This is a genomic window from Myxococcus virescens (genome assembly GCF_900101905.1).
In the GTDB taxonomy this organism is placed as follows: domain Bacteria; phylum Myxococcota; class Myxococcia; order Myxococcales; family Myxococcaceae; genus Myxococcus; species Myxococcus virescens.
Genome location: NZ_FNAJ01000013.1, coordinates 115,343 through 229,741, shown reverse-complemented (window position 1 = coordinate 229,741; position 114,399 = coordinate 115,343). Strand labels below are relative to the sequence as shown.

The 114,399-nt window shown below is 68.8% G+C and carries 92 protein-coding genes, 1 tRNA gene and 1 pseudogene (1 of these 94 running past the window's edge); 53 read left to right on the top strand and 41 right to left on the bottom strand.

Annotated features, from left to right (window positions below; genetic code table 11):
• The 7 genes from BLU09_RS29325 to BLU09_RS29295 form a co-directional block, all read left to right on the top strand.
• The coding region (locus BLU09_RS29325) for an IS30 family transposase (protein ID WP_143043212.1) at positions 1-313 on the top strand (313 nt) is incomplete at its 5' end.
• Between the two features lie 73 nt (positions 314-386).
• A complete protein-coding gene (locus BLU09_RS29320) occupies positions 387-1,178 on the top strand; it encodes an alpha/beta fold hydrolase (protein ID WP_244172107.1) in 792 nt (263 codons plus the stop codon).
• A gap of 17 nt (positions 1,179-1,195) precedes the next feature.
• Positions 1,196-2,803, top strand: a complete 1,608-nt coding sequence (locus BLU09_RS29315) for a sensor histidine kinase (RefSeq protein ID WP_090493256.1) — start codon at positions 1,196-1,198, stop codon at positions 2,801-2,803.
• A 140-nt stretch (positions 2,804-2,943) separates the two neighbouring features.
• Positions 2,944-3,546: an RNA polymerase sigma factor gene (locus BLU09_RS29310; protein WP_090493255.1), complete on the top strand. Its 603-nt coding sequence runs from the start codon at positions 2,944-2,946 to the stop codon at positions 3,544-3,546.
• Complete coding sequence (locus BLU09_RS29305; RefSeq protein ID WP_090493254.1) at positions 3,543-6,539, top strand: CHAT domain-containing protein; 2,997 nt, start codon at positions 3,543-3,545, stop codon at positions 6,537-6,539. The genes BLU09_RS29310 and BLU09_RS29305 overlap by 4 nt, the downstream gene beginning before the upstream one ends.
• A gap of 95 nt (positions 6,540-6,634) precedes the next feature.
• Positions 6,635-6,823 carry a hypothetical protein gene (locus tag BLU09_RS29300; RefSeq protein ID WP_090493253.1) on the top strand — a complete coding sequence of 63 codons (189 nt, stop codon included), beginning with the start codon at positions 6,635-6,637 and terminating at the stop codon, positions 6,821-6,823.
• A 697-nt stretch (positions 6,824-7,520) separates the two neighbouring features.
• Entirely contained in the window at positions 7,521-8,939 is a 1,419-nt protein-coding gene (locus tag BLU09_RS29295; RefSeq protein ID WP_090493251.1) for a M24 family metallopeptidase, read from the top strand.
• 7 nt (positions 8,940-8,946) lie between these two features.
• Here the strand turns inward: BLU09_RS29295 and rtcR are convergent, their stop codons facing one another.
• Complete coding sequence (rtcR, locus tag BLU09_RS29290; RefSeq protein WP_090493246.1) at positions 8,947-10,569, bottom strand: RNA repair transcriptional activator RtcR; 1,623 nt, start codon at positions 10,567-10,569, stop codon at positions 8,947-8,949.
• A gap of 144 nt (positions 10,570-10,713) precedes the next feature.
• Here rtcR and BLU09_RS29285 point away from each other — a divergent pair, with 144 nt between their 5' ends.
• The 6 genes from BLU09_RS29285 to BLU09_RS29260 all read left to right on the top strand — a co-directional run bounded on the left by BLU09_RS29285 (position 10,714) and on the right by BLU09_RS29260 (position 18,638).
• Entirely contained in the window at positions 10,714-11,949 is a 1,236-nt protein-coding gene (locus BLU09_RS29285) for an RtcB family protein (protein ID WP_090493244.1), read from the top strand.
• A 162-nt stretch (positions 11,950-12,111) separates the two neighbouring features.
• Positions 12,112-13,128, top strand: coding sequence for an RNA 3'-terminal phosphate cyclase (rtcA, locus tag BLU09_RS29280; protein WP_090493242.1), 1,017 nt, complete (start codon positions 12,112-12,114; stop codon positions 13,126-13,128).
• A gap of 147 nt (positions 13,129-13,275) precedes the next feature.
• Positions 13,276-14,130: a DNA-formamidopyrimidine glycosylase gene (gene mutM, locus BLU09_RS29275; protein WP_244172104.1), complete on the top strand. Its 855-nt coding sequence runs from the start codon at positions 13,276-13,278 to the stop codon at positions 14,128-14,130.
• Between the two features lie 151 nt (positions 14,131-14,281).
• Positions 14,282-16,942: a CARDB domain-containing protein gene (locus BLU09_RS29270; protein ID WP_090493239.1), complete on the top strand. Its 2,661-nt coding sequence runs from the start codon at positions 14,282-14,284 to the stop codon at positions 16,940-16,942.
• A gap of 60 nt (positions 16,943-17,002) precedes the next feature.
• Positions 17,003-17,245, top strand: a complete 243-nt coding sequence (locus BLU09_RS29265; RefSeq protein WP_090493237.1) for a hypothetical protein — start codon at positions 17,003-17,005, stop codon at positions 17,243-17,245.
• Between the two features lie 16 nt (positions 17,246-17,261).
• A complete protein-coding gene (locus tag BLU09_RS29260) occupies positions 17,262-18,638 on the top strand; it encodes a sigma-54-dependent transcriptional regulator (protein ID WP_090493236.1) in 1,377 nt (458 codons plus the stop codon).
• A gap of 1 nt (position 18,639) precedes the next feature.
• Here BLU09_RS29260 and BLU09_RS29255 read toward each other — a convergent pair whose 3' ends face one another.
• Positions 18,640-19,362, bottom strand: coding sequence for a hypothetical protein (locus BLU09_RS29255; protein WP_090493235.1), 723 nt, complete (start codon positions 19,360-19,362; stop codon positions 18,640-18,642).
• A gap of 105 nt (positions 19,363-19,467) precedes the next feature.
• Here BLU09_RS29255 and BLU09_RS29250 point away from each other — a divergent pair, with 105 nt between their 5' ends.
• The 5 genes from BLU09_RS29250 (at position 19,468) to BLU09_RS29230 (ending at position 24,568) form a co-directional block, all read left to right on the top strand.
• A complete protein-coding gene (locus BLU09_RS29250; RefSeq protein WP_090493233.1) occupies positions 19,468-20,727 on the top strand; it encodes a response regulator in 1,260 nt (419 codons plus the stop codon).
• Positions 20,728-20,813: 86 nt separating this feature from the next.
• Complete coding sequence (locus BLU09_RS29245) at positions 20,814-21,563, top strand: YebC/PmpR family DNA-binding transcriptional regulator (RefSeq protein ID WP_090493231.1); 750 nt, start codon at positions 20,814-20,816, stop codon at positions 21,561-21,563.
• Positions 21,564-21,587: 24 nt separating this feature from the next.
• Complete coding sequence (gene ruvC / locus BLU09_RS29240) at positions 21,588-22,163, top strand: crossover junction endodeoxyribonuclease RuvC (RefSeq protein WP_011554951.1); 576 nt, start codon at positions 21,588-21,590, stop codon at positions 22,161-22,163.
• Entirely contained in the window at positions 22,160-22,768 is a 609-nt protein-coding gene (gene ruvA, locus BLU09_RS29235) for a Holliday junction branch migration protein RuvA (RefSeq protein ID WP_090493229.1), read from the top strand. The genes ruvC and ruvA overlap by 4 nt, the downstream gene beginning before the upstream one ends.
• 345 nt (positions 22,769-23,113) lie before the next feature.
• Positions 23,114-24,568, top strand: a complete 1,455-nt coding sequence (locus BLU09_RS29230; RefSeq protein ID WP_244172103.1) for an ELWxxDGT repeat protein — start codon at positions 23,114-23,116, stop codon at positions 24,566-24,568.
• Positions 24,569-24,571: 3 nt separating this feature from the next.
• Here the strand turns inward: BLU09_RS29230 and BLU09_RS29225 are convergent, their stop codons facing one another.
• Complete coding sequence (locus BLU09_RS29225; RefSeq protein ID WP_090493225.1) at positions 24,572-25,651, bottom strand: MBL fold metallo-hydrolase; 1,080 nt, start codon at positions 25,649-25,651, stop codon at positions 24,572-24,574.
• Between the two features lie 202 nt (positions 25,652-25,853).
• Between BLU09_RS29225 and ruvB the strand changes: the two genes are divergently transcribed.
• The 6 genes from ruvB to BLU09_RS29195 all read left to right on the top strand — a co-directional run bounded on the left by ruvB (position 25,854) and on the right by BLU09_RS29195 (position 32,844).
• Positions 25,854-26,885, top strand: coding sequence for a Holliday junction branch migration DNA helicase RuvB (gene ruvB / locus BLU09_RS29220; RefSeq protein ID WP_011554947.1), 1,032 nt, complete (start codon positions 25,854-25,856; stop codon positions 26,883-26,885).
• A 6-nt stretch (positions 26,886-26,891) separates the two neighbouring features.
• Complete coding sequence (locus tag BLU09_RS29215; RefSeq protein ID WP_090493223.1) at positions 26,892-28,367, top strand: hypothetical protein; 1,476 nt, start codon at positions 26,892-26,894, stop codon at positions 28,365-28,367.
• Positions 28,368-28,834: 467 nt separating this feature from the next.
• Entirely contained in the window at positions 28,835-29,779 is a 945-nt protein-coding gene (lpxC, locus tag BLU09_RS29210) for a UDP-3-O-acyl-N-acetylglucosamine deacetylase (protein WP_011554945.1), read from the top strand.
• A gap of 47 nt (positions 29,780-29,826) precedes the next feature.
• A complete protein-coding gene (locus BLU09_RS29205; RefSeq protein WP_090493221.1) occupies positions 29,827-30,912 on the top strand; it encodes a thioredoxin domain-containing protein in 1,086 nt (361 codons plus the stop codon).
• Positions 30,913-30,937: 25 nt separating this feature from the next.
• Positions 30,938-32,173, top strand: coding sequence for a DUF4388 domain-containing protein (locus BLU09_RS29200; protein ID WP_090493218.1), 1,236 nt, complete (start codon positions 30,938-30,940; stop codon positions 32,171-32,173).
• Positions 32,174-32,226: 53 nt separating this feature from the next.
• Entirely contained in the window at positions 32,227-32,844 is a 618-nt protein-coding gene (locus BLU09_RS29195) for a hypothetical protein (RefSeq protein ID WP_090493215.1), read from the top strand.
• 43 nt (positions 32,845-32,887) lie between these two features.
• Here the strand turns inward: BLU09_RS29195 and BLU09_RS29190 are convergent, their stop codons facing one another.
• The gene (locus BLU09_RS29190; protein WP_090493213.1) at positions 32,888-34,483 is read right to left on the bottom strand and encodes a leucyl aminopeptidase; all 1,596 of its coding nucleotides are present in this window, start codon (positions 34,481-34,483) and stop codon (positions 32,888-32,890) included.
• Positions 34,484-34,624: 141 nt separating this feature from the next.
• Here BLU09_RS29190 and BLU09_RS29185 point away from each other — a divergent pair, with 141 nt between their 5' ends.
• The 3 genes from BLU09_RS29185 (at position 34,625) to BLU09_RS29175 (ending at position 36,873) form a co-directional block, all read left to right on the top strand.
• On the top strand, positions 34,625-35,518 hold the full coding sequence (locus BLU09_RS29185) for a hypothetical protein (RefSeq protein WP_090493211.1): 894 nt from the start codon (positions 34,625-34,627) through the stop codon (positions 35,516-35,518).
• Between the two features lie 90 nt (positions 35,519-35,608).
• Entirely contained in the window at positions 35,609-36,391 is a 783-nt protein-coding gene (locus tag BLU09_RS29180; protein ID WP_090493209.1) for a sulfite exporter TauE/SafE family protein, read from the top strand.
• On the top strand, positions 36,388-36,873 hold the full coding sequence (locus BLU09_RS29175; protein WP_090493207.1) for a hypothetical protein: 486 nt from the start codon (positions 36,388-36,390) through the stop codon (positions 36,871-36,873). The genes BLU09_RS29180 and BLU09_RS29175 overlap by 4 nt, the downstream gene beginning before the upstream one ends.
• A 46-nt stretch (positions 36,874-36,919) precedes the next feature.
• Here BLU09_RS29175 and BLU09_RS29170 read toward each other — a convergent pair whose 3' ends face one another.
• Together BLU09_RS29170 and BLU09_RS29165 are read right to left on the bottom strand one after the other, a co-directional pair.
• Positions 36,920-37,795, bottom strand: a complete 876-nt coding sequence (locus BLU09_RS29170; RefSeq protein ID WP_090493205.1) for a tetratricopeptide repeat protein — start codon at positions 37,793-37,795, stop codon at positions 36,920-36,922.
• A gap of 8 nt (positions 37,796-37,803) precedes the next feature.
• Positions 37,804-39,423, bottom strand: a complete 1,620-nt coding sequence (locus BLU09_RS29165) for a helix-turn-helix domain-containing protein (RefSeq protein WP_090493203.1) — start codon at positions 39,421-39,423, stop codon at positions 37,804-37,806.
• 471 nt (positions 39,424-39,894) lie between these two features.
• Here BLU09_RS29165 and BLU09_RS29160 point away from each other — a divergent pair, with 471 nt between their 5' ends.
• The 4 genes from BLU09_RS29160 (at position 39,895) to BLU09_RS29145 (ending at position 43,308) form a co-directional block, all read left to right on the top strand.
• Positions 39,895-41,310, top strand: coding sequence for a M61 metallopeptidase family protein (locus BLU09_RS29160; protein WP_244172102.1), 1,416 nt, complete (start codon positions 39,895-39,897; stop codon positions 41,308-41,310).
• Positions 41,311-41,368: 58 nt separating this feature from the next.
• A complete protein-coding gene (locus tag BLU09_RS29155) occupies positions 41,369-41,614 on the top strand; it encodes a hypothetical protein (RefSeq protein WP_090493199.1) in 246 nt (81 codons plus the stop codon).
• 114 nt (positions 41,615-41,728) lie between these two features.
• The gene (bufB, locus tag BLU09_RS29150) at positions 41,729-42,574 is read left to right on the top strand and encodes an MNIO family bufferin maturase (RefSeq protein ID WP_090493197.1); all 846 of its coding nucleotides are present in this window, start codon (positions 41,729-41,731) and stop codon (positions 42,572-42,574) included.
• Positions 42,571-43,308: an HvfC/BufC N-terminal domain-containing protein gene (locus tag BLU09_RS29145; RefSeq protein WP_090493195.1), complete on the top strand. Its 738-nt coding sequence runs from the start codon at positions 42,571-42,573 to the stop codon at positions 43,306-43,308. Before bufB ends, BLU09_RS29145 begins: the two co-directional genes overlap by 4 nt.
• A 22-nt stretch (positions 43,309-43,330) precedes the next feature.
• Here BLU09_RS29145 and BLU09_RS29140 read toward each other — a convergent pair whose 3' ends face one another.
• Genes BLU09_RS29140 through BLU09_RS29120 form a run of 5 tightly spaced genes read right to left on the bottom strand, consistent with a single transcriptional unit; the run spans position 43,331 to position 50,297 of the window.
• On the bottom strand, positions 43,331-46,114 hold the full coding sequence (locus BLU09_RS29140) for a PKD domain-containing protein (protein WP_090493193.1): 2,784 nt from the start codon (positions 46,112-46,114) through the stop codon (positions 43,331-43,333).
• Positions 46,115-46,118: 4 nt separating this feature from the next.
• Positions 46,119-47,243 carry a carboxypeptidase regulatory-like domain-containing protein gene (locus BLU09_RS29135; protein ID WP_090493190.1) on the bottom strand — a complete coding sequence of 375 codons (1,125 nt, stop codon included), beginning with the start codon at positions 47,241-47,243 and terminating at the stop codon, positions 46,119-46,121.
• A complete protein-coding gene (locus BLU09_RS29130; protein WP_090493188.1) occupies positions 47,243-48,886 on the bottom strand; it encodes a caspase family protein in 1,644 nt (547 codons plus the stop codon). The genes BLU09_RS29135 and BLU09_RS29130 overlap by 1 nt, the downstream gene beginning before the upstream one ends.
• A 10-nt stretch (positions 48,887-48,896) precedes the next feature.
• Positions 48,897-49,715, bottom strand: a complete 819-nt coding sequence (locus tag BLU09_RS29125; protein WP_244172101.1) for a hypothetical protein — start codon at positions 49,713-49,715, stop codon at positions 48,897-48,899.
• 6 nt (positions 49,716-49,721) lie between these two features.
• On the bottom strand, positions 49,722-50,297 hold the full coding sequence (locus BLU09_RS29120) for an RNA polymerase sigma factor (RefSeq protein ID WP_141592035.1): 576 nt from the start codon (positions 50,295-50,297) through the stop codon (positions 49,722-49,724).
• A 159-nt stretch (positions 50,298-50,456) separates the two neighbouring features.
• Here BLU09_RS29120 and serC point away from each other — a divergent pair, with 159 nt between their 5' ends.
• The 3 genes from serC to BLU09_RS29105 all read left to right on the top strand — a co-directional run bounded on the left by serC (position 50,457) and on the right by BLU09_RS29105 (position 52,576).
• The gene (serC, locus tag BLU09_RS29115; RefSeq protein WP_090493182.1) at positions 50,457-51,545 is read left to right on the top strand and encodes a 3-phosphoserine/phosphohydroxythreonine transaminase; all 1,089 of its coding nucleotides are present in this window, start codon (positions 50,457-50,459) and stop codon (positions 51,543-51,545) included.
• Positions 51,546-51,586: 41 nt separating this feature from the next.
• Entirely contained in the window at positions 51,587-52,144 is a 558-nt protein-coding gene (locus tag BLU09_RS29110; protein ID WP_011554925.1) for a chalcone isomerase family protein, read from the top strand.
• Between the two features lie 183 nt (positions 52,145-52,327).
• Positions 52,328-52,576 carry a GlsB/YeaQ/YmgE family stress response membrane protein gene (locus BLU09_RS29105; RefSeq protein ID WP_090493180.1) on the top strand — a complete coding sequence of 83 codons (249 nt, stop codon included), beginning with the start codon at positions 52,328-52,330 and terminating at the stop codon, positions 52,574-52,576.
• A 22-nt stretch (positions 52,577-52,598) separates the two neighbouring features.
• Here the strand turns inward: BLU09_RS29105 and BLU09_RS29100 are convergent, their stop codons facing one another.
• The 3 genes from BLU09_RS29100 to BLU09_RS29090 all read right to left on the bottom strand — a co-directional run bounded on the left by BLU09_RS29100 (position 52,599) and on the right by BLU09_RS29090 (position 55,202).
• A complete protein-coding gene (locus BLU09_RS29100) occupies positions 52,599-53,636 on the bottom strand; it encodes a PA0069 family radical SAM protein (RefSeq protein ID WP_090493178.1) in 1,038 nt (345 codons plus the stop codon).
• A 122-nt stretch (positions 53,637-53,758) separates the two neighbouring features.
• Positions 53,759-54,154 carry a hypothetical protein gene (locus BLU09_RS29095; RefSeq protein ID WP_090493176.1) on the bottom strand — a complete coding sequence of 132 codons (396 nt, stop codon included), beginning with the start codon at positions 54,152-54,154 and terminating at the stop codon, positions 53,759-53,761.
• A gap of 583 nt (positions 54,155-54,737) precedes the next feature.
• On the bottom strand, positions 54,738-55,202 hold the full coding sequence (locus tag BLU09_RS29090; protein WP_090493174.1) for a hypothetical protein: 465 nt from the start codon (positions 55,200-55,202) through the stop codon (positions 54,738-54,740).
• Between the two features lie 528 nt (positions 55,203-55,730).
• On the opposite strand from BLU09_RS29090, the gene BLU09_RS29085 reads away from it, so the two are divergent.
• Together BLU09_RS29085 and BLU09_RS29080 are read left to right on the top strand one after the other, a co-directional pair.
• A complete protein-coding gene (locus tag BLU09_RS29085; RefSeq protein WP_244172100.1) occupies positions 55,731-57,026 on the top strand; it encodes an EGF domain-containing protein in 1,296 nt (431 codons plus the stop codon).
• Positions 57,027-57,179: 153 nt separating this feature from the next.
• Positions 57,180-62,189: a hypothetical protein gene (locus BLU09_RS29080; protein WP_306440811.1), complete on the top strand. Its 5,010-nt coding sequence runs from the start codon at positions 57,180-57,182 to the stop codon at positions 62,187-62,189.
• 99 nt (positions 62,190-62,288) lie between these two features.
• Here BLU09_RS29080 and BLU09_RS29075 read toward each other — a convergent pair whose 3' ends face one another.
• Positions 62,289-62,612: a hypothetical protein gene (locus BLU09_RS29075; RefSeq protein WP_090493171.1), complete on the bottom strand. Its 324-nt coding sequence runs from the start codon at positions 62,610-62,612 to the stop codon at positions 62,289-62,291.
• A gap of 417 nt (positions 62,613-63,029) precedes the next feature.
• Between BLU09_RS29075 and BLU09_RS29070 the strand changes: the two genes are divergently transcribed.
• Positions 63,030-64,076, top strand: coding sequence for an EGF domain-containing protein (locus BLU09_RS29070; protein WP_244172098.1), 1,047 nt, complete (start codon positions 63,030-63,032; stop codon positions 64,074-64,076).
• 126 nt (positions 64,077-64,202) lie between these two features.
• Here the strand turns inward: BLU09_RS29070 and BLU09_RS29065 are convergent, their stop codons facing one another.
• On the bottom strand, positions 64,203-65,087 hold the full coding sequence (locus tag BLU09_RS29065; RefSeq protein WP_090493273.1) for a hypothetical protein: 885 nt from the start codon (positions 65,085-65,087) through the stop codon (positions 64,203-64,205).
• Positions 65,088-65,544: 457 nt separating this feature from the next.
• On the opposite strand from BLU09_RS29065, the gene BLU09_RS29060 reads away from it, so the two are divergent.
• Entirely contained in the window at positions 65,545-66,546 is a 1,002-nt protein-coding gene (locus tag BLU09_RS29060) for an alpha/beta hydrolase (RefSeq protein ID WP_090493170.1), read from the top strand.
• Positions 66,547-66,661: 115 nt separating this feature from the next.
• On the opposite strand, the gene BLU09_RS29055 is transcribed toward BLU09_RS29060, so the two are convergent.
• On the bottom strand, positions 66,662-67,933 hold the full coding sequence (locus BLU09_RS29055; protein ID WP_167371178.1) for an alpha/beta fold hydrolase: 1,272 nt from the start codon (positions 67,931-67,933) through the stop codon (positions 66,662-66,664).
• A 550-nt stretch (positions 67,934-68,483) separates the two neighbouring features.
• Between BLU09_RS29055 and BLU09_RS29050 the strand changes: the two genes are divergently transcribed.
• Positions 68,484-70,469 (top strand): YcaO-like family protein, encoded by a 1,986-nt coding sequence (locus BLU09_RS29050; protein WP_090493168.1) that lies wholly within the window; start codon positions 68,484-68,486, stop codon positions 70,467-70,469.
• A 31-nt stretch (positions 70,470-70,500) separates the two neighbouring features.
• Entirely contained in the window at positions 70,501-71,910 is a 1,410-nt protein-coding gene (locus BLU09_RS29045) for a flavin monoamine oxidase family protein (RefSeq protein ID WP_090493166.1), read from the top strand.
• Between the two features lie 174 nt (positions 71,911-72,084).
• Here the strand turns inward: BLU09_RS29045 and BLU09_RS39535 are convergent, their stop codons facing one another.
• Both BLU09_RS39535 and BLU09_RS29030 read right to left on the bottom strand, forming a co-directional pair.
• Entirely contained in the window at positions 72,085-73,344 is a 1,260-nt protein-coding gene (locus BLU09_RS39535) for a lipid-binding SYLF domain-containing protein (protein ID WP_244172096.1), read from the bottom strand.
• Positions 73,328-73,999: a lipid-binding SYLF domain-containing protein gene (locus tag BLU09_RS29030; RefSeq protein WP_244172095.1), complete on the bottom strand. Its 672-nt coding sequence runs from the start codon at positions 73,997-73,999 to the stop codon at positions 73,328-73,330. Before BLU09_RS29030 ends, BLU09_RS39535 begins: the two co-directional genes overlap by 17 nt.
• A gap of 212 nt (positions 74,000-74,211) precedes the next feature.
• Between BLU09_RS29030 and BLU09_RS29025 the strand changes: the two genes are divergently transcribed.
• From BLU09_RS29025 to traA, 4 genes are all read left to right on the top strand, one after another.
• Positions 74,212-74,583, top strand: a complete 372-nt coding sequence (locus BLU09_RS29025) for a hypothetical protein (protein WP_090493269.1) — start codon at positions 74,212-74,214, stop codon at positions 74,581-74,583.
• Between the two features lie 1,134 nt (positions 74,584-75,717).
• Positions 75,718-76,608, top strand: coding sequence for a hypothetical protein (locus BLU09_RS29015; RefSeq protein ID WP_090493160.1), 891 nt, complete (start codon positions 75,718-75,720; stop codon positions 76,606-76,608).
• 201 nt (positions 76,609-76,809) lie between these two features.
• Entirely contained in the window at positions 76,810-77,832 is a 1,023-nt protein-coding gene (locus BLU09_RS29010) for a 50S ribosomal protein L11 methyltransferase (RefSeq protein ID WP_244172094.1), read from the top strand.
• A gap of 277 nt (positions 77,833-78,109) precedes the next feature.
• Complete coding sequence (gene traA / locus BLU09_RS29005) at positions 78,110-79,681, top strand: outer membrane exchange protein TraA family protein (RefSeq protein WP_090493156.1); 1,572 nt, start codon at positions 78,110-78,112, stop codon at positions 79,679-79,681.
• A gap of 153 nt (positions 79,682-79,834) precedes the next feature.
• On the opposite strand, the gene BLU09_RS39530 is transcribed toward traA, so the two are convergent.
• On the bottom strand, positions 79,835-81,487 hold the full coding sequence (locus BLU09_RS39530; protein WP_244172093.1) for a jacalin-like lectin: 1,653 nt from the start codon (positions 81,485-81,487) through the stop codon (positions 79,835-79,837).
• A gap of 253 nt (positions 81,488-81,740) precedes the next feature.
• Between BLU09_RS39530 and BLU09_RS28990 the strand changes: the two genes are divergently transcribed.
• On the top strand, positions 81,741-82,733 hold the full coding sequence (locus tag BLU09_RS28990; protein WP_090493155.1) for a discoidin domain-containing protein: 993 nt from the start codon (positions 81,741-81,743) through the stop codon (positions 82,731-82,733).
• Between the two features lie 206 nt (positions 82,734-82,939).
• Here BLU09_RS28990 and BLU09_RS28985 read toward each other — a convergent pair whose 3' ends face one another.
• From BLU09_RS28985 to BLU09_RS28970, 6 genes and pseudogenes are all read right to left on the bottom strand, one after another.
• A complete protein-coding gene (locus BLU09_RS28985) occupies positions 82,940-84,205 on the bottom strand; it encodes a cytochrome P450 (protein ID WP_090493153.1) in 1,266 nt (421 codons plus the stop codon).
• Positions 84,206-84,807: 602 nt separating this feature from the next.
• Entirely contained in the window at positions 84,808-84,933 is a 126-nt protein-coding gene (locus BLU09_RS39945) for a hypothetical protein (RefSeq protein WP_261771365.1), read from the bottom strand.
• Positions 84,934-85,218: 285 nt separating this feature from the next.
• Positions 85,219-86,451: a discoidin domain-containing protein gene (locus BLU09_RS40005; RefSeq protein WP_482805282.1), complete on the bottom strand. Its 1,233-nt coding sequence runs from the start codon at positions 86,449-86,451 to the stop codon at positions 85,219-85,221.
• Positions 86,452-86,460: 9 nt separating this feature from the next.
• Positions 86,461-87,300 (bottom strand): annotated as a pseudogene (locus tag BLU09_RS40200) (discoidin domain-containing protein); the annotation flags it as partial.
• Positions 87,301-87,954: 654 nt separating this feature from the next.
• Positions 87,955-88,027 (bottom strand) — tRNA-Gly (locus tag BLU09_RS28975).
• Positions 88,028-88,087: 60 nt separating this feature from the next.
• Positions 88,088-90,280, bottom strand: coding sequence for a mediator complex subunit 15 domain-containing protein (locus tag BLU09_RS28970; protein WP_167371177.1), 2,193 nt, complete (start codon positions 90,278-90,280; stop codon positions 88,088-88,090).
• A 157-nt stretch (positions 90,281-90,437) separates the two neighbouring features.
• On the opposite strand from BLU09_RS28970, the gene BLU09_RS28965 reads away from it, so the two are divergent.
• Positions 90,438-91,277, top strand: a complete 840-nt coding sequence (locus BLU09_RS28965; RefSeq protein WP_228565006.1) for an NADase-type glycan-binding domain-containing protein — start codon at positions 90,438-90,440, stop codon at positions 91,275-91,277.
• Between the two features lie 54 nt (positions 91,278-91,331).
• Here the strand turns inward: BLU09_RS28965 and BLU09_RS28960 are convergent, their stop codons facing one another.
• The 4 genes from BLU09_RS28960 to prfA form a co-directional block, all read right to left on the bottom strand.
• The gene (locus BLU09_RS28960; RefSeq protein ID WP_011554891.1) at positions 91,332-91,721 is read right to left on the bottom strand and encodes a zf-TFIIB domain-containing protein; all 390 of its coding nucleotides are present in this window, start codon (positions 91,719-91,721) and stop codon (positions 91,332-91,334) included.
• Positions 91,722-91,866: 145 nt separating this feature from the next.
• The gene (murA, locus tag BLU09_RS28955) at positions 91,867-93,129 is read right to left on the bottom strand and encodes a UDP-N-acetylglucosamine 1-carboxyvinyltransferase (protein ID WP_090493148.1); all 1,263 of its coding nucleotides are present in this window, start codon (positions 93,127-93,129) and stop codon (positions 91,867-91,869) included.
• A 14-nt stretch (positions 93,130-93,143) separates the two neighbouring features.
• The gene (gene prmC, locus BLU09_RS28950; RefSeq protein ID WP_090493146.1) at positions 93,144-94,025 is read right to left on the bottom strand and encodes a peptide chain release factor N(5)-glutamine methyltransferase; all 882 of its coding nucleotides are present in this window, start codon (positions 94,023-94,025) and stop codon (positions 93,144-93,146) included.
• Positions 94,022-95,110 carry a peptide chain release factor 1 gene (prfA, locus tag BLU09_RS28945; protein WP_090493144.1) on the bottom strand — a complete coding sequence of 363 codons (1,089 nt, stop codon included), beginning with the start codon at positions 95,108-95,110 and terminating at the stop codon, positions 94,022-94,024. Before prfA ends, prmC begins: the two co-directional genes overlap by 4 nt.
• A 155-nt stretch (positions 95,111-95,265) precedes the next feature.
• On the opposite strand from prfA, the gene BLU09_RS39940 reads away from it, so the two are divergent.
• A complete protein-coding gene (locus BLU09_RS39940) occupies positions 95,266-95,388 on the top strand; it encodes a hypothetical protein (RefSeq protein WP_013941470.1) in 123 nt (40 codons plus the stop codon).
• An 8-nt stretch (positions 95,389-95,396) separates the two neighbouring features.
• Here BLU09_RS39940 and BLU09_RS28940 read toward each other — a convergent pair whose 3' ends face one another.
• Positions 95,397-96,614, bottom strand: coding sequence for a CapA family protein (locus BLU09_RS28940; protein WP_090493143.1), 1,218 nt, complete (start codon positions 96,612-96,614; stop codon positions 95,397-95,399).
• A 62-nt stretch (positions 96,615-96,676) separates the two neighbouring features.
• Here BLU09_RS28940 and BLU09_RS28935 point away from each other — a divergent pair, with 62 nt between their 5' ends.
• The 3 genes from BLU09_RS28935 to smc all read left to right on the top strand — a co-directional run bounded on the left by BLU09_RS28935 (position 96,677) and on the right by smc (position 103,015).
• Complete coding sequence (locus tag BLU09_RS28935; protein ID WP_090493140.1) at positions 96,677-97,492, top strand: tetratricopeptide repeat protein; 816 nt, start codon at positions 96,677-96,679, stop codon at positions 97,490-97,492.
• A 3-nt stretch (positions 97,493-97,495) separates the two neighbouring features.
• Positions 97,496-98,878, top strand: coding sequence for a hemolysin family protein (locus BLU09_RS28930; protein ID WP_090493138.1), 1,383 nt, complete (start codon positions 97,496-97,498; stop codon positions 98,876-98,878).
• A gap of 534 nt (positions 98,879-99,412) precedes the next feature.
• Positions 99,413-103,015 (top strand): chromosome segregation protein SMC, encoded by a 3,603-nt coding sequence (gene smc, locus BLU09_RS28925; protein WP_090493136.1) that lies wholly within the window; start codon positions 99,413-99,415, stop codon positions 103,013-103,015.
• 136 nt (positions 103,016-103,151) lie between these two features.
• On the opposite strand, the gene BLU09_RS28920 is transcribed toward smc, so the two are convergent.
• The 7 genes from BLU09_RS28920 to groES form a co-directional block, all read right to left on the bottom strand.
• On the bottom strand, positions 103,152-104,348 hold the full coding sequence (locus tag BLU09_RS28920) for a hypothetical protein (protein WP_090493134.1): 1,197 nt from the start codon (positions 104,346-104,348) through the stop codon (positions 103,152-103,154).
• 41 nt (positions 104,349-104,389) lie between these two features.
• Positions 104,390-105,769 (bottom strand): sigma 54-interacting transcriptional regulator, encoded by a 1,380-nt coding sequence (locus tag BLU09_RS28915; protein WP_090493132.1) that lies wholly within the window; start codon positions 105,767-105,769, stop codon positions 104,390-104,392.
• A gap of 71 nt (positions 105,770-105,840) precedes the next feature.
• Positions 105,841-106,887, bottom strand: a complete 1,047-nt coding sequence (locus BLU09_RS28910) for a hypothetical protein (protein ID WP_244172091.1) — start codon at positions 106,885-106,887, stop codon at positions 105,841-105,843.
• Between the two features lie 87 nt (positions 106,888-106,974).
• Positions 106,975-107,379, bottom strand: a complete 405-nt coding sequence (locus BLU09_RS28905; RefSeq protein ID WP_167371176.1) for a hypothetical protein — start codon at positions 107,377-107,379, stop codon at positions 106,975-106,977.
• 97 nt (positions 107,380-107,476) lie between these two features.
• Positions 107,477-107,734 carry a glutaredoxin 3 gene (gene grxC, locus BLU09_RS28900; RefSeq protein WP_090493126.1) on the bottom strand — a complete coding sequence of 86 codons (258 nt, stop codon included), beginning with the start codon at positions 107,732-107,734 and terminating at the stop codon, positions 107,477-107,479.
• 151 nt (positions 107,735-107,885) lie between these two features.
• Complete coding sequence (gene groL / locus BLU09_RS28895) at positions 107,886-109,535, bottom strand: chaperonin GroEL (protein ID WP_090493124.1); 1,650 nt, start codon at positions 109,533-109,535, stop codon at positions 107,886-107,888.
• 38 nt (positions 109,536-109,573) lie between these two features.
• On the bottom strand, positions 109,574-109,864 hold the full coding sequence (groES, locus tag BLU09_RS28890; RefSeq protein ID WP_002640434.1) for a co-chaperone GroES: 291 nt from the start codon (positions 109,862-109,864) through the stop codon (positions 109,574-109,576).
• Positions 109,865-110,277: 413 nt separating this feature from the next.
• Between groES and BLU09_RS28885 the strand changes: the two genes are divergently transcribed.
• From BLU09_RS28885 to BLU09_RS28875, 3 genes are read left to right on the top strand one after another with little or no spacing between them, the layout of a single operon-like run.
• Complete coding sequence (locus BLU09_RS28885; RefSeq protein WP_186817857.1) at positions 110,278-110,877, top strand: hypothetical protein; 600 nt, start codon at positions 110,278-110,280, stop codon at positions 110,875-110,877.
• A gap of 12 nt (positions 110,878-110,889) precedes the next feature.
• Positions 110,890-111,531 (top strand): hypothetical protein, encoded by a 642-nt coding sequence (locus BLU09_RS28880; protein WP_090493120.1) that lies wholly within the window; start codon positions 110,890-110,892, stop codon positions 111,529-111,531.
• A 36-nt stretch (positions 111,532-111,567) separates the two neighbouring features.
• Entirely contained in the window at positions 111,568-112,047 is a 480-nt protein-coding gene (locus tag BLU09_RS28875; RefSeq protein WP_090493118.1) for an NUDIX hydrolase, read from the top strand.
• A 15-nt stretch (positions 112,048-112,062) separates the two neighbouring features.
• Here BLU09_RS28875 and rpoZ read toward each other — a convergent pair whose 3' ends face one another.
• The 3 genes from rpoZ to pgm form a co-directional block, all read right to left on the bottom strand.
• Positions 112,063-112,299, bottom strand: coding sequence for a DNA-directed RNA polymerase subunit omega (gene rpoZ / locus BLU09_RS28870; protein WP_011554872.1), 237 nt, complete (start codon positions 112,297-112,299; stop codon positions 112,063-112,065).
• A 111-nt stretch (positions 112,300-112,410) separates the two neighbouring features.
• The gene (locus BLU09_RS28865; RefSeq protein WP_279627375.1) at positions 112,411-112,761 is read right to left on the bottom strand and encodes a DoxX family protein; all 351 of its coding nucleotides are present in this window, start codon (positions 112,759-112,761) and stop codon (positions 112,411-112,413) included.
• 5 nt (positions 112,762-112,766) lie between these two features.
• On the bottom strand, positions 112,767-114,399 hold the 3' portion of the coding sequence (gene pgm, locus BLU09_RS28860) for a phosphoglucomutase (alpha-D-glucose-1,6-bisphosphate-dependent) (protein ID WP_090493114.1). 5 nt of this gene lie beyond the right edge of the window; the window shows 1,633 of its 1,638 coding nt (coding positions 6-1,638); its start codon lies off the right edge, out of view — the gene reads right to left on this strand; the stop codon is at positions 112,767-112,769.

Genomic DNA, 114,399 nt, shown 5'->3' with positions numbered 1-114,399 from the left:
CCAGCTGCCGCAGGCCCTGCGCCGCAGCCTCACCTGGGACCAGGGCAAGGAGATGGCCGAGCACGCGCGCTTCACCATCGACACCGACGTCCAAGTCTATTTCTGCGACCCCCACAGCCCGTGGCAACGCGGCAGCAACGAGAACACCAACGGACTACTGCGCCAGTACTTCCCCAAGGGCCTGGACTTGAGCGGCCTGTCGCGCGCCCAACTCGACGCCGTCGCCCATCAACTCAACACCCGCCCCCGCCAGACACTCGACTGGCGTACCCCCGCAGAGGTATTCGCTCAAAGTGTTGCGATGACCGGCTGAAACCGCCATCGAATCGGGCGACATTCGGCTCTGCACCGAGCACTTCGGGCGCGAGGGCGACGCCCCCGTGCTGATGTTGATGGGGGCGGCCAGCTCGATGCTGGGGTGGCCCGACGGGCTCATGGAGCAGCTCGCGCGGACGGGGCACTTCGTCATCCGCTACGACCACCGCGATACGGGGCGCTCCTCGCACGGTGTGCCAGGCGCCACGCCCTACACGCTGGACGACCTCGCCTCCGATGCCATCTCCGTGCTGGATGGATATGGCATCGAGCGCGCCCACCTCGTGGGAATGTCATTGGGGGGCCTGCTCTGTCAGATGGCGGCGTTGAAGTACCCGGCGCGAGTCCGCTCGCTGACGCTCATCAGCGCCCAGATTTTCTCGGAGCCGGACTTCGAGGACCCGGGTATGGACCCGGCGGTGCTCGCGCACTTCCAGCGGGCCGCCACGCTGAACTGGCCCGACGAGGCGGAGGCCGTCGGCTTCCAGGTCGAACTCTCACGGTTGTGCGTGGGCCGTGCGCGGAGGTCGTTCGACGAGGCCCGGGTGCGGGCGCGAGCAGTACAGGACTACCGGCGCGCGCTCGCGCCTCAATGTGCATTGAACCACGCGGGGCTGTCCGGTGGCCTGGAGTGGTACGGCCGGACTCGTGAGATTGAAGCGCCGCTGCTGGTCATCCACGGCTCGGTGGACCCGGTCATCGACCATGCGCATGGCGTGGCCTTGAGCCGTGCCGTGAAGGGCGCGCGCCTGGTGACACTGCAGGACGCGGGGCATGACCTGCACCCGGATGACTGGGAGACGATGACCCGGGCCATCACCGCCCATACCTCGGCGGCGAGTCCGCCTCACGGCGCTCGCTGATCTGTCACAGTACCGGCATGGGGCCCTTGTTCGCCTACAGCCTCGTGCCTGTCCTCTCCGTGTCGCTGCTGCTGTTCTTCACGGCCGCGCTCCGGGGGCACAACGCGCGAGGCCTGGCGCTCTACTGTCTGGCGACCGCGGGGTGGACGGGCGCGCTGCTGCTCCTCTGCATCCCGTCCATGGCGTGGGTGGGGGAGCGCTTCGTCGCGGGTGGGGCCTTCGTCGCGGCGGCGTACCTGCACTCCGCCTATGACGTGACCCGGCAGCGCTCCTATCGGCTGGTGGTGCTCGCGTACTGCGTGGCGGTGGTGGTGACGGGCATTGGCGCGTTCCTCCCCAACGTCCTGCACGGGCCGCTGGCGATGGGGCGAGGCCCCCTGTTCTGGCCCACCATGGTGCTCGCCGTGGTGGCGGCGAGCGTGCCGCTGGTGCACCTGTCGCGCGCGTACCGCGGCGAAGCTCCCGAGCGACGGCCCATCCTCCTCAGCCTGGGCATCGCCGGGCTGCTCGCGTACCTGGGCAGTATCGGCAACGCCCTGTTGCTGTCGGGCGGGTACGCGTTGCCGTTCGGGATGTACCTGGTGCTGGCGGCGCTGCTGGTGCTGGTGCACGTCATCAATGCCCATCAGCCAGCCGCGGACCGACGGCTGCTCGAACGCAGCCTCGTCTATTCCGCGGTGGCGGCGGTGTTGTCCGCGGGCTTCCTCTTTGGCGTCTTGACGCTGCTGTCGGGCAGCGGCCAGCCGTTCCTCACCGAGTACCGCGTAGGTGCCTTCTTCCTCCTGGCCCTGGCCGCGCTCGCGTTCGAGCCCGTGCGTCAGGCGCTTCAGGCCTGGCTGGGGCGCCAGCTCCTCAAGGGCCGGGCCACCAGTGACGAGCTGGCCGTGGCGCTCGCTCGCGAGGAGGCGCGCGCGGACCAATCAGCGCGGCTGGCGGAGCTGGGACAATTCACGTCCGCGGTGGCCCACGAGGTCCGCAATCCGTTGGGCGTGCTCGCCGCGCACCTCAAGCTGCTGGAGCGAAGGGGCGGGGACCCGGACACGGTGGCGGCCATGCGGGAGCAGATCGACCGCGCCAGTCACTTCGTGGACGAGCTGCTGCGCTATGGCCGCCCGCGCCCGCTGGACCTGCGCCGCGTGGATGTCTCAGCCACCGTCGCGCTGGCGTACTCCACCGCGCGGCAGGGACTGGGCTCGCTCGCGCCTGACGTCGCCTTCGAGTCCGAGGAGGTCGCGTCGCTCACGGTGGAGGCCGACCAGTCCCAGCTCTCACAGGTGATGGTCATCCTGTTGGAGAACGCCCTGCTCGCCCTGAGAGACGTGCCCGCACCGCGGTTGAGGACATCCCTTGAGCAGGCGAATGGCCGGTTGTTCGTCCGGGTGGAGGACAGCGGGCCTGGCATTCCACCGGAGTTGCTGCCCCGGCTCTTCCAGCCCTTCGTGACGGGTCGCAAGCGTGAGGGACCTCGGCCGGGGACAGGCTTGGGGCTGGCCATCGCGCGAGGCATCGCCGAACGGCATGGCGGACGTTTGAGTGCGGGACGCTCGGAAGCCCTGGGGGGCGCGGCGTTGACGTTGGAACTACCCGTGGCGCAGCCTGTCTCGATTTCCGCCGCGCTGGCCTGACGCCGGCCTGTCCCTGGCCCGCAGGACGGCAGGGATGTCGGTGAGCGAGCGCAACTCGACGCGATTGAGTCTGTTTCACGACGGCCTTCCAAGGATTGCCCCGGACTTCGTTTGGAGAGGCGTGGAAGGAGTCCGGGTCGATGAGCGGCCAACGCATTGCCACAGTCATTCGCATTCCTGTGGCCTACAGTACGGATGTGCATCCCGACGGGTTCGAGGAGTTCGCGCATCGTGTCAGGCCCATGCTGTTGGCCCTGGCGAGACGGTTGTGCGGTCAGGGAGGCATCGATCCGGAAGACCTGGTGCAGGAGGCGCTCACGCGCGGACTGCTGCATCACGGGGCACTCGCCGCGCAGCCGGAGCCCGTCTACAGGGCGTGGCTGTGTCGGGCGATGACCAATCATTTCCTCGACCAGTGCCGCAAGCGGCGCTCGGAATTGCTGGAGCAGGACCGTCCGGAGCTGCGGCTGGTGCGCGAGGGAGTCGCGGCCCCTGAGCCGGAGGCCATGGAGGTCTGGGAGCACATCTCGGAGAAGGACTTCCAGTCGGCCATTGCCCAGTTGTCGAATCCCAGGGTGCGTGAGGCGTATTCGCTGCATGCCTCGGGGCTGCGCTACCGCGCCATCGCCCTGCGCATGGGCGTCCCCGAAGGCACCGTGGGGAGCTGGCTCTATCAGGCCCGCAAGGAGTTGAAGGCGCTTCTGCTGCCGCTCACCGGGAGCGACGGAGGAGGCAGCGCGTGATGGGGACGCTCTGTAACAGGCTGTCCCTCTTCCTGGACGGCGAGCTGCCGCCCGTGGACGAGGAGAACTTCCGGCATCACCTCGCTCGCTGTGACCCCTGCGCGTCCGGCCTGCACGAAGCCATGCAACTGGAGCTGCTGGGCTTCCATGTGATGGGGGACCCGCGCGTGTTGGCGCACGAGCAGGAGGACGCGCCCGAAACCTGGACGGCGCCCGATGCGCCCAGGACACGTGACGCGGCCGAAGTGCCGGGTCGCCCGCACTGGCGCTGGGCCCCGTTCGCGGTGGGCGCCGTGGCGGCGGCCATCGTCCTGGTGCTCGTCGTCAAGAGCGCCGATATGCGGGGTTCCCAGCAGGAGGTCTGGCTCGCGCAGACGTCGTCGCGCCTCATCGAGGCGAGGGTCGCCTATGCACGCGCGGACGGACACCGGCCCTATGTGCCCTTGCGCGCGGGTGTCAGAGGGCCTCCGGGCGGGGCTGGCTCGGCATTGCCGCTCCGGGCGCTGGCGGATCTGGAGGACCAGGGGGACCTGCATGGCATTGCCGCCGCGTACCTGGTCCGCAGGGACCTGCGGCAAGCCTTCGACTTCCTCCACCGGATGTCGCCGTCACCGGACCGGGACAGCGACCTGGCCATCATCGCGTTGGAGCAGGGGCACCCGGAGCAGGCGCTGGCGCTGCTGGACGGCGTGTTACGACAAGCGCCCGAGCACGCCCAGGCGCAGTGGAACCGGGCGCTGGTGCTGCGGGAGATGGGGCTGACGCTGCTGGCCGCGGAGGCGTTCGACGCGGTGGTGAAGCGCGGGGAGCCGGGATGGAGCGAGGAGGCGCGGATTCGCGCGCGAGCGCTCCGGCAGCAGACGCAGGCGCGTGGGCGGGCCTGGAAGGGGGCTCGCGCGGCGGTGCGGGACCTGATGGTGGACGCGCAGGCGCGGCTCCCGCTGGAGGAAGCGAAGCGCTTTCCTGGCATCGTCCGGCTGGCGTTCTACGACGCGGTGAGGGCCGCGCCGTCGCGGGAGGGGACCCTGCGCCTGCTTCCGCTGGCGGACGTGTTGGACGGCGTCCAGGGCGGCGAGGTGCTTCGCGGCTACGTGCAGCGTGTGGCGGAGCGGGACTTCAGCCGCCGTGCACCTCTGGCGGCGGACTACGCGAAGCTCGTCCGGGGCGAGCTGTCCTCGCCAGCGCGCTTCCTGGAGACGCTGCGGCGTTCGGGCGAGGACGACCTGTACCTGGGCGGGCTCATCAATCAGAAGGCAGGCGCGCGCCACCTGGAGGATTTCACGCGGCTGGCCCGTGCGGCCGAGGACCCCTGGTTGTCGCTGCTGGCCGAGCGAGAGCTGGCGGGCGCCGAGGAGCGCGCGGGCGAATGGTGGAAGGCGGAGGCGCGGCTTCGCGCGGCCGTGGGGGCCTGTCAGGGCAAGGGGCTGTCCTACCGCTGCGCCACGCTGAAGAAGCGGCTGTCGGACCTCTATCTCGCGCTCAACCGCCCGGCGGAGGCTTTCGAGCAGGCGTGGAGTGGCTGGCTGGCGTCTCGGGAGCAGGAGGAATGGGAGCTGGAGCAACAGTTCCTCCAGGAGCTGGCGCACATCGCTCGCTACCGGTTGGACATCACCAGCGCGCGCGCCTACCTGCGCGAGTCCCTGGCGCGAACGCCCGACGCCTGCGAGCAGCGCACCTACGTGCACCGCAACCTGGCCTACCTGTCGTGGCTGGAGTTCGACGCGCACGAGGCGCGGAGCGAGCTGGAGCTGGCGCAGGAGTGTGGCCGGCCACTGGGGCTGCCCGGCGCGCTGTTGTTGTCGTACCTGGCGCGCTTCGGCGCGGACAGCCAGGACGCGGACCTGTTGCGCCGCACCCTGGCCGAGCTGCACCGGGGGCAGCCCTCCCCGGGCAAGCTCGCGCAGATGCGCTTCGCCGAGGGGCAGTTCGTGCTGGAGCGCGACCGCGCGACCGGGCTGGAGCTGCTTCGCGGCGCCATCCAACTGGCGGAGGCCCTTCCCAACGATGTGGACGCGCGCAAGACGCGCATGGGGGCCTACAACGTCCTGGCGCACGAGGCAGGCCGCACGGACGCCCCAGGTGAGGCCCTGGCGCTCATGGGCGCCGCGCTTCAGGTCGAGGTCCCCGCGCGATGTGTGCTGGGCGTCGCCGTGGACTACGAGCGCTCGGTGGTCGCGCTGCGGGGCGCTACGGGTGAACTGCAGGGGCACTTCGACGCCAGCCGCGCGGAGCCCCTGGGGCGGGACGCCTCCGGGCTGGTGCCGCCGTCGCTCCAGGCCGCCTTGAAGGGTTGCGAGCGGGTGGATGTGCTCGCGCTGCCGCCGGTGCATGGCCTGCGGGGGCTGCTGCCCGCGGAGCTCGCCTGGAGCTACCGCGTGGGGCGGCCCGGAGGCGCGTCTCCCGTGCCGGCTCGTGGCAGCGGGCCGCACCTGGTCGTCAATGGGGTGGAGGCGCCCGCGGCGCTGGGCCTCCCGCGGTTGCTTCCGCTGGAGCCGCCGCACGCGCCGGACCCGCAGCGAATCGAGCTGTCGGGCATGCAAGCCACGCCAACCCGGGTGCTGGCCGCCATGGCGCAGGCCAGTGAGGTGGAAATTCACGCGCACGGCGCTTTCAGCCCCGAGATGTCAGACGCCTCGCTGGTGGTGCTGGCGCCTGAACCCGATGGCCGATACGCGCTGTCCGCCCCCCAGGTCCGCGCGCTGAAGCTGGAGCGCGCGCCGCTCGTGCTTCTGGCCACGTGCAGTGCGGCCCGAGCCACGCCCTTCCTTCATGAGTCCTTCAGCCTGCCGGTGGCCTTCATCGAAGCAGGCGCGGCCACGGTGCTGGCCTCCACGGTGGAAATCCCCGACTCGGCGGGGCGCTTCTTCGAAGCGGTACGTGAGCGCATCCGGAGCGGTGCACCGGCGGCCCTCGCGCTCCGCGACGCGCGGCGCACGTGGCTGGCGGACCACCCCTCCGCGGACTGGGTCCACGGCATCCTCCTCTTCGAATGATGGCCAAGGAATCCGACCCGGTGCGTAGTACCAAGGCGGAGGCGGGGAGATGGCATGCCGCCGGGCCCCGCCGGTGCCGCGCAGAGGGGGATGCGATGGTGAAGAAGCTTTCGAAGAAGTCGAAGCGCGATGGGGCGGTGGTGAGCATCAACCCGCATGACCCACCGCCGGAGCCCACCCCGGGTCTGACGGCGCACCCGCCGTTCTCGGCGAGGATGTCCGTCGTCCCGTCCGTGAATACGGCGTCTCAGCCGGACGGCTCGGACAACGCACGTCGTAAATAAGTAACAATTTCTGGATTGTCCTGAGTCGCGCCAGCGATACAGGTTTTACGGGGCGCCTCCGCTCGGGGCGCCCCGGATTTTTTTGAACAGAATGCACAATAAAAAGGGCTGGGTCCGTATCTGAGATTGAGGGGGCGTTGGTCGCGAGCCCCCGAGAAGAGGGGGAGAGATGTTTCGTGGTGACGCGCGGGGCCAAGGGGATGCGAGCGGTTTCTGGGCACCTGAGGAGGGGCGTGGGGCGATGGGCGGGGGATGGGCGGCCTGGTCGGACGGGAGCTCCAGCTGGGGGGAGCGGGGTGGTCCGGGGGACGCGCGGAGTGTCGTGAAAGCGGGGGGGGACGCGGAGGACCTGGGGGGACAGGAACGGGAGGCGTTCGACGAGAGCGACTTCGAGTTCCGGATCGCCAGCTTCTGAGTTCGGTGTGCGGGGGATGAGGCCCCGCTCCAGCAGACGGCGTCGGGGGACAGCCGTCATCTCGAAGGGTGGCCGCGTCGGGACCGGGGGGCCGACGACCACATGACGCGGGCGTCGAGGACGCGTCCATCCGGAGAGGCGCTGGAGTGCGGACTTCCAGGGAGTGAGGGAGGGGGCGTGCCCCAGGCCCTCCGTCTCCAGAGAATCCAAGGGCTCTGGAGGCGGAGGCCCCCTGGCTTTCATGCGATACGGTGCGGCCTCCTTCTCGATGGGAGTCCTCACATGAAGTCCGCGAAGTGGGCGGCCCTGCCGCTGTTGCTGCTGGCCGCCTGTGCCACCACGGGGCGCCAGGGCGCTGCTGACGACTCGCCGCCGCGTCTCATGTCCTGGTCGGAGCAGATCGCCGAGCGCGAAGCCTGGCTGGAGAAGCGCCACGGCATGCTGCTGGACATGATGCGCCGCCATGGCGTGGGCATGTGGGTGGTCGTGAACGAGGAGTTCCACGACGACCCGCTCACCCAGTTCATCGCGCCGCCGCGGCCCTACGCGGGCAACCGGGACATCTTCGTGTTCGTCGACGCCGGGCCCGAGGGGCTCAAGCGCGTCGCGCTCTCCGGCTACTCGGAGGCCACGCTCGCGCGCTTCTTCGAGCTGCCCGAAGAAGGGCGCAAGCCGCAGGAGATCCTGGCGGACCTGAACACGCGCTATCAGCCCCGGACGATTGCCCTGGGCATTGGCGGCAAGCGCGGGGTGACGCGCAGCCTGACGAAGGACAGCTATGCCTTCCTGGTGGAGGCCCTGGGCGCGGAGGCGGAGGCCCGCTTCGTGAGCGCCGCGCCGCTCATCGAGGAGTACCTGGACACGCGCATCCCCGAGGAGTGGCTGCACTACCAGCGGCTGGTGATGCTGACGGAGGCCGTGGTGAAGGAGGCCTTCTCTCCGGAGGTGGTGGTGCCGGGGAAGACGACCGTCGGTGACGTGCGCCGCTTCCTCTATGACAGGCTCTGGGCGCTGGGCGTGGACACCTGGTTCCAGCCGGACCTGCGCGTGCAGCGCAAGGGCGCGGATGGCGCCAGCTCGCGAGGCTTCCTGGCGCCCGCGAAGGAGGACGTCGTCATCCTCCGCGGCGACCTGCTGCACGTGGACTTCGGCATCACCTACATGGGGCTGAACTCCGACTGGCAGAAGATGGCCTACGTGCTGAACGAGGGGGAGACGGACGCGCCGGAGGGCCTCAAGCGGGCGCTGGCCAACACCATCGAACTCCAGGACGCGCTGATGCTGCGCGCCTCCCGTCCGGGCCGCACGTCCGCGCAGGTGTACACGCAGACGATGGCGGAGATGAAGGAGAAGGGCATCGAGGCCATGGTGTACAGCCACCCGCTGGGCAACCAGGGCCACGCGCTGGGCGCGAGCATCGACTTCCGTTCGGCCAGCCGGCAGGAGGAGGCCAAGACGTTGCGCCTGGGCTCGTACATCGCCATCGAGCTGAACACCGCCACGTCGGTGCCGGAGTGGGACGGGCAGAAGGTCTTCGTGATGCAGGAGGACCCGGCCTACCTCACCGAGGAGGGCTGGAAGTTCTTCGTGTCCAGGCAGGAGTCGTTCTACCTCCTGGGCCGCGATGGGCAGGGCGGGCAGCGAAGTCAGGGCGCCAAGGGAGGCAAGGGCGTGACGACGCGTGGCATGCCCATGCTCTGAGCCCGGCCTACGCGCCTCGCCCGCTGACGTCCGCCCACGTGAGTCCGAAGCGGGCCAGGTACTTCTTCAGCCGGTCCGCGTCGTTGACGCTCTTCTTCTGGGCGCGTGACTGAGCGAACAGCACGCGCCCCGCGTCCGACAACGAGCGTGATGCCCGGCAGACGCTCAGCACGTCCGCGAGCTGGACCCGGTCGAAGCGGTCCAGCTCGCTGGCGAGGTTCTCCCCCAGCACCTCCGCGACCAGGTCCCCGGCGACGACCGCCGCCTTCGCTCCGGAGGGCCGCCACTGCTCGCGCAGCCGTTCGAGCTCCTCGTCCACCACGTCCCGAGTAATCCGTCCGCCCGTCGCCAGCGTGGCCATGCGCAGCACCGCCGCGTTGAGGTCCCGGAAGTTGCCTGCCCACCTCGCCTCGGTGGACGTGGCGAAGTCCAGAAAGCGCTTCTGCGCCTCCTTGTTCATGGTGACGCGCGTGCCCACGGCCTCGGAGGACTGGTCCAGTTCGAAGAGCAGGTTGGGTGGGATGTCCTCCGGGCGCTCGCGCAGCGCGGGCAGCCGGAACGTCCACAGGTTGATGCGCGCGAGCAGGTCCTCCCGGAAGCGCCCGCGCTCGACCTCGACTTGGAGGTCCCGGTTGGTGCCGGCGATGAGCTGGAAGTCGCTCTCCACCTCGCGGTCCGCGCCCACGGGCAAGAAGCGCTTGTCCTCCAGCGCGCGGAGCAACATGGCCTGCTCGTCCGCGCCCAGCTCGCCGATTTCGTCCAGGAAGAGCACGCCGCCGTTCGCCTGCCGCAGCAGACCGGGCCTGTCGCTCAGCGCGCCCGTGAAGGCGCCCTTCACGTGCCCGAAGAGCGCGGACATGGCGCCGTCGCCCCGGAGCGTGGCGCAGTTGAGGTCCACGAAGGGGCCCGCCACGCCGCGCCGCGACTTCTTCAGCGCGTAGATGCGCCGCGCGAGCTGCGACTTGCCCGCGCCGGTGGGGCCCGTGATGAGCAGGGGCGCGCGGGACTGGACGGCCACCTGTTCGATGCGCTCGATGAGGCGGTTGAACGCCGCGTTGCGGGTGTCGATGCCGGACTTGAGGAAGGCCAGGCCTTCTCGCTGCTCCTGCCGGAAGCGCGCGGCCAGGGTGTCGTACTGGGACAGGTCCAGGTCGATGAGGGTGTGTGTCCCCGCGCCCGCGCGGTCCCTGGGGCCGGGGGACACCTGGACCAGCTTGCCGGGGATGAGCCGGCTCTCCACGAGCAGGAACATGCAGATCTGCGCGATGTGCGTGCCCGTGGTGATGTGGACCAGGTAGTCCTCCGCCTCGGGGTTGAAGGCATAGCCGCGCACGTAGTCGAGCAGCGCGCCGTAGGTCTCCTCCAAGTCCCACGGGTTCTGGATGTCCAGGGGCCTGCCCCGCACCTCCGTCTCCGGTGACACCTGGCGGATGTCCCCCGCCAGTGTGGCCGCGAGCGAGGTCGCGTTTGGCGGATGCAACAGCTCCAGCCGGTGCACCAACAGGTCCTCCTGCTGGCACAGCGCCACCGTGGGCCGCCACCGCGTCCAGCGCTGCGGCCCCTGCCCGTTGTCCAGCGTCGTCCCGAGCATCCCCAGGACCACCGTCTTGCGTGCGCGTGCTTTCGCCATGGAGATAGGACTTTATCTGTGGAGATAGGGAATGCCAGCTCGCTTGGAGGGCTCCCCTCGGAAGCGGTGTTGGCACGCCGGCTGCTCTAGGCCTCCTCCGTGACCGGGACACAGCGCCCGGCGGACGACTGAAAGGTGGAGACGATGAGCCGCATCAACGGGAACTACGAGGTGCTGTCGGACGAGGCGGGCCGCCCCATCAAGGCGTGGACGGTGGGGGTTCCGTTCGAGGATGAGGCGAAGAAGCAGCTCCGCAACCTGCGTGGCCTCCCCTTCATCCATCAGTGGGTCGCGGTGATGCCGGACGTGCACCGCGGCTACGGCGCGACGGTGGGGAGCGTGGTCCCCACGGTCGGGGCGGTGGTTCCGGCGGCGGTGGGCGTGGACATCGGCTGCGGGATGATCGCCGTCCGCACGACGCTGCGAGCGGACCAGCTCCCGGACTCGCTGCGGGGAGTTCGCTCGGCGATTGAGCGCGCGGTGCCGCATGGCCGCTCCGACAACGGTGGCCGCAACGACGTGGGGGCGTGGCGTGTGGCGCCCGCGCGGCACCAGCAGGAGTGGGCGCGGTTGGTGGAGGGGTACGACCGCATCGTCGGGAAGCATCCGCGCATCGGCCGTGGGCCGGAGCTGTCGCACCTGGGGACGCTGGGAACGGGGAACCACTTCATCGAGCTGTGCCTCGATGAGTCGGATGGCGTGTGGCTGATGTTGCACTCCGGTTCGCGCGGCGTGGGGAACCGCATCGGGAGCTACTTCATCGAGCTGGCGAAGGAGGACATGCGCCGCTGGTTCATCAACCTGCCGGACGGGGACCTGGCGTACCTGGCGGAAGGGACGGAGCACTTCGAGGACTACGTCTTCGCGGTGAGCTGGGCGCAGGACTTCGCCGCGACGAACCGCGCGCTGATGCTGCAAGCGGCGGTGGACGCGCTGCAGGTGAGCGGTGAGCTGCCTCCGTTCGAGCTGAAGGACGCGGCGGTGAACTGCCACCACAACTACATCGCCCGTGAGCACCACTTCGGGAAGAACTGCTTCGTGACGCGCAAGGGGGCGGTGCGAGCGCGCGAGGGTGACCTCGGCATCATCCCCGGAAGCATGGGGGCGCGTTCGTTCATCGTCCGCGGGAAGGGGAACGCGGACAGCTTCCACTCCTGCAGCCACGGCGCGGGGCGGGTGATGTCGCGTGCGGCGGCGAAGCGGCGCTTCACGGTGGAGGACCACGTGGAGGCGACCGCCGGCGTGGAGTGCCGCAAGGACGTGGACGTCATCGACGAGACGCCGGCTGCGTACAAGTCCATCGATGCGGTGATGGCGGCGCAGGCGGACCTGGTGGAGGTGGTCCACACCCTGAAGCAGGTCGTGTGCGTGAAGGGCTAGAAACCCAGAGGTGACCATGCCGGGATGAAGACACCGAGGCGCCCGCGCTCCCCAAGAGGCCGAAAGGCCGCCAGGATGGGGGCGCGGGCGCCGCTATTTTCACAGGGGTGTCAGTGCGTGCCGGGTGGTGCGTGAGTCGCGAGCAGCAAGGAGGAGGTCGTCATGGTGCGCATCGATGGTTCATTGGGAGAGGGCGGGGGGCAGGTGCTGCGCACCTCGTTGGCGCTGTCGCTGGTGACGGGCAAGTCCTTCACCATCCAGAACATCCGCGCGGGCCGGAAGAAGCCGGGCCTGCTGCGCCAGCACCTGACGTCGGTGAAGGCCGCGGAGGCCGTGGGGGCCGCGGAGGTGTCGGGCGCGGAGCTTGGCTCGCGCGAGCTGACCTTCCGTCCGCGCGCCCTGGCCGCGGGGAACTATCACTTCGCGGTGGGCACCGCGGGCAGCGCGACGCTGGTGCTCCAGACGGTGCTTCCAGCGCTGCTCCTGGCGGAGGGGCCTTCCACGCTGATGTTGGAGGGGGGAACGCACAACCCCATGGCGCCGCCGTTCGACTTCCTCCAGCGTGCGTATCTGCCGCTGGTCCGTCGCATGGGGCCGTCCGTGGAGGCGACCCTGGAGCGTGCCGGTTTCTTCCCGGCCGGGGGCGGGCGGTTCCGGGTCGACGTGCGACCCGCGCCGCTGAAGCCACTGCACCTGCTGGAGCGGGGGCGCGTGGTCCGCCGGGATTTGAAGGCCGTGATTGCGATGATTCCGTTCGACGTGGCGCAGCGCGAGCTGGGCACGGCGGGGGCGGCGCTGAAGTGGCGGCCCGATGAACTCCGGACGGAGGAGCTGAAGCGTCCGCTGGGGCCCGGCAACGTGCTGGTCGCCGAGGTGGAGAGCGAGCACGTGACGGAGGTCTTCACCGGATTCGGTGAGCGGGGGAAGCGGGCGGAGGCCGTGGCCGGACAGGTCGCTGAAGAGGTGAAGCGCTATCTCGACGCGGACGTGCCGGTGGGCGAGCACCTGTGTGACCAACTGCTGCTCCTCGTGGCGCTGGCGAAGGGCGGCGTGTTCCGCACGCTGCCGTTGGATGGGCATGCCGAGACACAGCTCCAAACCATCGCCCAGTTCCTGGATGTGAAGGTCGAGGTGCGGGAGGTGTCTCGCGAGGTTCGTGAGGTGGAGGTCCGCGCCTGAGCCCCAGGGGCGCGTCCGCCTGCGGGCGGCCCTGGGGCTGAGCGTCGCGCGCTCCGTTCGGAGGGCGGCCAGGCCCCATGGCGGGTGGGCGTCTTCGTGGCGCGCCGCGAGGCGCCGGCACCATGCATGTGCGGAGGAGGCGTCCGCGTGGCAGAGGTGCCTGAAGTCGAAATCATCACCCGGGACTTGCGGCATGCCGCCGTGGGCCGCCGCTTCGCGGGGGCGGAGGTCCTGGTTCCCGCCGTCGTACGCTTCCCGTCGCCGCCGGACTTCATCGAGGCCTTGAAGGGGCGGCAGGTCACCGCCGCGAACCGAAGGGCCAAGTTCATCTTGCTCGCGCTCGATGACGGGACGACGCTCGCGCTGCACTTCATGCTCTTCGGAGAGTTGGCGTTGCGCCCCAAGGGGAGTGAGCGCCCGTCTTCGACACTGGTGGTGCTCGAGCTGGAGGGGGGCGAGGAGTTGCAGTTCACGGACTCGCTGGGCTACGCGCGCATCGCGCTGGCGCCTTCCGCTGAGCTGGCCGCGCGCTTGAAGCTGGACGAACTCGGGCCGGAGGCGCTGGGGGAGGGATTCACTCCAGCGGTGCTGGGGCGTCAGTTGCGGCGGCGGAAAAGTCCCCTCAAGACGGTGCTCCTCAATCAGCGGGTGGTGGCGGGGCTCGGCAACCGGGACGCGGACGAGAGCCTGTGGCAGGCGGGGATTGACCCACGCCGGCTGGCGTCGTCCCTCACGGCCGACGAGGTGGTGCGGCTGGACCGAGCCATCCAAGCGGTGCTCGATGAAGGGCTCCGCATGCGAGGCACCCAGCGAGACCTCTTCGGCGTTCAAGGCCAGGCGAAGCACCGGCGCAACGTGTTCGGCCGCGCGGGGGCGCCGTGCCCGCGCTGTGCCACGCCGGTCTCCCATCAACGCATCGGTGGGCGGAACACATACTGGTGTTCCTCGTGCCAGCCCCTGGCGAGCGCGCCCGAAGTCCCCGCGCAGTCCTCGCTGCTGTGATTCGCAAGGAAGCGCACCGAGACAAGCGTCCCGTGGGGCTTCGTTGCGTCCGTGCATTCTCTTCGGTCAGGCCGGTGTGTTAGAGCATGTCCCGATGCGCCGGGTTGCTGTCGCCTGAACTCAAGGCCAGCCCTGGTCATGAGGGGGAACGATGCCGTCAGGGATTGCATGGGGATTGTTAGGGCTTGCGTTGCATCTGGCGCCGGATGCGTTGGGACCACGGACGGAGCTGGTCGCGCCGCCGCGCGTTTCGGGTGTTTCCACCAGCGGCCTCCCGGTCAGGAGCGAGGTCTGCAACCGCCCACCGCCCGCGGTTCGAGATACAACGCGCGCGGCGCGTGCGGATGACCTACCCGACTTCGCCATTACCGAAGTTGAGGCTCCATCGCGAGTCTATTGGCGGGGCCCCTTCGAGGTTTCGGTCACGGTCTGCAACCAGGGCAGCCGTGCGGGGAGCACGGACGTCTCGGTGTTTGCGTCCCGGGACCCTTGCATCGCCAAGGAGGACGCGCTGCTCGGCTCCGTCCCCTCGGGATGGCTGGGCGCCGGGGCATGTGAGTCACGTTCAATCACCGCTCGGAAAGACGCATCGCACTCGGGGACATGGTTCGTCGGGGCACTGGCCGACCCTGAAGCGCAAGTGGCCGAGGTCTCAGAGGAGAACAACTCGGCTGAAGGCGTCCCCGTGACGTTCGACTCGCTCCCGGATTTCGTCGTGGAGTCAGCGACGATGCCTGCCGTCGTCCTTCCGGATGCTCATTTCCAGGTGTACGCCCTCGTGTGCAACCGGGGCCAGGGGGATGAGGTGACTTCGGTGCGGCTCTACCAGTCGCCAGACGCTCACATCGAAGCCGACGACGTCGTCCTGAACTACGTGACGGGGCTTTTCCTCCGGGCCGGCCGCTGCGAACGCGTCGTGTTCGATGGGTGGATACATCAGCCGGGCACCTGGTACGTCGCGGTCATGGCGGACGCGCTGAATGAGCGTCCCGAGGATGTGGAGAGCAACAACCTCAGTGCCGTGACCACCTTGGAGGTAGGCTCGATTCCCGACTACGTCGTTGCCGCGCTGCGGGCGCCACCCGTGGAGTTGAGCAACGGGACCCTTCCTGTTCGCACGACGGTGTGCAACCAGGGCACGGCCGACGGCGCCGCCACGCAGGTTCGATTCCAGCTCCGTGCCAGCGAGCCCTCCGCCGAAGGCGTGCTGACCGTCTCCTCGCGGAGCATCCCGGCCCTGGCCTCCCACCAGTGCACGGAGTGGGAGGAGCCGTTGGGCTCCCTGGGAAACGCGGCGCGAAGCTGGCGACTGGTGGCCACGGTGAATCCGGTCGGAGCGCAGGCGGAGGCTCACCTGGACAACAACGACCGGTCCGTGGACGTTCTACTGGGCACCCTGGCGGACCTCTCCGTCACTCGGGTCGCGCCGCTGACGCACGCGCTTGCTCCGGGTGACTTCTTCACCACGGAAGTCACCGTCTGCAACACGGGAAGCACCTCTGCTCCGGCGGTGGCGGTCCATGTGGCGCTGTCGAATGACCCGGACCCTCGGGTGGGCATCCGTGTGGGGACCCGGTCCTTTGGCCCGCTTGGAAAAGGCTGCGCGGTGCTTCCCGTGGTGGGGACTGTTCCCGCGCAGGGGCTGCCGGACACGGTCTTCGTGAAGGCCTCCGTGGAGCTCTCCGTTCCACAAGGGGAGGACCCTCATCTGGAGAACAACGCGCTCCTGGGCCCCGAAGTGGGGATTGGTCCGGGGCCCGACCTGGTCGTGACGAAGATCGAGACCCATGGCCGGGTGACGTGGCCTGGAGGGGCGTTGCCTGCCGCGGTGTCGGTCTGCAATCGAGGCAGTGTCCAGACGCCGCAGGCGTTCATTCAGACGCTCTTCCTGCCGGAGCCGGACCTGGATGCCTCGCCGGGCATCGGGGGCCCGATGCTGACGTTGGCGCCGTTGGCGCCGGGGGCCTGCGTCGCGTTGGAGACGGTGATGACGGCGCCCCTTTTCGAAGGAGCCTGGCGGCCTGTGGCGTGGGGCGACGTCACCAACGCCGTCACGGAGTTGGTGGAGACCAACAACGATGCCGTGGGGGAGGTCGTTCAGGTGACCCAGATCAGTGGACTGGTCATCACCGACCTTCAAGCGCCCACGATGGTTCGGCTGAACGAGTCCTTCGTCGCGACCGCGACCGTGTGCAACCGAAGCCCGGTGTCACAGCCCGGCACGCGGCTCACGCTCGCGCTGCGCACGGAGGATGACTTCCCCGTCTCCGTGCTCTCCGACTATAGCGGGACGCCGGGGCTCGTTCAGGGCGACTGTGCACAGGTGACGCTGTACGGTGCGGCCAACGTGCCTCTGGAGGGGGCCTTCAAGTTGGTGGCCCAATTGGGGGAGCCGTGGGGTGTGCGCTCACCCGAGCAGTGGCGCGCCCTCGCGTTCTCCGTGCCCATGGCGGTGGGGGGCCAGAACGACTTCGCCGTGACGGCCGTGAGTGCCCCCGGAGTCATCCAAAGGGGCGTCTCGTATCCGACGACGGTAACAGTGTGTAACCGGGGCCTCGGCATAGGGACCGCCTCTGTGAAGGTCTACTTGTCCCGTGACGAGCACCTTGAGCCTTCGGGAGACGTTCGTGTCGGGCAGGCGAGCGTGACGCTCGGCCGGAGCCAGTGCCGGACGCTGTCGGTGTTGTCGCTGGCCACCGTGAGCAGCGGGGACGTCTGGTACGTGGGCGCGCACGCGAGTGTGGGCAGCAATCCGGACCTGGTGCCCGCCAACGACGGTCGTGTGGGTTCGCGGGTCATTGTGACACCCTGAGCCCGAGCCGGCAGGCGCGGGCGGGTGGGCAGCGGACACGGTGGCTGTTAGAACAGCCCCGTGTCCGACGTCACCCCCCCCGCGCCACCTCCGTTCGAAGCCGCGCTGGTCCGCGCCAGCGAGGAGCTCGGCTTCCCCAGCTACTACCAGTCCTGTGTGCGCCCGTTGCTGCGCAACCCGGAAGGCCGCTGGCCGCGGTGCTGTGGCGGCGGGTGTGAGCCATGTGCCCAGACGCTCATCCAGGTGGCCCTGCGCACCTTGGAGTTGATGGGGACGCCACGCCAGGCGCCGCTTCCGGACTGAGGTGGAGGCCACACGCATGTCCGCACCGCACCCGTTGCTGCTCGTGGATGACGACGCCGCGTTCCGCAAAGTCTATGGCGGGCTGCTGCGCGAGGCGGGCTACGAGGTGGTGGAAGCCACGGACCGGCCTTCCGCTCGCGCCGCCTTCGACGCGCGCGACTTCCCCCTGGTGCTGCTCGACCTGATGCTGCCTCCCGACGGGAGTGTCTCCGCGGGGCTGGAGGGGCTCGCGGCGTTGCTGAGCGCGAAGCCCGGGACGAAGGTCATCGTCGTGTCCGGGGCAGGGGACACGCGGCACACGCTGGAAGCGGTGCGCCTGGGCGCGTACGACTTCCTCACCAAGCCGGTGGACCCGGACGTGCTGCTGGTGGTGGCGCAGCGGGCGCTCGCGCGGGTGACGTTGGAGCGGCAGGTGGAGACGCTGCGCAGCTCGCTCACGCGCGCGGCGGGCAGTGTCTCGCTGGTGGGGCAGAGCGCGTCCTTCCTGGCGGCCACGTCCCTGGCGGAGCGCGTGGCGGCCAGTGAGCTGCCGGTGCTCGTCACTGGCGAGAATGGGACAGGGAAGGAGCTGCTCGCGCGCACCGTCCACCTCAAGAGCCGCCGCCACGACGGGCCCTTCGTCCCCATCAACTGCGGCGCACTGCCGGAGTCGCTGCTGGAGAGCGCCCTGTTCGGCCACGTGAAGGGCAGCTTCACCGGGGCGACCAAGGACCACCGTGGCCTCTTCGCGGAGGCGGACGGAGGCACGCTCTTCCTGGACGAGCTGGGCGACATGTCGCCGTCCCTCCAGGTGAAGGTGCTCCGTGCGCTGGAGACGGGTGACATCCTTCCGGTGGGCGCGGACCGGCCCGTCCAGGTGGACGTGCGGCTCATCTCCGCCACTCACCAGGACCTGGGGCGCATGCTTCAGGAAGGCGCCTTCCGCGAGGACCTCTACTGGCGCGTGAAGGGCGTTGAAATCCGCCTGCCGCCCCTGCGCGAGCGCCCCGCGGACCTGCCGCTGCTGGCCAAGCACTTCCTCAATCAGTGCGCCCACCTATGCCCGGACGGGCGCGCCCGGCTGTTGTCGGACGCCGCGGCGGAGGCCCTGCTGGCCCACGCGTGGCCGGGGAATCTGCGCGAGCTGCGCCATGAGATGCAGCGCGCCACCGTGCTGGCGGGAGAGCGGCGTGAAATCCAGCCCGAGGATTTGTCCTTCACCGGCAGCGAGCGGCTGCACGCCACTCGTGCGCCGGGCACCACCACGCTGGCTCAGAAGGTGGAAGCGTTGGAGCGGCGCGAAATCGAGGAGGCCCTGCGGCGCCTGAATGGCAACCGCACGCACACGGCGGAGGCGCTGGGCCTGTCGCGCCAGGGACTGCTCAAGAAGCTGGAGCGCTTTGGACTGACGTGAGTCAGAAGAGCCGGGCGCCCAGGCCCAGTCGTACGCTGTAGCCCAGGCGCGTGTGGCTTTCGCCCGAGCGCTCCTGGAAGGACTCCACGCCGAGCTGGCCCGCCGCCAGCGCCGACAGGTTGCTGCCCAGGTACACCTCCACGCCGCCTCCGCCGAGCGCCTGGATGCGCCGCGACTGGCCATTGGACAGGCCGATGTCCACCGGCACGTCCAACAGCCCCAGCACGGACACCGTGTCCGCGACGCGCCAGCCCGCGACCAGCCCGGGTGATACGCGGAACAGCACGCCGGAGTAGTTCCGGTCATCCATGTACGTGGCGCCCGAGTTGAGCACCACGCCCAGGCCCACCGTGGGCGCCAGGGACAGGATGCCTTGCTCCAGCACCTTGCGCCGCACCGCGAGCTCCAGCGCGGCGGAGAGCTGGAACCACTGGAGCCGCGCGCGTGCCTCCAGTTCGAAGCCGGAGATGCCTTGCCGGAAGCCCACGCCAATCTCCGGTGCGCCCACGAAGCCATAGAGCGCGGTGGCTCCGTCCGGCAGCGTCACTGGCGCCAGCACCGCGCCCAGTGGATCCTCGCTCGTGCCGCGAAGGAGCGCCGTGTCAGACGTCGTGACGCGCGGCGTTTCGTCGGTGGGAGCAGGGGCTGGCGCCTGGGCGGCGGACTCCAGGGAAACGAGCAACAGCGCGGACACGAGTGGGCCGAAGCAGCCGGGACGCATCATGCATGCACCCTACCCCGCAGAGCGGCGGGCGGAAACCCCAACGATTCCAGGGGCTTGTCGGCACCTTGCGTATTTGTCCGGCTTGGCGCGAAGATTTAGTAATTCATGGCTACCGCGCTCCCACAACCTTCCACGTATGCCGGACCGGAAGCCCTGGCCGAGGCGGGGGCGCGTCGCCATGCGTCACGAGTCCGGCCCCGGGTGTTGCTGGTGGATTCGGCGCCGGGCGCGCAGGCCGTGCTGGCCGCTGCGTTGGCGGAAGCGGGCTTCGAAGTCCTCCTGGTCGCGGGCGCGCAGGCCGCGTTGGCGTCGCTGGCGGAAGGCGGCACGGCGCCGCAGTTGGTCGTCACCGAGGTAGAGCTCCTGGACGGAGACGGCTTCAGCCTGTGTGGCCAGGTTCGCGCGGACGCGCGCACGGCGCACCTGCCGGTGCTGCTGCTGGCTCGGCGTGAAGAGGAGTTCCACCGGGACCTGGCGGGCGGCGTGGGCGCGGACGACTATCTGGCCCATCCCGTGGACGCGCGCGACGTGGTGGCGCTGGCCCGGCTCAAGGTGGGCCGGTGCAGCGGTGACGCGGCCTTCGAGTCGGACACGCAGCGGCTGCCGCTGACGGACGTGGCGCGAGCGCTGCTGGCGGGCGTCCGCTCTGGCCGCGTGGTGATGGCGGAGGGCCAGGGCTGGTTCGCCTTCCGGCACGGCCTGGTGGTGGACGCCGTCTTCAATGGCGAGCGCGGCAGTCTGGCCTTCCGGCGGATGCTCTGCTTTGGCGCGGGGGAGTACTCGGTGATGCTGGGGCCCGAGCTGCACAAGGGCTCGTTCACCATGGACCGCCCGTACCTGTGCGAGACGGTGCTCCAGGGCCTGGAGCGCTTCGACGCGCTGCGTGCCCGAGGCCTGCCGCTGGCATCGCGGCTGACGGTGGACTTCGCTCGGCTGGCGGAGATGCTGGCGTCGTTGCCGGAGGACGTGGGCGAAGTGGTGCGCCTCTTCGACGGGCGCCGCACGCTGCGCGCCATGTTGCTGGAGTGCCAGTTCCCGGAGGCGGTGGCGTACGAGGCGTCCACGCGGCTGTTCGCGCTGGGCATCCTGGTGCCCGCGTGCCTGCTGGAGGAACGCGAGCGGGCGCGCTGTGGCGCCACGGTGCCCGGCTTCTTCGAGCCCGCGCCCTCCGTGGACGCCGTGCCGGTGGATGCGCGGGAGCCGGCCCCCGCTGCCTCCGGTGGGGATGGGGCCTCCGCGCCCTTCACCCTGGTCGGAGGCTCGCAGCCTCCCGTCATCCTGGACTTCCCCAAGCAGGTCCCCGGCGCGCCGAGTGGCGCGGAGGGCCTGGAGGGGGCTGTCCGGTCCGACGACGCGGGCGTTTGAAGGGTTTGACTCGGCGGCCCTCGGTAGGGGACAAGGCCCGGCGCGGGGTGCTCCATCCGCTGGGCGCCCGCTGAGGCACACCCACCATGTCCGGTCACAATCGGTGGTCGAAGATCAAGCGCCAGAAGGCCGCGATGGGCGCGACCAAGGGGAAGCTGTACTCCAAGGTCATCAAGGAAATCACCGTCGCCGCGCGGCTCGGGGGCGGTGAGCCCTCCGGCAATGCCCGCCTGCGCGTCGCGCTGGCCGCGGCCCGCGAGGCCAACATCCCGAAGGACACCATCGAGCGCGCCGTCAAGAAGGGCACGGGCGAGCTGGAGGGAGAGAACTACGAGGAGGTGACGTACGAGGGCTACGGCCCCGGCGGTGTCGCCATCCTGGTGGAGTGCCTCACCGACAACCGCAACCGGACCGCGGCAGACATGCGCTCCACCTTCAGCGCGTACGGGGGCAACCTGGGCGCCGAGGGCGCGGTGGCCTGGATGTTCCAGAAGAAGGGCGTCATCAGCGTGAAGTACGGCCCCTCCGAGGACCAGTTGATGGAGCAGGCCATCGACGCGGGCGCCGAGGACGTCATCATGCTGGGGGACGAAGGCGCCGAGGTGCGCACCGCGGCGGCGGACCTGCACACGGTGGCGGGACGGCTCCAGGAGTCGGGCCTGCCGCTGGGGCAGCAGCGGTGGGTGTTCCTCCCCCAGAACACCGTCGCACTGGACGTGGACACGGCGAAGAAGCTCCTGAAGCTGCTGGATGCGCTCGAGGAGAGCGACGACGTGCAGAACGTGCACGGGAACTACGAAATCGAAGACGCGATGCTGGATTCGTTGTTGCAGTAGCGGAGTGCTGGAACGGAGTGGAACGTGCGCGTGCTTGGCGTTGACCCGGGAAGCCGGTTCATGGGCTTCGGGGTGGTGGAGGAGAAGCGGGGCCGGCTGGTGCACGTGGGCCACGGCGTCATCAAGGGCGATCCGGCGCTGCCGCTGTCGGACCGCCTGCGGGACTTGCACGGCGCGCTGACGGCGGCCCTGGTGAAATACCGCCCGGCCGCGGTGGCGGTGGAAGGCGTGTTCACCTTCCGCAACGCACGCAGCGCGCTGGTGCTGGGGCATGCGCGCGGTGTCGCGCTGCTGGCGGCGGCGCAGGCGGGGCTGCCCGTTTTCGAATACGCGCCGGCGAAGGTGAAGAAGGCGGTGGGGGCGGGCGGCGCGGACGGGAAGGACGCGGTGGCGCGGATGGTGCGGACCTTCCTGGAACTGGATGCGTCGGTGCTGGAGCGCGCGGACGCGAGTGATGCGCTGGCGGTGGCGCTGTGCCACCTCAATCATGGGCGGGCCGCGGTACCGGCGGCGTCCGCGTCGGGCAAGAAGCGCAAGGGCGCGGCGGCGCTGCTGGCGGACCGGCTGGCGCCCGCGTACCGGCGTCCGGAGGCGAGATGATTTCGCGGTTGCGTGGGACGGTGTTGGAGAAGGACCTGGAGGACGCCACCATCGACGTGGGCGGCGTGGGCTACCGGGTGAACTTCTCCTCACTGGCGCTGGGGAAGCTGCCGGCGGAGGGACAGCCGGTGGACGTGCGCGTGCGCACCGTGGTGCGCGAGGACGCCTTCGACCTCTTCGGCTTCCTGACGAAGAGCGAAGAAGAGGTGTTCCTGCTGCTCAACAGCGTGTCGCGGGTGGGACCCCGGCTGTCGTTGATGGTGCTGTCCGGCATGGAAGTGCCGGAGCTGGTGGCGGCGCTGTCGCGGGGCGAGGTGGCGCGGCTGGCGAAGATTCACGGCGTGGGCAAGAAGACCGCCGAGCGGCTGGTGCTGGAGCTCAAGGACAAGGTGAAGACGATTCACCTGGAAGCGGTGTCGCGAGGGACTGCGCCGGCCACCGTCAGCGGAGCCCATGCGGACCTGGTCTCCGCGCTGCTCAACCTTGGCTACAAGCAGCCCCAGGCGGAGAAGGCCGCGGACCTGGCCAGCGAACGGCTGGGGGCAGAGGCCACCTTCCAGGCACTGTTCCGCGAGGCCCTCAAGGCGCTCCGCTCCGGCGGCTGATCGCTACGACACACCGGGTGTGACGGCGCTGTGACGGCAAAATCCGGGAGAACGGCTGGGCCGTACCGTCCTCTCTCCCGTTGAGAGCTTGAAAGATGCTGGGGCCAGAACGCCCCAGTGTTGCCCTGTCTTCAGAAGTCGTCAGGCGTCGCGTGATGACGGACAGCAGACGCGATTTCCTACCCGAGTCCGAGTAGGAGCATCCGGCATGGGTGACACTTTCCAGTTCCAGCGGCGAGGGCCGGCACGGCGCCGAGGATGAGGGTTGCATACATGACGTCATGGCGTGCCATTCCTGTGGGGCTGTTGCTGCTTTGCGGGGGAACTGCAGGGTGTGAGCCGCTGGTGGAAGGTGATGTTGGGGAAGGATGGGCGCGGGCCGTTCCCGGGTCGCAGGCACCTGTCGACCTGTCGACGGAGTCGTCGGGGCGCAAGGCGCCCGTCCTGTTTCCGCAGCCTTGGGCGGTGTGCAGCGACACGGCCCAGCGGCTGCGTGACATCCGACCGGGGCTGACAGGTTCGCAGCCGCAGGAGCTGGCGCGGGCGGGCGAGGTGCTCGTCTTCAGCGCGGATGACGGCGTGAGTGGCCGCGAGCTGTGGGCCAGCATCGACGGGGCGCGGCAGACGCTCCGGCTGAAGGACCTGCGGCCGGGGCCGGCGGGTTCGCAGCCTCGGAACCTGACGCGGGTGGGGCCCTGGGTCTTCTTCGTCGCGGACGACGGCGTGCATGGCGCGGAGCTGTGGCGCACGGACGGCACGGCGGACGGCACGGTGCTGGTGCGGGACGTGCGGCGTGGGACGGTGGGCGCGGCGCCGGAGTTCCTCACCGAGGTGGTCGGCGCCCTCTACTTCACGGCGGATGACGGGGTGTCCGGCCGCGAGCTGTGGCGCACCGACGGCACGGAGAAGGGCACGGAGCGGGTGCACGATTTCCTGCCCGGCGCGGGTTCGCTCGCCCTGAGCCAGTTGACGGCGTGGGGCAAGGGCCTGGCGCTGGTGTCCGCCAACGCCGCGGAGACGGTGCTCTGGTGGGTGGACCGCCAGGGCCGGCCGACGCGGCTGTTCTCCCAGCAGGGCGCCGGGGTGATTTTCGGGCTGACGCCGGCGGGCCGGCACCTGTTCTTCCTGTTGGACCCGGGCACGGAGCAGGGCGAACTGTGGGTGGCGCGCACCGCGCCGCCGTCCGCCGAGCGGGTGCGGACCTTTCCAGGTGACTACCCGGCGTACCTCGCCGCGCTGGATGACACGCTGTACTTCCTGGCGGGGGCGAGCGACTGGTACGGCAACCCAGGCGACGCGGTGCACGGCGGCGAGCTGTGGCGCAGTGATGGCTCGGCGGAGGGCACGGGGCTCGTCGGGGACCTCTGGCCAGGCCCCCAGGGTTCGATGCCCAAGGAACTGGTCGCGCTGGGCGGCGAGCTGTACTTCACCGCGGACGACGGCGTGCACGGCCGCGAGCTGTGGCGGACCGACGGCACGGCGCAGGGCACGATGATGGTGCGCGACATCGCGCCGGGGCCGGTGGGCAGCGTGCCCACGGGGCTCAAGGCCGAGTCCGGCTGGTTGTTCTTCTCGGCGGAGACGGCGGGGCACGGGCGCGAGGTCTGGTACAGCGCCGGCCGCCCCTGGGTGACGAGCCGGCTGCTGGACATCGCGCCGGGGGCCGCGTCGTCGAACCCGTTCGACTTCGTGCGCGCCGGCTTCAACCTCTTCTTCGCCGCGTCGGACGGAGACAGGGACCAGGAGCTGTACGCGGTGCCCTTCCGCCCCTGGTGGCTCTGCTTCAGCCGGGACTGCTGAGCGCTAGGCGGCCCGCCGTGACGCGGGGGTGGGCCGCACGTCGCCGAAGTTGGGCGCGGGCAGGACGATGGTGGGCGACAACCCGGGCGCCATGACGTGCGCGGTGAGCTGCGAGGACGGGTGGAAGTTGATGAACGCGCCCTCCACGGAGGACGTGCCCGCGAACAGCTTCTCCACCACCATGGAGGAGTACTGGTCCAGGGAGTCCTCGCGCGTGTTGCCGTTGAGGACGACCTCCCAGCCCATGTGCTCGGCGAAGCGGCGCACGCCGGGGATGGCGGACTGGAGCGGCGTGTAGCTCTCCGTGGCCACGCCATTCTCGCTGGTGACGAACACCTCGCGCGAGGTGGCCACCGCCAGCGACATGTTGCCGCGCGTGTGGCCGGGCGTGCTCAGCAGCGCCGCGCCCTGGCCCAGCCACACGTCACCGTCCAGCAGCACCACGCGCTCGCGGGGGATGTCGGCGCCGCCCGGGACGAGCCACACCGCCTGCATGGGGTGCGGCTCCAGGGCCACCTCCCATTCGGCGCGCTGCACCAGCAGCCGGGCCCGGGGGAAGTACGCGGGCATGCCGTCACCGCCCAGCCAGCCGCGCAGGTCCTGGATGTGGAGGTGGTCGAAGGCCAGGTAGTCCACATCCGCCGGGATGAGGCCCAGTGCGGCCAGGTGGCTCTGCACCGAGCCGTGCCGCGTGGACATCACCTTGTCTGAGACGAAGGCGCCGTAGCGCTCGCGCAGCGCGCGGTAGAAGGGGGCGGAGACGCCGCGCTCGTAGTCGGAGGGGTTGAACAGCAGCGTGCGCCGCGCGCCCTCCCGGTCCACGAACTGCACCACCTGCATCCGGTTCGTCAGCATGACGTAGGGCGCCGGAGACGACGCCGCGCCGCTGAAGGCGAACTGGGCGGGGTAGGGGAAGGTGACGAGGTCGCAGGTGGCCACCGCGGCCACCGGGCCTTCCCTCACAAAGGCCTCCCTCGCATCCAACGCGGCCCGGCGGAGCTTCTGGAGCCGGAGCCCGGGTACGGGTTCGGCGCGCGCGCCGGCCAGGGAGGGGAGGGGACGAAACGCAGGGCTCGTGTTCATGCGGTCTCCAGGCTCGACTCTCGCACACGGCAGGCGCACTTCAATCGCCTCGGAGTATCGGCGGGGGGCTGAGCCTGGAACGCTGGGGGAGGGCCCCACCTTCCCCTGCCCGCGCCCGCCTGGCCGGCGGGCCCGGCGGGCGTCTGGATGTATCGCCGCCAGATGTGCGGCGACACGCGCGGCCTTCCTGTATAGGGTCCGGATGGTCATGGCGAGGAAGTCCGACACACTCTCGGAAGACGTCCTGCCCGAGGACGTCCGGCTCGAGGCCTCCCTGCGTCCGCGCTCGTTCGACGAGTACGTGGGGCAGGGGCCCGTCGTCGAAAAGCTCAAGGTCTACGTGCAGGCCGCACGCAGCCGGGGCGAAGCCCTGGACCACTGCCTGTTCTCCGGCCCGCCGGGCCTGGGCAAGACGTCGCTGGCGCACATCATCGCGAACGAGCTGGGCGTGGGAATCCACGTCACGAGCGGCCCTGCCCTGGAGCGCAAGGGGGACCTCGCGGGCCTGCTCACCAACCTCGACGCGCGCGACGTGCTCTTCATCGATGAAATCCACCGCCTCAACGCCGCCGTGGAGGAATACCTCTACCCGGCCATGGAGGACTTCCGGCTGGACATCACCATCGACACCGGGCCCGCCGCCCGGGCGATGAAGATTGATTTGCCGCCCTTCACGTTGATTGGCGCCACCACGCGCACCGGCCTGCTCACCTCGCCGCTGCGCGACCGCTTCCAGATTCAGGAACGGCTGGAGTACTACGACGCCAAGGCCCTGGAGAGCATCCTCCACCGCTCCGCGCGCATCCTGGGCATTCCCCTGGACAAGGACGCCGCGCGCGAGGTGGCCAGCCGCTCGCGGGGCACGCCGCGCATCACCAACCGGCTGCTGCGCCGGCTGCGTGATTTCGCGGAGGTGGAAGGCAATGGCAGAATCACCCTGGAGCTGGCGCAGAAGTCGCTAGACAGGCTCGGGGTGGACGCCAGCGGCCTGGACTCCATGGACCGCAAGATTCTGCTGACCATCCTCGACAAGTTCGGCGGCGGCCCGGTGGGCGTGGAGACCATCGCCGCCAGCGTGGGCGAGCAGCGCGATACCATCGAGGACGTGTACGAGCCCTTCCTGATGCAGGAGGGCTTCCTCCAGCGTACGCCGCGGGGCCGGATGGCCACGCACCGCACGTACCAATATTTCAAGAAGCAACCACCGCCCACGCCCCAGGGCAGCCTCTTCTGAGATGCCATGAGCCAGGACACGCCTTCCTCACCGCCCCGCGTCCCCCGCGACTTCTACGCCGACCTGATGCGCGCTTCCCAGACGTCGCGCGCCGGCTTCCTCGCCGAGCGCGAGCGCTGGCTGCGCGGCGTACCCGTGGAGGGGCGGGAGGAGCTGCTGTTCGAGTTCGAGATGCTGCTGCGCGCGGTGGAGCGCTACCTCAACCTCAACACGGTGGTGGACGCGCGCGACAGGCCGCTCGTCACGCGTGACTTCCGCGAGGAGCTGGCGGACGTGCGCGACGCCATGGACCGCGCCATCCGCGTCGCGCGCCACCTGCAGGACCCGGACAGCGACCAGAAGATGGTCTTCCGCAAGTATGTGGAGACCCAGCTCGCGGACGACCGCGTCCGGCGCGCGCTCATCGAGGAGCAACTGGACCAGGAGACGCCGCCCGAAAGCCTCTTCGTGCTGCGCGAGGCCTTCGACGCGCTGAAGAACCTGCTGGACCACCTGCTCAAGCTGCCGGCGGCGAACCTCGGCCTGTTCCAGGACGTGGGCAAGCTGTCCCTGCGGGAAATCGTCCTCAACCGCTACTTCCGTCCCTTCCGCCCGTTGGAGTTCCGCGTCGAATACGACCGGCTCCGTTCGGTGCGGCTGCTGGACACACTGGTCACCCTCCAGGAGGAGCAGCGCACCGCCTTCACCACCGCCTTCCTGGGCCTCTTCCGGCTGCTGCATTACCTGGCCTACGTCGACGCGGAGGAGCAGCCGCCCTTCTCCCGCCGCGTGCGCGTGCTGCTGGCGCTGGTGCGCAGCGAGGCCACCGCGCTGGCGTCGTGGATGCACTCGGAGCTGTCCCCGAAGGCCGGCTCCAAGTCCCTGCAGGCCGCCACGCTGCGCGCCGCGCGCGACATCGCCCGGGAGACGGAGCGCGTGGCCCGCGAGGTGCTGGTCAACCTGGACCGCGACGCGGAAGCCCCCCTGCGCGCCGCGTCCGCCTTCACGGCGGTGCTGCGCACGCAGGTGGTGGCGCTGGTGGAGGCGCTGGCGCCCAACGGGGGGCTGGCCGACGGCGTCTTCGACGAACTGATGAGCCCGCAGGAGGCGGCGCTGCGCCTGCGCAAGGACCTGTGGGTCTACGCCCAGCTGTGCCGCGCCGCGGAGTCCCACTTGCGCGCCGAGGACGTCCCTGCCGCCGAGCGCGCGCTGGACGCCCTCAAGGGCTTCCTGGGCTACTTCCACGACGGCAGCTATCAACTGCTGCGCTACGGCGACTACGACGCCTTCGACCGCTTCACCTCGCTGCTGGTGGAGCTGCCCTGGCCTCCAGAAGGGCCTGGCATCCGCGCCCGGCTCGGCGAGGACCTGCGGCGCTTCATCCAGACGCTGGAGTCCACCTTCCACTCCGTCAGCCGCCGCACGCACCTCCAGGGCCGTGGCTTTGATCGCCAGGACGCAGAAGCCCTGCGGGACAGGTTCCTCACCACCCCCGCACGCTGATACAGCCCCGTCGTGGTGCTACTGGCCACCCCGCATGACAGCCCCTGTGTGGGAGGTGTTGTCACGGCGGGTGTTTGCGTCGTTGAGTTCCTTGCGCTATGGACGCGCCCGTGTTGCATGGAAGACAGGGGTTGGTGAGGAGGGGGAGGGCGCGGGGATGCCAAGGACGGGGATGACAAATCCCCGACATCGGTGTCGCGGTTCAGGAGGGAATCAGCAATCCGCTACGGGGGGAGGGGCGCCAGGCCGGAACCGGTGCCCCTGAAGACGCACGAAAAAGCCGAGCAACTCCAAGGGGTTGGAGCTGATTTTCAAGCCCGCGGCGCTGCCAGGCATGTCACAGGGAAGTGGCATGCTGATTGCTGGACTCGCGCGTCACATCAGACCACTGATGAACGTTTCCAGCCCTCCGGCGGGTCTGGAGCGGAAGCTCCGCAGCACCGAGAAGCCACGAGGCGACACCCACAATGCGACCGTCCTCCTACAACCAGCGCACTCTCTCGAAGATCGCCTCCCTGCAGGGCGTGGGGCTCCACTCGGGTGCCCGGGTGACGCTCACCCTGCGCCCGGCGCCCCCGGGGCATGGCATCGTCTTCGTGCGCACGGACCTCGCCCGCCCGGTGAGCATCCCCGCGCTGGCGGAGTACGTGGTGGACACGTCGCTGGCCACGACGCTGGGCCGTGACGGCGTCCGCGTGGGCACGGTGGAGCACCTGATGGCGGCGCTGGCCGGCATGGGCATCGACAACCTCCGGGTGGAGCTGGACGGTCCGGAAGTCCCCATCATGGACGGCAGCGCGGCGCCCTTCGCGGCGCTCATCCAGAGCGCGGGCGTGCGGGAGCAGGAGGCGCCCAAGGAGCTGCTGGTCATCCGCAAGGCGGTGTCGGTGGTGGACGGCGACAAGCAGGCCTCGCTCACGCCGGCCCGGCACTTCCGCATCAGCTGCACCATCGACTTCGAGCACCCCGTCATCCAGGGCCAGTCCTTCGACCTGGACTTCGGTGACCGGGACTTCGCGCGTGAGATTTCCCGCGCGCGCACCTTCGGCTTCCTGCGGGACGTGGAGAAGCTGAAGCAGATGGGCCTGGCCCGGGGCGGTTCGCTGGAGAACGCCATCGTCGTGGACGAGGTCTCCATCCTCAACCCGGACGGGCTGCGCTTCCCGGACGAGTTCGTTCGCCACAAGATCCTGGACGCCATCGGCGACGTGTCGCTGTTTGGCCGGCCCGTCATTGGCCACATGACGGCGTACAAGACGGGCCACGCGCTCAATCACAAGTTGGTGCGCAAGGTGATGTCCGATCCGAGCTGCTACGAAATCGTTCCCGCCCGCCGCCGCGAGCTGGAGGGCATGGGATTGGGCTTCTCTGGACTGGCCGGCGCGCTGGACTTCGAGCCGCTTGTCGCCTGACGTCATTAACTTGCAGGTCCGGTAAGGCTCGGCTAAGTGGGCGGGATATGCTCAACCGTCCCACCCGCGTCATCCTCGCCGCGCTCCTGGCGGCCACCTTCACCGCCGGCTGTAACAAGGAGAAGGCGCCGGCCACCGCTCCCGCGGCGCAGCAGGCCGCAGGTGAGCCCGCGCCCGACACTGTCGTCGCGACGTTCGGCGACGGGCAGAAGATCACCTACAAGGAGCTCAACGAGCGCCTCCAGGAGCCGCTGGCCAACCTGGAGAAGCAGAAGTCGCAGCTCCTGAAGCGTGGCCTGGACGGCATGGTGACGGAGAAGCTCGTGGATGCGGAGGCCAAGAAGCGCGGCCTCTCCCAAGAGGCGTACCTGAAGGCGGAGATCGACGACAAGGTCCCCGCGCCCACCGAGGAGCGCATCAAGGAAGTCTACGACGGTGCTGCTGGCCAGCTGCCCGAGGGGTCCACCTACGAGCAGATGAAGCCGCAGATCGTGGAGTTCCTGACGCAGCAGCCGAAGCAGGAGCGCGCGCAGGCCCTCTTCGAGGAGCTGCGCAAGTCCGCCAATGTCAAGCTGACGCTGCCGGAGCCGCCGCGTCCCCCGGTTGTCCGCAAGCAGGTGGCCGCCACGGGCGCCGCCAAGGGTGGTCCTGAGGGCGCGCCCGTCACCATCGTCGAGTTCAGCGACTTCCAGTGCCCGTTCTGCAGCCGCGCCAACCCGGCGCTGGCGCAGGTGCAGCAGGAGTACGGCGACAAGGTCCGCATCGTGTTCCGCCACTTCCCGCTCGACTTCCACAAGGAGGCGCCGAAGGCCTCCGAGGCCGCGCTGTGCGCGGGCGATCAGGGCAAGTTCTGGGAGATGCACGACCTGCTCTTCGCCAACCAGCAGGCGCTGGGCGTGGACGCGCTGAAGAAGCACGCCGCCGACCTGAAGCTGGACACGGCGAAGTTCAACGCCTGCCTGGACTCGGGTGAGAAGGGCGCCATCGTTCAGAAGGACCTGGCCGAGGGCAAGCAGGCGGGTGTGTCTGGCACCCCGGCCTTCTTCATCAACGGCATCCTGCTGTCCGGCGCGCAGCCCTTCGAAGAGTTCAAGAGCATCATCGACGCGGAGCTGAACGCGCCGAAGAAGTAGTTCCCGGCAGTCGGAGAGGTGGGCAGTGGCGACACGACCCAAAGCCACGCCCCGCCTCGCGGGTGATGCGGCATCGCTCGACTTGGAGCGACCGCTCGCCCAGGGGTTGTCCCCCTCCCGTCCCCTCCAGGCCTGGTTCCATGGGCCGGAGGGGATGGTCCTCCTCCAGGAGCCGCCCGGCTTCGCTGGCTTTCTCGCCGGCAGCCTGCGCACCCTGTCAGTGGAGGAAGTCTTCGCCCACGTCCTGTCCGGCATCCGCAGCGGCCTGCTGGCGGTGCAGCACGCCACGGGGCGCCGCACGGTGTCCTTCCGGGACGGACAGGTGGTGTTCGCCACCTCCACGGAGCGCTGGGAGCGGTTGGGCGCGGCGCTGCTCCGCCTGGGCTTGCTGACGCAGGCGCAGCTGACGCAGGCCCTGTCGCGCGTGACGCCGTCGCGCCGCATCGGTCAGGTGCTCACGTCGGAAGGGCTCGTCTCCGAAGCCAACCTGTACAGCGCCATGACGTACGTGGTGCGTGAGGTGGTGCTCAGCCTCTTCGAACTGGAGGACGGCAGCTTCGTCTTCGTCGAAGGCCCCGCGCCGATGGCGGACGTGGTGAAGCTGCCTGAGCGCACGCGGGACCTGGTCCTCACCGGCATCAAACGGGCGGAGCTGGTGTCGCGCCTGCGTCGGCGCTTCCCGGACGACACGCGCGTCACGCTAGGGCCGGAAGGACCGCTGCCCGGTGAGTCGCGGTTGTTCGCCCGGCTGGCGGACGGGCTGCCGCTGGCCAGCCTGCGCGCGTCCTATGAAGGCGGCCCGCACGCCTTCTACACGTGGCTTGAGGAAGCAGTGCGCGGCGGCAACGTGGCCGTCCACCCCGCGGCGCCGCCTCCAGTACAGGCGCCCGCCGTGGAGGGCATGGCCTGGGAGCTGTTGTCCGCGGAGGAGCGCTACAACCTGCTGTTGTCCCTGGTGCACCGGGCCCTGCGCGAGGCCGGAAAGGACACGGACCTGCTGCGCGGCTTCCTCGACGCGCCGCCGCAGGGCCTGGAGGACGCGTACGCCGGGGTGACGCTGGCGGCGGACGGGCGCGTGGACGTGGCGCGGCTCAGGGCCAACCTCTCCACGGGAGGCGAGGCGGTGGGCCGGGCCCTCACGTTGGAGGCCCTGGACGCCTTCGTGTCCTATGCGTTGTTTTCAGCGCGCAACGTCCTGCCCGCGGACGTGGCGGAGCGGCTGTCCAACACCTACCGCACCCTCCAAGGAGGACTGGCCTAGGGGTTCGCCCGTGCCCACGTTCGCCGTCACGGCGTTCGGGGCGGGGAGCGGGCATGGTCGCGATGCGGAAGTGGGTGTGGGGACTCCTGGCGCTGACGACGGCCTGCGGTGGCGCTCGCCAGGCGATGAAGCACGGGGGGGCTGGCGGCTCCGGGCCCGCCCCATCAGCGGAGGCCGCGAGCGAGGACAGCCGCTCGACGACGCGCCGCTACGTGGACGAGGACCTGGGCTTCGAAATCATCCGGCCCACGGCGGACTGGCAGTTGGACGAGACGAATGAGCGCACGCCGGAGGGGCTCGCCATTCCCGTCATCCTCCGCCACAACGTCTCCGGAGCGCAGGTGGTGTTGCAGGTGGCGCCCGCGGTGGCCTCTCCCACGCAGTTCGCGGAGCGGCTCACCGAAGGGCTCCGCCAGCACCCGGGCTTCACCACCACGGACCCGGCGCCCATTCCGCTGTCGGACACCGCGGTGGGCTTCGATTTCCAGGTGGGGGATGGCGTGCACGGCAAGGTGGCCGTGCGTGAAGGCATCCCCGGGCGCGTGTTGATGATGCTGGCCACCTGGCCGGCGCAGGCCGCGGCGGACGTGCCCCAGAGCGTGGATGCGCTCATCCAGGGCGTCCGCCCGCTCGCGGGGCCGGCGACGGCGTGGAAGGTGCCCCAGCGCTGAGGGCGCCCCTTCATCCGGGACGCCCTCTGTCTGGAAGGCCGCGCTACTTCGCGCGCTTCCGGGCCGGTCTGGCCTTGCCGGCCTTGGGCTCGGGCGCCGCTTCAACGGGCGCGGTGCCCTGCGTCTGCGCGCGCAGGCGGACGTACTCCACCAGGGTGCGCACGCCCACGCCGGTGCCACCCTTGCTCAGGTAGCCACGCTCCTTGGGGCTGCTCGCCGGACCCGCGATGTCCAGGTGCACCCACGGCGTCTCGCCCACGAACTCGCGGAGGAAGATGGCGGCGTTGATGGAGCCACCCCAGCGCTCGCCGGAGTTCTTCATGTCGGCGACCTCGGAGCGCAGGGCGTCCTTCTGCATGTCGCTGATGGGCATGCGCCACATCTCCTCGCCCGCGGTGCGCGCGGCCTGGAGCACCTGCGTCACCGTCTCCTCGTGGTCGCCGAAGGCGCCGACGATGTAGTTGCCCAGCGCGACGACGCAGGCGCCCGTGAGCGTGGCCAGGTCGATGATGGCGGCCGGCTTGTGCTCGGTGGCCCACGTCAGGATGTCGCCCAGCACCAGGCGGCCTTCCGCGTCCGTGTTGGTGATCTCCACCGTCTTGCCCAGGCGCGAGGTGAGGATGTCACCCGGCTTGTAGGCGTTGCCGGCCGGCATGTTCTCGCACGCGCCGATGAAGGCGTGCACGGGGAAGGGCGGCTTGAGCGCGGCGATGACCTTCATGGCGCCCAGCACCGCGGCCGAGCCCGCCATGTCCGTCTTCATGTCCACCATGCCGTCCGTCGGCTTGAGCGACAGTCCGCCCGAGTCGAAGGTGACGGCCTTGCCCACCAGCGCCAGCGGCGGCTGCTTGGCGTCACGCGCGTTCTTGGGCGTGTACGCCAGGTGGATGAGGCGAGGCTCCTCGGTGCTCCCCGCGGTGACACCGAGGAACATGCCCATGTCGAGCTTCTCGATGTCGCGGCGGCCGCCGATGGTGGCCTTCAGCCCGCCTTCCTTCGCGGCCTGACGCGCGGCCTCGGCCAGCACCGTGGGCGTCACCGCGTTGGGCGGCTCGTTGACGAGGTCACGGGCCCAGTTGGTCGCCTCCGCGACGCGCTGCGCCAGCGTCAGCGCGTCATCGAACTCGCGCGTGCGCTCCGTGCCCTCGGGGAGCACCAGGAACACCTTGCCCAGCTTCGCGGCGCCCTTCTTCTCCTCGCGCGCGGAGGACTTGTACTTGTCGAAGCGGTAGACGCCCAGCGCCACGCCTTCCACCACGGCGCGCACCGCGTCCTGCGCGGACTCGGTGGCCGGCAAGGCGAACGCCACCGAGGTGACCTTGAGCCGCTGCGCCGTCTTCGCGGCGCGGCCGGCGGCCAGCCGCAGCACTTCCGGGTGGAAGCGGGCGCGGTTTCCCAGGCCCAGCAGCAGCACGCGCTCGGGCGCCGTGCGCCCCAGGGTGTGCATCACCAGGCTCTGGTCCGCGCGTCCCTTGAAGCCCTCCTGGGTGGCGGCGCCGCGCAGGCGTCCTTCCAGGGCGCCGTCCGCCGAGGAGAGGGAGGACGGGGCGCTGTCTCCCAGCTCGCCCTCGAAGAGGGGAATGACGAGCAGGTCGCCGCTCGTCCGTGTGGCATCGCCGGAGACGAAGCTGAAGTTCATGGGCCGTGGAACTCCTGAACAGTGAAAAGGCTTGGGCGGGTAGAAAGGGCGCGGACTGTAACGCCCGCCCTGTTACACGCAAAGCGTTGGATTTCATTCGAGCATTGCATTGCTTCGTTGCACTGGGTAGCAGTGTGGGGAATGCCCACGCTGCTGATGCATCTGACCGCCATTGAACGGATGGCCGCCAACCCGGGCGAGCTGCCGGCGGATTGGGTGCGTGCGCTGTCGGAGGACCTGCCGTATGCGCGCTTCGGCGCGGCGCTGCCAGACCTCCCGTTGTGCGAAGGCATCCGGGGCGGGCTCGCCGCCTTCCTGCCCGAACGGGAGCTGCCGCACTTCGCGCGGCTGTACCACGAGCGCGCTCCGGTGGGCTTCGGGCTGAAGATGGCGGAGCTGGTGGCCTCCGGCGCGTTGGTGGGCACCGAGCCCGGCCTCGCGGTGCTCGCGGGTTACTTCACGCACCTGTGCCTGGACCGCCGTCTGTATCCGGTGGTGGACAGGTTGGTGGTGCGACACCGCCGCCGCGGTGAGCGTGCCCTGGAGGCGCACCGCGACATCGAATGGGCGCAGACGCTCTTCTATCTGCGCGAGCTGCACGGCATGGAGCTGCTCGGCACGCCGCGGGTGCGGGAGAAGTGTCAGGTGGTGAAGAGCCTGGGCTTCCCCTGGCGGGGCATTGGCGGCGGCCTCTACGAGCTGGTCCGTTTGTCCTCCCAGGAGCGTGTGGGCCAGGCGCCCAGCAAGTCGGAGGTCGATGGCTGGGTGCGCGGCCTGTACGTCTCCGGTCTCTTCCTTTCAAGTCCCATGGGCCGGGCGCGCGCGTTGCCAGCGTATGCGCGGCTGTCGTTCCAGGAGCTGTACCGCAACGACACGTTCGACTTCGCCGCGGAGGTGGAAGGCACGCTGGAGACGGCGCGTGGCGTCCTGCGTCGGTTGCACGGCTACATGGCGAGGGGCACCTTCACGCCCCGTACGCGAGCCCGCTTCCTGGAGGCCTTCCCCGAAGGGACGCTGGGCGCACGGGCGGCGTGACACCCGCAGAGCAGGCGTCCTGGCGAGCCCGATTCCCCTCGGGGAATGGCGCTGTCCGAAGCGCGAGGCCGCTCCTATCCTCGAAGAGGAATGACGGTCCTACTCCTCATCGCGGTGGGCGCACTCGCGGGTACCTTGGGCGCGATGCTCGGCATCGGAGGCGGAATCGTCCTGGTGCCCGCGCTGGTGCTGGGGTTCGACATTCCCTTGGAGCAAGCCATCCCCGCGAGCCTCATGTGCGTGGTGGCCAGCTCGTGCTCCGCCGCCGCGGGCTATGTGCACAAACACCTGAGTGACATCCGCCTGGGGCTGTCGCTGGAGCTGGCGACGGTGCTGGGCGCCATCGCTGGCGGCATGGTGGCCGCCATGGTGGCGCCGGCGATGGTGGCGGTGGTGTTCGGGCTCTTCACGCTCTACGTGGCGCTGCAGATGTTGCTGCTGCGTTCGCCGCGCCAGGAGCCCGCCGCGATGGACGACTACGCGCCCGCCAACTACCCGCTGGGCATCTCCGGCTCCTTCGTGGCCGGTGGCCTGTCCTCGCTGTTGGGGGTGGGCGGAGGACCGCTCAAGGTGCCGCTGATGGCGTACGGCATGCACGTGCCGTTCAAGGTGGCCAGCGCGACGAGCAACCTGATGATTGGCGTCACGGGCGCCGCGAGCGTTGCCGCGTACGCGTTGAGGGGCCATCTGAAACTGGCGCTGGTGTCACCGTTGGTGGTGGGTGTCCTGGGAGGCGCATATGTGGGCAGTCGGCTGATGCCGAGGGTGCCCACGGCGGTGCTCAAGCGTTTGTTCGCGGTGGTGTTGCTGGTGGTCGCGGGACAGATGCTGTGGAAGGGAGGGGAGGGATTGTGGCCGAGCATCCTGAAGTGAGTGAACCGGAGGAAGCACGCGCGGCATGTGCTTCCGTGTCGGCGGTGACAGCGGAGCATCCCGCCGTCGCGCGCAACGTGGCAGTCACGGGAGGGGCCGCGTCGCTGACGCCCCCCATGGACGGGGCGCCCATGGCGCAACCGGACGGGGGGGCGGCGGAGCAGGTGCGGCATCATCACCGTGAGCGCGCGGTGGTGGGCGACCGGTGGATCGCACGGGTGCTGCGCGCCGGCGCGGTGGTCAGCGGCGGAATGTTCGTCCTGTCGCTGGGGCTGGAGGCCATGCCCCAATCCGAGCGCGTGCACGTCGCCATCGACTTATTGCGAAAGGGCGCCGCGTCACTGCTGTTGGTGACGCCCGTGGCGCGGCTCGCGGTGGCGGGCACGCTGCTGGGCCTGCGGGGTGAGTGGCGCTACATGGTGATGGCCGCGGGCGTGCTGGGGCTGCTCGCCATCGCGGTGGGCACCGGCATCCAAGCCTAGGAAGAGCGCGTGTGACGGCGCTCTCCCCGGTGTCAGGGAGGAGCGCTCACACGCCGCGCGCGGTGAAGTGGGCCAGGATGTTCTGGACCTTGGCCACTTCGCCCGTCTGACCCAGATCCCCGTAGAGGGGAATCAGCGTCTCGAACTGCTTGCGGGCCGCCGCGAAGTCCTGCTGGTAGTAGCAGGACAGGCCCAAGTCCCAGCGGGCGCGGGCCTCATACGCGTGGTCGTGCACCTCCTGGTACAGCTCCACCGCGCGGAGCAGGTGCGGGCGCGCACCTTCGTGGTTGCCAAGAAGCCCCTCGGACTCGCCCAGCAGCAGGTGGCCCAGCGCGAGCGCCTCCGGATCATCACCTTGCTCCAGCAGCGGCACGGCCTCCAGGAAGCGCTTGCGCGCGGGCTCGTAGTCGCCCTTCTCCATGCGGATGTCGCCGATGTCGATGAGCAGCCGCGCCACCCGCTCCGTGTTTCGCGTCTGGCGCAGGAGGATGAGCGCCTCCTGGTATTTCTCCTCGGCGGCCTCTGGCTGGCCCAGCGAGCGCAGGGACTCGCCGATGCAGGCGCGGGCCAGGGCCTCGCCCTCACGGTCCTTGGACTCGTTGAAGAGCATGGCGGCGCGGGCAATCTGCTCGATGGCGCCGCGGTGATCCTCGAAGTTCGCCTTCACCACGCCCAGCCCCATCAGGGCCTGCGCCTGGCCGGGCTTGTACTTGGCCTCTTGGAACTTCTCGAGCGCCTCTTCGTAGAATTGCCGGCTGGCGGCGTGGTCCTCCAGCAGACCGTGCAGCTCGGCCAGGTTCACCAGACCCTGTCCCACCTCGGTGGGCGAGCCGGTGATGCGCAGCGGCGCCAGCGCGTTCTTCTGCTTCTGGATGGCGTCGAGGATGTGGGTGCGTTGGGTGTCTTCGGGCGGGTGGTGCATGGGGGGCCTCAGGCGTCGCCACCCTTGCGGCGGCGGGAGGTCTTGTCCAACGAATCGTCCTTCTCGCTCCCGTCAGTCCCGTTGGCGGCCACGGCCAGGGAATGGGCGCTGGGGTGCCGGTCCTTCTCCACCTTGTCGGCCTTTTCGTGGACGAGGATGGGGGAGAAGAAGCAGTCCTTCTTCGTGTACTCGTCGAAGGCGAAGGCGAAACGGTAGCTGGCCGCCGCGCGCTGGTTGCAGTCGGTGCGCTCGCAGAAGCGGCAGGAGATGCCGGACGGAATGGCGTCCTTGCGCAGGTCCGTCGTGGGCAGGCCGTAGGCCAGGTACTTGGCGTTCTCCGCGTGGGTGCCCAGGCCGATGGAGTACGCGGTGCCCTTGACGATGGAGCCCTCAATCGGCTGGAGCTGCACCTTGGCGAAGCAGAAATAGGCGGTGCCGTCCGGCATGATGGAGTACTGCCGCGTCAGCTGGGACGGGTTGAGGAAGGCCAGGTGCACGGCCCACTTGGCGCAGCTGCCGCCGCCAGAGGCGAAGCGGATGCCGGTGCCGCTGTAGCGCTTGGAGATGTTGCCGGCGATGTCCGCGCGCAGGAAGTGGAACGGAAGCCCGGGGCGCTTCGGGTCCGACAGGTTGCACAGGCGGTGGGCCACCGTCTCGTAGGTGGAGCCGAAGATGCTCGACAGCAGCTCCACGTCGTAGCGCGTGCGCTGGACCTCCTTGAAGAAGTCCCCGTAGGGCAGCATCAGCGCGCCGGCGAAGTAGTTGGCCAGGTTCACCTTGATGAGCCGCTGCGTCTCGCCGTGGCGCATGCGGCCCGCGTCCAGCACGCGCTCCAGCAGCTTCTCGCGGTCCATCACCAGCAGGCCAATGGACGCGGCAATCTGGAACTTCAGCGGCTGTTCGGTGAGGAAGGGCGACAGCGTCAGCGTCCGCTCCTCCGGGTCCAACCGCCGCACCACGGATGAGCCGGAGGGGGACGGGTCGTCGAAGAGGACGCGGTAGCCGAAGCGCTCCTCCAGGAGCCGGATGAGCTGACCGCTGGTGATCTGCCGCTCCAGGCGCACGTCGCGGCGCAGCGCGTCCGCCTGCTCTTCCAGCTCCGGGAAGTAGTTGCGGTGCTTCTCCAGGAAGTCGCTGACCTCGTCGAAGGGCGAGTAGTCGAAGCGCACACCGGGCGAAGTGCCGTTGCCCGGGCCGCCCTGGGTGCGCGTGCGCTCCTCGACGTTGAGCTGTGCCAGCACGTTCTCCAACTGCGTGCGGGTGTTCTTGTAGAGGTTGAAGAGCGCCGCCACCGTGCCCGCGAGCTTCGGCTCCGCGGAGAGGGACTGGAGCGACTCCGGGTCGATGTCGAGGCTCTTGAGGAGCGGCTCGTCCAGCAGCTTCGCGAGCGCTTCGTCCACGCGGCCTTCGCCCAGCGTGGACATGAACTGCTCGGGGTCCTGGTCGAAGTAGCGCAGGGCCTTCCAGAGCAGGGGGAAGGGCATCACCCGCTTACCCTTCTCGATGAGGTTCAGGTACGCGGGGGAAACGCCCAGGTCCTTGGCTGCGTCCGCCTGCTTGATGTTCCGTGCAAGGCGCAGTCCCCGAAGCTTCAGGCCCACGTTGGCGTTCAGTGCGTTGTCGTTCATGGCCGGGTGCGTTGACGCCTCCGGCGATCGCGAATGGCCGCGCGCGCCTCGGGCTCTTTACCCACTCTGCAAATCGATTTACCGATTTGCAATGATCCTTTTCATCCACGAGGACCCCTGTCGGCCCTGCGACGGACCGGCTGGACCGCGGTCGGAGCCGGGGTGCCTTCTACCCTGAACCTCATGAAATCACAGCCCTTTTGGGCGTGTGGGGAACCTGTCGTCGCGCTCTCTACAGCGCCTTGTCAAGCATTTACTGCTGCACTGCGGCATGGGCGGGACGCGCTGCGGTAAAGGAAGAAACGCCGGTTTACAAGAACAGTCCGGGGCTCGGGTGCGATCGAACGTGGGGCTGAGCGGGGCGCACGCTGCCAGGGGGCGATTCACCTCCGGCGCGTCATGGGCGAACCTTCGCCGCGTATGGACGGTGGGCATGGAGGGCCGCGAAGGTGGAGCAGGGCGCCGCTGCGCATGCGTGCCCGAGCCGCCGCCGTCATCCTGCTCGGCCTGTCGTTGATGTCGTGTCAGGCGCCGCTGCGCCACCACCCCAGGGAGGATGTGGCGGCGCTGCGCTACAACCTCACCTACGTGCGCGAGCCCGAGCACGCGGTGGACGTGGAGGTGGTGCTGGTGCGAGGCACGCCGCGCGAGTTCCTCTTCAGCCAGCCGGGCGCCGTGACGACGGTGTCCGCGCACCGGGAGGATGGGGGCGTCCAGACATTGCCCGTCCAGGAGGGCCGCGTCGTGCTGCCACGGGGGACGCGCTTCTTGCGCTACCGCTACGCGCTGGACGCCTCCATTCGCGAGCGCGGCCCGGACTTCTTCCAGGGCTCCGGAGACGGCGATGCGCGGCACGTCGCGGGCCGCGCTTACCTCATCCGGCCGCGGGTGGTGAAGCCGGGCCTCCGCGTGGAGCTGTCGCTGGTGGGCACCGATGCATTGCTGCCGTGGCAGCCCGGGGAGAATGGCGTGTACCGGCTGCGCGGCGAGGACCTGGTGGACTCGGGCTTCCACGGCTTCGGCGGCCGCCGGTGCCAGGTGCGCCTGCCGGACGCGGTGCTGGACGTGGCCATCCTGGGACACTTCACGCACCTGAGCGACGCGGCCGTCTGCACCTGGTTGGGCAAGGCCGCGGAGGAGGTCCGCACCGTGCGGCGCGCCTTCCCGCATCCGCGCATCACCGTGCGGGTCATCCCCGCGCCCGGGCACCACGGGCCCAGCGTCTTCGGCATGGTGCGCTGGAGTTCGCCGCCCAGCATCTCCATCAGCGTGGGGCAGGAGGCGCGGCCGGAGGACTTCGCGCGGGACTGGGTGGCCGTCCACGAGATGCTGCACCTGACCCATCCTGTCTTCGTGCCCCGCGTGCCGTGGCTGTCGGAGGGGCTGGCCACCTACTACACGGAGGTCGCGCGTGCGCGCTCCGGACGGCAGGACTCGCGGCGCGCCTGGGAGGAGCTGCTGGGCGGCTTCGCTCGGGGGCTCGAGGGCAATGACACGCGAACCATGCAGGAGGCCGTGTCTCAAGACAGCTTCTCGCTCGCTGTCTATTGGACGGGAGCGCTCTTCGCGTTGCATCTGGATGTGGAATTGCGCCGTATCACTGGAAACATGCGCGGGCTGGATGACGTGCTGGAGTTGCTCGCGGCTCGCGGCAGTTCCTCGACCTTCGGGGCATTCGGTGCCGCGGTGGATGCCGTCGCGGGACAGCCGCTGTTCAATGCTCTGCTGGAGCGGCACTTGCCGCGGCCTGCTTTTGCGGAGCAGGCCGGTCTGCTAGAAGCGCTGGGTGTCCAGGAAGGACCCAACGGCGTCTCGCTGGTACCTGCTCGAGACAGTCTGTTGCGTGATTCGGTGGTCGGTCGGCGCAGCCACGGCGAAACACCCTGAATGCAACCGCGACCTCCACACAACACCCCCCACGCAGTACCGAAAGGAAGTCTCATCCATGAACGTCAAGGCGCTTGCAGCGGTTGTCGGCACCCTGTCCCTGGCCGCGCTGGCCACGGGTTGTGCGACCAAGAAGTCGGCGGAGATGGAGCCCGCCACGGCCGAAGAGACTGGCGCGGAGAGCAGCGGCGCCACGGAGTCGCAGGAGGCCGCTCCGGCCGCGACCGAGGAGAAGGGCGCCGAGGGAAGCTGTGGCGCCGGCTCGTGCGGCTCCGGCTCCTGCGGCGGCCAGAAGAAGGAGTAGTTCCGCCGGACGGAAGTCCCGAGGGCCTGGTGAAGGCCGGGCCCTCGCTGCCGGGCGGTTGAGCAGCACCACCGCCGCCCGGGTTGTTTCCCATGTTTCGAGAGGGCTTCTGCCGTGGTGACGTACGCACAGCGACATGGGCTGAAGCCGCTGGGCGCGGGCATCGGGCTGCGCAGGAGCTTCTATGCGGAGCTGCCGCGCACCGAACGGACGCTCGACTGGGTGGAGATCATCCCGGAGAACTTCCTGTCATTGGGTGGGCGCTCGCAGCGCGCGTTGGACGCATGCGCGGAGCGGTGGCCCGTGTTGCCCCACGGCGTGGGGTTGAACATCGGCGGCCCGGACGCGCTGGACGACGACTATGTCCGGGGACTGGCGGCGCTGGTGAAGCGGGTGGAGGCGCCCTTCTTCTCCGACCACCTCTGCTTTTCGCGGCTGGACGGTGTGTACCTGCACGACTTGCTGCCGCTGCCGTTCAGCGAGGCCGCTGTCGAGCACGTGGTGCCCCGCGTGCGCGAGGTGATGGACCGGGTGGGCCGTCCCTTCCTGCTGGAGAATCCCAGCTACTACGCGCGGATGCCCGGCGGCACGTTGCGGGAAGCGGACTTCCTCCGCCGCGTCGTGGAGCAGGCGGACTGTGGGCTGCTGCTGGACGTGAACAACGTCTACGTCAACGCGCGCAACCATGGCTACGACGCGCGGGCCTTCGTGGATGCCCTGCCGCTGGAGCGCGTGGTGCAGATTCACCTGGCCGGCCACACCTGCTACCCGGACGTCATCGTCGACACGCATGGCGACCGCGTCTGCGACGACGTGTGGTCGCTCTACCGCTACGTGCTTTCGCGCACCGGGCCGGTGGCGACGCTCATCGAGTGGGACCAGGACCTTCCTTCCCTGGACGCGGTGTTGGACGAGGCGGACATTGCGCGCGCATCGCTGCGGGAGGTCGCCGGCCCATGAAGCCGTCCCTGCGCGACTTCTTCGACAGCATGGGGGACTACCTCGCCGAGCCCGGCCCGGAGTCGCTGGCCGCGCTGTACGCGAGGCACCCGGGGTGGGAGGCGCCGCGCGAGCGGGTGTCGCTCTACGGCGGCTTCGTGCTCGGCCATGTGCGCTCCGCGCTGGACAAGGTCTTTCCGCTGACGCGCCAGGCCCTGGGGCAGGACGCATGGGACGGCCTGGTGGTGGCCTTCACGCGGACACGGCCGGCTCGGCACCATGAGCTCAACCACCTGTGTGAAGGCTTTCCCGCGTTCCTCGCGGACGCGGCGGCCTCGCGGGGGCTGGCGCCCTTCGTGCCCGCACTGGCCCGCTTCGAGTGGACCGACTTCGCGGTGTTCGCGTCCCTGGAGCCATCGCCCGAGCGCGTGGAGCGGCTGACGGCCAATCCCACCCTGGTGGTGCTGGAGCACGACTTCCACCTCTGCGCGTACGTGCGGGCCCGAGGCGCCGCGACGTCACCGGAGGCAGGCGCGGAGCTGGCGCTGCTGTGGCGCCACCCGGAGCAGTTGAAGACGCTCTACATGGCCGCCACGCCACCGGCACTGCTGGTGTTGAAGATGGCGGTGGAAGGGCTGGCCCTGGCGGACGTGGTGGCGGCCACGGGCATGGCGGAAGCCGACCTGCGCGCGACGGTGACGCGCTTCGGCCGCGACGGACTGGTGCTCCTCCCGGATGACAGCGACGGGGGATGAAGTGCCCGCGCTGTCTGGGCGCTCAGTGCCAGGGGTACGTCACCAGGCCCCGCGCCGTGCCCACGTAGCGCGGTCCTCCCGGAGCCACCATCAGGGCGCTCACGTCCGGGTCCGGCAAGCCCTCTTCCGTTCCGAAGTGGGTGGCGATGTCTGCTGACACGTCATAACGCACCAGCCCGTTCTTCGTGCCGGCCCAGAGGATGTCCCGGGTGCGCGCGTCCACGGCCTGCCGTTCGAAGAGGAGCGTGCGAATCTCCTCGTCCTGCAGTCTCCAGGGCGCGTCGCGCAGCGCGGGACCGGGTTGTCCCAGCGCGCTGAAGCCCTTCCTCGTGCCGGCGAACACCTGGCCCTCCGGCCCCACGGCCACGGAGAGGACGTCGTCATCGGGGATGGCCGGCGGAGCGTGAAGCCGCACCGAGACTTCGGCGAGCCCGGGCTCGAAGTCGTCGTCCGCCCAGAAGGTGATTTCCGCGAGGCCGCCCGACGTGGCCGCCCAGGCCGTCACGCGTTCCGGGCTGGAGTCCGGGGAGATGGCGAGCTGGCGCACCTCGCGTCCCTCCAGCAGGCGGCGGCCTCCCACGGTGCCCGCGCGTCCTCCGGAGGCGGGGTCGCTCGCGCGTGTGAGGACCAGGCCCCGGCGGGTGCCCAGCAGCAGCACGTCCGGGGATTCCCATGCGGCCACCGCGGTCACCGCCGCGCCCGTGGCCCCCAGCATGGCGCCCGTGTGCCGGGTGCAGGTGCGCTGGACGCACCGGAGCACGCCGCCGCCGTCAGTGCCCACGAAGAGCACGTTGCCACCTTGAAACGCATGGAGCGACAGGGCCGGGGCGTTCACGTCCAGCACCGTCGTGGACGCGCGCTCCGCATACACCCGGGGAGAAGTGCCATCCGCGTAGCGGAGCCCGTCCGGGGTGAGCGCCAGGGCCACCACGGGCCGCTGCGCGTCCGGGACGTCCTCCATCAACCGCGCGCGTCCCAGCGGCAGCACCGTGAAGGACGTCGCCGCGCGGCTCACGGGGCCGTCCTGGTCGGTGGCGGCCAGCACCGTCGTATGGCGACCGGCGAGGGGGAAGGCGAGGGTGGCGGTGGGCAGCGGCAGCGCGACCGCCACGAGGCTCCCCGCCAGGTTGTCCAGCCACGCCAGCTCCGCGATGTGGCCCTGGGGGACCGCGGGCCTCGCGAAGCCGGTGAGGACCACGGGTTGCCCCTCCTGGCATGGGCCTCTGCCGCAATCCAGCAGTCCTTGCATCACGCTCTCCACCCGCACGTCGGGCGCGCCGTTCACGGTGACTGCCACGGCCGCCGCGCAGGCCAGTCCCCACGGGTCCGTCGCGGTGAGCGTCAGCACGTGGGGGCCGGGCGTGGACAGGCGGACGGTGTGCGTGCTCGGACCCTGGGCCAGTGCGCCGTCCCGCGAGGACACCCACGTGTAGCGCAGGCCCGTCCGCGCATCCTCCGCGTCCGACGCCAAACCCGTGAGCGCCAGCGGCACACCCGCGTTCACCACCGCGTTCGGAAGCGGTGCCTGGATGGCGCAGCCCGTGGGCGGCGTGTTGATGATGGCGCGCACCGGTCGTTCCACGCAGCCGCGCAACGCGGTGTCCTCTGGGTCCACGGCGCACGCGGCCAACACCTGCGCACCGGCCACGGACAGCACGGCGCTGACGGCTTCACCCGTGCCCAGGGGCGTGGGCTCGGCGCTGGTAGTCCAGATGGGCTCCGCCGGTTGCTCCGTCTCCGGGTCCACGCAGCGGGCCCGCAGCTGGCTGGGGACGCCCACGAGCACGCGTGGATTCTCGGTCGTGGGGAGCTCCAGCTCGCACCGGGGCGGAAGGTTGGTGACCAGCCGCACCCGCACGCTGTCCGAGGCGGTGTTGCCGCGCCCATCCACCACCCGCGCCCTCACCGTGTAGACGCCGGGCGTGGTGAAGGCGTGGGTCAGGGCCGGGCCTCGGCCCAGCGGATGCCCCGAGGGGGCCAGGCTCCACTCCACCGCGTCGTCGAGGTTGCCCGCGCCTCCCTCGGCGTGGAAGTCCTGGGCGGTGGCCGCGAAGCGGACGGAGGCGCCGTGGGGCGGGGCCTCGCCTTGCTTCACGAAGATCTCCGTGGGCTCGGGCCGGAGGATGCGCACGCTGGGGGCCCGCGTGGCGCGGACGGTGACGCGCACGTCGGCGGTGGCGGAGACCTTCGTGGCGGAGTCCACCGCGGTGCAGCGGAGGGTGTCCTCGCCGGCCACGGACAAGGTCGCCCGAACCACGTCGCCGGCAGGCAGCGGCCCGGACAGCGCGGACGTCCACTGCACCGCGCGCCCCTGGAGCCGCACGCCACGCTCCGTCAACGCCATGCACTCCAGGCCCAGCTCCTCGCCGAGGTTGAAGGTGCTGCCCGGCGCGGGGCGCAGCACGGTGGCCACGGGAGCACCCCGCGCGAGGACGTTCAGGTGGAGTGACGCGCTCGCGGCCAGTCCACCGGCGTCCACCACCGAGGCGGTCAGCCGCTGCGCTCCGGGTTCGTGGAAGGCGAGCGTGGCGCGCGCGCCGCGGGCCCGTTGCCCTTCGACGGAGGACACCCACAGCACGTTGGCGCCCAACGCCGCGCCTTCCTCCGCATCCTCGACGGTGGCCGCGAACTCCACGGCCTGGCCCACGCGCAGCGGGATGATGTCCAGGGTGGGGCTGACTTCGAGCCGGGGAGGCGTGTTGTGAGTCGTTGGCGGAGGGCGGGGGGCTGGCTCACAGCCCCACAACGTGGCGGCGACCAGCGGGACCAGCACGAGGCGGAGCCGAGGGGGGCCTTGGCTCGCCACGGGGTCACGTCCCGGCCTGGCAGACGCGGCCCGCCGATGAATCCACGCACCGCCGGCTGCCCGGGCAGTCGAGGTCCGTTGCGCAGGGCGCCGTGCAGGCCCCGCTGACACAGCGCCCTTCGAGCAGTCCCAGTTCGTGGCAGCTCGCGTCGTCGGTGCAGGGCGCGTCCATCCGCCGCAGGGCATGGCAGCCCGCGAAGTTCGCGGCATCGGGCAGGCACCGCCCGGACTGGCAGGTGAAGCCCGGCGCGCACTGGGCCGACCCAACGTCGTCCGGCAGCGCCTGGACGGAGGGGGGAGCGTCATCGTCGCCGCCGCACCGGGTGGCGCACGCGGCGCTTCCTTCGGGGAGCACCTCGCAGTACGTCCCAGCGGCGCATTGCCAGTCGCCCGTGCAGGGCGCGCACAGGGGACCGGGGCCCTCGCAGCGGTTGCCCTTGCAGGTCAATCCCTCGCCGCAGTGCGAGTTGCCGAAGCACTCCAGGCACTTCTTGTTCGGCGCGCACACCAGGCCTTCCTCGCAGCCAATCTCTTGGCAGCCCTGTTCGAGGAGCGACTCGTCCACCACCAGGTCGACCTTGAGCTCCTTCTTCTCGCCCGGGCCCGCGCAGTCCTGCACCTGGGTGGCTGGAAAGCCCAGGGCCGTCACCGTCACCGTGTAGCAGCCGTCCGGAAGGGGCCCCACGCGCAGCCGCCCCTTCGCGTCCAGCAGCAGCCGCTGGAAGGGCGTGCCCTCCACGGACGCCTCCGCCGCGGTCAGCCGGAAGCCGTTGGTCGTCTTCACGTGCAAGTCGAGGAAGCCCGCGGACGTGGGCGCCACCGGTTGCACCTGGACGGACTGGCCTCCCAATACCCGCACCTGGACGCGGGCGGCCTTTTCGGTCGTGGCGATGATGAAGAGCTCCGCCATCCCCGTGGGGACGTCTTCCAGGGTGAAGCGCCCGTCCGCGTCGACAGGGCTGCTCACGCCGGGTTGGCCCACCAGCGACACCATGGCTACCGCAGGGTCGCTCTCCGTGAGCTGCCCATGCACGGTGCCCACCCGGAAGGGGGCGTTCTCCAGGTTGCCGCAGCCCGCGGCGCAGCAGGCCACGAGGGTGGCTACCGCGATGTGAATCGTCGAGCGCATCAGAATCGATATCCCGCGCCGGCCCAGCCACCCGTGAAACCCACGGCCTGCCCCTGCCCATCCACAACGACATACGTCAGCATGAACTGGGCCTGTGTCATCAGCTCCAGCCGCTCACCCACCCGCCACACGATGCCGCCCACCACGCCGGGGCTGACGGTAAAGAACCGCTGCCCGTTGACGGCGGCCTCTATGTCAAAGGACCGCCTGAGGTGCAGGCCGGCCACACGCGGCCCCGCGAACAACGTCAGCCGCTCCCAGCGCCACAGGTAGGGAAGGGCCACTCCCGCGGAGAGGGTGGTGTAGCGGAAGGGCACCTCGCTGCCCGGCGTCAGCTGAAGGGCCCGGTCGCCGGTGCTGAAGGCCACGTCGAAGAGCAGTCCGAAGTCCTGAAGCGGCTGGTCCTCCAGCCGCAATGACAGGGCGACTTCGGGGGACATGGGCAGCAGCTCCGCGCGGCTGCGGGCATCCGCGAAGCTGAACATGCCGCCCAGCAGCGACAGCGAGCGCCGCGGGAAGGCCTCCGCCATCAGTCGCTCCAGGGGGAGCCGGTCCCCCTGGCCCACCTCCACGTCGCGGCGCATGAGGACGGCGTCGCCCTTGGTCAGCTCCACCGTCCGCTTGCCGGGCGCCACCGCCGCGCCGCCGGGCAGGTCCGTGCGCTCCTCGCCGTCCACCTTGAGCGTGAAGCCATCCAGGCGCGGGTTGTAGGAGAACAGCTCGGGGCGGCCCGTCCGGGTGATGCTGCCGGAGAGCACCACGGGGTCCGCGCCCACTTCCATGATTTCCGCCGACGGCCGCTGCCGCCCCTCGGTGAAGGCGAAGGTGCGGCGGCGTGCGTGGTCATGGGCCTCGGTGGCAGTGACGGCGCCATCACCATTGCGGTCCGCCGCGCCGCTCAAGCCGTCGATGAGGAAGTGGGTGTAGATGTCGTTGCGCAGGCTCTCGTCCTCGCGCGCCGTCTCGCCCCAGTCGCAGGCGGCGAAGACCATGGACGCGCGCGACGACTCCTCCAGCGGCCGGGCGTAGAAGCCGGACTTGATGCCCTCCAGCTCCGCCTTCAATTCCTTGGGCAGCAAGGACTTGCCGCTGCCGCTGTGGCAGGTGGCCAGCACCAGCATGCGGCGCCGGCTGGCGAGCCCGTCGAACTCCTCCTTCAGCGTGTCCATGCTCAGCGCCGTCTGGGGGATGTCCCGGTAGGCCGCGTCGCGGGTGACCAGGTAGCGCCGCAGCTCGCCCTTCGCGTCGCGCGCCAGCGTACCGTGCGCGGAGAAGTAGACGACCACCACGTCGTCGGGCCGGCTCGCCTCTTTCTTGAGCTGCCGGAGCGCCGCGAGGATGGCCTCGCGCGTCGTCTCCTCGCGGCGGGTGAGCATGCGCACCTGGTCGAACCCGCCGCGCGCGGGGTCCTTCAGCGCGGCGCCCAGGTCATGGGCGTCCTTGACGGTGTAGCGCAGCCCCTTCCAGCGCGGGTCGTCGAACGAGGCGATGCCCACCAGCAGGGCCATCCGGCGCGGCTTGTAGGCGCTGGACAGCGACGCCTCATCGAGCTTCAGCGGGACCAGTCCGCCCTTCTCCCCGGAGGAGGAGGGCGTCGCGCACGCGGCCAGGCAGGCCAGCAGGATGGGAAGGAGTCGCCTCACGTGGAACCGTTCAAGGACGATTCTGGCTGCTTCGCACGCTCACGTCGAACCGGATGATGGCCAGTGGGTCCTGCCCCTGGGGGGCTGCCTCGTTTCGTCCCTCCAACATTTCACTGACCGTCTCGGCCTCAGGCGGCGCACCGGTGGAGCCCACCAGCCACAGCGTCACCGGGCCTTCCTCTCCCGCGAGGCTCACGCCCGCGAGCCCCTGCGGCCCCTGCAGGTCGTGGGTGCCCGCGGCCAGGGGAAAGTGGCCCAGCAGCTCCGGCGCCGCGCCCTGCCGTTGCTCGAAGAGCAGGGCGGTGCCCGCCTCGGTGGCGTGGTAGCGCAGGAGCAACACCTCCGAATCCTCCACCGAGCTGCCCGGGTCCAGACGCCGCAGGACTCCCGCGCTGTCGCGTGCCACCACCGACAGCTCCAGGGCGATGCGTGCCAGGCGTCCCTTCTCACCCGTCCATTCCGCCGCGGAGCCTTCCTGGCCGGCCGGGTCCGCCGTCCGCATGCGGGGTAGCAACACCACCGCCAGCAGGCACGCGGCAAGTCCTCCGGCGACCAGGCCCCAGTGCCCGGCCGCGGGCCGATGGGCTCGCAGCGCGCGCCGCACGCGCGCCAGACCCACGTCATCCAGGGGCGGGGCGGACGCGCCCGTCGGAGCGAGCCCCAGCAGCAGCGAGTCCACCTGGCCGTCGAGCAGGCCCGGGCCCGGGTGCGTGGCGAGGAACGCCTCGCACGTCTCACAGGGGTGTGCCAGGTGCGTGGCGAAGTACGCCACGGCCTCGGGCTCTCGGCGGGAAAGGGCGCGCAGTGCGCCATCGTTCAGGTGTTTCATGAACACTCACTCCCACCGGCCGGCGAGGACTCGCCGCAGCAGCTCGCGCTTGATTCGAGACCGGAACCGCTCCAGCCGCATCGTCACCGCGCTTTTTCCCACGCCCAGCTTCTCCGCAATCTCCCGCGCGGACAGCTCACCCTCCACGTAGAAGAGGTGCACCGTCCGTTTCTCCTCGCCCTCGGGCAGCTCCGCGATGAGTCGCCGCACCACCTCGATGTCACGCTCCAGTTGCAGCGCCTCGGGAATGTGGGGGACCGGTTCCGGTTCCGGGTCCGCCACGTCCTCCTCCAGCCGCCGGGTACTGGACTTCCGCTCCAGCCGCGTCCGGGCCCGGTTTCGGGCAATGGACAGCAGCCATGACTCGAAGGCCCCCGGCTCCTTCAGCCTCGGGAGCGCCCGGAACGCCCGGACGAAGGTCTCCTGGATGACGTCCTCCACCTCATCCGAGTCCAGCTGGGCGAAACCGCCCACCAGCCGCGCCACGAGGGGGCGTGTGCGCCGGTAGATTTCGCTATAGGCAGACGCCTCCCCATGCGCTGCCCGCCGCACCCAATCCGTCAGTCCCTCCGACGCACCCACCTGTCCTCCAGACCCTCGTAAAGGCCCGCCGGCCACAGGGCCGGTGGACGCTACCGTCTCCATGGAAGCAAGCGGGCAACCTTCTTCTCGCTGGCACCCGGGGGGGCGCTGGGGGGAAGAATGTCGCCGCGGCCGTTCATTTCAAGAAGGGACACTGACATGCGCGTCATCAACTTCAATGCCGGCCCGGCCGGATTGCCACTACCGGCCCTCGAGCGGGCTCGGGACGAACTGATTGACTTCCAGGGCTCCGGCATGTCGGTGATGGAGCACAGCCACCGGGGGCGGGACTACGAGGGGGTCCACGACGAAGCCATCTCCCTGTTGACCCGGCTGCTGGGGATTCCCGACACCCACCAGGTCCTGTTCCTCACCGGCGGCGCCTCCCAGCAGTTCGCCCAGGTGCCGATGAACTTCCTGCGGCCCGGCGCCAGCGCGGACTACCTCATGACGGGCGTGTGGAGCGAGAAGGCCTTCGACGAGGCGAAGTACTACGGCGCGCCGCGCGTCGCGGTGAGCACGGCGCGGCCGGACAAGCGCTACACGCGGGTGCCCCGCCAGGATGAGCTGCGCCTCGAATCGAACGCGGCGTATGTCCACCTGACGAGCAACAACACCATCTTCGGCACCCAGTGGCACACCTTCCCGGACGTGGGGAACGTGCCGTTGGTGGCGGACATGAGTTCGGACTTCCTGTGGAAGGGCTTCGATGTCAGCCGCTTCAGCCTCATCTACGCGGGCGCGCAGAAGAACCTGGGGCCCTCCGGCGTGACGCTGGTGGTGGCTGACAAGGCGTTCATCGCGCGGGGCCGGACGGACATTCCGAAGATCTTCCGCTACACCACCCACGCGGAGAACAACTCGCTCTACAACACGCCGCCTACCCTGGCCATCTACCTGGTGCGCAACGTCCTGGCCTGGATTCAGTCGGTGGGAGGGCTCGCGCAGTTGGAGCAGTGGAACCGGGAGAAAGCGGCGTTGCTCTACGGGGCCGTGGACCGGAACCCGGAGTTCTACCGCGCGCCGGTGGAGCGCGAGTCCCGTTCAGTGATGAACGCTGTCTTCCAGTTGCCCACCGAAGCGTTGGATGCGGCCTTCGTCGCTGACGCGAAGCAGCAAGGAATGGTGGGCCTCAAGGGGCACCGGACGGCCGGAGGAATCCGCGTTTCGATGTACAACGCGGTGAGCGTGGAGAATGTGCGCACACTGGCCGCCTTCATGGACCACTTCGTGAAGACGCGCGGGTAGGCTGCGTCCAACCGCACGGATTACCCACACCCGGAGGATTCATGAAAGCCACGCTGACCGCCGTCGTGCTGTCCCTGATGTTCGCCGCTCCGGCCTTCGCCAAGGAGGTCGCGGGGGTGAAGTACCCGGAGACCGCGTCCGTTGCCGGCAAGGAGCTGAAGCTCAACGGCGTGGGCCTGCGCAGCAAGCTGGTGTTCAAGGTCTACACGGCGGGGCTCTACCTGGAGACGCCGTCCAAGGATGGCGCCGCCATCATCAGCTCGGACCAGATCAAGCGCGTGCGCATGTACATGCTGCGGGACCTGGACAAGAAGACCATCGTCGATGCTATTGGCGACGGCTTCAAGAAGAACGCGGGCTCCAAGCTGCCGGAGCTCCAGCCCAAGCTGGACACCTTCAACGCGGCCATCCCGGACGTGAAGAAGGGTGACGAGCTCATCCTCACGTACATCCCCGGCCAGGGCACGCAGGTGTCCAGCAAGACGGGCAAGGAGATCTCCGTCGAGGGCAAGGACTTCTCCGACGCGCTCTTCTCCGTCTTCGTGGGCAAGAGCCCGGTGGATGGCAGCCTGCGTGACGGGATGCTCGGCAAGGACTGAGTGACGCCGGTGCGCGCCACGTGCGGCGTGGATGCCCCGTGTCTCCGAGCGAGGCACGGGGCGTCGTCGTTTCAGGGGCCGGATGCAATGCGTCCGTGGCTCGCGCGTACATTTGGAGGACGGCCGGCCGCTGCGCGAGGGCGGGAGGTCTGATAGCAACCGGAGGACACGAAGGAGGTCGTCATGGGAATCTGTACGTGGTTGGTGCTGGGTGGCATCGCGGGCTGGCTGGCCAGCATCATCAAGGGCACCAACGCCCGCATGGGCATGTTCGCCAACATCGCCACCGGCATCGTCGGGGCCATGATTGGCGGCTGGGTTTTCAGTCTGATGGGCGGCACCGGGGTGACGGGCTTCAACCTCTGGTCACTGCTGGTGGCGACGGTGGGCTCCGTCATCCTCATCACCATCGTCCAAGCCATCCGGAAATGACGCCCGCCGCCCGCGTGCGCGCTCAGAAGAGGCTGAGCTGCGGCGTGGGCGGCGGCTTGCGCTCCGGGCGCCGGAAGGTGTCCGGGGCGTCCTCGGTGATGTAGGAGGCGCGGATGCCCACCTTGCGCGCCGCCGTGTGGAAGAGGCGGTGGATGGTCTCCGCGTAGAGGCCGTCACCGCGCATGCGGTGCTTGAAGCGGCTGTCGTTGAGCGCCCCGCCGCGGGTTTCCCGGATGCGGTGGAGCACCCGTTCCGCGCGCAGGGGCAGCTTCGCGCGCAGCCGTTCCGCGAAGACGTCCTTCACCGGGCCGGGCAGCCGCACCAGGATGTGGTGCGCGCGGGTGGCGCCAGCTTCACGTGCCGCGGCCAGCACGCGGTGGATGTCCTCGTCATTGAGGCCCGGGATGATGGGTGCCACCGACACCGCCACGTCGATGCCCGCCTCGGTGAGCCGGCGGATGGTCAGCAGCCGGCGCATGGGGGAGGCGGCATAGGGCTCCATGGCCCGGGCCAGCTCCGCGTTGTGGAAGGGGAGGCTGATGCTGACCCACAGGCGCGCGTCTCGGGCCAGCCGTTGGAGGACGTCCAGGTCCCGTTCGACGAGCACGCCCTTGGTGATGATGCCCACCGGGTTGCGGTACTCGGCGCAGACTTCCAGGCAGCCTCGCGTCAGCCGCAAGGAGGCCTCCAGCGGCTGGTAGCAGTCGGTGACGCCGCTGAAGACGACGGTTTCACCCTTCCAGGAGGGTTTCTCGAAGGCCTCGCGGAGCAGCTCCGGCGCCCGGGGCTTCACCACCAGCTTCGTCTCGAAGTCGGTGCCCGCGCCCATGTCCAGGTACTGGTGCGTGGGCCGCGCGTAGCAGTACGCGCAGGCGTGGAGGCAGCCCCGGTACGGGTTGACGCTCCAGCTGAACCCCACGTCCGGGCTGTCGTTGTGCGACAGCACCTGCCGGCTGTGGTCCTCGAAGACCTCCAGCTTGGACGGCGGGATTTCGTCCAGGTACTCCACCGCGGTGCTCGCCCAGGGGTTGGGCGGATTGTCGATGGGACGCGCCTTCATACGCCCACCGTGGGCCTGAAAGCACGTTCAGTCAAGGGGCGAGCGACCCTGAAAAAGGGGAACCCCCTGCAGAGAGTTCCCCCCGTTGCGCCACCCGGATGGCGGGCTCCCGAAACAGCGCGCTACCAGGTCCAGACGTAGAGCTTGTGGGTGCCGACGGTGCCGCTCGTGTTGCTCACGTAGAGCCGCGCCCCGGGCCACGCGCAGTTGAGGTTCAGGTTGCTGTGCGTCTGGCCGACGTTGACGGTACCGGAGATGTTGTTGCTCCCGCAGTACGCGTAATACGACGTGGGGGCGGTACCGACGTTCTGGATGGAGAACGGCGTCACGCCGAACAGCCAGGTCGAGAAATCGCGCGTCTGACCCGCGTCAATCCACGCGGACTCCATGGCCTGCTCCACATCGCTCAGCTCAGGCTGCTGCATGGCCTGCTCGTCCTCCGGCGTGTACTCCCCACCGCAGCCAACGGCAGCCAGAGACAGCAGACCCACAACTCCCAACGTATTGAACTTCTTCATGACTTCCCCCTCATTGCGAGTTGTCTCCGAATTGGAGACGCGCGGTGTGTATGGGGGTTTTTACTTGATGTAAATGGTGTGTTTTTGACACCCGGTGGGTTGAAATAGATTGCATCGTTGGATGACGCATTGCGGTGGCGGCGAGAGCTGACCCAGCCTTTCAGGTGAGTGCCAGATTTGCTTCGCGCTGGGTCGTTGCACTGGCGCGAGGAAACCGGGACTGGGCGCGCACCAGACATCAATATCGGCCCGGCCGAACCTGCGGAGGTTGCCCTTGATAGCAGGCTGTTGAGAAATCCGCGTGGCGGGGAACGACACCCCGCCGCTTCTCGTGGGGGAGTGTCGCATCGGAGGATGAGATGCGAGGGACACTGTTCTACGAGCCTTCGCTCCTGGCTTGTTCATTCCGGGATTCGCGAATCACCAGCACGAACCGTCCCTCGCTGCAGGCGTTCTCCTGAGGCCCTGTCCCGCAGCGTCAATGCATGGCGCCTTGAGTCCGTTGAAAAGCTCGAAGTAGCAGACTTGTGGAAGGTTCGGGTCCGCCGATGAAAGTGGCGACGCTCAGTCGCGACTGAAATTCTTACGCACCCAGGTACGCGAGCATGGCGTCCTTTCCACCCGTGGCCAGTACGTAGGGCGTGCCTGGTGCGATGAGCCCCTTGCGCGCCGCGACACCGTCCACCGCGTCCTGCGCGTGGGTGAGCTGCATGCCGGCTCCTCCACCTCCGAGGACGAGGGGCGCCCCCATTTTCAGGTCGAGCACCACCACCCGGCGTCGAGCGGGCCGGGGCTCCGCCATGTCCACGACGACGAAGTCTCCCGCGAAGCGACGCTGGTCACAGCGGAAGACCCACAGGTTCCGTTTGCGGCCGAGGAGCTCTCGCACGAAGGGCTTCTCATCGCTCTTCAAGGCGTAGCGTTCGGAGAGGAGGGCGGCGGTGGCGAGCGGGTAGCCCTCCTCCTTCACGAGGAGCAGCGCCCACGGGTTCGCATGCCGGAGCAACGACAGAGAGACGGGGAGGACGGCGGGAGGTTCGCGAGGCATGTGTCAGCGTGCTCGACGGGTGAGGTCGCTCATGTCGGACACGCATTTGAACACGCATCGCCGCGGTGTGTTCATCAAGGATGGCATCCATGGAGTCGCTCCCAGGATTGGCCTCTTCACTTCCAAGAATTGAGAGGAGTCTCTCCCGCTGGCATGACGGTGCCGGCCCTCATGGCCAGGAGGGATGTCGCATGGCGTTCGTCGCGAAGCCGTCGCGCGAAAATGCTGTCCAATGGCGTGCGTGTCTCGACGTCAGCGCGCATGTGTTTGAGGCCAGGCCAGGGCCTCGTGCCTAGCTATGGATTGGCGGCGCTTCGTTGTGATTGTCTTCGTGCCGTGCCGCCATCCCCCAATTCACGTGGAATGGAGCAGATAATGGATGTCCGTCGAGTTGCCCGCGAGTGGCGATGGATGCGCATGGCCTTGGCGTTCGGAATGTTGGCCGCGTGTGGGCCTCAGCTGGAGGAGGAATCCCTGGTTGCCGGAGAGACTTTGACAGAGGTCGGGTCGTCCTCGAAGGTGTCGGGGTTGGCGCCTGACCCATACGCCAACCTGGTCGTCCAGAGTGGTGTCATCGCCGTCATCAATCCGGGAAACGCGGTGGGTGCGCCTGATGGGAATGTCGCGAGCTTCTTGAGCCTCCTGGGGGGCTCGCTGCTGCTGGACATGGGCGCGGGGGAGGCGGGCACGGGCCCCCTGCGCATCTACTACCGGGGGCTGTCGCTGTCGGTGATTGCCCAGGTGGACTTCCTTCGGGAGGACATGAGCCTCATCAGCACGGGGCAGGCGACCCTCCTGGACCTGGGCCTCGGGACGCACTCCGCGCTGGTGCCTTTCAGCAGCGCGACGCCCTACCGGTACGTGCGGCTGCGCGGTGGGCTGGCCGCGCTGTACAGCGTGGATGCCGTGGAGGACATGGGCTTTGGAGGGGGTTCCTTCTGCGGCAATGGCCAGGTGGATACGGAGGAGCAGTGTGATGATGGCAACCTGGTATCGGGAGATGGCTGCGGCGCCAGCTGCCAGGTGGAGCCGGGCTACTCCTGCTCCGACACGCAGCCCAGTGTCTGCACTGACGTCAACGAATGTGCGAATGGCACCTCCCAGTGCTCGGTGAATGCAACCTGTACGAACACGCCGGGGAGCTACAGTTGCACGTGCAGGCCGGGCTACTCGGGCAATGGCTGGACGTGCGGCGACATCGACGAGTGCGCGAATGGGACGGCCGTGTGCCAGGTGGGCGAGCTGTGTGTGAACACGCCCGGTGCCTACACCTGCGTGGCCGGTGCCTGCCAGTCGCCCACGGTGCAGTGCGGCTCGCAGTGTGTGGATGTGTCGTCGGATGCGTCCAACTGCGGCGCCTGTGGAAATGTTTGTGACGCTGGGCAGACCTGCTCGGCGAGCGCTTGTGTGGCGGATGGCATCAAGCTGCAAATCGCCACGTCGTGGGCGCGCGTGGGCGATGGGGACCTCGTCGTCCGGACTCCCTCGGGGAAGCTCATCCACGGCGGCAACCGGGGGCCCGGCGTTGAAACGGACTATGGGACGCTGGACCGGATTGCGTCAGCCGGGTGGGGGCCGGAGCGGGTCATCTGGAACGCCGGTGCACCCCCGCCGGCTGGTCAGTACGACGTCTGTTTCAAGGCGGCGGGTTTCTCTCCGCCGCCCAGCGCGGAGAATCCCGTCTCGTACACCGTCACGGTGAGGCGGCTCGGGCAGCCGGACCTGATTGTCTGGAGCGTCGCCACCAGCGCCGACCTGGGTGCCGAGTGCTCCCCGGACCATCCGGCGTACGTCGTGTCCTTCACGTACCCCGGTGGTCCGTAGAGGGCGTCATGCGCTGATGGGACCTGGTCCCTCGCGGCACCGCCTGTCGCCGCGAGGGACGAGGTGATGGGCCACTTTCCGCGGAAGTGAGACAGCCTCGGTTTCGACGTGCGTCAAGCAGGCCTCGCGGGACTGGGGCTATGCTGTCGCATCATGATCTGCCAAGCCTGCGCTCGGCTCCGTGACGTGGCCTTGGGGGCCATGTGTCAGGAGTGCGGTGCCCCGCTCGTGCCCGCCACCGAGCCGAATCTCGACGCACTCGTCAGGGAGACCCTGCGCCGTCACATCGAAGGCTGGCAGGCCAGCGCGCTCATCGACGTCGTCACCGCGACCCAGCTCGCCGAGTCCCTCGTGCCTGGCGCGGACGACCGTCACCCCGAAACGCCGAAGGCAGAGGCGGGTGAGCAGGCCCCCGCCCAGGACTCCTTCGAAGCGGTCGCTGTCCCTCCCACGGACGCGGCGACTCGCGCGGAAGCCTGGGCCGATGGTGTCGCGACCTCGCTTCGCAACGGGGGAGCATGGCGGCTGTGGGGCTGGGGCGCTGCGCTCGCGCGCTCGTTGGACGACGCCGCGAAGGCGGAGCGGGAGCAGAAAGCGCGCAAGCGTCGAGGGCTCCGGCCTGACTCGGACGCGGGGGATGACGACCTGGGTGCGGCGCTGGATTCCGGGCAGACGTTCTTCGACAGGGGTACATCAGGTCCGCTCAGTGGAGGGCTCGAGGCCGTCGTTGCGCTCGATGCACGGCCGGAGAGCGCGCCCCGGTTCCAGGAGTTCATCTGGTGGTTCCTGGGCGCGATGCTGGTGCTGGGCGGCTCGCTCATGGGTGTGCGCGAGGCCTGGCAGGCACTCGGCGGCGTTCCGCGTCAGCTCCTCGTCACGGGCGCCCTGTGGGGGTACCACGCGGCCTTCATCGGGCTCGGTGTGTTCCTCTCCCGGCGCTCCATGCCGGTCGGCCGCGTGCTCGCGGGCATTGGCCTCGCGTTGCTCCCCGTCGCCTTCATCGCGCTGTCGTCGCTGTTCGCCCTGTCACCTGGGTTCGGTGCCGCGGTGGCGCTTGGCGCCGCCGCGCTGGGCTTGGTGCCGCTGAGGTCGGCGGGGCGACTGCTGCATGGCACCTCCGCCGCGACCCTGGGGTTGGCGCTCCTGCCCTCCCTGCTCGCGGGGCTTCCGCTGATGGCGCTCGAGGACGCGCCCTGGCCGCGCACGCTCTGTGCCTCCGTGGGTGTCATGGCCCTGGCCGCCACGGTATGGCGCGCACGGAAGGCGACGGAGGGAAACACGGCGCTCGTCGGCGCGAGCGCCGCGCTCTATGGCGCGCTGTGGCTCGCCGTCTTCTGTGTGGCGAGCGCACCGTCGGGCTTCGACGCTCTGGAGCCAGGCAGCGCCTTGTTCGCGGGCCTCACGCTGTGGGCCCAGGCCCTGGCCACCGTCATCGCCGTGGCCGCGACCACCGACGCCGCGCGCGAGGCCCATCCGCGTGTGAGTCCGGTGCTGGAGATTGTGGCCTACGCGGTGCTCGCCAGTGGCGCGGTCGTGGGCGCGCTGGGCGCGTTCTCCAGTGAGCCCGGAGGGGACTTCCAGGTCGACTTGGCCTCGGCGCTCGCGCCACTCATCGCGGCGGGTGTCTTCTTCCTGCTGGAGCCACGGCGGCGGGCCCTGGTCCACCTCATGGTGATGACGACGCTCCTCGCTGGGGCCTTGTTCGCTCGCACGCAGGCGCCGACGGAGCCGGGCTGGTGGGTATTCGGCGGCACGGTGGCGACCGCGGGCTTGATGCTCCTGGCGCGTTGGAGTGCCTTTCCGGGACTGCGTATCCGCCTGCTCGCCTGGACCCTCCTAGGGTCGTTGGTGGCAATGCCCCTGGTGCGCCAGGTGGGCAGCGCCGCCTCGCCGTGGCCCCAGGTGCTGACGGGGCTGGTCATCGCTGGGGCCGCGCACCTTGCCGGCGGCTGGCGCTGGCGGGGCCTGCACTACCTGGGTGGCGTGGGCCTTGTCTTCGGTGTGCTCGCCTTCGCCGAGGGGACCCCGGCGTTGGAGGGAAGCTGGGGCCGGCTGGCGGTCTTCGCGCTCGTGAGTGGACTCTACGGTGTCGCGGGGCTCGTGCAGGGCGCGTGGGCGCAGCCTGTGTCGCGAAGGGATGGACTGCTGCCCCTGGATGACCTCGCCCTCAGCCTGGCCGCGGCGGGAGTCCTCCTGGCCGTGGATTCCTCTCCGAGCGCTCCGGACCTGCTTGTGTCAGCCACACGGCTGTCAGCCAGTGTGCTCTCCGCGCTTCCCACGGCCGTGGTCACGGCCTGGTTGCTGCTGCGTGTCCGGCGGGATGGCAGCAGGTTCGTCGGGTTCCTCGCAGCCGCGGGGCTCGCGCTCGCGGTCTCCCAGGTGATGGGCACCGTCTCCGACTTCGCATCCCCGCGCTCCGCCCTGGTCGCCGCGTCATTGGCGCTCGGCTTCGCGGCCTTCTCCGCGCTGCGCGGCCGCGCTCCGCTGGATGCCGCGGACTCCGCTGCCGGGCACGAGGGCCGGAGGATGTTCGACCTCTTCAGGCTGCCGCTCGGTGCGCGGGGGTTTCCGCTCTTCACGGATGGTTTCGCCACGGCGGCGCTGGTGCAGACGGTCATGGCTACGCTCACGCTGGCCGGGTGGTTGGCCAGGCCCACGGATGCCGAGCGCGCCACGTGCCTGCTCGCGGCTGGTCTGCTCCTCCTGGTCGTGCTGGTGGCCTTCGTGTCGCGCGGATTCGAGGCATGGCACCTGCGCGGTTCGGTGGTGACGCTCGCGTCGCTGGGCGCGCTCATCGCGCTCACCGCTCTGCTCAACCGAGCGGGCCGGCCGTCGCCGCCGGACGTCGCCGCTCTGCGGACCTCGCTCATCGGCATCGCGCTCTGGGGCGTCGCGCTGGCGACACGGCGCTTCGGGCCCTGGGTCGCCGGACTTCTGGAGAAGCCTCGTCACGGCAAGCTCTACCACTGGGTTCCCCATCTCGGTGTGGCGGTCCTGGCATCTGTGCTCCTGAAAGGCGCGCTCCTCGTCGGCCTGCCCCGGCCGTCCCGGGCGCTGGCTCTCATTCCGCCCTTGATGTTGCTGGGGCCCGCGGTGTTGGTATTGCTGCTCTCGGTGTCCGCGCGCTCGGTGCGGCTCGCGAGCGTGGGGCTCTGGCTCGGGCTGCCGGGTGCGGCGCTCTGGGCCGCGAGGCAGTCGCTGCTCGGGCCCAGGCTCACGCACGCGTGGTCGTCCGAAGGCAGGTGGGTGCGCATCGGCGCCGAGTCCCTGCACTGGCTCGATAAGGACGCGTGGCTCGCACCAGGAGACACGGTGTTCCTGCTGTGGCAGCGGGCTTTCGCGGGCATCGCCGCCGTGGGGCTCGTCTATGCCGTTGCCTCGCTCCGGGGGCTGCCGAATTCCTTCCAGCGCCTGTTGCAGCGCCATTCGGTCATCAGTGTGGGCGTGGTCTTCGTCGCGGCCCTCTTCCAGCCCGGGCTCACGGCGGCAGGACTGGTCTGCATCACCGGTCTGGTGCTGTTCCTCGGAGGGGCCAGGGCGCAGGGGCGCGGTGTGCTTGGCGCGAGCATCCTCCTGCTGGTCCACGCGTTGGCGCACCGTGAGGACATCTTCGAGGTGTGGCCCGGCCCGGTGCTCGCGCTGGTGGGGCTGGCGGTGGTGACGCTGGGGCCGTGGATCGTCCGGCGCAGGGGCTTGTCCGAGAGCGCCGCTCGCATGCGCATCCACCAGGCCAGCGCCATCTATTTGTTCGCAGCGCTCGTGTACGCGTTGGCCACGAATGGAACGCCGTCGTCGACGCTCGCCGCGCTCAACCTCCTGGGGGAGATGCTGCTGAGCATGGGCGGGAGCTGGATGGTCTCTCCCGCGTTGCCTGTGACCCTGGCGCTCGTCGCCGCGTCGGTGCTCGTGGCGGCTTTCCAGTGGAAGGGCACGCTCGCCTCGCTCGTCGCGACGCTGGGGGCCTGGGGGGTGGGAGGCACTTTTGTCGCCTCACTCATGGCCTTCCTTTCGATTCGCGCGAGTCTGGTCGGCCCGTGGCTGCGTTATGGCGCGCTCTTCATCCTCCATGGCGCGGCCCTGTCCCTGGCCGCCTCCGTGGGCGTGCTGGCCCTCCATGCCGCACAGGAGTGGGTGCGGAGGCGCCGGCCGGACGTCGCGGGCGGCCTGTCATGGGGGCGCGACACAGGGTTCGTGGTGAGTGGGCTGATGCTCGCGGGCCTGGCGGTGGGGGGCTCCGCCTCCGACGGCGCTCTTCCGCTGGCCATCGCCTCCATTGGCATCCTGGTGTTGGTGGCGCTGCACTGCGCCTGGAGCCAGCACACCGGCCGGCATGTCTACTTCGTGCAGACAGCGGTGGTCGGGGTCTACGCCCTGGTGCGCAATCTGTATGCGCCGGGCCTGCGCGCCGAGCACGACGCATTCTTCGCGCTGGCCCTGGGCTTCATCCTGGTAGGCGTGACGGTGTTGGCCCGGCGGGCGGGCGTACAGCCCGTGGAAGCGGCCACCCGGCGCTTCGCGGCACTGCTGCCCGTGGGCATGGCGCTGGTGCTGCCAGGCGAGGCGACGCAGGAGGCGGCACTGCTCGCGGGGGGCTCCGGGCTCCTGTACGCGACGCTGGGCGCGGTGGAGCGCAGCCGGCTGTTCGGTGCGTTCGCCGCGGCCGCGTGCAACTTCGCGCTGCTCATCTCCGCGCTGGCCTTTGGCCTGGAGGGTTTGGAAATCTACCTGGCGCCCATGGGTTTGCTGTTGTTGATGCTGGGCCAGCTCTTCGCGGAGAGCCTGCCGCACGCCGCGCGCAACACGGTGCGAATCCTCGGGGGCTTGTTGCTGTATGTGCCCGCGGCGGCGCGCATCGCGGTCCAGGTGGGTCAGTCTCCCGACGGCACGTATGCGCTCGTCTTCGGCGGGGTGTGTCTGCTCGGCGTGGTGGCGGGCATGGTGTTCCAGATTCGCGCCTACCTGGCGTTGGGGACCCTGTTCCTCACGCTGGACGTCGCGGCCACGCTGCTCGACGCTGGGCTGAGGGACCACCGCATCGGCTTCCTGGTGATGACGCTCACCGGGCTCACACTCATTGGCGGGCGCGTCCTGACGACGTTGAAGCGTCAGGAGTGGGAACTGCTCGTGCGGCGGGTCCGCGTCCAGCTCCGCGGTTGGGATTGAGCGTGCGGGTGGCGGCCCAGGCCCCGGGCTCCCTGCGGACCCTGCACCGGTGGGGAGCTGGGGGCGGTACCGACATTGGCCCTGGGATGCTTGCGACGGCTACTTGAAGCAAAGGGTGGTCGTGGTCAGCATGTCTGTTCGCTTGACCCATTCGACTGCCCTGCAGGTCTCGCCGGGACCGCAGGCGCCATCGTCCTGGCAGCGGCGGTGACACTGGCGGTCGCCCTTCTCCGCCTGGCAGTAGAGCTCTTCGTCAGGGGCGGGCGGGCCACAGACCTGGCTGACGTAGCACTCCTCGTCGGCGTTCGCGCACGCGTCGGTGAAGGAGCAGGCCGCGAGCGAGGAATTCGGTAGCTGGGACGTATCGTCTCCGCAGCCAGCGGAGACCAGAAGGCAGAGCAGGCTCATCAGTGACAGTCGCATGGGGCCTCGGGAAAGGGTGATGCGTTTCCCCCAAGTATACGATAGGCGAATGGTGCGGGCCATCAACGCCCCACTGGCGTGGGCGCGGAGGCGTCGTGGGTAGGCGCGTGCAACTTCGTGGCTCGGATTGAGGGGGCGCGCCGCTGCTGTCTTTTCTCTTTACTCCCGAGAATCGAGAAGGCTGCCTGTGCTGGGACAGGAGTCGCAGCCTTCGTGTCCAGGGTGGGTGTCGCCTTGCGGTCGACGCGGCGATACCCGGAGAAAAAGCTGTCCAATGGCACACGCGTTCTGGATTCGAAGTGCGTGCCTTTAAAGCTGAAAAAGGAATTCGTGCGTTCATTGTTGTGGCGGTTATCCGGCGTGACAGTCCTCACGTCGGACCGCCATCCCCAAGTCCAAGCGGATTGGAGCAAGACAATGAAGGTCAGTCGAGTGGCCCCCATGTGGCGAATGCTGAGTGCGGCCCTGGCGTTCGGCATGATGAGCGCGTGCGGTTCTGAGTTGGAGGACGAATCCGTTGTTTCCGAAGAGGCACCGGTGGACGGCGAGTCGTCATCGGACTCGGTGTCGGCGATGGCCAGTGACCGTCATGCCGACGCAGTCATCCACAGCGGTGTCATCGCCGTCCTCAATCCGAACAACGCCGTGGGCGCACCGGATGGGAACGCCGCGACGTTCCTGGGGCTCCTGGGCGGTTCCATGGTTCTGGACATGGGCCTGGGGGAAGAGGGCACAGGGCCGCTGCGCGTCTACTACCAGGGCCTTTCGCTGGCGGTCATCGCCCAGGTGGAATTCCTTCGTGGGGACATGAGCCTCATCAGCACGGGACAGGCGAACCTGCTGGACCTGGGGCTCGGGACCCACTCCACGCTGGTGCCATTCAGCAACTCCACGCCGTATCGCTACGTGAGGCTGCGCAGTGGGGTTGCCTCGTTGTTCGGCTTGGACGCGGTGGAGGATACGGGCGGCGGTGTGAGCGCCGTGTGTGGCGATGGCCGTATCAGCAATGGAGAGCAGTGTGACGACGGCAACCGGGTTTCGTCGGATGGCTGCAGCAGCACCTGCCGGGTGGAGCCGGGGTACACCTGCAATGGCATGCAGCCCAGTGTCTGTACGGACGTCAATGAATGCACGAATGGCACTGCGCAGTGCTCGGTGAATGCGATTTGCACGAACACGCCGGGGAGCTACACCTGCACCTGCAGGCCGGGCTACTGGGGAAATGGTTGGACGTGCAGTGACATCGACGAGTGCTCGAACGGGACTGCCGCATGCAATCCCAGCCAGGTGTGCGTCAACACGCCGGGTGGCTATGAGTGCGTGGGCGGCTCCTGTCCGGCTCCCCGGGTGCAGTGTGGCGCGCAGTGCGTGGATGTGTCGTCGGACGTGCACAACTGCGGCGCCTGCGGCGTTGTCTGTCCGGCGGCGAAGACCTGCTCGTCGGGCGTCTGCGTCATGGGGTAGCCTGGACCGACGCTGCCGCTCGCTGAATGACATCATGAGCTGGCGGGCTCACCGCCCTCGCGGTGCAACACGGCGCCGCGAGGGTCGGGGTTCGTCTGGCACGGTGATGGGACGATGCGCGGTGGCTCAGGACTTCTTCCTGGCTTCGTCAATCACGTCTTGCTTGGAGAGGGGCTTGAGCGAGCCGTCTGGTTGGCCCTGGAAGAAGTCGAACTCGTGGATGGTGCCCTTGACCAGGTACTCCTTGTCCCGCGCCGAGTTCACCATCGCGCGTTCGCGAAACGTGAACGAGGGCTTCTCGGGGTCCACACCGACTTGGGGCATGATGGCGCGCTCTTCGGGTGTGGGCTGCCAGAGCGGCTGCGGACGTGGCTCGGAGCGCAGCACCGCGGTCTCGTCGAAGCCGGGCCTGGTGCTCGTCCGGAGGTCGCGCTGGATGTCGAACTGGTCGAGCACCACACCGCTCTTGGGGTCCTTGGCCGGGTTGGTGACGATGCGGTCCTTGCCGTAGAGCGGGTTGTCGACCAGGGGCCCCGTGGCCGTGCCGTCCACGCCCACCGGCGGACCGCTGAAGGACGTGTACGGCGTCTTCGCCTTGATGGACTTTTCGCCATCGACGTGGTCGGAGGCGCTGGTGGTGACGCTGTCGCCCGCGGGCTGGAGCTTGCCGTGCTTGTCGATGGCGGACTTCGACGTTCCGTACCCTGGTTGGATGGCGTCGAACGCGAAGTTCTCACGGCGCGACAGCGGAACATCCGGCTTGATACGAGGCGTGGCCGCGTTGTTGCCGCCATCACGGCGATCCATTGCATCCATGATGTCGCTCATCAGGTCCAGGCTGTTGTTCCGCGCCCGCGTCTCGCTCGCAATTTGAGACGGGCTTGGTGCCTTGGTGGAGTGATGGGCGACTTGTGGCAGCACGCGGGTGGGTGCCCGGTGGCCGCCGGAGCGGGACACTCCTCGTGCGCCTTGCTTCAACAACGTCGTCGTTACCCTCGTGATGGTACCCATGATGTAGACCCCCCCTGGTCTGGGGCATGAGGTGCGTTCCTTCATGCCTTTGTGCGAATTATCCTCCATCTGCTCACGGAGTTGCGTGGGGGAGGGCGATTGGGGTGAGGGCGCAGCTGTGTCCCATTCGAGGTCTCCATCATTCGAGGGTGGGGGCCTTCCGGGGTGAAGCGAGTCGCCACGGAATGCAATTAATGGACAGCTCTCGTCCACAGTCGCGGAAAAGACACAGCCTCAGCGGCCCTTGCGAGGGAATGACACGGTCGCTCCAACGTGTGCGTTGCCATGGCCAGATACGCCCCCTAGCGTCGCACCTGTCATTGGCGAATGAAGAGCCGTTGTCGGCCCACCTACTCTCCGAGGTCAGAGGATGCGCAGATTGCTGCCCCAGGACGTCTTTGTTTCCAGCACCGCTCTTGAACGATTCGAGTCTCCCGTCCGTGCCGCACGCAGACTCGTGGGAGTCTTGTTATTCGCCCTGTTCCTCGGAGTACCAGGTGACGCGGAGGCATCCGATGCCTCGCTCGCGCCAAACTTCTATTCGGGGCATGGCATCACGGTTCATGCGGTGCGGCACATCACGGATCGGCTCATCGACGTGGAAATCTCCACGCCGCTGATCGCACCTCACGCGGTCTATGACCCTCGCCACCACGTTCGGGTGCTCCTGCCGACGGGGTATTACAACAACCCGGGCGTGCGATACCCCGCGGTCTACCTGTTGCACGGGGGAGGAGGCGCGAACTCGGCTCAGTGGGTGGAGTTCGGTGCGGCGTATGCGATTACCGAGAACATGCCCGTCATCACCATCATGCCGGATGGCGGCAAGGTCGGTTGGTACACGAACTGGGTCTTCCCTCGTGGGGTGAATCAGGCGTGGGAGGAGTTCCACCTCAACCAGCTCATTCCGTGGGTGGACCAGAACCTTCGCACGCTGGCGTACAAGCGGGGCCGTGCTATCGCGGGGCTGTCCATGGGCGGTTTCGGGGCCATCAGCTACGCCGCGCGGCGCCCCGACCTGTTTGCCTATGCGGCCAGTTTCTCGGGGGCCCTGGACCTGGGTGACGCCGCCATCCGCGCCACCATCACGGAGGAGGGGACGCGGTGGCTGCAGAACCCGGATGGGGCGTTCGGCTCTCCCTTCTGGCCCTTCGACCAGGCCTGGAACATGAACAACCCCATTCCGCGTGCGGCGTCTCTGCGGGGCGTGGCCGTCGCCTTGTATGCGGGGTCGGGCATCTGGGATGGGGATGTGCTCGAACGCGTCCCGGGGGCGTCCACGGACCGGTTCCACCATGCGCTGAATGCCGCGGGCGTGCCGCACCACTACGAGATGTATGGCCGCCCCGCGCCGGGCCAGAAGCCCTTCGGTTGTGACGGCGGGCACAACTTCAGTTGCTGGAACTACGCGTTCTTCGACGTGCTGCCGCGCATGTTGGCCGTGCTGGACGGGCCGTAAGCCCAACGGCACTTCAGGTGATGGAGCCCTTCGTCCGATGCGAAGGGCTCCCACTGCCACGCGCGCGAGCCGAGCGCCTTCTTCTTGCGGCCTCTTGGTACGGAGATGCTCCTCCTCAATGGCTCAGCAACCACGTCGCGAGCGGTTGCCACGCGAGCGTCGGTGCATCCGCCGCGTACAAGAGGTCACCATGGCCGAAGTCCTCGGCCACTCGCTCCGGACCGAAGCGGCGGACGACGAGCGCCGTGACATCCGTCGATGACACCCGGGTCGTCGAGTACAGCCCGTAGTCACCGAATGCGCCAGCGGCACCGAGGTAGAACAACGGGACGCGGATGTTCAAGAGCTCGGGCCTGGGTGTCGTCCCGCACCAGATTTCGTCGAGTTCCACGGTCTCACGCAGCGACTGGTGCGGCGGCGCGCTGGCGAACCACGCGCTCACGCTGTCCTCGGGCGACTCGCGCAATGCCGTGACGTCGCCGTTGGCGTCGAGGATGGGCGCGCTCAAGTGGTACAGCGGCGTGTACGGCGCGAGAAGGTAGGCCAGGCCATTCATCGCGAGCAGTGCACCGCGGTTGGTGTAGCTCGAAAACACGGGAGACTGCGCCTGGGGCGCGCTCCGGGCCAGCTCGCCCAACGTGATGAAGAAGCTGTTGTCGGAGTCGGTCACGCCTTGCGCAAGCGCCTCACGTCCCGCGGCGGCATTGGCGCACGCCAGCTCGCGCAGTTCCGCGTGCTCGGGCGCGATGTCGTAGTAGGCGTCGAGCACGGCGACCGCCGACACGTGGCGGCCGTTGGCGGCGGCATACGCGTAGGCCAGCTCGCCGCCATGCGAGAATCCGCCGAGCACGATTCGGCCCTTGTCACGGTCGCCGCTGAGCCGTGCCGCCCGTGCGAAGGTGAGCGCGACGGTGATGTCTCCGAGCTCCTGGGCAACGCCCATCTCGCCCAGGTCGGAGATGTCTCCGTTGGCGGAGGGCAGCGTCCAGCGACGGTCAACGCCCCAGACGTCGATGTCTCGGGCCGCCAGGTACGGAGCGAGCCCCGGCGCCGATGACGCGGGAATGCCGAGTGTCGGCAAGAAGTTCGTGACGAAGTTGGCGAAGTCTCCGTGAAGCAACATGATCGCGTGGGCAGGCGACCGTGGCCGCCACGGCGCACGCTCTCGGACGACGCGATGGACCCGCACGATGGCGTTTGGTGCGGTGCCGACACGAATGTCGAATCGGTAGTGATAGATGTCTTCGGTCACGAACTCACGTAGCACCGCGAACGGTGTCGGTGTTGACGCGAGCGATTCCGCTTCAGTTTCAATCCGCGGAGGTGGGGATGCGAATGCGGACGTGCATGCGAACAAGACGATGAACGAAAGACCGAGCTTGGACATTCGGGGCCCTTCATGTGCACTCGAGACGGGATGTGACACGCCCCCTGAATGGGAAGGGGCTGGCCCTCTCAGAACGAAGGGCCCGGCGCGGACATATCGTCCCGTGTTCATCGAGGGTTTGTTTCGTGGAAGCAGCGCCGGAAGCCAGTCACTCAAGGCGGTGGTGCCCGAACATGCGGAATCCGAAGCGACGTAGCGCCTGGTTGAGGGCTGCGCGGATGCGGACTGACTTGAGGTCAGCTCGACACGGAAATGGATTGTCAGAACTCCTGGTGTTGCGCTCTGACAGGTAGGCCCATCTCCTGTGTGGGCCACGGCAATTCCCATCACGGCCGGAAGTGCCCTGTCATGTCGTTGACTCGGAGTCTGGCTTGAAGAGACACTTCTTGCTCACCAAGGGAGGCCGAACATGAAGAAGCCTGCTCGTACGAAGCGTGCAAAGACTCTCAAGGTCACGGTGCGCGTTCTGAAGGTATCCGCGCTCAAGGCCTTTGAAACCAACGTGTCCAGCATTTCCCACATTTCGAAGTAGCGGCGTCCCGGGCACGACATGGGCGTTCAATCAGGTGTCGTGCTCCTCGAAATGGCGAGGGGGAGCTCCATCCTTCAGACCCGCAGGGCGCTGATGGAGATACGGGGCCTCCCCTTTGCTCTTCTCGTCTCCATCCTCGGAGACGTTCGCCGCGGAGGGAGCGCCGCGGTCGTCCGCGCGCTGGTGAAGGCGGGTGTCGACCCTACCGGCGCCAGGGAGCTCGGAGCACGGCTCGAAGAGGAAGGGGCGCTGGGGCGAGGTGCGCCACGCTGGATGGACGAGCAAGCCCTCCGCAAGGAATTGGGAATCACCGGCAGGCTGCGACTGGGACCTCTTCGCACGGCCGACCTCTCCGAGAACAGCGGAGCACTCATCCAGCTGAGCGCCACACGTTGGCGAAGCGCTGGCAGCGGTGTGTGTATCGCCTGTGGTCTGCTCTGGGAGGTTCAGAGCGCGGATGCGCCCGATGAGGCCGCCGCAGTGGCGAATGCGCTCCCGCGCCGCGCCGTGATTGCGCTGGGGACAGCCGATCTGACGGCGCTCCGGAAAGCCATGAAGCCGCATTCCCGCGATGCGCGTGCCTGGACAGAGGGCGCCTACGGGCGGCCAGGCACCAGACGCATCCGTTCTCGGCCCGCGGCGGGATGCGCGTGCTCCGCGAACCGGGGCGCGGCGAACCACATCGGCAAGCTGGAGGGCTCGCGGATGGCTGGTGCCGCGCTGGGGCGCCTGGGAATCGCGACGCGCGAAGCCACGGTCCGTGGCAGGCGGGGGGCTCCTCCCATTGTCACCCTGAGCTGGGGAGCCGCCACCCTGCGTCTTCGGAAACGAGGTCGTCCCGTGGTGTCAGGACATTTCCTGGCCCAGGTGGGCGTCGGAGCATCCCTGGAGGAGCGGAGGCTGACTGCGCGAGCAGAGGCCATCGAGCGTGCCTCGTCCCTCCTTCGTGTGCCCGACGTCTGCGCGACTCCGGCGCGTGCGCTCGAGCAACCGTTCCTGCCCATGCTTGATTGGGACCTCTACACGCCCGAGCAGTACGCAAGCCCGGGGTTTCCCTACGCGCCAGTCACCCAGGACACGCCACTGGATTGGGTCAGGGCCACGGATGCGGAGACCGGTGAGCAATTGCTCGTTCCTGCAGCTTTCACGACTTCCGAACGGCTCGTGGGCCCGCGCTTCCTGTGTGCCTCATCCAATGGCGTCGCGACACATACGAGCGATGATGCCGCGTTGCGGTCCGCGCTCCTGGAGGTGGTAGAGCGCGATGCGCTCCAGCTCGCCTGGTACCGAGGTCAAGGGGCGCGGCGCCTCGACATGGCTACGCTCGACATTGATGAGGGGGTGTCGCGTCATTTCAAGGGTTCGTGCTGGACTCTCCACTGCTCGTACCTGCCCGGTCGCGCCGGCCTTCACGTCATCGCACTCATCGCCGAGGCGACAGGAGAGGGGGCGTTCCCCAAAGGAGGGACGCTCCTCGCCGCCGCAGCCGCGGGAGACCCGGCAGTGGCCGTGCACCGAGCGCTCCGTGAAATGCGAATGTTGACGGAGGCGGTGGCCCTTCGTCGGGAGCTTGCGATTGACTTCGAGGCGCTCCGGCGGCCCCCGGTCCTGGAGAACTACTGGCTCATCGACTCCCTCCTCGACATCACGTTGCTCTACTTGAACCCCGCGATGCGGAGCGCTGTCGACCTGCTCCTGGAAGGCCCCCCGGTGGCGCTCCCTCGGGTTCGAGTCCCCGACACGGCGGGGGAGCTCGTCACGAGGTTCCGACAGCATGGGCTGCGCACCCTGGTCATCAATCTCACACTGGCGGCGGCCTCTCCGTTCCGGACTTGCCAGGCGCTGGTCCTTGGGACGCAGCCTCTGGCGTTCTGTCCGAGCCTGTTACGCCTCGGGAGTGGGCTGCTGCCGCGCCGCCTCCCCCCGCGCAATCCCCAACTGCCCTCATCGCCGCTCGAGCTCAGGCGAGGGCTGCTGAATCCGTACCTGCTTCCGCTGGCATGAGTCCCACCGAAGGCGCGAGGCGACGTCTCGAATGAGCGAACGCGTCATCATTCTGGGCGCGGGCCTCGCAGGACTGGCGGCAGCGCATGCGCTTGTCCTCGCAGGCCGGGACGTCGTCGTGCTCGAGGCGCGCTCTCGAGTTGGTGGCCGGGTCCTGACCCTGCGGCAGCCGTTCGTGGACGGAATGTACGCCGAGGCGGGCGCGAAGTATGTCCTCAGCGGGCACTCGACGGTCCTCGGCTTGGCGAGGAGGCTCGGCCTGGAGCTCGACCCGCTGCCAGTTCCGCACACGTCGGCCTTGCGGCCCTTCCATCTTCGGGGACGTCGCATCCTGGCCCCCTTCGGTGATGACACGGGCCTCCCGCATGTCCTGAGGGCGGATGAGCAGCAGCTCGGCCTTTCTGGCCTCTATCGGAGGTACGTGTCTCTCCTCGTGGAGGCTGTCGGCGACCCCTTCCATGAGTCCTGGCCCGGTCCAGGCGCGACCCACCTCGATGGCCTGACCCTTCGTGAGGCCCTCGCGGAACGGGGCGCTTCTTCAGCGGCCATTGACGCGGTGAGCCTGGGACGGTTTGACCTCGTGGGTGATGGTATCGACGCGAGCTCGGCGCTTGGGGTACTTCGACGGGAGTTGCTGACGGTCGGCAGAGGCGGCTCGAGCGCCTACACCTTGAGGGGCGGAAGTGACCGGCTGCCCGTCGCCCTGGCGGAAGCGCTCGGTGGAAGGATTCAGTTCGGATGGGCTGCGAAGCGCATCGAGCAGGAACAGGGGACCGTCCGCGTGTACTGCCGCGGCAGCACGGGAGAACACAGAACGTTCACAGCGGAGCGGCTCGTGTGCGCCATTCCGTTCTCAGTCCTTCGTGGCGTTGAGCTCGTCCCTGCTTTCTCGGCGGACAAGCTACGGGCGATTCGCGAGCTCGAGCATACGTCCGTCGTGCGCACCTTCATTCAATACCGGCGCCGCCTCTGGACAGAGTGGGGGTGGTCGAGTGGGTGGCTGACGGACCTCCCCATCATGCATGTCCTCGACGCCGCACCGACACAACCTCCGCCGTCAGGCATCCTCGAAGCGTATCGCGTGGGCCCGTGCGCCCGCGCGGCGGGCCTTCTCTCCGAGGAGGAGCGCATTGCCATGGCTGTGCGGGGCCTGAGCCAGTTCGCGCCGGAGCTGTCCTCCGAAGTGCAGTGCGGAACCTCCTACGCATGGGACCTGGACCCTTGGGCTCGGGGGGCCTTTGCGTGGTTCCGGCCGAGGCAGCTCACGCAGTGGGGGCGTGCGCTCACAACGCGCGAAGGCAGGGTCCACTTCGCCGGAGACCAAACCTCCCCCATGCCCGGCTGGATGGAGGGAGCGCTCTTGTCAGGCCAACGCGCCGCCCTTGAAATCCTTTCAGGCGCCAGCGGGGCGTGCATGGCCGAGGGCCTGCACGGCGCCTGATTCAGGCCGCGGAGGCGTCTTGCGAGAGGCCGTGGGGCCAGGGTCCTGACTGTGTGGCCGGGTGAATGCGGACGCGGACATTCGTGGCCAATCCCTCCACGAACGCCCCGTCCGATTTCACCTTCCGCCCAGCGGGAACAGGCGAGGTTCCGTTGGGCGCTCCGGCCTGCGTCCCTACTTACTGGCCTGGGGCGGAGGGCTGCCCTTCCGGGGCCGGCGCGATGTCTTGGCGGCCGCTGCTGGCCTTCCCGCGGCTTTCTTGCCACGCGTCGCCGCGACCTTCTTGGGGCGAGGGGCGCGGGGTTTCTCCTCCTCCGTGGCAGCGCCGTCACCGCGGCGGACGCGTGCCACCGCGTCGCTCACAGACCGGGTCAGCCGCGCAACCTGGGGGGCGGCTCCAAGGGAGTGGGTCAGTCCCTGCACCTTGTGGGACACGGAGCTCAACGCGCGGCGCTCCCGGTTCGACACGGGGAGCAGCGCCGCTCCCGCGACGCCTGCTGCCAGCGTGGTCAGGCCGATGGCCACCGCGTGTTCACCCAGTTGGTCGGCTGCCCAGGTGCGTGCCTGGCCTGCTCGCTCACGGAGTCTGTCTCCACTGGGGACGCGGTCTCGCAGATGCTCCAGTGTCTCGCGCCCTCGGGTGCTGACCCGTTGCATGGCTTCGCGTGTATGCACGGCCACCTTCTTGGGGCCTGTCTTCTCTTCGTCGTGGGCCTTGCGGCGCTTCCAGGCCGCGGTGAGCTTGCCCAACCTTTTTCTTCCGGATTTGGTCGTCTGCGCCTTGGCCATCGCGCTCTCCCTTGTTTCGCCCTCGTTGGGGGCCGGCGTTCCTCGTGTCAAAGAAGGTATGGATGAGAGAACCCGGCGCAATGTGCTACTGCGGGTGAGGACGGCCGGAACGACGAAGGCGCGCTGGGCGCCGAGCGCGACGCCCGCCCACATTCCTCCATCCGTGGCCAGCGCGACCGTCGTGCTACCAGCCGGGCCCCGCGCCCTCGCTGCGCCTGCTTTGACCAGGGTCGCGGCCGCGTTGAGTGCCAGTCCCGTCCCGCCATGCTTGAAGCGTTGGAACGCCTCCTGGTCCTCGAAGAGGACGACCTCCGAAGCTGTCTGTCCGCCCAACTGGACTCCGAGGGTCAGTTGGACCAGCGCCGCGTATCCCACCAGCCGCTCCTGACGGAAGACCTCGCCCATCCCCCAGGTGCCTCCGAGCACGGCGCTTCCCTGGCCTAGCGAAGGGAAGACGGCATAGGCGTAGGCCCGAGCCCTCGCCTGAGCCAGCTCCGGTGAGCGGGCCTCCAGCCGGTGCAATGCCGCCCGTGCGTCACCATGCAGTCTGCGGTGGACGCTCAGCTCCTTCCTCGCGAGCTTCAGCGCGCGGTGGCCTTGGCTCGCCAGTTTGTCTCGGAGGGACGCTTCATTCGTGGCGAGCACTGGCCTGCGCCTTGATGATCCGGGTGAGCAGCAGGGCGGCAGCCGTCAGCCCTGTGGTCAGGGCAGGAGGGGGCTGCGATGCTTGCAGCCGCGGACGCTGCCCAGTGTCATCGGCCCCGTTCTCCTCGGACGCATCCTGCCTGCGGAAGCGCTGCATCAGGCCTCCGTTCCCTCGCTCCGATGCGCCCGACTGCGGAATGAACGTGAACTTCTGTCCGCCCAGGGAGGCCTCGAGCAGCATGCCGCCACGCGAGTAGGCGTGAGCAACGCACTTCGCATAGTTGATGGTTCCGGACGCCGCCGCCTTCACGAGCACGGCGGAGGCGTTGGCGGCGAAGGCCACCTTTCCTCCCTTGAACGCTTCAAGGGCATCACGGTCATGGAAGAAGATGAGCTCGCTCAGGGTCTGTCCGCCCACCTGGACTCCGAGGGTCAACTGGCTCAGCGTGGCGAAGCCAATCGGCTTGCCCTTCTCGAAGACCTCGCCGTGGCCGTATGAGCCGCCGAGGACCAGCGATGCCCTGCCCAGCGAGGGGAAGACGGCATAGCCCTCTACCTGCTCCAGCTCTTTCTTCAGCTCCGGGTGCTTGAGCACCAGGCGGTCCACCGTTGCCACGGCCTCTTCGTGAAGCGTCTTTTCCTGCTCTGGCTTCATGTTCGCCTCCTGATGAATCAACGTGGCGACGGCCATGTCCGCAAGGTACCCATGGGACGTGCGTGCGAACGACCACGCCGTGAGCGGTCTGGTTGCCCGGACGTGACGCGGAGGTGTCTACCTTCGGTGTCAGGAGGACGCACATCATGGCCTCGACGAAGACAAAGGAGAGGAAGCGCTCGCGCGGCCCAGCGCGACGCGCATCACCCAGGATGGAAGCTGCGCAGAAGCAGCTCGAACAGGTCACGGGATACGCGCGGGGCCGGGTGAAGGAGCGCCTGGACTTCCAGCGGGGCTTGCTCGTGTCGGTGCTGGAGGACATGGCAGAGGGGTTGAGCAGCGCCACCCGGCGTGCACCGAGCCCGGCATCGCAACGCATGCTGGAGACGGGAGAGCGCATGTTTCGCGGCGCCTCCTCGCGGCTGGATGCGCAATCTGTCGAGGCATTCCTGGACCGCACGGGACAGTTCGTGCGGCAGCGCCCGAGATTGTTGCTCACGGGACTGCTGGGGGCAGGCCTGCTCGCGGGGCGGATGTTTCGCGCCAGCGGTGCAGGTGATGTGGAAAGGGAGGCTGAGTCATGAGACGTAGCGCGGACAAGACGACTGCGCGCGAGGGACGGAACGGCGGCGCTCCAGGTCAGACGCAAGGGGGACTGGCGCCGTTGCGGACGGTCCGCGACAAGGGCCGGGCGGTTGCTGGGAGCCTCAGAGAGAAGTTTCCCTCGCGAGACGATGCGCGCTCCCGCGCGGTGGGAGCCCAGACGTGGACAGCGCAGACGATGCGGCAGCATCCCGTGGGGGCGGGACTTGGGGTCCTGGCCCTGGGCTTCCTGTCGGCTTCCCTCTTGCCGGCCTCGGCGCTGGAGCGTCGCGCGTATACACGTGCGGCGGGAAAGGCACGGGACCTGGCCGACCGCTTGGATGCATCGGGGCGATTCGAAGACGTCCTGGCGACCGTACGGCACATGGCGGCGGACGCGGCGGCCGACCAGCTGGCCTCGTTACGGCCCGAGCCCGAGGAAGGTTCTCCGCGGCGCAAGTTGGAGCGGGTGGACCGAAAGGGGGGGTGATTGCCGGGCGGGTGGGGGACGGGGGGCGCCCGCCCTGGCTACCGATGGCGGTTCAGTGACGTCTCCGCCCGGAGCGCTTCCGAGGGGGCTGGGCCCTGCCGGACGGTGGGGGCGCTGAAGGCTCCTGAAACCGTGTTCCCACATGCATGGCTGCTTCGAAAGGCCCGTAGTGCCCTGTCGTGAGGGGGGCCGGTATGCCTGTCCGGTGCGAGGTGTGGACGCTCTCGACGCCAGGCGACGACCAGGTGCGAACATGAACGCCATGGATTGCATGCACGACGAGCGATTCGCCCCGGGCGCGTGCGGAAATGGCGACGTCATCGTTCAGCTCGGATTCCTGGTCGTTCAATGGCTCGCTCTGGAAACGCGCGTGACTTGATTGCGGTGGTCGACGTACGGGCATGGGGAACTCCCTGGGGCATGGGTCAACAGCTCCCTGTCAATCTGGAGACGCGTTGCTCGGGAGGCTGTGGCAAGGCGGGCGTGTCCTGCTTCCGTGGGGGCCCTGGCTGCCTGCGTGAGAAGCCTTGCGGCCTGCCGGCAGTGTCTTTCGATGGACTGAGGCCAGTGGGACGAGGCCCTTGGCCACACCGGGTGTCAGGCCCGTCGTCCGCTCCTCACCCTTGGCAGAGGGAGGAGGTCGAACGTGGCAAAGACAGGATGGGGGGCATGGCGATTCCGGGGAACGAAGTCCGCGAACAAGACGGAGCATGACAATCCCGAGGAGCGGCCTTCACAGCGGGAAGGCGGAGCCACGCGAGAGGACACACGGCATGCGCTCGCTCAGGCGGGCGTCGACGAAGGGCCCATCGAAATCGTGCCCGACGTGCTGCTCGACGTCCCGACGGTGAAGGTGGATGAGATAACGCTCGACGTGGAGAACGTGCGTGCACGCGTCTCACTGCATGCCGAGCTGGCCAATCTCGTGCGACTCGATGTGGGCGCTGACGTGGGCATCGAACGGGTCAAGCTGACCATCAAAGGCGTGGAGGCCCAGGCGCTGCTCAAGGTCCGGCTCCAGCGTGTCTATGAAATCCTGGACCGTGCGCTCCAGACACTCGACAGCAACCCCGAACTGCTCGCCAGCCTGCTTCGGCCCGTGGGGCATGCGATAGGCGAGGTGGGGGAAGCCGCCCATGAGAGCCTGAAGCCTGGCGGAGCGGTGTCCGAGGCCGTCCAGGACGTGGGCGGGGCGGCGAAGGGGGCGTTGGAACCCGGCGGGACGGTGAACCGCGTGGCCGACCAGGCACTCGGGCCTGGTGGACCCGTGCGAGACGCCGTGAAGGGCACGGTCGGGCCCGAAGGCGTGGCGAAAGACGCAACCCAGGCGCTCAGTGGCTCGATGCAAGCGGGCGGTTCGAAGCGTTCGAAGCGCCCATCACAGGGCGACGGCGGCGGGAGGCGAGAGCGAAGGCCGCCGCAGCCGGCCCCCGCCCCGGAGCAGCGTTCCGGCGCACAACGTTTCAGACACGGCCCGCCTGCCGGTGGCTCGAAGCGCCGTGCGTCAGGACGACCGCGTCGCCGCCAGAAGCGCTAAGGGCGCGGTGAGCGCCGGTGGTTTCCCACACGCGACGGGAGCGCGTGGACGTGCTACCCCATCCCCATGCCTCGCGCTCCCCGAACCGATGCCTCGCCCGAGGGGCCGAACCCCTCCACCTCTCCGTCCGCGCCGCCGCTGGACTCCGCCTTCACCTGGCACTCAGAGAGCTCGGAACCCGCGCCTGCTCGGCTGTCTCCCGTGAATGACCGACTCAGCGCGGATACGGCGCTCAAGCGGGTGCGCCGAGGCGAGTTCCTGCTGTACTCCGGTGACTTCCATAACGCGAAGCAGCTCCTCGGCGCGCTGAGCCGGCGGCTGCCGCGGCCAGCGAAGGCGCGCTCGCCGCTGGAAGCATTCCGCGCCGAGCGGCGGGCCCGGCAGCTCGAACACGAGACGCTGTCGCGCATCGTGGTGTCTCTCGACCGCGATTACCGGCTCGGGCTCGCGCGGGCACCGGACACTTCACTGGCATGTCATCAGGTATGGGGGGCTTCAACGACGGACACCACGGTGGTCCCGCTCAAACAACTCCTCGGCATGCTCGGGGCGGCGGAGTGGCGTCGCAAGGGTCTCGCTGTTCCTGGCCTCACTGGGCTGCTTCACCCGCACTACGGCGTCTACCTTCCGACCCGCACCGATTACGTGGAGTTGCTGAACTCCTTCACGGAGGTGAAGGGCAAGCGCGTGTTCGACATCGGCACTGGGACCGGCGTGCTCTCATTCATCCTCCTCCAGCGGGGCGCGGCGTCCGTGCAGGCGACTGATTGTGACTCTCGCGCCGTGGCCTGTTCCCGGGAGAACGCGGAGCGGCTCGGGCTCGGCAAGCGCTTCCAGGTGGCCGAGGCCGACTTGTTCCCGAAGGGCACGGCGGACCTCGTGGTGTGCAACCCACCCTGGATTCCCGAACCGCCCAAGAACCGGGTGGACCGCGCGGTGTTCGACGAGGACAGCCAGTTCCTGCGGCGCTTTCTCGAAGGACTCTCCGCTTCGCTTGCTCCTGGGGGAGTGGGCCTGCTGCTCCTGTCGGACCTCGCGGTGCTGCTCGGCCTTCGCTCACCCGGGTGGCTCGAAGCGGAGTTCGAACGGTGCGGCCTGTCGGTGCAGTGGGCCCGGTCGACCCCTGCGCGGCATTCGAAAGCGAAGGACACGTCAGACCCGCTGCACATGGCGCGCTCTCGCGAGCGCACCACGCTCTACTGCCTGAAGCCGGTGCGCCCGTAGTTCAGGTGTTGTCGTTGGCCTGCTGCCGCCGGAGGAATCCCCCGGCGGCAGCACGAGCCGCGAATCACCCGCTCATGACCTCAGATGCCCCAGCGGCGTGACCTGTGGCGGCTCCCCACGTGGCTTTCGATGGTGAAGGTGGACGTCCTCCGCATTTCGATGCGCTCGGAAAGGCATTGCGCGCGTTTGGATGAGCCAGGCGCCCGGTGGGCTTGCGCGTGGCGGATGCATCCGGCCGCACTTGTCGGAGTCCGGCGGCCAGGAGTAATACGCGCGGATGCGATTGCTCCGCATCTTCATGCTCTTGTTGTGTGGATTGTCCATTCCTCGCACTGCCAGCGCTCAGGCCGTCATGGTGAGTGGACCTCCCGTGGCGCCCCTTCCCGAGGCGACGGGGGCGGGCCTCTGCGTCGCGACGAGCGTCTCGCGGAATCCCGCGGCTGACTTCCCCCAGGCTCAGTCGACCTATATCGCTGGTATCAATGCCTTCATGGAGGCGAACCGGGGCAACCGCGTCACTTCGGTGCTGCGGACGCCCGTGGACCTGTCCAACAATCTCAATGACGGGAGGACACTGAGCTACGGGGACTTCACCGGGGCCGTCGCGGGCTGCCCCGTCGGCGGGTGTGACTTCGGCTACAGAGATGCCGTCACATCCTTCGCGACCCGCCTGCGTGGCTTCATCGCTGTCACGAGCGACATGGTCGACAGGCCTCTGCACTTCGGGTTCTACGCCGACGACTCGGTGAGCCTGGCGCTCTTCGACCGCGACCAGACGAGCTACCCGGTCATCATCCGTCCGCCGACGCTCGGCGTACCGACGTGGCGCGCCACCAACACGGTCCACTTCGCGCAGTCGGGACTCTACGGCGTGGAGGTGCTCCACACGAACGTCGGGGAGCACGCCGCGCTCGAGATGTCGGTCTACGACGGCGTTTTCACGGACTTCGAGAGGGCAGCGACCATGCCGCCCATCATCAATCTGGCTACCGAGGGCTTCGTGCTCGTCACGCCCGGGATGTTCCATCAGATGGAATCGGGGCAGCCCTCGTTCCCAGCTCCCACCGAGTGCGCCCAATGCAACCGTCAGTTCGCCAACGCGCCAGGGAATGGGGGATGCGAGGCAGGCTACCGCTGCAACGCGGCGGCCTTGTGCGCTCCCTGTGATTCGTCGCTCTTCTGTGGGGATTCGTGCTCTCCGTGCGGTGCATCGACGCCGTACTGTGTGAGTCAGAGCGAGGGCTTCGTCTGCGCGCAGTGTCAGGATGCGAATGACTGTGTGGCGCCGGATGAATGCCACCTGCCTATCTGCACGGAGACGGGCAACTGTGCCTCCACTCCCGTGGAGGATGGCACGGAGTGCACGGGAGGGACCTGCCAGCAGGGCGAGTGCAGGCCCGTGGACGCGGGGACCCCCGACGCGGGAGAGGCGGACGCGGGGGAGGCGGACGCTGGAGCGGCGGACGCGGGGCCCCTCGATGCGGGAGCGACGGATGCGGGAGAGGCGGACGCGGGGCCCCTCGATGCGGGAGCGACGGATGCAGGAGAGGCGGACGCGGGGCCCCTTGATGCGGGAGCGACGGACGCGGGAGAGGCGGACGCAGGTGGGCCTGGTGAGGTGGACGGCGGCTCCCACCCTGGCGTGGATGGGGGAAGCACGGGCACGGACGGTGGAAATCCCACCGCGGACTCGGGAGTTCCGGCCGGGGACGCGGGCTCCGTGGATGGAGGCTCGCCGGAGGACCCTTCGGAGCCGGAGTCTGGCTGCGGCTGTCAGGGTGGTCCGTCCGCGCTGTTCCCCATGGCCCTGCTCGCGCTATCGCTCGTCGTGAGACGCGGCCGGCGATAGGACACGCCGTCGCGCGATGGAGGCTTCTTCACGGGGCCCCCTCGCGTTCAGGGGCCCCATTATCGAAGCGTGTCCGGCAGCGGCAACTCACGCCGACCTCCAAGGCCTCATTCGAAGGCGATGGCACCAGGATGACGGTCGGCCGGGCTGTCGCTACCGGTCGGTGAGCCCAGGGAGGTCCAGCCACGCGATAGGGTCGAACCCGGGCGTGGTGGGTGTCTCGAAGCGCCAGATCAAGGAGATGCTGTTGAGGGTATTGGGCTGGAGCGCGCTGGTGAAACCCGACAGGCGGGCATCGACGCCCTGGGGCGCCAGCGACTGGAACCAGGTGCTCCCCGGAGCGCCTCCACCGAACTGCCTCCCCAGGTTGGTGCGGAGGTAGAGTTGATTGAGCGAGCCGGCGTCGAGGGTGCCGCCATACCCGAAGGCCGCGACGACATACTCCCCTTCCGCGAAGGTGACGTCACAGACAGTGTTTCCACCGGCGGCACCCCGCAGGGGTTGCTCGGAGCCGTCGAGCCAGATTTGGAGACCATCCACCCGGCTGCCCGTGCGAAGAAGGACGCGGGAGATGTTCTGACCATTGGCGGCGGCGTCCTTCGCACGGCCCCCTCCCGAGATGTTCTCCGCGCCACCGTAGGGGCCCGTCAGTGCGTGAATGACGCTCTGGACGGGGAGCTGGCCGGTGGAGCCGAAGCACGGCCACATGAAGGAGGGCGCCAACCACCCCAGCGTATTGACGGCGAACTGTTGAGTATAGAGGAACGCCTCTCGCTCGCGGTGCTGGTTCTGCGCCTTCGACTCCGCCCAGGCCTTCTGCTCGTTGAAGGCTTGCTTCGCCATCACTTTCAGCGCGGCCGTGGCCTGCTCCAGCATGGAATCCAGCGCCAACCTGAAGGCCTCGCGCTTCGCGGGCCCCTCTGTCGGATACCAAGGCGCCGAGGCGTAGATCTGGTCGAAGTAACGCCAGCGCGCGCTGTAGATGGCCAGCGCGATCGTGAAATAGGCGGAGCTATAGGGCAGCTTCTGCGAGGGGTACTGCGACGCGGGGTATTTGGCGTTGTAGGTGAAATACGGAGCGCGGTCCGCGATGAGCTGACACAGGCCGTCGTACTCATTGTAGAGCCGGTCGTTTTGATACAGCTTGATGGCGTTGAGGATGCCCCGGAACTCATTCTCAATGGAGCTCATCACCGATGACTCAACGCCGAGGTAGACGGCCTTGACGATGTACCGCTGGATGGCTTCCCAGATGAGGTTGGGGTTGGTGGTGGAGGGCCAGAAAATGCCCATCAGGCTGCTGAGGAACCCTCCGATGTCCGGGATGAGGTTGAGGAGCGCCCCCACCAGCGACTCCAGATCGCTCGAGATGGTGGCGAAGAGCGCTTTTTCTTCGACAATCGCCAACTGGGTGATGGCCCCATTCCGTGCCGCGGACGCACCGGGCCAGTCCGCGGGCTGGGCGCTGAACATCTGGAAGCTGTCGATGTTGTCATTGAAGCGGTACTCGCCTTCCAAGTTGGACACGAGCGTGTTGGGGCCGAAATACAGCTTCGTCTTGCTCGGGTGCTTCTTGTTGTAGTCCTTGTCCTCGTAGACGATGAGCCAGGTCTGGGGGCCGGTCACCAGCGACTCGATGTGGTCCCCCACCTTGGCGCCGCCTGGGGAGCTGGAGCCAAACAGGGTGAACTTGTAGTCATCCAGATCCGAGACGTTCTGGGCGCCCGTGAAGTTGATATAGGCATGCTGGTAGCCCCACATGTCGAAGAACTGCACCCAGGTTCCAGAAGCGCTCGTGCTTGGCATTGATGTCTCTTTCTCAGGGAGAAGCCCTAGCCGAGACTCACTGCAATTCGCGCACCCAACGGCCTCCAGGTGCGGGCGCACGTTTTCATCCGGAAGCGGGGCGTTGCTGCGTCACGGGAGGACGCAACTGCGTTCCAGCGGCTGCACGCTTCGGCGTCCAGGCCTGGTCCGCCACCGTCTACCCGGGTTTTTGACACCCGCACCGAATGGCTCCGAAGCTCGCCCCGTCCCTTCCCCCGAGAGGCTTCGTTCCATGCTCCCATTCCTGTCCCGCGGCAGCCTGCCCATCTGGACGCTCGTGCTCGCCATGGTCCTCTGCGGCACCGCCAACGCGCAGTTCACCGGCAAGCGCCGCGCCTATGCCTCCAGCTTCTGGGGTGGCACCGGCGCCAGTGGGAAGACCATCTCCTGGAGCGCGCTCTACGTCGCGCTCCCCCTGGACTACGGCTACAACGCCGCCAACAACACCATCGTCAACCTGGCTGGCGTCACCGCGGCCCAGTCGGACCTGCGCACCAGCAGCACGCGTTCGCTGAAGTGGGGCACGCAGGTTCGCATCACCAACCGCCACCCGGGGCACGCGGGCTACGGCCGCAGCGTCCTCACCACGCTCCAGGACTCCGGGCCCGCCGACAGCATCCTCAGTGACGCCGCGCTGGGAGGCCGCGCGGCATCCCCCTACAAGCCCCTGGGGTGCTGGATTGACGTCACCCCGGGCGTGAAACAGGCGCTGGGCAGCACGAAGCCGGAGACGGAAAACCTCATCGTCGACTTCGAAGTCGTGAACGACCTCGGCAGCTCACTCGATCTGGACTCCAACCCCAACCTTGCCTTCGGCATGGCGGCCAGCGCGAGCGACTCGGAGAACACGGGCATCAGCGCCCCCAGCGCCGCCGTGGACGGCAATGGCGCCTACCACCTGGAGAACTATCGCAGCGCATGGCGCTCGGCGTACCACGCCAACACCTCGGACACGGTGTGGCTCAACGTCAACCTGGGCCGGGCGGAGGCCGTGCGCCGCGTCGTCGTGAAATGGGGCAGCTTCGTGCCCCCCGGCTACACGCTGATGGGCTGGACGCCGGGCATGAGTTCCTGGGTGACGCTCGCCACCCGCACGGGCGCGGGCGGTGGCACGCACGTCCACTCCTTCACGTCGGACCAGACGTACCAGTACTTCGGCCTGAGCATGAGCGGCGCGACCCGGTATGACGTGAAGGAGCTGGAAGTCTACCGCTGGGACTACTGACGCCCGGAGCACAGCAGGTCCCCAGTGCTCGCCTCGTTGGGCGAGTACTGGCCAACCCTGCGCTGGCAGCCGGCGGGGTCCTGGTCATCAAGGACGCGCACGGCAAGCCGTCCCACCTGCCCCAGGCGGACATCGACGCGCTCGTCGCGTATCTGATGTCTAGGCTGGAGGAGGGCCGTCTCTTCACCGGCCTGTGCGTCGGGTCGTCAGAGGGCCTGATTCGCCTGGACATCCCACGCGACCTCGAGGCTCTCGTGCCTCCGGACGGTGACGCTCCTCAGGAAGCCCGGCTTCTGCCCTGGTACGAGCCGGAGCCCCGGGAGACTTCGAAGCAGCGCCTCCACTGCCAGGCGTGCCTCGAGCCGCGCGAGCGGCGCGCCGATGCAGAAATGGAGGCCCTGCCCGAAGGCGAGGTGCTTCTTGATGTCAGGCCGCCGGATGTCGAAGCGCTCAGGCTCGTGGAACCGGGCCTCGTCGCGGTTGGCCGACGCGTAGACGATGCGGATGTGGGCTCCCTTGGGAATGGGCACGCCCCCAATCTCCACCGCCTCCAGCGCCGTACGGAACATGGCATGCACGGGGGAGATCATCCGCACCGCCTCCTCGACTGCGCCCGCGATGAGGCCCGGGTCGTCCCGAAGTGCCCGCAGTTGCTCCGGATGCTCGAGTAGGAGCTCCACCGCTCCCACGATGAGGCCCGCGGTCGTCTCATGTCCCGCGAAGTGCACCTGCATCAGCAGGCTCACCAGCTCCGCCATGCTCATGGGCGGCGTCATCCCCTGCGCTCCGGTGACGATGTCGCTCAGCAGGTCCTCTCGGGGGGACACCTCCCGCTCCTTGAGCGCCGAGGCCAGGTATCGCTGGAACTCGACCACGCCTCGCGCGCACGCGACCTGGTGCTCGATGGGGCCATGCGCGGCGAGGACCGTGGACAGGTCATCGGACCAGCGCCGGAACCGGTGGATGTCCGAGCTGGGGATTCCGAGAATCTCCGCGATGATTCCGCACGACAGCGGATGGGCGAACTGGAGGAACAGGTCCACCTGCCTCTCGTGCCTGAAGGAGTGGATGAGCGCGTCCACGAGGGTGCGGATGAAGGGCTCCTTCTCCGCGAGGCGCCTCCCGGTAAAGGCCTTGCTGACGAGGCTCCGGAAGCGGCCATGCGCTGGCGGATCATTGTCGACGAGGCTGGGCACCAGGGGGTAACCGTCCATCAGCGCGGTGACCACCTCCGGCGGCGTCGTCGCGGCGCCCACCGTGATGGACTCTGCGGACGAGAAGCGTGTGGTATCGGCGACCACGGCGCTGATGTCTGCATGGCGCGTCACCACCCACGCCCCCAACACCGGACTGAAGAACACCGGTTCCTCCCGCCGTGCACGCGCGAGGAACGGATGAGGATTCTCGAGTTGGGGAGAGTCGAGCGGGTGGTACTCAGACCCGAGTCCTGAAGGGGCGTTGGTCTTGGACATGCGTGAGCTGACCTCAACGGCTTGTTGGGTGGGGAGCGGGACAGCGGACCGCATGGTGCCAGGGCTTAAGGTTTCGCACACGGGGCTGGGCCATGCTGGACGGATCGTCCCATGTCCACGCGGCGCCGTCTGGCTTGAACATCACCGGGGATGCTCTCGTTGCGCGACTCCCGTTCGAGCGAGCGACGCTCTCCATGTGAGTCGATCAGCACGCGACTGTCCGTCCACGCGACGAAGCCAGAGCCCCATGGAAGGCACCTTGACCACCATCTCTCCTCACCGAGCACGACTTCTTCCGCCGAGCCCCCGCGGCGCGCGCCGTTGTTGTTCTCATCACTCTCGGCAATCCATTCATGCACATCCGCCAGCAGCACGATGTGGTACGTCCCTGTGGGAATGTACGTGAGAAGGTGATGGCCGTGGGCGGCAGACTGGACGTGCCTGCTCCGGCCGCCACGGAGACCTCGCTGATGGAGGAGCGTCGCCGGTCATTGGCGTCTGCCAGGAGAATTCCTACCCTGGAACCAGAAGGCGCGGCACAACTCGTATCCAAATCAAAGGAGAGCTGGGGGGGGCATCAGGATGGGGCAACTTCAGGCCCTCTAGTTCTCCTTCACGCGCGACACCCAGCTCTCCAGGGTGCTGAGGCTGCATCCAGATTGGGCGTGCTCCTGGCTCATCCCCAGCGCATCGACAATCTGCGCGCAGCTGCAACCAGCGGTGTCCACGAGGGTAAAGCAGCGCTCCGGCTCACCGTCGTTCGACGACAGCGTGTTGAAGGTGCCATCGCCGTCAGTATCGGCGAAGCGGTTCAGGCCCGGCAGGGAGCCTGTGGACAGGGGTTACACGACCATGGCGAGCCTTCAAGCCCCGAGCACAGGTTCTCCGAGAACCGGTTGAAGGGGCCACACGTGGCCTTGGTTCCGAAGTTGCCGCAGCCGAAGAAGTCGTAAACGCCACGCCCCGGCACTCCAAGGAAGGAGCACCGGGGCGGGCGTCACGTGGTCAGCGGCTCACTGCTCCGGCGAGATTTCGCGCACGGACAGCCACTTGAAGTCCACGTCGTTGGCGCTGTCCCAGCGGAACACCGCGATGGGGCCGCCCCAGGTGATGGGCATTGCGTTCACCGCGCCGCCGCAGTGGCTGGCGTCACCACCCCAGCTGCCCGAGTCCACCATGTCGTAGACCTTCTTCCAGGTCTTCTTGTCGGCGTTCTCGTTGAGGTACATCTCCAGGCGCACGGCTTCCTTTCCGTTGACCTTGGTGTTGCGCATCACCGACTTGAAGCCCACCCAGCGGCCGCGCAGCGCCGAGGTACCGGACTTGTACGCCGCCTGGTTGTAGGAGACGTGCCACGTCTCCTTCTGCCAGCGCACGCGGCCGTCATAGTGCAGCGAACCCTTGTAGCTGCTGCCCTCGCACCCCGAGTGGTTGTCGTTGTGCTTGCCGCCTCGCGCGTACCACGCGAAGTTGTCCGACACGTCGGACACCGAGTTGACCTTCACGAAGCCAGTCATCTCGATGTTCCGCCAGTCGTTCGCCGCCTGCATGTAGCCCCGGCTGGCCAGCACGTCGCGGTCATAGGTCGGAATCTTGGACGCGCTGTAGCCCGTGGAGGTGAACACGGACATGCGCACCTTGCTGTTCTTCATCTTCCAGGAGCCGTCCGAGTTGCGGCTGATGGTGTTCTGCGGGTCGAAGCGCTTGTCGGACGTAGCGTTGTCCGCCAGGAACCACTGCTCGCCGCCGGACTTGGTCGGATAGATCATCGTCACGCCGAACTTGTCCTGGCCCTGCTCGCCAGGCGGGTCGATGGGCGGGGTCGAGCCGGTACCGGGCTGCATTTCCGCAATGCTGGCCCAGGTGTTCATCGAGCTGCCGTTCACGGTGATACGCACGTAGCGCGTGCTCACCGGGGAGAACGAGTAACGCTCCAGCGCGGAGGTGGTGCCGGACGACCTGCCGGAGTGCACCTGCGCGAAGTTCGTGCCGTCCGTGGAGGTGGAGATGACGAAGTTGTTGACGCGCTCGTTGCCACGGTGCCAGCCGATGTCTACGGCACTCAACTGCGCCACGGTGCCCAGGTCGCCGGTAATCCATTGTCCCACGCCGTCGCTGGACCAGCGCGTGGCGGGGTCGCCGTCAATGGCGTTGGCGGGGACGTTGCCGTCATCTCCGCTGGCGGCGACGGAGGTGAAGCGCTCGGGCGGGGCGGTGGGCGGGGTCGAGCCGGTGCCAGGCTGCATTTCCGCGATGCTGGCCCAGGTATTCATCGAGCTGCCGTTCACGGTGATGCGCACGTAGCGTGTGTTCACCGCGGAGAACGAGTAGCGCTCCAGCTCGGCGGTGGTGCCGGATGACCTGCCGGAGTGCACCTGTGTGAAGTTCGTGCCATCCGTGGAGGTGGAGATGACGAAGTTGTTGATGCGCTCGTTGCCACGGTGCCAGCCGATGTCCACGGCACTCAACTGCGCCACGGTGCCCAGGTCGCCGGTAATCCATTGTCCCACGCCGTCGCTGGACCAGCGCGTGGCGGGGTCGCCGTCGATGGCGTTGGCGGGGACGTTGCCGTCATCTCCGCTGGCGGCGACGGAGGTGAAGCGCTCGGGGAGGACGCCGGGCGGGTCGGTGGGCGGGGGCGAGCCGTCGGTGACGGCCGCCAGCTCCGCGATGCTGGCCCAGGTGTTCATCGTGCTGCCGTTCACGGTGATGCGCACGTAGCGTGCGTTCACCGCGGAGAACGAGTAACGCTCCGGCGCAGCGGTGGTGCCGGACGAGCTGCCGGAGTGCACCTGCGTGAAGTTCGTGCCGTCCGTCGAGGTGGAGATGACGAAGCGATTGACGCGCTCGTCGCCACGGTGCCAGGAGATGTCCACGGCGCTGAGCGATTTCACGGCGCCCAGGTCGCCGGTGAGCCATTCGCCCACGCCGTCGCTGGACCAGCGCGTGGTGGGGTCTCCGTCGATGGCGTTGGCGGGGACGTTGCCGTCATCCCCACTGGCCGTGACGGAAATGAATCCCTCGGCGGCTAGCGTGGGCGTCGCGAGCGCAAGGGCAGTCAGCGCGAGCACACGGGCAGGCTCGCGCAGGTGCATCCATCCCCCCCGGGATGAGGTCCTGTGGTGTGGATTCAAGTTGATACCTCAGGTGAGACCATCAGGAGCCACGACTCACCGGGCGGACGATGCCGGACCGGCGCGCCGCGATCCCCCAGCGGCGCGTTGGCTTCCAGACCGCAGGCCCGCGCCCCGTCAGCGACCCACGCCCCGCGCTGGGCGCCTCGCTTCCGTCAGGACCGGCGGTGTTTACGACTCGTAGCGGTGTTGCGGGCGCGAATACCCTTTCACCCGAAATGGTATTCCCATGGCCATTCCTCAAATGGATATCGAACTCGCCCTGCAGACAGGCGTGCGGCAATCCCTCTCAGTTTTGCTGAAAATTCTCACCCTTGCTGCGGATGCGCCCTCCCGCAGCGGCTGTGTTTCAATACAAAGCAGGAAAGGAGGCGAGGGTGGCGCTCCAGGCAGCGGCGAGGAAGGCGCCGATGAAAGCGGGGAGGCCGCGAGTGGTCGGGGCAGGACTGGTGAGGCGGCGCGCGATGCTGGAGCACCAGCGAGGCCGTTCCGCACGTCCAGCAGGCCAGCGCTTCGCGCCGTTTACCGCATCCTTGCTGCAAGACGCCCCGAGGCCCGAAAAGACGAAGGCCGGCGGTCCTGAGTTTCCTCAAGGACCACCGGCCTTTATCCGTGAGCGGCGGAAGGGATTCGAACCCTCGACCCCGAGCTTGGGAAGCTCGTGCTCTACCAACTGAGCTACCACCGCAGGCGAAGCAGGGCGCAAAGTACGGGCCGCCCCGTGGCTTGTCAACGGGAAGTGAGGCCGCTACTCCGACTCCTCGACGGTGAGCTGGTAGGAGTCCTGGAAGTTGGACTCGCGGTTGCGCGCGTCCCGGACCTCGAAGAGGTAGACGCCCGGCTCGGCGCTGTAGCGGATGCTCTCCGGCTGGTCGCCCTTGGCCCGGTCAGCCGTCTGCACGAGCGACAGCTTCCCGTCCGGCTGCACGCGGTGCAGGTACAGCCCCACATCGACCTTCAGGATGCCCAGCAGCGTGGCCCGGATGGGCGTGCGCACCGGCCGGTCCGACAGGTCCAACCGGAAGAAGTCCGTGTCCTTCACTGGATACACCGTGCCCCGCACCGGCTGCCCCAGCATCAGGTCCTGCGCCCGGTCCGCGGTGTTGTTGGGCTCGCGCTCCTCGCCGCCGTTGTCCGGCACCGTGGTGACGCTGATGCGGTAGGGCTGCTCGGCGTTCTCGAAGTCCTTCACCCACTTGCCGTCCACCTTGCGCGACGCCCCCTCCACTCGGAAGTAGCAGGCGCCGTTGCAGGCGACGTTGTTGAGGCGCTCAGGCTCCTTGATGGCGCCGTCGTTGGCGCGCAGCAGCACCGTCTCCTTTCCGGATTCCCCCTCCGGGGGCTCCACCATGGAGAGCACCAGGTCCAGCCGCTCGACGCCGGTCAACTCCACCTTCGCCAGCACCGGCTCGGACGTCTTCAGGACGAAGTGGTCCACGTCGCCCTTGGGCGCCAGGAAGCCCTGGCGGTAGCCGCCGGCCGTCACCGGGGTGGCCTTGTGGAGCTCGTCGTTCGGCTCCAGCTCCGCGCTGGCGCCGGCCTCCTCCTGCGACACGGTGAGCGTGTACGGCATGGTGGCGTTGAACGGCCTGCGGGCCTCCTTGCCGGTGCCCACCCAGCTCGTCTTCACCACCACGTAGACGACCCGGTCCGTGGCGCGCACGCCGATGTTTCGCAGCGACAGCGTCTCGCCCTCCTTGCCGCGCAGGGTGAAGAGCGGCGCCTCCGCCGCGGACAGCACGGACAGCTCCGGTCGCACGCCGTCCACGCCGGTCAGCTCGATTTTCAGCGCCACCGAGGGCGGTTCGGGAGGCACCGCCGTGCCTGCATCCAGCGCGCGGGCAATGGCCTCGCCCACCGCCTGGCCGCCCACGGGCGGCGGCTCGCTGCCCGCGAAGGTGCCCTCCACGGTGGGGGAGGGCGGCGCCTGGTCACGCGCGAAGCCATCCACTCCGCCCTGGTCGGGCGACGCGCCCCGCATGCCCTCCTGGGCCGTGAGGCCGGGCGTTCCATCTGCTTCGGTGCCCCGGAGGGCCGCGCCTTCCTCGGTCTCGAAACCGTCGCCGGTCAGGTCCTGCCTCGCGCCAGGGTTGCCCTGTCCGTGCTGAGCGCCAGCGCCGGCCGAGCCCTGTTGACCGGCGAGACCGCCGCCCATCGCGTCATCCTGCCCCAGGGGGGCGCCTGTGCTTCCAGCTCCGGGCAGCGTGCCGCCCATCCCCTGCGGCGCGGTGCCATCTCCCGGGGACGGCGTGCCCTGCGACGGCGAATCGCCGAAAGGCGCGGTCGCGGGGGCCTCCGCCGAGCCACCCGGGCCGGCGCCTTCCGGAGCCGAGGGCTGCGTCGGGTCAGGCAGCTCAATGCGGTACCAGTCCTCGTCGCCGGCATGGCCCAGGAAGGCCGTCACCGTCTGGCCCAAGGTCAGGCTCACCGCGTCCACGGCGCGGTCGTTGGGCTCGCGCTCCTCGCCGTCCTCGGGCGCGCGCATGCGGACCTCGAGCGTGTACGCGCCGCCCACACCCTTGCGGGTGGGCACCACGCGGATGAAGCGCTCGTTCTCCACGTAGAGGTTGGGGAACCGCTCCGGCTTGCCCTCACCCTCGCTGTTGATGCCCACCAGGCGGTTGCGGTCGCGGTCATACACCTCCAGGGTGATGTCCCCGCCGGGCAGGCCGGACACGGTGACGTCCGCGATGCGCGGCGCGCCGGGCGCCAGCCGGTACCAGTCCTCGTCCGCCTTGTTCGGCTGCGCGGTGAGCTCCGCGCTCACCGTGCTGTTGCGGGTGATGTCCAGGGCCTGGTCGGGCCGGTCGTTGGGCTCCTTCTCCGTGAGAGCGGCCGGTCCCGTCTCCACCGGGCCCGCGTCCGGAGCTTCCGGCGCCTTGTCTTCCTTGCAGCCGGCCAGCATCAGCCCCAGCACACAGGCCCACCCCCAGCGTCTCATCACGGTCTCCTCCAGCACAGGCCGCCATCCTTCCCGTCAGGGACGGAGTGTCAAGCACCCCAACATCCGCGCGGGCGCTTTCATCCGCATCCACCCGGCCGCTCCGTGCGTGCTCGGACTGGAGCCGCGCTCGCGAGGCGATCAAAGATGCGGGGACATGCGACGCCTGCTCCTCGCCTCCCTCCTGTCCGCCACGGCGGCCTCCGCCGCACCCAATGTCCCGCCAGGCTACGTCCAGGCCTCCGACTGGCTCGACCGCACCAGTCAGCCGGAGCGCTACGGGCCCCTCAACGTGCTCGACGGCCGCGACTCCACCGCGTGGTGTGTCAGCGGAGACGCGCCCGCGTCCTTCACCTTCGGTTTCAAGGACATCGTCACCGTGGACGAGGTCCGCGTGTACACGGGCGATGGTTCGGACCGGGCCGCGTTCAAGGCCCGCGCCCGGGCGCGGAAGCTCACCCTGACTGGCATCAAGGAAGCACGCAGCGTCAGCGTGGAGGACAAGCGCGGGCTCCAGGTGGTGCCTCTCAAGCCCGGACTTCGGGGCGCCCGCTTCACGTTGGAGGTGTCGGAGCGCTTCCCGGGTGCCAAGGACGACGCGCCCGTGTGCGTCACCGACATCGTCTTCTACTCCGGCGGGAAGGCCCTCAATGGCACCTGGCTGGCGCCCAAGCTGCGCTACAACGGCCGGCTGGCGCCGCTGCTCGGCACCTGGTTCGGTGGCCTGAAGGGCGCACCGCACCGCTTCCTGTCCTTCTACCTGGACGGAACCTACAGCCTCACCGAGGAGCCCCTGGAGGGCGAGGTGTCCACGACAGTCAGCGGCGCCTACACGCTGTCCGGAGAGAAGCTGTCCCTGGACGTTCCCCCGCACGGGCGGGTGACGGTGCGCTTCCCGCGAGGGGATTCCGAGGGGACACGCTCGCCAGATGCGTCACTGGCGTTCGACGGGCCCGTCGCCGAGGCCTGGGGCGAGGAGTTCCGCAGCCAGCGGTGAGCAGACGGGGGGGCTGCCGCCCGCCCGGTTTCCCGGGGGGGCGACGCACTCCGCCTACAGAGCGGCCATCTTCCGCTTCGCGCCGAAGTGGCGGAAGAACGCGATGATTTCCTCGACCGCGACCTTCACGTCGGTGGCGTCCTGGAACTCGGATTCCAGGAAGATGCCGCCGCAGGACTCGCAGGTGTCGTAATGCAGTGGATGCTGGCGGTCGCCACCGTCCACGCGGACGAGGTCGACCTGGCACTCGGGGCACTGACCGGTCAGTGCCTCCGCATCCACCTTGCCGCCCTGGCTCTCCAGCCCGGGGAGGTTGTTGTGGAGCAGGACCCGGTTGAGGTCCGCGACGTCAATCCAAAGGCCGCCGCAATCTCCACACTTTCGCAACGTCTGATCATCCCCCTCGAGATCGGACATCTCGACGTTGCAGCTGGGGCAATCCATGGGGCGGTTCCATTCTCCTGTTGGGGGGGAGTGGTGTTCTCCCCAGTCGATGGGAGAATGATAGGTCGCGCGAAATTTCGGATGCAACCCGCCTTGTGCCTTCTGTTGGCAACGCGCCGTCCCGTCGCCCCCCAGCCCCTCAGCCCTACGCCTTCTCGCGGCGGATGTCCGCACCCAGGGCGCTCAACTTGCGCTCCAGGCGCTCATAGCCCCGGTCCAGGTGATAGACGCGGCTGACGTCGGTGCGGCCCTCCGCTCGCAGCCCGGCCAGGATGAGTGACGCACTCGCCCTCAGGTCCGTTGCCATGACGGGCGCGCCGCTCAGGCCCTTCACGCCCTTCACCACCGCGGTGGGCCCCTGGATGGTGATGTCCGCGCCCAGCCGGTGCAGCTCCGGCACGTGCATGAAGCGGTTCTCGAAGATGTTCTCGCTGATGACGGACGTCCCCTGACTGACAGACATGAGGGCCATCAACTGGGCCTGCATGTCCGTGGGGAACCCCGGATGCTCCGTGGTGGTGATGTTCACCGCGTCCAGCCGCTGGGGCGCCTTGCAGCGCAGGCCGCTGCCCTCGGTGGTAATCGTGCACCCGGCCTCGCGCAGCTTCTCCACCAGCGCGTCCATGTGCTCGGGCACCACGCGCTTCACCAGCACGTCGCCGCCGGAGATGGCCGCCGCCACCAGCAGGGTGCCGGCCTCGATGCGGTCGGGGAGGATGGCGTGCTCCACCGGCTTCAGTCCGTCCACGCCCTCGATGATGATGCTGGACGTGCCCGCGCCTTCGATGCGCGCCCCCATCTTGTTGAGCACCTTGGCCAGCTCTTCGACCTCGGGCTCGCGGGCGCAGTTCTCCATGAGGGTGCGGCCCTTGGCCAGCACCGCCGCCATCATCACGTTCTCCGTGCCGGTGACGGTGATGACGTCGAAGTTGACGGTGCCGCCCTTGAGCTGCTTCGCCGTGGCCTCCACGTAGCCTTCCGTGAGGTGGATGTCCGCGCCCAGCGCCTTCAGCCCCTTGAGGTGCTGGTCGATGGGCCGCGCGCCAATGGCGCACCCGCCCGGCATGGACACCCGCGCCCGGCCGAAGCGGGCGACCAGCGGTCCCAGCACCAGCACGCTGGCGCGCATCGTCTTCACCAAATCGTACGGCGCCTCCGGGGTGATGTGGCCGTTGACGCCCACCCGGCAGACGTCCGTCGTCTCCTTGTCGCGCTCCGCGTCGCAGCCCATGGTGCGCAGCACCTTGAGCATGGTGGCGACATCCGCCAGGTCCGGCACGTTGCGGTAGGTGGAGGTGCCGTCGGCCAGCAGCGCCGAGGCGAGGATGGGCAGCGCCGCGTTCTTCGCGCCCGAGGCCAGCACTTCGCCGTGCAGCGCCTGGCCGCCCTTGATGACGATCTTGTCCATGGTTCCCTGCGTCTTCAGCCCTGTGGCTCGCTGGCCACGGGCTGTGTCCCAAATGCCATCCGTTCCCGCCGCTCCAGGTCCTTCTCCACCCGCGCGTCCGCGTAACCCGCGGCACGCAGGAGCTCCAGGACGGCGGGGCCCTGGTCCTCGCCAATCTCCAATGCAAGGAGGCCGCCAGGCTCCAACCACTGGCGCGCACCCGTCACCACTCGGCGCACCGCCACCAGCCCGTCCGGCCCGCCGTCGAGCGCCAGCTTCGGCTCGCGTCGCACCTCGGCGGACAGGCCGGGAATCTCCCCGGAGGCGATGTACGGCGGGTTGGAGACCACCACCTGGAAGCGCTCGCCCGCGGGCACCGGGGTGAAGAGGTCGCCCTGCAGCACCGTCACCCGGTCCGCCACGCCCAGCGCCTGGGCGTTCTCCCGCGCCAGCGCGCAGGCGTCCGGAGACAGGTCGGTGGCGATGACGGTGGCCTGTGGCCGCTCGGCCGCGAGGCTGATGGCGATGCAGCCGGAGCCGGTGCACACGTCCAGCGCGCGGCCGGGCGCGTCCTTGGGAAGCATGCGCAGCGCCGCCTCCACCAACAGCTCCGTCTCCGGGCGCGGAATCAGCACCCGGGCGTCCACCTTGAAGGGGCGGTTGTAGAACTCACGCACCCCCGTCAGGTACTGCGTGGGCTCGCCCGCCATGCGCCGCTCGATGAGGGCACGGTAGGCGCCCAGCTCGTCCTTGGAGAGCGGGCGGTCCAGGTCCACGTACAGTCGGACGCGGCTGAGCTCGAGCACGTGCGACAGGAGGATTTCCGCGGTGAGCCGCGGCGCATCCACCTGTCGCTTCTCGAAGTGCTGCGTCGTCCAGGTGAGGACCCTGCGGATGGTCCAGGGCTCGCTGCTCATGCGGAGGGCTTCGGGCCGCCGGCCGTCTGCGCCTTGAGCGCTTCGGCCTGGTAGTAGGTCCGGCAGGCGGTGATGACCTCTTCCACGTCACCGGCCATGACGCCCGGCAGGTTGTGCACCGTGAGGCCGATGCGGTGGTCCGTCAGCCGGTCCTGCGGGAAGTTGTAGGTGCGAATCTTCTCGCTGCGGTCGCCGGTGCCCACCTGGGCGCGGCGCGCGGAGTCGCGCTCGTTGCGGATGCGCTCCTGCTCGATGTCGTAGAGCTTCGCCCGCAGCATGCGCATGGCCATGGTGCGGTTCTTCAGCTGGCTCTTCTCCTGCTGGCACTTCACCACGATGCCCGTCGGGTGGTGGATGAGGCGCACCGCGGAGTCCGTGGTGTTGACGCTCTGGCCGCCCGAGCCCGTGGAGCGCATCACCTGCATCTCGATGTCCGCCGGGTTCACCTGCACGTCCACGTCCTCCGCCTCCGGCATCACCGACACCGTGATGGTGGACGTGTGGATGCGGCCCTGCGTCTCCGTGGCCGGCACGCGCTGCACGCGGTGCACGCCGGACTCGTACTTCATGCTGCTGAACACGGCGTCACCGGACAGCGTCACCGTGGCGTCCTTCACGCCGCCGGCGTTGCCCGGGCTCATGTCCAGGATGTCCGCCTTCCAGCCCCGGCGGTCCGCGTAGCGGAGGTACATCTGCATGACCTCCTCGGCGAAGAGGGCGGCCTCGTCACCGCCCGCGCCCGCGCGGATTTCCAGGATGACGTTCTTCTCGTCATTCGGGTCCTTGGGCAGGAGGAGAATCTTGAGGCTGGCCTCCATCTCGTCGCGCTGTTCCTTCAATCCGGGCAGGGATTCGCGCGCGAAGGCCTTTTCGTCGGCGTCGCTGCTGCCGAGCCAGGCTTCGACCTCGCTGAGGTCGGCGAGCACCTTGCGGTAGGCCCGGAAGGCCTCGACCAGCTTCTCCAGGCCCGCGCGCTCCTTGGACACCTTCTGGAGCCTCGCCGAGTCGGCGAGCACGTCGGGGTTCGACAGGTCGGCGGTCAGGCGTTCGAACCGGCGTTCGACGTCTTCGAGTTTGTCAATCATCGTCGTTCCGGGGGGTATTGCCCCTTTGCACGGCCTCTGGCAAGGGCGGGCGGAGTCAAGAAATTCCTTGGACGCTTGGGCGGGAGCATGAAAAAAGGGCCGCCCTCACCGCGCTCAGCGGTCGGTTTCACATCACCTACACGGAGTCCTTCCACATGCCCGCCCAGAAGGGAAATCGTTCCAAGAAGAAGGTCGCCAACCGCGCCAAGGGCCGGAAGGCCCAGCTGAAGCGCCGCCGCAGCCGCGCCAAGAAGGGCCAGTCCAACAACAAGGTCTAGTGCGTTGGCTACTCCCTCCCTCGGACTTCGGGGGAGGGAGGCGGACGGGCCCACGGCTCCAACTCGGGCAGCATCCGCTCCACGCCTTCTGAAGACGCCGCCAGGAGCCGCAGCACCGCCTCCGCCGCCTCGCCCGTGACGGGCACCGGCTGGAAGGGCAGCTCCGGGAAGCGGTCGGTCCTCAAGGGCAGAATCTCGCTGGACAGGTAGCCGCCGTCGGGCCCGAAGTGGCCCTTCCACAAGGCGCCGCGCTTGTCGCGAGGGTTCCAGTTCCCCCCGAAGACGAAGTTCCCCAGCGAGTAGACGACGGGCCTACCCTGGTACAGCTCCATGGCCTGGAGGACGTGCGGGTGGGCGCCCAGCACACCCGCGGCGCCCGCGTCGATGGCGGCGTGGGCCAGCCGGACCTGGTAGGGCTCCGGGGTGTAGGTGCCTTCGCGTCCCCAGTGGAAGTAGGGCAGGACGATGTCCGCCTGGGCCCGGGCCGCGGCGATGTCCTCCCGGAGCATCTGCTCCATGATGGCCTCGTCGGAGAAGTGGCCGGCGACCCCAGGGGTCGTCTCCGTGGCGTAGACCCCGGGCGGTTCGATGTTGCGCGTGCCCAGGAAGAAGTAGCCCAGCAGCGCCACCCGCTGACCGCCCACGGTGACGATGGCCGGGCGCCGGGCCTCCGCCAGGTTCCGGCCCGCGCCGAAGTAGGGGATGCGCGCCGCGTCCAGGGTGTCCAGCGTGTCGAGCAGGCCCTGGGCGCCGAAGTCCATCAGGTGGTTGTTGGCCAGGCTCACCACGTCCACGCCGCCGGCGGTGAGGATGCCCACCAGCTCCGGCTTCGCGCGGAAGTTGAAGTTCTTGGGCAGCTTCTCGCCGCGCTCGGTGAAGGGGCACTCCAGGTTGACGACGAACAGGTCGGCGGCGTCCGTCAGGGGCTTCACCTCCTGGAACCCGTAGGCCAGCAGGGCGTCCCGGGGGCGGCCCTTGGCGGTCTCCGCGTCGTAGTGTGTCTGGTAGTTGTGGCCCAGCGTCACGTCGCCGCCCACGATGATGGACACGGGACGGGCGGGGGGCTCGGCCTCTGGCGCCTCGGGGGAAGGGGCGGGCGCCTGGCCCGCATCCCCGGGGGCGGGGGACTGTCCGGCGGGCTCCTCCGGCGGAAGCGGCTCCGGCGGGGGGATGGCGCGGGGGTGACAGGCGGACAACAGGAGCAGCAGCAGGGCGACGTGGCGCATGGGCGAGGGGAAACTCTACCTTGCACCTCTTGGAGCGCGGCGCGTAGATTGCCCGCGCGCTCATGGCCCGCGAAAAGGACAACATCGCTCTCTCCGACGAGCACAATACTCGTGGAATCGAGCTGGCGGACCGGGGTTGGCTCGACGAGGCCATCAAGGAGTTCAAGAAGGCCATTGACCTCGACCCGAGCTCCGCGCACGCCCACGACAACCTGGCGACCGTCTACGCGGAGAAGAAGCTCTTCCGCGAGGCCCTGTCGGAGTACCTCACCGCCCTGAAGCTGGAGCCGGAGAGCGCCACGGCGCACTACAACCTGGCCTGCTTCCTCTCCACCCACGCGGGGGAGATGGCGGTGGAGGAGTACAAGGAAGCCATCGAGTTGGATCCGGAGTATCCGGACGCCCACCTCAACCTGGGCCTCACCTACGCGGACCAGGGCCGCGTGGAGGAGGCGATGCGCGAGCTCCAGACGGCCATCGAGCTGGACCCCCAGGATGCCTTCCCCCGTCACGAGCTGGCCGCGCTGATGATGGACGAGGGCGACTACCGCTCCGCCATCACCCAGCTGAAGGAAGTGGTGCGCCTGGAGCCGGACAACTTCGAGGCGCAGCTGGATTTGGGCATCTGCTACGCGCAGAAGGGCTTCTACGCGGAGGCGGAGCGCGCCTATGAGCGGGCGCGGGCGCTCAATCCGGAAGACCTGCTGCTCAACTACAACCTGTCCGCCCTGTTCGCGCTGTGGGGGCGTCCCAAGGACGCCGTGCAGTACCTGCAGAAGTCGCTCACCGCGGACCGGCCGAAGGTCATGGGGTGGCTCTCCACCGACCCCATGTTCGACGCCCTCAAGGGTGACCCGGACTTCGAAGCCTTGTTCTGAGCCATGGGCAACGAATGGTTGTTCCTGGGGTTGGCGATCCTCCTCGTATTCGCCAACGGCTTCTTCGTGGCGACCGAGTTCGCCATCGTGAAGATTCGGGCCACGCGGCTCCAGGCCCTGGTGGACGAAGGTGCGCCGGGCGCGCCCACGGCCATGAAGATGGTGGAGAAGCTGGACGCGTACCTCTCCGCCACGCAGTTCGGCATCACCCTGGCCTCCCTGGGCCTGGGCTGGCTGGGTGAACCGGCCTTCGCGCGTTTGTTGGAGCCGGTGCTGGTTCAGCTGGTGCCGGAGGGCGCCGCCACCACGTTGGCCCACTCCGCGGCGGTGGTGATTGGCTTCAGCATCATCACCTTCCTGCACATCGTCCTCGGTGAGCTGGCGCCCAAGAGCCTGGCGATTCAGCGGCCCGAGGACACGACGCTCGCGGTGGCGCTGCCCATGCGGGTGTTCTACGTCCTGTTCTATCCGGCCATCGTCCTGCTCAACGGGCTGGCGGCGTGGGTGCTGCGCGTCTTCGGCCTCCAGTCGGTGGGGGAGGCGCACGAGGCGCACAGCGAGGATGAGCTGCTGGTCATCCTCCACAGCTCGGCGCAGGCGGGCGCGATCACGACGGCGCGCGCGGAGCTGCTGGAGCGCGCGCTGGAGATGGCGCAGAAGACGGCGCGGCAGGTGATGGTTCCGCGCAACCAGGTGAAGTTCCTGGACGTGGAAGAGCCGCTGGAGAAGTGCATCGCGGATGCTCGCGCGTCGGGCCACACGTGGCTGCCGGTGTGTCGGGGCAATCTCGATGAGGTCGAAGGCGTGGTGAACGCCAAGGACCTCTTCTTCCTGCTGTCCCGGGGCGAGCTGCGCAGCCTGGCGCAGGTACAGCGGCCGGTGCTGTTCATCCCGGAGGGCGCCACGCTGGAGCAACTGCTGGCGGAGTTCCGGCGCCGGCGCCGGCAGACGGCGCTGGTGGTGGACGAGCACGGCGGCACGTCCGGGCTGGTGACGATTGCCGACGTGGTGGCGGAGGTGGTGGGCGACGTCGCGGAGCTGGGCCGCCGCATGGACGAGGTCCGCGCGCTGCCGGGCGGCCGCTTCGAGCTGCCGGGCACCGCGCAGCTCGATGACCTGGAGGAGCGGCTGGACGTCAGCTTCGACCTGGACGAGGACGAAGAGGGCGAAGTGACGACCATCGCCGGCTACCTCATGACGCGGCTGGGCCGTGTTCCCGTGAAGGGGGACACGCTGCGGCTCGACATGTGGCGCATCGTCGTGGACGCGGTGGAAGGGCCCCGCGTGGTGCGTGTCACCGTGGAGCCGCAGTCGCGGACGGCGCCCGCGCGCACCGTGTCGGACGGCTCCGGTGAGCCGCCCCCGAGCGGCTCGAACGAGTCCTGAGCCCGGAGGCGCTGGTCCCTGGCTGGGGCTTCTTCGCTGCGGGCGACCCGCGCTTCACGACGCGGCGGTTCTGTCTCACCCTTCCCCTGGTCATGATGCGCGCGTGAGGCCCTCCTGCACCGCGTCGGCACGCCTGCCTGTCAGGTGGGCATGGGCGGCGCGTTCGTGTGGGCTCGGGTGGGGCCATGCCGAGGGCATGTCAGACCGGAATGCTACGTCCCGCGGAAGGTCACGCGCTCGCGTGGCGCAACAGGACTCAACAGGGCTGAAGCAGCCACACCGGCGGGAGGACGTCATGGGAGCGTAGATGCGCGGTGCACATGCCGCCGCCTCGCAGTGCGCGCGCTACAGCTACAGAGCACGTCTGCTCTGTCGCAGACCAGGCAACCGAACGTATGGCGATGCGTGGCATGGCCATGCTTGATCGCCCGGAAGGTGGCTGGTACTCCTTTCTGCTGAACGCTCCGAGGCCGATTTTTCGGCCTCGCGCGCGATTTTCTCCTCGTACCGAGCCCGCTCTAGGAGCCCGCTGGCATGCGAATCAAGCGGTTGGACATCACCGGCTTCAAGTCCTTCATGGAACGGAGCGTCTTCACGTTCGACGAAGGCGTGACGGGCATCGTCGGGCCCAACGGCTGCGGCAAGTCCAACGTCGTGGACGCCATCCGCTGGGTGATGGGTGAGCAGAGCGCGAAGAACCTCCGTGGCCGCGGCATGGAGGACGTCATCTTCAACGGCTCGGAGAACAAGCCGCCGCTGTCCATGGCGGAGGTGTCGCTCACGTTCATCGTGGATGACACGGACCAGCTGGCGCCCCAGTACCAGGGCTTCTCCGAAGTGACGGTGACGCGGCGCCTGTTCCGCAACGGCGATTCCGAGTACCTCATCAACAAGACGCTGTGCCGCCTGCTGGACATCACCGAGTTGTTCCTCGGCACCGGCGTGGGCACGAAGGCGTACTCCATCATCGAGCAGGGCCGCGTGGGCCTCATCGTGTCCAGCAAGCCGGAGGACCGGCGCCACCTGCTGGAGGAGGCCGCGGGCGTCACCAAGTACAAGGCCCGCCGCAAGGCCGCCGAGCGCAAGATGGAGGCGACCGACGCCAACCTGCTGCGCGTCACCGACATCACCAACGAACTGGAGAAGCGGCTCGATGCGCTGTCGCGCCAGGCGAAGAAGGCGGAGAAGTACAAGAAGCTCAAGGCGCGCATGCGGGACATCGACCTGCACGCGGCCACGCACCGCCAGCTGGAGCTGATGGCGGAGAAGAAGATGCTCCAGTCGCGGCTGGAGAACCTGGGCTCCGAGGAACGGGAGAGCCTGGACCGGGTGAAGGAGCTGGAGGAGACCATCACCCGGCGCCGCACGGAGCTGGAGGCGGAAACCGCCGCGCTCCAGGCGCTGGCCGCGGAGGTGCACACGCTGGAGAGCTCCCTGCAGCGCGACACGCAGGAGATGACCTACGGCAAGCGCGACCTGGAGGAGACGCGGGCCCGCGTGGCCGCCGCCCAGGTGGAGCTGGACGGGCTCCTGGCGCGCAAGGCGGAGATGTCCGAGGCCATGGCCGCCCGCGAGGCGGAGCTGTCGGGCATCGCCGGCTCGTGGAAGGAGGACGAGGTCGCGATGCAGGTGGCGCAGGAGGAACTGCGCCGCGTGTCCCAGCTCCAGACGGAGGTGGCGCTGCGCCTGGAGCAGGAGCGCGCCGGCCTGGTGGCCGTGGCCACGCGTCTGGCCAACCACGAGAGCAACCTGGTCAACCTCGCCCGCCAGCGGGGGGATCTGGGCGCCCGCCGCGCGAAGCTCCAGGGCGAGCTGGAAACCCTGCGCGCCCAGGAGCAGACGCTGGAGAACGTCCGGGGCGACGTGGCGAAGCGGGTGGAGGACACCCGGCACCTCGCCGCGGAGCTGGCCGAGCGCAAGGGCCAGGAAGAGGACGCGCTCACCCGCACCCGCGCGGCCTTCACGGAGAACGAAATCGAGGTCATCGCGCTGCGGGAGGAGCTGAGCGACAAGCGCAGCCGCCTCTCCACGCTGGAAGACATCCAGAAGAACTACGACGGCTTCGACCGCGGCGTGCGCGCCGTGATGACGCGCGCCGGCGTGCAGGCCCGTGAGCAGGGCATCTTCGGCCTGGTGGCGGACGTCATCAACGTCACCCCGCGCTACGAGCGCGCGGTGGAGGCCGCCCTGGGGGAGCGGCTCCAGCACGTCATCGTCGAGAGCCGCGACAAGGGCGTGGAGCTGGTGGACTACCTCAAGGGCCACGCCGAGGGCCGGGGCAGCTTCCTCCCGGTGCCCGCGCTGGACGCGCTGCCGGCCCCGCTGGAGCCGGACTTCAGCCAGCCCGGCGTGCTCGCACATGCCCTGCGTGAGGTGACGTGTGAGGAGGCGCTGACGCCGCTCGTCCAGCTGCTGCTGGGGGACGTCGTCATCGTCCAGGACGTGGCCACGGCGCGCGCGTGGACCGAGTCGGGCGGCCCGAAATGCACGCTGGTGACGGTGGAGGGCGAGGTGTTCCGCCCGGACGGCACCATCGTCGGCGGTGAGAGCGAGGGCGCGGCGGTGGGCGCGCTCCAGAAGAAGCGCGAAATCGCCGAGCTGGCCACGGAGGTGGCCCGCGTGGAGGAGCGCTACAACGAGATTCTCACCCGGCACTACACGCTCCAGAAGCAGATGGGGCACGCGGAGGGCGTCCTCAAGGGGCTGGCGAAGAATCAGCACGCCGAGGAGCTGAACCTCGCCAGCCAGGAGAAGGACCTGCACAAGGCGGGCGAGGACCTGGCCCGCGTGCGCGAGCGGGTGCGGGCCCTGGAGGTGGAGGAGGGGCAGCTCGCCCAGAGCCACCAGGCCCTGGAGCACGAGGAGGAGGCGAGCCGCGGCGAGGTGGCGCACGGCCAGGCGGACCGCGAGGGCCGCGAGGAGCGGGTGAAGCAGCTGGTGTCCGAACAGGAGTCGCTGCGCCTGCGCGCGGAGACGGCCAACGGCGAGCTGACGGGCCTGCGCATCAAGGTGGCCGCCGGCAGCGAGCGTGGCGAGTCGGCCCGCAAGGAGCTGGACAGCCTCGTCTCCCAGCGTCAGGACATGGAGACGCGCATCGCCCGGCTCCAGGCCACGGTGGTAGAGGGTGGGGCGCGCGTCGAGGAGCTGGCGCGGCGCACGACGGACACCGAGGGCGGCCTGTCCCAGCGCGCCGAGGAGCACCGGCTCGCCGCGGAAGGGCTGGAGGCGCGCCGCGCGGCGCATACCGCGGCCTCCGCGGAAGTGCGTGAGCAGGACGCGACGTTCCGCGAGCTGCGCGGCCGCGTGGACGAGCTGATGCAGGGCCTGTCGCAAATCTCGCTGCGGGAGCGCGAAATCGCCCTGGAGCTGGAGCACCTGGCGGCGGGCATCCGCGAGCGGCACCAGGTGGAGCTGGCGAACGAACTGCACAAGTACCACATGCTGGCCGCGCTGGCCCCGGAGACGGAGGCGGAGCTGAAGGACCTGCGCGCGCAGGTGGAGAAGATGGGGGAGATCAACCTCACCGCCATCGACGAGCACGCGGAGCTGTCCAAGCGCTACGACTTCCTCACCGCGCAGAAGAAGGACCTGCAGTCCTCCATCGAGCAGCTGAAGGAGGCCATCCAGCGCATCGACGCCACCAGCCGCGAGCGCTTCAAGCAGACCTTCGACGTGGTGAACGAGAAGTTCCAGGCCATCTTCCCGCGCCTGTTCGGCGGTGGCCGGGCCAGCCTCATCCTCACCAACGAGGGGCCGGGTGGGGAGCCGGGCGTGGAAATCGTCGCCCAGCCGCCCGGCAAGAAGCTGCAGAGCGTCAACCTGCTGTCGGGTGGCGAGAAGGCCCTCACCGCGGTGGGCCTCATCTTCGGCATCTTCCTCATCAAGCCGACGCCCTTCTGCCTCCTCGACGAGGTCGACGCGCCGTTGGATGAGGGCAACGTGGGCCGCTACAACGACATGGTGAAGGAGATGAGCAAGCAGTCGCAGTTCATCCTCATCACCCACAACAAGCGGACCATGGAGGTCTCCAACACCCTCTATGGCGTCACCATGGAGGAGCCGGGCATCTCCAAGCTCGTCAGCGTGCGCATGCGCGAGGCGGGCGCGGCCAACGACGACAAGGTGACGGCGGCGTAGGCCCGTCCCGGGCGGGAAGGGCACCGGGCCTCCGGTGGCCGCCCCGCGGCGACGGCTTCCCCCCAGAAACACAGAAGGCGCGGGCCCCGGCTTCCGGGCTCCCGCGCCTTCGTGTTTTCCGCCGTGGGGCGGGGGACTACTTGAAGTTCTTCTTCGGGCAGGCGGCCTTGTCCTGCGCGGCCATCTTCTCCGCGTCGGCCAGCTCCTTCACGGACTCGTCGACGTTCTTCTGGGTGGCGGTGACGACGTCACCCCAGTTCTCCGCGTCCTTCGCCGCCATCTCCGTGGCCAGCGCCAGCGCGGCCTGGTCCGTGGACTGGCGGGCCTTGATGGACTCGATGACGTCCGTGTCCGCCTTCACCAGCGCGTCGCACTTGCTGGACATCTCGTCGAACAGGCGCCAGTTCTTGGTCTTCTGGTAGCGGTCCACGACCTCGGCGTAGGCCAGGGCCGCCGGGGTGCGGGCGCCATCGGCGATGGCCGAGTCCGCCGCGCGCTGGGTGCGGTTGAGGTCCAGCTGGAGGAAGCGCAGCTCGGGCGGCAGGGCGGCCGACGCGGCGTCCGGCGCGGACGAGTCGAAGTGGACGAAGCGGTAGGAGAAGCCCAGCTCGTCGGAGGTCAGCTTCGCCGGCAGCGCGGCAATCTTCGGCTGGAGGCAGGCGGCCAGCTGGTCCGCCTCGGTGTTGCCGGAGGGCGCGAAGGTGACCTCGGCCGGGGTGGGCTGCGCCTTCAGCAGCTTGATCTTCGCCGTCAGCGGCGGCGGGACCTGCTCCTTGAAGTTGGCGTAGCACTCACACCAGGTCGGCTGCGCCAGGCGCACCGCGCCGGTGAAGTCCGAGCCCTCGTTGATGTTGAAGGTGACGGAGTTGAGGCCGCTGGTGGTGTGCTCGAAGGGGATGGCCGCCTCCACCGGCTGCGCGCCCTTGGGCAGCGCGGACAGCTTCACCTGGCTGTCCACCACCTTCTGGATGCAGGCCTGGCCTTCCGGGGTGAGGTTCGTCCCAGTGACGGCGTGCGAGGCGCCCTGGTCCGTGACGGTCGTCTTGACCTCCACCGTGGTGCTCTTCTCCGCGCCCCGGTGCTTCGGGTCCACCAGGCACTCCATCACCTGGGGACGCGTGGTGAGCAGCGCGCCCAGCACGACGCCCTGGCTTGCCTGCTCCGGGAGCTGGAGCTCGCGCGGGAAGCAATTCACCAGGTCGAACGGGGGCTGGTTGGTGATGCGGACACGCTCCTCGGTCGACGTGGGCTGTCCGGCCTGGGCTGCGGGCTTCTGCTGGCCGGCGCAAGCGGCAGTGAAGACGACGGAGGCTACGGCAACACGACGCAACATGCGGTTGTTCTCCCTAGAGGTGGACCTGCTTGCGGACTTCTTTACTTCTCCAGGCCCTCGGCGTTCTTGAGGTCCTTGAGCCGAAGCCCGTTCTTTTTCAAAAGGCGATAAAGGCTCTGCATGGACAGGCCGGTGCGCTGCTCCGCGGCCTTCATGTCGAAGCCCACGGTTTTCATGACCTCGGCGAAATACAGGCGCTCGAAGTCGGCCAGCACCCTGTCCTTGGCCTCGTGGTAGGGCAGGGTGCCCACCAGCGTGGCCACCTGGGTGGTGGGGGGCTGTCCCTCCGCGCGTCGCGAGGGCTGGGCGAGGAAGTCCAGCCAGCTGCTGTTGCCCGTCTCCTCCATGAGGGCGCCGCGCTCCAGCACGTTGCGCAGCTCGCGCACGTTGCCCGGCCACTCATAGCCCTCGAAGAGGGCCAGCGTCTGGGGCGTGAGGGTGATGCTGGCGCGCAGCGTCTGGGCCAGGGCCTGGGCCAGCGCGGGCAAATCGTCCCGCCGGGTGCGCAGGGGCGGCAGGCGCACGCGCGCCACCGCGAGCCGGAAGTACAGGTCCGCGCGGAAGCGTCCCTGGCGCACGTCCTCTTCCAGGTTGCGGTGCGTGGAGGCGATGACGCGCACGTCCACCGCCACCGGCTGGCCGTCCAGCGACGGCACCTCGCGCGTCTCCAGCACGCGCAGCAGCTTGCCCTGCACGGGCAGCGGCAGCTCGCCCACCTCGTCCATGAAGAGGGTGCCGCCCCGGGCCGCCTCGAAGACGCCCCGCGCCTCGCGGTCCTCGCCGTCACCCGCGCGCAGGCCACCGAAGAGCTCGCGCTCGGCCTTCTCCTCGGAGATGAGGTTGCAGTCCACGACCTTGAAGGGGCCGTGGCGCCGCGCCGAGTGCTGGTGCACCGCGCGCGCCGCCAGCTCCTTGCCGGTGCCCGTCTCTCCCTCCACGAGCAGGCTCATGTCCTCGCGGGCGATGCGGCGCAGCTCCGTGAAGACCCAGCGCATCTTCTCCGAGGCGCCCACCAGCGCGCCGAAGGACTCCGCCCCCGCCACATCCACCTCGGTGGGGCGCGGGGCGACCTTCACGGAGAGCTTCGTCTTGCCCAGCTCGACCTTGTCGCCGCTGGTCAGGTAGGCCTGCAGCACCTGCCGGCCGTCCAGGAAGGTGCCGTTGCGGCTGCCGGTGTCGCGCAGCAGCAGCCCGCGCGAGGTGCGCTCCACCTCCAGGTGGCGGCGGCTCACCGTGGCGTCAGTGAGGACCAGGTCGCAGGCGCTGTCGGAGCCCACGCGGACCAGTCCGTCCTGCGTCTTCACCTTCTTGCCCTTGTCAGGTCCGGCAACCACCTCCACCGTCCATTCGGGGATGGGGATTCGGGTGGTGCGGCCTTCCTGCTCCGTCTGAGTGGTCTGGGTGACCTCGGGCCTATCCATATCGGGTCCTCTTTAGGTGCGAGTCGCATGGGCGGGCAAGCCCGACGCGAGCCTCTTCACATCGGGAAAACTCAAGGCAGTACGAGTGGAACAATCCTGCCTGAGGGTTGTTGAACGCGCGCTTCGACTGGCACGAGCGCCAGCCGTGCGCGGGCAAGTGTCTGGGGAAGTGCGGGGCGGCCGTCGAGCGTGAGCACCAGGTCCCCCGCGGAGAGCTTCGCGCCCTCGGGTGCGGCGCGCACATAGAGGCCGCCGGGGCGCCGCGCCAGTGTTTCCAGCAGCGCGGCGTCAACGTCCGGGTTGGCGAAGCGCAGGCGCTGCATGCGCAGGCTTCGCGGGTCCTGCCCGGCGTCTGTGTGCAGCGGCGATTCCAGGTCGGCCATGTCCTTGGGCATCCACGCGGCCACGTCGAGCACGTCCCACGGCGCCCACGCCAGGGAGGTCGCCAGCGCGGGGGATGGCGCGCGGGGTGGCTTCAGGTGGCTCGACAGGCCGCGGAGTGCTTCGCGCGTGAGCTCCTCCATGAGGCTCGTCAGCGCCGGAGCCGGGTCCGCGCCCTCATCGAGGATGTCTGCGTAGGGATTCACGGTGGCCTCCCCGAAGACCTCCAGCACCACCTCGTGCGTGGCGGGGTGGAGGACCTCGACACGGCCCACGTACATCACCACCTCGGTGGCGCTCTGGCCCACCGAGTAGCCCGCGGTGTCAATCAGTTCACGTTCACCGGACTGGATGCGTTTCTCCGCCGAGGGGCGGAGGACCATCAACCCGTCAGGCCGGACGCCGTAGGAGGCCAATGTCGCCACCACGGCGCGCGTCAGCCCCTTACCGCCGTCCTCGCCGGGTTTCGCCACCTGCAGCTCGGTGGGGCCGAAGAAGAGGGCCGCGTCACCCGTCTGCGCCAGGGCCACGTTCACCAGCCGCTGAGACAGCTCCACGGCGCGCCAGTCGGGCTCCACCCACTGGAAGCCGAAGGGCTGGACGACCACCGCCGACGCGCCCAGCGATTCGGGCACGGCGCCCCGCACCTGGAAGGGCGTGCTCCGGCAGCCCGCGGCCAGGATGGCCACCATGAGCAGCATCAGGCGCGGGCAAGGGAAGGGAGCGGTGTGTTTCACGACCCCCCATACAAGACGAACGTTCGGCCAGAATCCAGAGTCCTGCGTCACTCCCTCGCGGAAGGGCGCAGGAATCCGGATGGGGACTCAGTAGCGGGCCGGCGGGTCGCTTGCGGGAAAGCTCTCCAGCAGCTCCTCGTCCACGGCGTCGCGCGTCGTGTCATTGCCGCCCGATGCGACGCTCGCGTTGGTGGGTTGCTTCTCCACCGAGTCCGCGCCGCGCCTGCCCCCTTGGGCCGAGCGCTTGCGGCCGGTGCCCGCCCTGGAGACGCCCGCCATGCGGGCGCCGAGCAGATTCTTGGCCCGCTCGGCGAGGTTTCGCTGCTCCTCCTGCCAATCGCGGAAGAACTGGGCGAGCTCGGGGTCGCCGATTTCCTCGGCATCCCGGATGTACGCCTCACTGGTCGAGGCACCCTTGAGCAGGTGGTACAGGACGCTGATGAGGTTGTACTGCTCGTCCCGGGTCCCCGTCTGCCGCTCTTCGCCTGACATGCCGCCTCCCGTGGATGAGTGAAGTGCCACGGAGAGAAAGCTATGCACGGCGAGCCGGGAGCCTTGGCGAGGGCGGCTGCCCGCCTGCCTGGGATGCTCAGGCCTGGAGCATCGGCTCCAGGCGGCCCTCGGTGTCCAGGCGGGACAAGTCGGAGTAGCCGCCGACGTGCGTGTCGCCAATGAAGATTTGCGGCACGGTGCGCTGGCCACCGCTCATCTCCACGAGCTTCGCGCGCAGGTCGTCGTCTCCGGTGACATCCACCTCTTCGAAATCCACGCCCTTGCGCTTGAGCAGGTCCTTGGCGCGGACGCAGTAGCCACAGTAGGTGGTCGTAAAAATCTTCACGGGCTTCACGGGTGTCTCCTCCCTCGTATTCACCAAAGTAAGGGCCAGGAAGGCGTGCCGCCACCCAGCCCGCAAAGACGACGGCCTCCGGAACCCCATGAGGGAGCCGGAGGCCGCGTTCAGGACGTCACCCCGGACGGATGCCGGGGTGAGGGGCGCACTACATGCCCATGCCGCCCATACCGCCCATGCCACCCATCCCGCCCATGCCACCGCCGGCGGGGAGGTCCTTCTCCTCCTTCGGACGCTCCGCCACCATGGCCTCGGTGGTGAGCATCAGCGAGGACACGGACGCCGCGTTCTGCAGCGCGGTGCGGCTGACCTTGGCCGGGTCGATGACGCCGGCGGCCAGCAGGTCCTCGTAGGTGCCCGTGGCGGCGTTGAAGCCGAACGGACCGGAGGACTCCTTGACCTTGTTCACCACCACGCTGCCCTCCAGGCCGCCGTTGCCGACGATCTGGCGGAGGGGCTCCTCGACGGCGCGGCGGATGATGTCCACGCCGAACTTCTCACCGCCGGTCAGCTGCAGACCGTCCAGCGCCTTGAGGCAGCGGATGTAGGCCACGCCGCCGCCAGGGACGACGCCCTCTTCCACGGCCGCGCGGGTCGCGTTGAGCGCGTCCTCGACGCGGGCCTTCTTCTCCTTCATCTCCGTCTCGGTGGCCGCGCCGACGTTGATGACGGCCACGCCGCCCACGAGCTTCGCCAGGCGCTCCTGGAGCTTCTCGCGGTCGTAGTCGCTGGAGGTCTCCTCGATCTGGGCGCGGATCTGCTTCACGCGCGCTTCGATCTCCTGCTGGCCACCGGCACCGTCGACGATGGTGGTGTTGTCCTTGTCCACCGTGATGCGCTTCGCGCGGCCCAGGTCCTGGAGGGTGATGGTGTCCAGCTTGATGCCCAGGTCCTCGGCGATCATCCGGCCGCCCGTCAGGGTGGCGATGTCCTCGAGCATGGCCTTGCGGCGGTCACCGAAGCCCGGCGCCTTCACCGCGCACACGTTCAGCACGCCGCGGATCTTGTTGACCACCAGGGTGGCCAGGGCCTCGCCCTCGATGTCCTCGGCGATGATGAGCAGGGGCTTACCGGCGCGGGCGACCTGCTCCAGGATGGGCAGGAGGTCCTTCATCGAGGAGATCTTCTTCTCGTTGATGAGGATGAGCGCGTCGTTGAGCGCCGCCTCCATGCGCTCCGGGTCCGTCACGAAGTACGGGGACAGGTAGCCGCGGTCGAACTGCATGCCTTCGACCACGTCCAGCGTCGTCTCCAGGCCCTTGGCCTCTTCGACGGTGATGACGCCTTCCTTGCCCACCTTCTCCATCGCGTCCGCGATGATGGTGCCGATGGTCTCGTCACCGTTGGCGGAGATGGTACCGACCTGGGCAATCTCCTTCTTGTCCTTGGTCGGCTTGGCCAGCTTCTTCAGCTCGCCGACGATGGCGCCCACGGCCTTGTCGATGCCGCGCTTGATATCCATCGGGTTGTGGCCCGCGGCGACCAGCTTCGCGCCCTCGCGGAAGATGGCCTGCGCCAGCACGGTGGCCGTGGTGGTGCCGTCACCGGCGACGTCAGACGTCTTGGAGGCAACCTCCTTGACCATCTGGGCGCCCATGTTCTCGAACTTGTTCTCGAGCTCGATCTCCTTGGCGACCGTCACACCGTCCTTGGTGATGGTCGGGGAGCCGAAGCTCTTCTCGATGACGACGTTGCGGCCCTTGGGGCCCAGGGTGACCTTGACCGCATCGGCCAGGATGTTGACGCCGCGGAGGATGGCCTCACGCGCGCGCACGTCGAAAAGAATGTCCTTCGCCATTTGGATGGTTCCTTGAAGGAAGAGTGGGGGAAGCCGGATTACTTCTCGATGACGCCGAGCACATCCTCTTCACGGAGGATGAGGTGCTCCTCGCCGTCGAGCTTGATCTCGGTGCCCGCGTACTTGCTGAACAGGATGGTGTCGCCGGCCTTGATGTCCAGCGGACGGACCTTGCCGTCCTCCTGCACCTTGCCGTTGCCCACGGCGATGACCTTGCCCTCGAGGGGCTTCTCCTTCGCCGTGTCGGGGATGAAGAGGCCGCCCTTGGTCTTGTTCTCCTCGGCGACGCGCTTGACGATGAGCCGATCCTGCAGGGGACGAATCTTCATGGCCTGCTCCTTACGTGTCGCTTCCGGCGCCGTTTCCGTTGGCAACCGAAAGCTGCTTGGGGGTTGAAAAAGGGCCTCGCGACCCATGGGGTTAGCACTCGCACCTCATGAGTGCTAACGCCCAGGCGCGGCGGATAATAACCACCGAAGTCGACCCGTCAAGCGACGCTGGCTGACCGCTCCCGAACGTGCCAACTGCGCGGCATTGCTGGGGTTTTTCCGTGACGTCCTCGACCCGTGGCTTCATGCCCGGCGGGCTGCCGTGGGGCGCTGGATTGGCACTCTCGATAGGAGAGTGCTAACGCAAGTGCCTGGAATCACTGAGAGTGGCTTTTGCCGCGTCCGCACCCGATTGCTACGCTTCCCAGGTCTCCTTCGGGCGACGTCCGCCCGGGGAATGACGGGAGGTGTCCATGAGTGGACTGGTGGCGTCCCTGTCTCTGAAGGAGTTCTTCAAGTCTCTTCTGGGCGAGGTCACGGGGCGGCAGCGGGTAGAACTGGCGGAGGTGACGGAGTTCTACCTGGTGAACCTGCTGTCCGAGTTCGCCGTCACCGACAAGCTGTTCACCCGCGAGGAGGACGGGCGCAAGGACCACGAGCCCCTGGCCATCCTCTACCACCAGGCCTTGCAGCAGGAGCGCGCCGAGCGCATCCGCACGCTGCGCCGGCTGGGCGACGTGTCGCTGTACACCGTGGGCTTCTTCTCCGGCGCGCTGGAGGGCGGCGTGGTGGGGCCGGACTACTACATCCAGATGGGTGGCACGGCGTATGGCCACGTGGCGGAGCTGACACCGGCGGCGGGCTTCGCGCAGGTGTACCGGGAGCTGTGCGAGAAGTTCCGCAAGGTGGTGGAGGTGCTGGAGGAGATCTCCGCGCGGGGCATGGTGCGGGCCGGCCCCAGCGGCGTGCTGAAAGTTTATGAGGCGTGGGTCCGCACCGGAAGTGACCGGCTGGAGCGCGTGCTGCTCGACGCGGGGATGATGCCGCGGCCCAAGGGACAGCTCGCCAACTAGCCGGAGGTGGGGATGATTGGCCGCGTTCAGGACCACCTGGAGGCCATCTACGGCTTCACGTGCGAGGCAAGGGCGGAGGTCTTCGTGGTGGACACGGAGGCCGCCGCCCAACTGGGAGGCACCGGCCGCGCCGACGAGGAGCTGCTGGTGCACGAGGCAGGCGACGCGCTGGAGCTGGCCCTCTATCTGTCACCGGCGCTGCTCGACAGGCTCAAGCCCTACGAATCCGGTCCGCTGGGGTACGTGCTGGACAGCGACCTAGCCGGTTACTGCCAGCTGGCCGAAGGCGTGAGCCACTTCCTCTACGTGGCCCATACGGCGGCCCACGGCCGGACGGTGTCGCTGCTGGAGCTGGAGGCGCAAGCGGAGGTGGACAAGTTCGCGGTGTGCCTGCTGCACCGGTGGGGCGAAGGCGTGGGGGCCTGGGCGCGGGAGCTGCTCCAGCGTCTCTTCGACCGGGTGTCCTACCGCAAGCAGCTCTCCGTCCAGGAGCGGTGGCGCTACGAGGAGGCGAACCGGCTGTCACGCCGCTTCTGCTCGCGGCTGATGGGGCACGTCGCCGCCCGGCGGTTGGACCGGCTGCTGGGGGACCTGCGTTACGCCTACCGGCTGGGGGCGGAGGCCAAGCTTCGCCATTTCGCGCATGGCGGGTGAGCACCTTTCCTTCCGCATCGGGTAGGGTGGGCGGGTATGCCACGCGAGGCGTCCGCAGGAGGTGTCGTCATCCGGGAGAGCGCCGGCCACTGGGAGGTGGCCGTCATCCGTCCCCATGGCCGCACCTTGTGGGCGCTCCCCAAGGGGCACGTGGACCCAGGTGAGTCGCCGGAGCAGACGGCGAGCCGTGAGGTGCGTGAGGAGACGGGGCTGTCCGTGTCGCTCATGGCCCCGCTGGGCGAGATTCGCTACGTGTACCAGTTCCGCGGACAGCGCATCTTCAAGCGCGTCCACTTCTTCCTGTTCCGCTATCAGGAGGGAGAGCTGGGGCCGCTGCCGGGACCGCGCATCGAGGTGGACGAGGTGCGCTGGGTGCCGGTGGTCCAACTGGTGCCACTGCTGGGCTACAAAGGAGAGAAGGCCGTTGCCTCGAGGGCGGTGCGCTGGTTGCGCTCCCAGGGCCTGCTCCCCGAGGCCCCCTCCCCGGCGAGCATTGCCGGGAAGGAAGGGGGCTGAAGGGAACGGCGGGGACTACTTGGGCTCGTCGCCCGTGTACTTGCCGGACAGCGCCTCGCGCACGTCGCGGTCGAACTTCACGCGGCCGGTGGCCACCTCGCGCAGGGACAGCACGGGGGGCTTGTTCTTGGACTGCTCGAGGATGGGGCGGGCACCCGCCATCAGCTGCCGCGCGCGCTTGGCGCCGAGCAGCACCAGCGCGAACCGGTTGTCGACGAGGGGGAGGCAGTCTTCGACGGTAACGCGAGCCATGGAACGTCCTTCGGATTTCGGTGGGGCTACTGGAAGCCTCTGAAATTAAAGAGCACCCCCCTGCGAGTCAAGGAAGGACGCACCGGAGGGCAGCCGGGCGGGCGGCCCGGCTCAGGTGTACCACCAGGCCCAGAGGATCAGGACCGCCTGCAGGGGCAGCCGCAGCCAGAGCAGGGCCGGGGGGATTTTCCGGAACCGCTCCGGGTGCTGCGCCATGTAGAGGTTGGCCGGAAGGACGGCGATGAACAGGGCGATGAGGCCCCTGGCGGCCAGGGGGCTCGTCTGGGGGATGACCAGGCCCACGCCCAGCAGCACCTCCGCCACGCCGCTCCAGAACACCAACGGTCCGTGGAAGGGCAGGTACGGGGGCATGATGCGCTCGTACATGCGCGGGGCGCGGAAGTGGTTCAGCCCCGCGCCCACCATCAGCAGGGCGAGCACGTACAGAAGGACGAGCTTCACGCCGCTCAAGTCGACGCGAACGCCTCGCCGACGATGGCGCGCGCCTCCTGGAGGATGTCTTGGAGGTGGGCTTCGTCGCGGAAGCTCTCCGCGTAGATTTTGTAGACGTCCTCGGTGCCGGAGGGACGCGCGGCGAACCAGCCGTTCTCCGCCACCACCTTGAGCCCGCCGATGTCCGCGTCGTTGCCGGGCGCGCGGGTGAGGCGCTGGAGGATGGGCTCACCGGCCAGCGTGGTGGCCTTCACCGCCTCCGGGGACAGCTTCTTCAGCGCGGCCTTCTGCGCGGCGGTGGCCGGCTGGTCGATGCGCGTGTAGTGCGGCGCACCGAACTTCGCCGCCAGGGACTGGTAGTGCTCACCGGGGTCCTTCCCGGTGCGCGCGAGGATTTCCACCGACAGCAGGTCCAGGATGATGCCGTCCTTGTCCGTGGTCCACACCGTGCCGTCCCGGCGGAGGAACGACGCGCCAGCGCTCTCCTCGCCGCCGAAGCCGAGCGAGCCGTCCAGCAGCCCGTCCACGAACCACTTGAAGCCCACCGGCACCTCGACGACGCGGCGGCCCAGGTCCTTCGCAACGCGGTCGATGAGGCTGCTGCTCACCAGGGTCTTGCCCACCGCGGTGCCGGGCTTCCAGCCGGGCCGATTGCGATAGAGGTAGTCGATGGCGACCGCCAGATAGTGGTTCGGGTTCATCAGCCCCAGGCTGCGGGTGACGATGCCGTGCCGGTCCGAGTCCGCGTCGTTGCCGAACGCGATGTCATACGCATCCTTCAGGCGCACCAGATTCGCCATGGCATGGGGGGACGAGCAGTCCATGCGAATCTTCCCGTCGTGGTCCAGCGGCATGAACCGGAACGTCGGGTCCACCGTGGGGTTCACCACGTGCAGGTTCAGCCCGTAGCGCGTGGCGATGGGCTCCCAGTACGCGACGTTGGAGCCGCCGAGCGGGTCCGCGCCGATGCGCAGCTTCGCGCCGCGCAGGGCCTCCATGTCGATGACGGTGCCCAGGTCCTCCACGTACGGGGTGATGAAGTCGTACGGCTTCACCGTGGCCGCGGTGCGCGCGCGCTCGTGGGGGATGCGCTGCACGCCCACGTTGCCCGCGCCGAGCAGCGCGTTGGCGCGCTTCTCGATGACGGAGGTGACGTTCGTGTCCGCGGGGCCGCCGTTGGGCGGGTTGTACTTGATGCCACCGTCTTCCGGCGGGTTGTGGGACGGGGTGATGACGATGCCGTCCGCGAGCCCCGCCGTGCGGCCGCGGTTGTACGTGAGGATGGCGTGGGAGATGACGGGCGTGGGCGTGGCGCCGTCGGTGAAGCGCACCTGGACGCCGTTCGCCGCCAGCACCTCCAGCGCCGTCTGCTGCGCGGGGGAGGAGAGGGCGTGGGTGTCCATTCCCAGGAAGAGCGGCCCGTCGATGCCCTGCTGCTGGCGGTACTCGCAGATGGCCTGCGTCACCGCGAGGATGTGGCCTTCGTTGAAGCTGTTGCGCGCGGAGGAGCCGCGGTGCCCGGAGGTGCCGAAGGCGACGCGCTGCTCGGCCACGCCCACGTCGGGCCGGCCGGAGAAGTAGGCGGCGCGCAGCTTCTCGGGGTCGATGAGGAAGTCTTCCGGTGGGGGCTTGCCAGCGAGCGGGTGT

What these genes read in the sequence shown, in the direction of transcription:
- BLU09_RS28935 (WP_090493140.1), top strand. Translation starts at nt 96,677, where the DNA reads ATGGCCCGCGAAAAGGACAACATCGCTCTCTCCGACGAGCACAATACT.
- groL (WP_090493124.1), bottom strand. Translation starts at nt 109,535, where the DNA reads ATGGCGAAGGACATTCTTTTCGACGTGCGCGCGCGTGAGGCCATCCTC.
- BLU09_RS29255 (WP_090493235.1), bottom strand. Translation starts at nt 19,362, where the DNA reads ATGATGCGTCCCGGCTGCTTCGGCCCACTCGTGTCCGCGCTGTTGCTC.
- BLU09_RS29070 (WP_244172098.1), top strand. Translation starts at nt 63,030, where the DNA reads ATGAAGGTCAGTCGAGTGGCCCCCATGTGGCGAATGCTGAGTGCGGCC.
- BLU09_RS29185 (WP_090493211.1), top strand. Translation starts at nt 34,625, where the DNA reads ATGCCCACGCTGCTGATGCATCTGACCGCCATTGAACGGATGGCCGCC.
- BLU09_RS29135 (WP_090493190.1), bottom strand. Translation starts at nt 47,243, where the DNA reads ATGCGCTCGACGATTCACATCGCGGTAGCCACCCTCGTGGCCTGCTGC.
- BLU09_RS29260 (WP_090493236.1), top strand. Translation starts at nt 17,262, where the DNA reads ATGTCCGCACCGCACCCGTTGCTGCTCGTGGATGACGACGCCGCGTTC.
- BLU09_RS28965 (WP_228565006.1), top strand. Translation starts at nt 90,438, where the DNA reads ATGCGACGCCTGCTCCTCGCCTCCCTCCTGTCCGCCACGGCGGCCTCC.
- rtcR (WP_090493246.1), bottom strand. Translation starts at nt 10,569, where the DNA reads ATGGCGAAAGCACGCGCACGCAAGACGGTGGTCCTGGGGATGCTCGGG.
- serC (WP_090493182.1), top strand. Translation starts at nt 50,457, where the DNA reads ATGCGCGTCATCAACTTCAATGCCGGCCCGGCCGGATTGCCACTACCG.
- BLU09_RS29155 (WP_090493199.1), top strand. Translation starts at nt 41,369, where the DNA reads ATGAACGTCAAGGCGCTTGCAGCGGTTGTCGGCACCCTGTCCCTGGCC.
- BLU09_RS29180 (WP_090493209.1), top strand. Translation starts at nt 35,609, where the DNA reads ATGACGGTCCTACTCCTCATCGCGGTGGGCGCACTCGCGGGTACCTTG.
- rtcA (WP_090493242.1), top strand. Translation starts at nt 12,112, where the DNA reads ATGGTGCGCATCGATGGTTCATTGGGAGAGGGCGGGGGGCAGGTGCTG.
- BLU09_RS28990 (WP_090493155.1), top strand. Translation starts at nt 81,741, where the DNA reads ATGCTCCCATTCCTGTCCCGCGGCAGCCTGCCCATCTGGACGCTCGTG.
- BLU09_RS28880 (WP_090493120.1), top strand. Translation starts at nt 110,890, where the DNA reads ATGATTGGCCGCGTTCAGGACCACCTGGAGGCCATCTACGGCTTCACG.
- BLU09_RS29025 (WP_090493269.1), top strand. Translation starts at nt 74,212, where the DNA reads ATGGAAGCTGCGCAGAAGCAGCTCGAACAGGTCACGGGATACGCGCGG.
- BLU09_RS29320 (WP_244172107.1), top strand. Translation starts at nt 387, where the DNA reads ATGTTGATGGGGGCGGCCAGCTCGATGCTGGGGTGGCCCGACGGGCTC.
- BLU09_RS28985 (WP_090493153.1), bottom strand. Translation starts at nt 84,205, where the DNA reads ATGTCCAAGACCAACGCCCCTTCAGGACTCGGGTCTGAGTACCACCCG.
- BLU09_RS39530 (WP_244172093.1), bottom strand. Translation starts at nt 81,487, where the DNA reads ATGCCAAGCACGAGCGCTTCTGGAACCTGGGTGCAGTTCTTCGACATG.
- BLU09_RS29045 (WP_090493166.1), top strand. Translation starts at nt 70,501, where the DNA reads ATGAGCGAACGCGTCATCATTCTGGGCGCGGGCCTCGCAGGACTGGCG.
- BLU09_RS28885 (WP_186817857.1), top strand. Translation starts at nt 110,278, where the DNA reads ATGAGTGGACTGGTGGCGTCCCTGTCTCTGAAGGAGTTCTTCAAGTCT.
- BLU09_RS29245 (WP_090493231.1), top strand. Translation starts at nt 20,814, where the DNA reads ATGTCCGGTCACAATCGGTGGTCGAAGATCAAGCGCCAGAAGGCCGCG.
- BLU09_RS29225 (WP_090493225.1), bottom strand. Translation starts at nt 25,651, where the DNA reads ATGAACACGAGCCCTGCGTTTCGTCCCCTCCCCTCCCTGGCCGGCGCG.
- BLU09_RS29310 (WP_090493255.1), top strand. Translation starts at nt 2,944, where the DNA reads ATGAGCGGCCAACGCATTGCCACAGTCATTCGCATTCCTGTGGCCTAC.
- BLU09_RS29145 (WP_090493195.1), top strand. Translation starts at nt 42,571, where the DNA reads ATGAAGCCGTCCCTGCGCGACTTCTTCGACAGCATGGGGGACTACCTC.
- BLU09_RS39940 (WP_013941470.1), top strand. Translation starts at nt 95,266, where the DNA reads ATGCCCGCCCAGAAGGGAAATCGTTCCAAGAAGAAGGTCGCCAACCGC.
- BLU09_RS29285 (WP_090493244.1), top strand. Translation starts at nt 10,714, where the DNA reads ATGAGCCGCATCAACGGGAACTACGAGGTGCTGTCGGACGAGGCGGGC.
- BLU09_RS28905 (WP_167371176.1), bottom strand. Translation starts at nt 107,379, where the DNA reads ATGTCAGGCGAAGAGCGGCAGACGGGGACCCGGGACGAGCAGTACAAC.
- BLU09_RS28930 (WP_090493138.1), top strand. Translation starts at nt 97,496, where the DNA reads ATGGGCAACGAATGGTTGTTCCTGGGGTTGGCGATCCTCCTCGTATTC.
- BLU09_RS29075 (WP_090493171.1), bottom strand. Translation starts at nt 62,612, where the DNA reads ATGCGACTGTCACTGATGAGCCTGCTCTGCCTTCTGGTCTCCGCTGGC.
- BLU09_RS29295 (WP_090493251.1), top strand. Translation starts at nt 7,521, where the DNA reads ATGAAGTCCGCGAAGTGGGCGGCCCTGCCGCTGTTGCTGCTGGCCGCC.
- BLU09_RS28960 (WP_011554891.1), bottom strand. Translation starts at nt 91,721, where the DNA reads ATGGATTGCCCCAGCTGCAACGTCGAGATGTCCGATCTCGAGGGGGAT.
- BLU09_RS29080 (WP_306440811.1), top strand. Translation starts at nt 57,180, where the DNA reads ATGATCTGCCAAGCCTGCGCTCGGCTCCGTGACGTGGCCTTGGGGGCC.
- BLU09_RS29190 (WP_090493213.1), bottom strand. Translation starts at nt 34,483, where the DNA reads ATGAACTTCAGCTTCGTCTCCGGCGATGCCACACGGACGAGCGGCGAC.
- rpoZ (WP_011554872.1), bottom strand. Translation starts at nt 112,299, where the DNA reads ATGGCTCGCGTTACCGTCGAAGACTGCCTCCCCCTCGTCGACAACCGG.
- BLU09_RS28940 (WP_090493143.1), bottom strand. Translation starts at nt 96,614, where the DNA reads ATGCGCCACGTCGCCCTGCTGCTGCTCCTGTTGTCCGCCTGTCACCCC.
- BLU09_RS29205 (WP_090493221.1), top strand. Translation starts at nt 29,827, where the DNA reads ATGCTCAACCGTCCCACCCGCGTCATCCTCGCCGCGCTCCTGGCGGCC.
- traA (WP_090493156.1), top strand. Translation starts at nt 78,110, where the DNA reads ATGCGATTGCTCCGCATCTTCATGCTCTTGTTGTGTGGATTGTCCATT.
- BLU09_RS29250 (WP_090493233.1), top strand. Translation starts at nt 19,468, where the DNA reads ATGGCTACCGCGCTCCCACAACCTTCCACGTATGCCGGACCGGAAGCC.
- BLU09_RS29105 (WP_090493180.1), top strand. Translation starts at nt 52,328, where the DNA reads ATGGGAATCTGTACGTGGTTGGTGCTGGGTGGCATCGCGGGCTGGCTG.
- BLU09_RS29170 (WP_090493205.1), bottom strand. Translation starts at nt 37,795, where the DNA reads ATGCACCACCCGCCCGAAGACACCCAACGCACCCACATCCTCGACGCC.
- groES (WP_002640434.1), bottom strand. Translation starts at nt 109,864, where the DNA reads ATGAAGATTCGTCCCCTGCAGGATCGGCTCATCGTCAAGCGCGTCGCC.
- BLU09_RS29270 (WP_090493239.1), top strand. Translation starts at nt 14,282, where the DNA reads ATGCCGTCAGGGATTGCATGGGGATTGTTAGGGCTTGCGTTGCATCTG.
- BLU09_RS29050 (WP_090493168.1), top strand. Translation starts at nt 68,484, where the DNA reads ATGGGCGTTCAATCAGGTGTCGTGCTCCTCGAAATGGCGAGGGGGAGC.
- BLU09_RS29065 (WP_090493273.1), bottom strand. Translation starts at nt 65,087, where the DNA reads ATGGGTACCATCACGAGGGTAACGACGACGTTGTTGAAGCAAGGCGCA.
- BLU09_RS29125 (WP_244172101.1), bottom strand. Translation starts at nt 49,715, where the DNA reads ATGAAACACCTGAACGATGGCGCACTGCGCGCCCTTTCCCGCCGAGAG.
- lpxC (WP_011554945.1), top strand. Translation starts at nt 28,835, where the DNA reads ATGCGACCGTCCTCCTACAACCAGCGCACTCTCTCGAAGATCGCCTCC.
- prfA (WP_090493144.1), bottom strand. Translation starts at nt 95,110, where the DNA reads ATGATTGACAAACTCGAAGACGTCGAACGCCGGTTCGAACGCCTGACC.
- BLU09_RS29100 (WP_090493178.1), bottom strand. Translation starts at nt 53,636, where the DNA reads ATGAAGGCGCGTCCCATCGACAATCCGCCCAACCCCTGGGCGAGCACC.
- BLU09_RS28970 (WP_167371177.1), bottom strand. Translation starts at nt 90,280, where the DNA reads ATGAGACGCTGGGGGTGGGCCTGTGTGCTGGGGCTGATGCTGGCCGGC.
- BLU09_RS29300 (WP_090493253.1), top strand. Translation starts at nt 6,635, where the DNA reads ATGGTGAAGAAGCTTTCGAAGAAGTCGAAGCGCGATGGGGCGGTGGTG.
- BLU09_RS29165 (WP_090493203.1), bottom strand. Translation starts at nt 39,423, where the DNA reads ATGAACGACAACGCACTGAACGCCAACGTGGGCCTGAAGCTTCGGGGA.
- BLU09_RS28915 (WP_090493132.1), bottom strand. Translation starts at nt 105,769, where the DNA reads ATGGATAGGCCCGAGGTCACCCAGACCACTCAGACGGAGCAGGAAGGC.
- ruvB (WP_011554947.1), top strand. Translation starts at nt 25,854, where the DNA reads ATGGTCATGGCGAGGAAGTCCGACACACTCTCGGAAGACGTCCTGCCC.
- BLU09_RS29215 (WP_090493223.1), top strand. Translation starts at nt 26,892, where the DNA reads ATGAGCCAGGACACGCCTTCCTCACCGCCCCGCGTCCCCCGCGACTTC.
- BLU09_RS29030 (WP_244172095.1), bottom strand. Translation starts at nt 73,999, where the DNA reads ATGAAGCCAGAGCAGGAAAAGACGCTTCACGAAGAGGCCGTGGCAACG.
- ruvA (WP_090493229.1), top strand. Translation starts at nt 22,160, where the DNA reads ATGATTTCGCGGTTGCGTGGGACGGTGTTGGAGAAGGACCTGGAGGAC.
- BLU09_RS29095 (WP_090493176.1), bottom strand. Translation starts at nt 54,154, where the DNA reads ATGAAGAAGTTCAATACGTTGGGAGTTGTGGGTCTGCTGTCTCTGGCT.
- BLU09_RS29195 (WP_090493215.1), top strand. Translation starts at nt 32,227, where the DNA reads ATGGTCGCGATGCGGAAGTGGGTGTGGGGACTCCTGGCGCTGACGACG.
- BLU09_RS29315 (WP_090493256.1), top strand. Translation starts at nt 1,196, where the DNA reads ATGGGGCCCTTGTTCGCCTACAGCCTCGTGCCTGTCCTCTCCGTGTCG.
- BLU09_RS29110 (WP_011554925.1), top strand. Translation starts at nt 51,587, where the DNA reads ATGAAAGCCACGCTGACCGCCGTCGTGCTGTCCCTGATGTTCGCCGCT.
- smc (WP_090493136.1), top strand. Translation starts at nt 99,413, where the DNA reads ATGCGAATCAAGCGGTTGGACATCACCGGCTTCAAGTCCTTCATGGAA.
- BLU09_RS40005 (WP_482805282.1), bottom strand. Translation starts at nt 86,451, where the DNA reads ATGCAGCCTGGCACCGGCTCGACCCCGCCCACCGCCCCGCCCGAGCGC.
- BLU09_RS29055 (WP_167371178.1), bottom strand. Translation starts at nt 67,933, where the DNA reads ATGTCCAAGCTCGGTCTTTCGTTCATCGTCTTGTTCGCATGCACGTCC.
- BLU09_RS29160 (WP_244172102.1), top strand. Translation starts at nt 39,895, where the DNA reads ATGCGTGCCCGAGCCGCCGCCGTCATCCTGCTCGGCCTGTCGTTGATG.
- BLU09_RS28920 (WP_090493134.1), bottom strand. Translation starts at nt 104,348, where the DNA reads ATGTTGCGTCGTGTTGCCGTAGCCTCCGTCGTCTTCACTGCCGCTTGC.
- BLU09_RS28875 (WP_090493118.1), top strand. Translation starts at nt 111,568, where the DNA reads ATGCCACGCGAGGCGTCCGCAGGAGGTGTCGTCATCCGGGAGAGCGCC.
- murA (WP_090493148.1), bottom strand. Translation starts at nt 93,129, where the DNA reads ATGGACAAGATCGTCATCAAGGGCGGCCAGGCGCTGCACGGCGAAGTG.
- BLU09_RS29090 (WP_090493174.1), bottom strand. Translation starts at nt 55,202, where the DNA reads ATGCCTCGCGAACCTCCCGCCGTCCTCCCCGTCTCTCTGTCGTTGCTC.
- prmC (WP_090493146.1), bottom strand. Translation starts at nt 94,025, where the DNA reads ATGAGCAGCGAGCCCTGGACCATCCGCAGGGTCCTCACCTGGACGACG.